This is a genomic window from Achromobacter dolens, assembly GCF_902859745.1.
GTDB classification, from domain to species: domain Bacteria; phylum Pseudomonadota; class Gammaproteobacteria; order Burkholderiales; family Burkholderiaceae_B; genus Achromobacter; species Achromobacter dolens.
In genome coordinates this window covers 1-113095 of sequence record NZ_CADIJW010000006.1, presented here as the reverse complement: position 1 = coordinate 113095, position 113095 = coordinate 1, and the positions used below count along the sequence as shown (strand labels likewise).

General features: G+C 67.9%; 101 protein-coding genes and 1 pseudogene. 60 read left to right on the top strand and 42 right to left on the bottom strand.

The genetic code is table 11. The features are described from left to right. The first annotated feature begins 244 nt into the window (after positions 1 to 244). On the top strand, positions 245 to 2143 hold the full coding sequence (locus tag HV783_RS07565) for an ABC transporter ATP-binding protein (RefSeq protein WP_175188907.1): 1899 nt from the start codon (positions 245 to 247) through the stop codon (positions 2141 to 2143). Between the two features lie 38 nt (positions 2144 to 2181). Here HV783_RS07565 and HV783_RS07560 read toward each other — a convergent pair whose 3' ends face one another. Continuing rightward, entirely contained in the window at positions 2182 to 2811 is a 630-nt protein-coding gene (locus HV783_RS07560) for a LysE family translocator (protein WP_175188906.1), read from the bottom strand. Between the two features lie 135 nt (positions 2812 to 2946). Here HV783_RS07560 and HV783_RS07555 point away from each other — a divergent pair, with 135 nt between their 5' ends. Next, positions 2947 to 3429: an Lrp/AsnC family transcriptional regulator gene (locus HV783_RS07555; RefSeq protein WP_054504066.1), complete on the top strand. Its 483-nt coding sequence runs from the start codon at positions 2947 to 2949 to the stop codon at positions 3427 to 3429. On the opposite strand, the gene HV783_RS07550 is transcribed toward HV783_RS07555, so the two are convergent. Then, positions 3386 to 4090: a DJ-1/PfpI family protein gene (locus HV783_RS07550; RefSeq protein WP_144655114.1), complete on the bottom strand. Its 705-nt coding sequence runs from the start codon at positions 4088 to 4090 to the stop codon at positions 3386 to 3388. The genes HV783_RS07555 and HV783_RS07550 overlap by 44 nt on opposite strands. Here HV783_RS07550 and HV783_RS07545 point away from each other — a divergent pair. Both HV783_RS07545 and HV783_RS07540 read left to right on the top strand, forming a co-directional pair. Next, a complete protein-coding gene (locus HV783_RS07545) occupies positions 4085 to 5059 on the top strand; it encodes a GlxA family transcriptional regulator (RefSeq protein WP_082401991.1) in 975 nt (324 codons plus the stop codon). The two genes, HV783_RS07550 and HV783_RS07545, sit on opposite strands and share 6 nt — an antisense overlap. Continuing rightward, positions 5056 to 5436: a hypothetical protein gene (locus HV783_RS07540; protein ID WP_054504064.1), complete on the top strand. Its 381-nt coding sequence runs from the start codon at positions 5056 to 5058 to the stop codon at positions 5434 to 5436. The genes HV783_RS07545 and HV783_RS07540 overlap by 4 nt, the downstream gene beginning before the upstream one ends. A gap of 45 nt (positions 5437 to 5481) precedes the next feature. On the opposite strand, the gene HV783_RS07535 is transcribed toward HV783_RS07540, so the two are convergent. Next, complete coding sequence (locus HV783_RS07535) at positions 5482 to 6204, bottom strand: SDR family NAD(P)-dependent oxidoreductase (protein WP_175188905.1); 723 nt, start codon at positions 6202 to 6204, stop codon at positions 5482 to 5484. Further along, the gene (locus tag HV783_RS07530; RefSeq protein ID WP_175188904.1) at positions 6201 to 7205 is read right to left on the bottom strand and encodes a Bug family tripartite tricarboxylate transporter substrate binding protein; all 1005 of its coding nucleotides are present in this window, start codon (positions 7203 to 7205) and stop codon (positions 6201 to 6203) included. The genes HV783_RS07535 and HV783_RS07530 overlap by 4 nt, the downstream gene beginning before the upstream one ends. 158 nt (positions 7206 to 7363) lie before the next feature. On the opposite strand from HV783_RS07530, the gene HV783_RS07525 reads away from it, so the two are divergent. The 4 genes from HV783_RS07525 to HV783_RS07510 all read left to right on the top strand — a co-directional run bounded on the left by HV783_RS07525 (position 7364) and on the right by HV783_RS07510 (position 12226). Further along, on the top strand, positions 7364 to 8398 hold the full coding sequence (locus tag HV783_RS07525; RefSeq protein WP_054504061.1) for a cyclase family protein: 1035 nt from the start codon (positions 7364 to 7366) through the stop codon (positions 8396 to 8398). A gap of 4 nt (positions 8399 to 8402) precedes the next feature. After that, entirely contained in the window at positions 8403 to 10010 is a 1608-nt protein-coding gene (locus HV783_RS07520; RefSeq protein WP_175188903.1) for an AMP-binding protein, read from the top strand. 11 nt (positions 10011 to 10021) lie between these two features. Then, a complete protein-coding gene (locus tag HV783_RS07515) occupies positions 10022 to 10765 on the top strand; it encodes a GntR family transcriptional regulator (protein WP_064527991.1) in 744 nt (247 codons plus the stop codon). A 165-nt stretch (positions 10766 to 10930) separates the two neighbouring features. Continuing rightward, a complete protein-coding gene (locus HV783_RS07510) occupies positions 10931 to 12226 on the top strand; it encodes an ABC transporter substrate-binding protein (protein ID WP_175188902.1) in 1296 nt (431 codons plus the stop codon). Positions 12227 to 12249: 23 nt separating this feature from the next. Here HV783_RS07510 and HV783_RS07505 read toward each other — a convergent pair whose 3' ends face one another. The 4 genes from HV783_RS07505 to HV783_RS07490 form a co-directional block, all read right to left on the bottom strand. Further along, positions 12250 to 12849: a 2-hydroxychromene-2-carboxylate isomerase gene (locus tag HV783_RS07505; protein ID WP_175168114.1), complete on the bottom strand. Its 600-nt coding sequence runs from the start codon at positions 12847 to 12849 to the stop codon at positions 12250 to 12252. 7 nt (positions 12850 to 12856) lie between these two features. Beyond that, entirely contained in the window at positions 12857 to 14185 is a 1329-nt protein-coding gene (locus HV783_RS07500; protein ID WP_054504058.1) for an MFS transporter, read from the bottom strand. Between the two features lie 43 nt (positions 14186 to 14228). Beyond that, positions 14229 to 15008: an aldolase gene (locus HV783_RS07495; RefSeq protein ID WP_049074652.1), complete on the bottom strand. Its 780-nt coding sequence runs from the start codon at positions 15006 to 15008 to the stop codon at positions 14229 to 14231. Between the two features lie 186 nt (positions 15009 to 15194). Next, the gene (locus HV783_RS07490) at positions 15195 to 16070 is read right to left on the bottom strand and encodes a LysR family transcriptional regulator (protein ID WP_175143055.1); all 876 of its coding nucleotides are present in this window, start codon (positions 16068 to 16070) and stop codon (positions 15195 to 15197) included. Between the two features lie 287 nt (positions 16071 to 16357). Between HV783_RS07490 and HV783_RS07485 the strand changes: the two genes are divergently transcribed. From HV783_RS07485 to HV783_RS07475, 3 genes are all read left to right on the top strand, one after another. Beyond that, positions 16358 to 16804 carry an NUDIX hydrolase gene (locus HV783_RS07485; RefSeq protein ID WP_064527988.1) on the top strand — a complete coding sequence of 149 codons (447 nt, stop codon included), beginning with the start codon at positions 16358 to 16360 and terminating at the stop codon, positions 16802 to 16804. 50 nt (positions 16805 to 16854) lie between these two features. Next, positions 16855 to 17664 (top strand): aminoglycoside phosphotransferase family protein, encoded by an 810-nt coding sequence (locus HV783_RS07480; RefSeq protein ID WP_064527985.1) that lies wholly within the window; start codon positions 16855 to 16857, stop codon positions 17662 to 17664. 150 nt (positions 17665 to 17814) lie between these two features. Next, the gene (locus tag HV783_RS07475; RefSeq protein WP_054504054.1) at positions 17815 to 18066 is read left to right on the top strand and encodes a hypothetical protein; all 252 of its coding nucleotides are present in this window, start codon (positions 17815 to 17817) and stop codon (positions 18064 to 18066) included. Positions 18067 to 18121: 55 nt separating this feature from the next. Here the strand turns inward: HV783_RS07475 and HV783_RS07470 are convergent, their stop codons facing one another. Further along, positions 18122 to 18880 (bottom strand): AraC family transcriptional regulator, encoded by a 759-nt coding sequence (locus tag HV783_RS07470; RefSeq protein ID WP_054504053.1) that lies wholly within the window; start codon positions 18878 to 18880, stop codon positions 18122 to 18124. Between the two features lie 138 nt (positions 18881 to 19018). Here HV783_RS07470 and HV783_RS07465 point away from each other — a divergent pair, with 138 nt between their 5' ends. Both HV783_RS07465 and HV783_RS07460 read left to right on the top strand, forming a co-directional pair. Beyond that, positions 19019 to 21178: a TonB-dependent siderophore receptor gene (locus HV783_RS07465; protein WP_175188901.1), complete on the top strand. Its 2160-nt coding sequence runs from the start codon at positions 19019 to 19021 to the stop codon at positions 21176 to 21178. Positions 21179 to 21297: 119 nt separating this feature from the next. Beyond that, a complete protein-coding gene (locus HV783_RS07460; protein WP_020927202.1) occupies positions 21298 to 22692 on the top strand; it encodes a GntP family permease in 1395 nt (464 codons plus the stop codon). Here the strand turns inward: HV783_RS07460 and HV783_RS07455 are convergent. Continuing rightward, positions 22671 to 23591 carry a LysR family transcriptional regulator gene (locus HV783_RS07455; protein ID WP_175143009.1) on the bottom strand — a complete coding sequence of 307 codons (921 nt, stop codon included), beginning with the start codon at positions 23589 to 23591 and terminating at the stop codon, positions 22671 to 22673. The genes HV783_RS07460 and HV783_RS07455 overlap by 22 nt on opposite strands. A 110-nt stretch (positions 23592 to 23701) precedes the next feature. On the opposite strand from HV783_RS07455, the gene HV783_RS07450 reads away from it, so the two are divergent. From HV783_RS07450 to HV783_RS07440, 3 genes are all read left to right on the top strand, one after another. Continuing rightward, entirely contained in the window at positions 23702 to 24445 is a 744-nt protein-coding gene (locus tag HV783_RS07450) for an SDR family oxidoreductase (protein ID WP_064527981.1), read from the top strand. 27 nt (positions 24446 to 24472) lie between these two features. Then, a complete protein-coding gene (locus HV783_RS07445) occupies positions 24473 to 25369 on the top strand; it encodes an SDR family NAD(P)-dependent oxidoreductase (protein WP_064527979.1) in 897 nt (298 codons plus the stop codon). A 110-nt stretch (positions 25370 to 25479) separates the two neighbouring features. Then, the gene (locus tag HV783_RS07440) at positions 25480 to 26196 is read left to right on the top strand and encodes a YiiX family permuted papain-like enzyme (RefSeq protein ID WP_156330809.1); all 717 of its coding nucleotides are present in this window, start codon (positions 25480 to 25482) and stop codon (positions 26194 to 26196) included. 60 nt (positions 26197 to 26256) lie between these two features. On the opposite strand, the gene HV783_RS07435 is transcribed toward HV783_RS07440, so the two are convergent. After that, entirely contained in the window at positions 26257 to 27138 is an 882-nt protein-coding gene (locus tag HV783_RS07435) for a dienelactone hydrolase family protein (protein ID WP_175188900.1), read from the bottom strand. Positions 27139 to 27342: 204 nt separating this feature from the next. Here HV783_RS07435 and HV783_RS07430 point away from each other — a divergent pair, with 204 nt between their 5' ends. The 4 genes from HV783_RS07430 to HV783_RS07415 all read left to right on the top strand — a co-directional run bounded on the left by HV783_RS07430 (position 27343) and on the right by HV783_RS07415 (position 31440). After that, on the top strand, positions 27343 to 28137 hold the full coding sequence (locus tag HV783_RS07430; RefSeq protein WP_175188899.1) for an enoyl-CoA hydratase: 795 nt from the start codon (positions 27343 to 27345) through the stop codon (positions 28135 to 28137). Beyond that, positions 28134 to 29279 carry a CaiB/BaiF CoA transferase family protein gene (locus HV783_RS07425; protein WP_064527976.1) on the top strand — a complete coding sequence of 382 codons (1146 nt, stop codon included), beginning with the start codon at positions 28134 to 28136 and terminating at the stop codon, positions 29277 to 29279. Before HV783_RS07430 ends, HV783_RS07425 begins: the two co-directional genes overlap by 4 nt. 73 nt (positions 29280 to 29352) lie before the next feature. Then, entirely contained in the window at positions 29353 to 30297 is a 945-nt protein-coding gene (locus HV783_RS07420) for a LysR family transcriptional regulator (protein WP_064527975.1), read from the top strand. A 159-nt stretch (positions 30298 to 30456) separates the two neighbouring features. Beyond that, positions 30457 to 31440, top strand: a complete 984-nt coding sequence (locus HV783_RS07415; RefSeq protein WP_144655131.1) for a Bug family tripartite tricarboxylate transporter substrate binding protein — start codon at positions 30457 to 30459, stop codon at positions 31438 to 31440. Positions 31441 to 31455: 15 nt separating this feature from the next. On the opposite strand, the gene HV783_RS07410 is transcribed toward HV783_RS07415, so the two are convergent. Then, the gene (locus HV783_RS07410; protein WP_064527970.1) at positions 31456 to 31776 is read right to left on the bottom strand and encodes a helix-turn-helix domain-containing transcriptional regulator; all 321 of its coding nucleotides are present in this window, start codon (positions 31774 to 31776) and stop codon (positions 31456 to 31458) included. 182 nt (positions 31777 to 31958) lie between these two features. Next, complete coding sequence (locus HV783_RS07405) at positions 31959 to 34058, bottom strand: TonB-dependent receptor (RefSeq protein ID WP_175188898.1); 2100 nt, start codon at positions 34056 to 34058, stop codon at positions 31959 to 31961. Between the two features lie 435 nt (positions 34059 to 34493). Here HV783_RS07405 and HV783_RS07400 point away from each other — a divergent pair, with 435 nt between their 5' ends. Further along, a complete protein-coding gene (locus tag HV783_RS07400) occupies positions 34494 to 35378 on the top strand; it encodes a crotonase/enoyl-CoA hydratase family protein (protein WP_175188897.1) in 885 nt (294 codons plus the stop codon). A 21-nt stretch (positions 35379 to 35399) separates the two neighbouring features. On the opposite strand, the gene pdeR is transcribed toward HV783_RS07400, so the two are convergent. Then, complete coding sequence (gene pdeR, locus HV783_RS07395; protein ID WP_054504042.1) at positions 35400 to 37397, bottom strand: cyclic di-GMP phosphodiesterase; 1998 nt, start codon at positions 37395 to 37397, stop codon at positions 35400 to 35402. A gap of 303 nt (positions 37398 to 37700) precedes the next feature. Next, complete coding sequence (locus HV783_RS07390) at positions 37701 to 38696, bottom strand: tripartite tricarboxylate transporter substrate binding protein (RefSeq protein WP_054504041.1); 996 nt, start codon at positions 38694 to 38696, stop codon at positions 37701 to 37703. A gap of 220 nt (positions 38697 to 38916) precedes the next feature. On the opposite strand from HV783_RS07390, the gene HV783_RS07385 reads away from it, so the two are divergent. Together HV783_RS07385 and HV783_RS07380 are read left to right on the top strand one after the other, a co-directional pair. Further along, a complete protein-coding gene (locus HV783_RS07385) occupies positions 38917 to 40692 on the top strand; it encodes an IlvD/Edd family dehydratase (RefSeq protein WP_175188896.1) in 1776 nt (591 codons plus the stop codon). 17 nt (positions 40693 to 40709) lie between these two features. Continuing rightward, positions 40710 to 41393 carry a GntR family transcriptional regulator gene (locus HV783_RS07380; protein WP_059269918.1) on the top strand — a complete coding sequence of 228 codons (684 nt, stop codon included), beginning with the start codon at positions 40710 to 40712 and terminating at the stop codon, positions 41391 to 41393. Between the two features lie 19 nt (positions 41394 to 41412). Here HV783_RS07380 and HV783_RS07375 read toward each other — a convergent pair whose 3' ends face one another. Beyond that, the gene (locus HV783_RS07375; protein ID WP_175188935.1) at positions 41413 to 42321 is read right to left on the bottom strand and encodes a LysR family transcriptional regulator; all 909 of its coding nucleotides are present in this window, start codon (positions 42319 to 42321) and stop codon (positions 41413 to 41415) included. Positions 42322 to 42506: 185 nt separating this feature from the next. On the opposite strand from HV783_RS07375, the gene HV783_RS07370 reads away from it, so the two are divergent. After that, positions 42507 to 43469 carry a 3-hydroxyacyl-CoA dehydrogenase family protein gene (locus HV783_RS07370; RefSeq protein WP_054504039.1) on the top strand — a complete coding sequence of 321 codons (963 nt, stop codon included), beginning with the start codon at positions 42507 to 42509 and terminating at the stop codon, positions 43467 to 43469. Next, positions 43466 to 44320, top strand: a complete 855-nt coding sequence (locus HV783_RS07365; protein ID WP_175188895.1) for a beta-keto acid cleavage family enzyme — start codon at positions 43466 to 43468, stop codon at positions 44318 to 44320. Before HV783_RS07370 ends, HV783_RS07365 begins: the two co-directional genes overlap by 4 nt. Positions 44321 to 44392: 72 nt before the next feature. Here the strand turns inward: HV783_RS07365 and HV783_RS07360 are convergent, their stop codons facing one another. The 7 genes from HV783_RS07360 to HV783_RS07330 all read right to left on the bottom strand — a co-directional run bounded on the left by HV783_RS07360 (position 44393) and on the right by HV783_RS07330 (position 54221). Continuing rightward, positions 44393 to 47581 (bottom strand): tetrathionate reductase subunit A, encoded by a 3189-nt coding sequence (locus HV783_RS07360; protein ID WP_175188894.1) that lies wholly within the window; start codon positions 47579 to 47581, stop codon positions 44393 to 44395. A 37-nt stretch (positions 47582 to 47618) separates the two neighbouring features. Further along, positions 47619 to 48653: an NrfD/PsrC family molybdoenzyme membrane anchor subunit gene (gene nrfD / locus HV783_RS07355; protein WP_175188893.1), complete on the bottom strand. Its 1035-nt coding sequence runs from the start codon at positions 48651 to 48653 to the stop codon at positions 47619 to 47621. Between the two features lie 13 nt (positions 48654 to 48666). Beyond that, complete coding sequence (gene dsrO, locus HV783_RS07350) at positions 48667 to 49434, bottom strand: sulfate reduction electron transfer complex DsrMKJOP subunit DsrO (RefSeq protein WP_175188892.1); 768 nt, start codon at positions 49432 to 49434, stop codon at positions 48667 to 48669. A gap of 102 nt (positions 49435 to 49536) precedes the next feature. Then, positions 49537 to 50238, bottom strand: a complete 702-nt coding sequence (torD, locus tag HV783_RS07345; RefSeq protein ID WP_254603843.1) for a molecular chaperone TorD — start codon at positions 50236 to 50238, stop codon at positions 49537 to 49539. Between the two features lie 26 nt (positions 50239 to 50264). Beyond that, positions 50265 to 52790, bottom strand: coding sequence for a trimethylamine-N-oxide reductase TorA (torA, locus tag HV783_RS07340; RefSeq protein ID WP_175188891.1), 2526 nt, complete (start codon positions 52788 to 52790; stop codon positions 50265 to 50267). Between the two features lie 7 nt (positions 52791 to 52797). Continuing rightward, the gene (gene torC / locus HV783_RS07335; RefSeq protein ID WP_116793368.1) at positions 52798 to 54018 is read right to left on the bottom strand and encodes a pentaheme c-type cytochrome TorC; all 1221 of its coding nucleotides are present in this window, start codon (positions 54016 to 54018) and stop codon (positions 52798 to 52800) included. A gap of 38 nt (positions 54019 to 54056) precedes the next feature. Then, complete coding sequence (locus HV783_RS07330; protein WP_175188890.1) at positions 54057 to 54221, bottom strand: hypothetical protein; 165 nt, start codon at positions 54219 to 54221, stop codon at positions 54057 to 54059. Between the two features lie 413 nt (positions 54222 to 54634). On the opposite strand from HV783_RS07330, the gene ccmA reads away from it, so the two are divergent. From ccmA to ccmI, 9 genes are read left to right on the top strand one after another with little or no spacing between them, the layout of a single operon-like run. Beyond that, positions 54635 to 55261: a cytochrome c biogenesis heme-transporting ATPase CcmA gene (ccmA, locus tag HV783_RS07325; protein ID WP_116793369.1), complete on the top strand. Its 627-nt coding sequence runs from the start codon at positions 54635 to 54637 to the stop codon at positions 55259 to 55261. Beyond that, on the top strand, positions 55258 to 55938 hold the full coding sequence (gene ccmB / locus HV783_RS07320) for a heme exporter protein CcmB (protein ID WP_116793370.1): 681 nt from the start codon (positions 55258 to 55260) through the stop codon (positions 55936 to 55938). Before ccmA ends, ccmB begins: the two co-directional genes overlap by 4 nt. Positions 55939 to 55940: 2 nt before the next feature. Then, positions 55941 to 56744 (top strand): heme ABC transporter permease CcmC, encoded by an 804-nt coding sequence (gene ccmC, locus HV783_RS07315; protein WP_437341316.1) that lies wholly within the window; start codon positions 55941 to 55943, stop codon positions 56742 to 56744. Next, on the top strand, positions 56741 to 56950 hold the full coding sequence (gene ccmD / locus HV783_RS07310) for a heme exporter protein CcmD (RefSeq protein WP_254603842.1): 210 nt from the start codon (positions 56741 to 56743) through the stop codon (positions 56948 to 56950). Before ccmC ends, ccmD begins: the two co-directional genes overlap by 4 nt. Continuing rightward, positions 56947 to 57396 carry a cytochrome c maturation protein CcmE gene (gene ccmE, locus HV783_RS07305; RefSeq protein WP_175188888.1) on the top strand — a complete coding sequence of 150 codons (450 nt, stop codon included), beginning with the start codon at positions 56947 to 56949 and terminating at the stop codon, positions 57394 to 57396. Before ccmD ends, ccmE begins: the two co-directional genes overlap by 4 nt. Further along, positions 57393 to 59384, top strand: coding sequence for a heme lyase CcmF/NrfE family subunit (locus tag HV783_RS07300; protein ID WP_175188887.1), 1992 nt, complete (start codon positions 57393 to 57395; stop codon positions 59382 to 59384). Before ccmE ends, HV783_RS07300 begins: the two co-directional genes overlap by 4 nt. Beyond that, a complete protein-coding gene (locus tag HV783_RS07295) occupies positions 59381 to 59914 on the top strand; it encodes a DsbE family thiol:disulfide interchange protein (protein WP_068959608.1) in 534 nt (177 codons plus the stop codon). The genes HV783_RS07300 and HV783_RS07295 overlap by 4 nt, the downstream gene beginning before the upstream one ends. Next, a complete protein-coding gene (locus tag HV783_RS07290; RefSeq protein WP_175188886.1) occupies positions 59904 to 60467 on the top strand; it encodes a cytochrome c-type biogenesis protein in 564 nt (187 codons plus the stop codon). Before HV783_RS07295 ends, HV783_RS07290 begins: the two co-directional genes overlap by 11 nt. After that, complete coding sequence (ccmI, locus tag HV783_RS07285; RefSeq protein WP_175188885.1) at positions 60464 to 61501, top strand: c-type cytochrome biogenesis protein CcmI; 1038 nt, start codon at positions 60464 to 60466, stop codon at positions 61499 to 61501. Before HV783_RS07290 ends, ccmI begins: the two co-directional genes overlap by 4 nt. Positions 61502 to 61619: 118 nt before the next feature. Here ccmI and HV783_RS07280 read toward each other — a convergent pair whose 3' ends face one another. Beyond that, complete coding sequence (locus HV783_RS07280) at positions 61620 to 62162, bottom strand: DNA-deoxyinosine glycosylase (protein ID WP_049074728.1); 543 nt, start codon at positions 62160 to 62162, stop codon at positions 61620 to 61622. 252 nt (positions 62163 to 62414) lie between these two features. Between HV783_RS07280 and HV783_RS07275 the strand changes: the two genes are divergently transcribed. Continuing rightward, positions 62415 to 63278 carry a pirin family protein gene (locus tag HV783_RS07275; protein WP_049074729.1) on the top strand — a complete coding sequence of 288 codons (864 nt, stop codon included), beginning with the start codon at positions 62415 to 62417 and terminating at the stop codon, positions 63276 to 63278. A 384-nt stretch (positions 63279 to 63662) separates the two neighbouring features. Here the strand turns inward: HV783_RS07275 and HV783_RS07270 are convergent, their stop codons facing one another. Further along, positions 63663 to 64394 (bottom strand): hypothetical protein, encoded by a 732-nt coding sequence (locus tag HV783_RS07270; protein ID WP_026382211.1) that lies wholly within the window; start codon positions 64392 to 64394, stop codon positions 63663 to 63665. A 431-nt stretch (positions 64395 to 64825) separates the two neighbouring features. Between HV783_RS07270 and HV783_RS07265 the strand changes: the two genes are divergently transcribed. The 6 genes from HV783_RS07265 to HV783_RS07240 all read left to right on the top strand — a co-directional run bounded on the left by HV783_RS07265 (position 64826) and on the right by HV783_RS07240 (position 74533). Further along, positions 64826 to 65347 (top strand): sigma-70 family RNA polymerase sigma factor, encoded by a 522-nt coding sequence (locus tag HV783_RS07265; RefSeq protein WP_175168090.1) that lies wholly within the window; start codon positions 64826 to 64828, stop codon positions 65345 to 65347. Between the two features lie 16 nt (positions 65348 to 65363). After that, positions 65364 to 66359 (top strand): FecR domain-containing protein, encoded by a 996-nt coding sequence (locus HV783_RS07260; RefSeq protein WP_175188884.1) that lies wholly within the window; start codon positions 65364 to 65366, stop codon positions 66357 to 66359. A 207-nt stretch (positions 66360 to 66566) separates the two neighbouring features. Next, positions 66567 to 69332: a TonB-dependent siderophore receptor gene (locus tag HV783_RS07255; protein WP_254603841.1), complete on the top strand. Its 2766-nt coding sequence runs from the start codon at positions 66567 to 66569 to the stop codon at positions 69330 to 69332. 249 nt (positions 69333 to 69581) lie between these two features. Further along, on the top strand, positions 69582 to 70472 hold the full coding sequence (locus HV783_RS07250; protein ID WP_064523586.1) for a hypothetical protein: 891 nt from the start codon (positions 69582 to 69584) through the stop codon (positions 70470 to 70472). A gap of 170 nt (positions 70473 to 70642) precedes the next feature. Then, positions 70643 to 72175, top strand: coding sequence for a surface lipoprotein assembly modifier (locus HV783_RS07245; protein WP_254603840.1), 1533 nt, complete (start codon positions 70643 to 70645; stop codon positions 72173 to 72175). Between the two features lie 729 nt (positions 72176 to 72904). After that, entirely contained in the window at positions 72905 to 74533 is a 1629-nt protein-coding gene (locus tag HV783_RS07240; RefSeq protein WP_254603839.1) for a sensor domain-containing diguanylate cyclase, read from the top strand. Positions 74534 to 74583: 50 nt separating this feature from the next. Here the strand turns inward: HV783_RS07240 and HV783_RS07235 are convergent, their stop codons facing one another. Genes HV783_RS07235 through HV783_RS07225 form a run of 3 tightly spaced genes read right to left on the bottom strand, consistent with a single transcriptional unit; the run spans position 74584 to position 77834 of the window. After that, a complete protein-coding gene (locus HV783_RS07235) occupies positions 74584 to 75198 on the bottom strand; it encodes a flavin reductase family protein (RefSeq protein ID WP_054504017.1) in 615 nt (204 codons plus the stop codon). Between the two features lie 3 nt (positions 75199 to 75201). Then, positions 75202 to 76161, bottom strand: coding sequence for a carbon-nitrogen hydrolase family protein (locus tag HV783_RS07230; protein ID WP_054504016.1), 960 nt, complete (start codon positions 76159 to 76161; stop codon positions 75202 to 75204). A 20-nt stretch (positions 76162 to 76181) separates the two neighbouring features. Next, positions 76182 to 77834 carry an MFS transporter gene (locus HV783_RS07225; protein WP_054504015.1) on the bottom strand — a complete coding sequence of 551 codons (1653 nt, stop codon included), beginning with the start codon at positions 77832 to 77834 and terminating at the stop codon, positions 76182 to 76184. Positions 77835 to 78006: 172 nt separating this feature from the next. Between HV783_RS07225 and HV783_RS07220 the strand changes: the two genes are divergently transcribed. Then, entirely contained in the window at positions 78007 to 78852 is an 846-nt protein-coding gene (locus HV783_RS07220; protein WP_175188882.1) for an IclR family transcriptional regulator, read from the top strand. An 86-nt stretch (positions 78853 to 78938) separates the two neighbouring features. Here HV783_RS07220 and HV783_RS07215 read toward each other — a convergent pair whose 3' ends face one another. Further along, complete coding sequence (locus HV783_RS07215; protein ID WP_054504013.1) at positions 78939 to 79829, bottom strand: LysR substrate-binding domain-containing protein; 891 nt, start codon at positions 79827 to 79829, stop codon at positions 78939 to 78941. A gap of 115 nt (positions 79830 to 79944) precedes the next feature. Here HV783_RS07215 and HV783_RS07210 point away from each other — a divergent pair, with 115 nt between their 5' ends. The 6 genes from HV783_RS07210 to aptA are packed head-to-tail and all read left to right on the top strand — an operon-like array spanning position 79945 to position 87252. After that, positions 79945 to 80826, top strand: coding sequence for an alpha/beta hydrolase family protein (locus tag HV783_RS07210; protein ID WP_175188881.1), 882 nt, complete (start codon positions 79945 to 79947; stop codon positions 80824 to 80826). Between the two features lie 60 nt (positions 80827 to 80886). Then, positions 80887 to 82464, top strand: a complete 1578-nt coding sequence (locus HV783_RS07205) for an ABC transporter substrate-binding protein (RefSeq protein ID WP_175188880.1) — start codon at positions 80887 to 80889, stop codon at positions 82462 to 82464. Positions 82465 to 82471: 7 nt separating this feature from the next. Then, positions 82472 to 83413, top strand: coding sequence for an ABC transporter permease (locus HV783_RS07200; protein WP_054416094.1), 942 nt, complete (start codon positions 82472 to 82474; stop codon positions 83411 to 83413). Continuing rightward, a complete protein-coding gene (locus HV783_RS07195) occupies positions 83410 to 84267 on the top strand; it encodes an ABC transporter permease (RefSeq protein WP_049074743.1) in 858 nt (285 codons plus the stop codon). The genes HV783_RS07200 and HV783_RS07195 overlap by 4 nt, the downstream gene beginning before the upstream one ends. Positions 84268 to 84269: 2 nt before the next feature. After that, positions 84270 to 85901, top strand: a complete 1632-nt coding sequence (locus HV783_RS07190; protein WP_175188879.1) for an ABC transporter ATP-binding protein — start codon at positions 84270 to 84272, stop codon at positions 85899 to 85901. A gap of 34 nt (positions 85902 to 85935) precedes the next feature. After that, positions 85936 to 87252, top strand: a complete 1317-nt coding sequence (aptA, locus tag HV783_RS07185) for an omega-aminotransferase AptA (protein WP_175188878.1) — start codon at positions 85936 to 85938, stop codon at positions 87250 to 87252. 53 nt (positions 87253 to 87305) lie between these two features. On the opposite strand, the gene HV783_RS07180 is transcribed toward aptA, so the two are convergent. Continuing rightward, complete coding sequence (locus HV783_RS07180) at positions 87306 to 88238, bottom strand: LysR family transcriptional regulator (RefSeq protein WP_175188877.1); 933 nt, start codon at positions 88236 to 88238, stop codon at positions 87306 to 87308. A 191-nt stretch (positions 88239 to 88429) separates the two neighbouring features. On the opposite strand from HV783_RS07180, the gene HV783_RS07175 reads away from it, so the two are divergent. The 4 genes from HV783_RS07175 to HV783_RS07160 all read left to right on the top strand — a co-directional run bounded on the left by HV783_RS07175 (position 88430) and on the right by HV783_RS07160 (position 92098). Further along, positions 88430 to 89410: a Bug family tripartite tricarboxylate transporter substrate binding protein gene (locus tag HV783_RS07175; protein WP_054504007.1), complete on the top strand. Its 981-nt coding sequence runs from the start codon at positions 88430 to 88432 to the stop codon at positions 89408 to 89410. After that, complete coding sequence (locus HV783_RS07170) at positions 89410 to 90195, top strand: SDR family oxidoreductase (RefSeq protein WP_064528055.1); 786 nt, start codon at positions 89410 to 89412, stop codon at positions 90193 to 90195. The genes HV783_RS07175 and HV783_RS07170 overlap by 1 nt, the downstream gene beginning before the upstream one ends. Before the next feature lie 12 nt (positions 90196 to 90207). Beyond that, positions 90208 to 90885, top strand: coding sequence for an RraA family protein (locus HV783_RS07165; RefSeq protein ID WP_175188876.1), 678 nt, complete (start codon positions 90208 to 90210; stop codon positions 90883 to 90885). Positions 90886 to 90949: 64 nt separating this feature from the next. Continuing rightward, positions 90950 to 92098 carry a mandelate racemase/muconate lactonizing enzyme family protein gene (locus tag HV783_RS07160; protein WP_175188875.1) on the top strand — a complete coding sequence of 383 codons (1149 nt, stop codon included), beginning with the start codon at positions 90950 to 90952 and terminating at the stop codon, positions 92096 to 92098. A gap of 82 nt (positions 92099 to 92180) precedes the next feature. On the opposite strand, the gene HV783_RS07155 is transcribed toward HV783_RS07160, so the two are convergent. Next, a complete protein-coding gene (locus HV783_RS07155) occupies positions 92181 to 93338 on the bottom strand; it encodes an alpha-hydroxy acid oxidase (RefSeq protein ID WP_175188874.1) in 1158 nt (385 codons plus the stop codon). Between the two features lie 172 nt (positions 93339 to 93510). On the opposite strand from HV783_RS07155, the gene HV783_RS07150 reads away from it, so the two are divergent. The 5 genes from HV783_RS07150 (at position 93511) to HV783_RS07130 (ending at position 98680) form a co-directional block, all read left to right on the top strand. Further along, complete coding sequence (locus HV783_RS07150; RefSeq protein ID WP_175188873.1) at positions 93511 to 94410, top strand: LysR family transcriptional regulator; 900 nt, start codon at positions 93511 to 93513, stop codon at positions 94408 to 94410. A 126-nt stretch (positions 94411 to 94536) separates the two neighbouring features. Continuing rightward, positions 94537 to 95205 (top strand): RraA family protein, encoded by a 669-nt coding sequence (locus tag HV783_RS07145; protein WP_054416106.1) that lies wholly within the window; start codon positions 94537 to 94539, stop codon positions 95203 to 95205. Further along, entirely contained in the window at positions 95202 to 96245 is a 1044-nt protein-coding gene (locus HV783_RS07140; protein WP_175188872.1) for a hydroxyacid dehydrogenase, read from the top strand. Before HV783_RS07145 ends, HV783_RS07140 begins: the two co-directional genes overlap by 4 nt. Positions 96246 to 96322: 77 nt before the next feature. Continuing rightward, positions 96323 to 97312 carry a tripartite tricarboxylate transporter substrate binding protein gene (locus tag HV783_RS07135; RefSeq protein WP_054504001.1) on the top strand — a complete coding sequence of 330 codons (990 nt, stop codon included), beginning with the start codon at positions 96323 to 96325 and terminating at the stop codon, positions 97310 to 97312. Positions 97313 to 97612: 300 nt separating this feature from the next. Then, complete coding sequence (locus tag HV783_RS07130; RefSeq protein WP_175168079.1) at positions 97613 to 98680, top strand: AraC family transcriptional regulator; 1068 nt, start codon at positions 97613 to 97615, stop codon at positions 98678 to 98680. A 179-nt stretch (positions 98681 to 98859) separates the two neighbouring features. Here HV783_RS07130 and HV783_RS07125 read toward each other — a convergent pair whose 3' ends face one another. The 10 genes from HV783_RS07125 to HV783_RS07080 form a co-directional block, all read right to left on the bottom strand. After that, positions 98860 to 99282, bottom strand: coding sequence for a hypothetical protein (locus HV783_RS07125; RefSeq protein WP_175168078.1), 423 nt, complete (start codon positions 99280 to 99282; stop codon positions 98860 to 98862). 12 nt (positions 99283 to 99294) lie between these two features. Beyond that, entirely contained in the window at positions 99295 to 99669 is a 375-nt protein-coding gene (locus HV783_RS07120) for a glutaredoxin family protein (protein WP_049074789.1), read from the bottom strand. A gap of 170 nt (positions 99670 to 99839) precedes the next feature. After that, the gene (locus HV783_RS07115) at positions 99840 to 100733 is read right to left on the bottom strand and encodes a SphA family protein (RefSeq protein ID WP_144655159.1); all 894 of its coding nucleotides are present in this window, start codon (positions 100731 to 100733) and stop codon (positions 99840 to 99842) included. After that, a complete protein-coding gene (locus HV783_RS07110; RefSeq protein WP_175188930.1) occupies positions 100730 to 102358 on the bottom strand; it encodes a phytoene desaturase family protein in 1629 nt (542 codons plus the stop codon). Before HV783_RS07110 ends, HV783_RS07115 begins: the two co-directional genes overlap by 4 nt. Further along, positions 102358 to 102861 carry a flavin reductase family protein gene (locus HV783_RS07105; RefSeq protein ID WP_054503997.1) on the bottom strand — a complete coding sequence of 168 codons (504 nt, stop codon included), beginning with the start codon at positions 102859 to 102861 and terminating at the stop codon, positions 102358 to 102360. The genes HV783_RS07110 and HV783_RS07105 overlap by 1 nt, the downstream gene beginning before the upstream one ends. Continuing rightward, positions 102861 to 104102: a styrene monooxygenase/indole monooxygenase family protein gene (locus HV783_RS07100; RefSeq protein ID WP_175142975.1), complete on the bottom strand. Its 1242-nt coding sequence runs from the start codon at positions 104100 to 104102 to the stop codon at positions 102861 to 102863. The genes HV783_RS07105 and HV783_RS07100 overlap by 1 nt, the downstream gene beginning before the upstream one ends. 68 nt (positions 104103 to 104170) lie before the next feature. After that, positions 104171 to 104959, bottom strand: a complete 789-nt coding sequence (locus HV783_RS07095) for an SDR family oxidoreductase (RefSeq protein WP_175188871.1) — start codon at positions 104957 to 104959, stop codon at positions 104171 to 104173. A gap of 648 nt (positions 104960 to 105607) precedes the next feature. Further along, on the bottom strand, positions 105608 to 106237 hold the full coding sequence (locus tag HV783_RS07090; protein ID WP_116792112.1) for a class I SAM-dependent DNA methyltransferase: 630 nt from the start codon (positions 106235 to 106237) through the stop codon (positions 105608 to 105610). A 113-nt stretch (positions 106238 to 106350) separates the two neighbouring features. Further along, positions 106351 to 108207 carry a phosphoenolpyruvate carboxykinase (GTP) gene (locus tag HV783_RS07085; RefSeq protein WP_054503993.1) on the bottom strand — a complete coding sequence of 619 codons (1857 nt, stop codon included), beginning with the start codon at positions 108205 to 108207 and terminating at the stop codon, positions 106351 to 106353. 166 nt (positions 108208 to 108373) lie between these two features. Further along, positions 108374 to 109996: an acyl-CoA synthetase gene (locus HV783_RS07080; RefSeq protein WP_175188870.1), complete on the bottom strand. Its 1623-nt coding sequence runs from the start codon at positions 109994 to 109996 to the stop codon at positions 108374 to 108376. A gap of 132 nt (positions 109997 to 110128) precedes the next feature. On the opposite strand from HV783_RS07080, the gene HV783_RS07075 reads away from it, so the two are divergent. Next, entirely contained in the window at positions 110129 to 110854 is a 726-nt protein-coding gene (locus HV783_RS07075) for a TetR/AcrR family transcriptional regulator (protein ID WP_175167703.1), read from the top strand. Here the strand turns inward: HV783_RS07075 and HV783_RS07070 are convergent. Next, positions 110818 to 111729: an SDR family oxidoreductase gene (locus HV783_RS07070; RefSeq protein ID WP_054503991.1), complete on the bottom strand. Its 912-nt coding sequence runs from the start codon at positions 111727 to 111729 to the stop codon at positions 110818 to 110820. The two genes, HV783_RS07075 and HV783_RS07070, sit on opposite strands and share 37 nt — an antisense overlap. A 135-nt stretch (positions 111730 to 111864) precedes the next feature. On the opposite strand from HV783_RS07070, the gene HV783_RS07065 reads away from it, so the two are divergent. After that, positions 111865 to 112656: an enoyl-CoA hydratase/isomerase family protein gene (locus HV783_RS07065; protein WP_175188869.1), complete on the top strand. Its 792-nt coding sequence runs from the start codon at positions 111865 to 111867 to the stop codon at positions 112654 to 112656. A 94-nt stretch (positions 112657 to 112750) separates the two neighbouring features. Next, positions 112751 to 113095, top strand: a pseudogene (locus HV783_RS07060) (Zn-dependent hydrolase); the annotation flags it as partial.

The window sequence follows — 113095 nt, the reverse complement described above, 5'->3', positions numbered from 1 at the left end:
TTCTTTTTTCCCTTCACCTACACCTGGGAGGCGCAAGATGATGAATCCGCATACCGCCATCCCGCGCGTATCTCCGCGACGCCATTAAGTCGTCGCCCGCGCGGCCCCATCGCCAGACTACCTGGCGACTGGTCCGCCGTGCCCGCCCCAAACCCCTGAACGCAATGCCCGCGCCGTGAGGCGCAGGTCGTATCACCCTCTTCCCACAAGGAATCCGGCGCCTTCGCGTTGCCGGGCGATCGCAATGAATCGAACAAAAATCGATCTGCGAGGACAAGCCTTCAAGGACGTCCTCGGCTTTACCTTCCGCTATTGGCGCGCCCAACCCTGGCGCACCGCATTGATCGTCGGGCTGGCGCTGCTGTCGGCCCTGGCCGACGTGCTGACCCCGCTGTACGCGGGCCGCCTGGTCGACGCCGTGGCGTCCGGCGCCGCGGCCGACCAGCAGGCCTGGAGCGCGGCCATCACCGCGTTCTGGCTGCTGATCGCGCTGGGCATCGGCGGCACGCTGCTGCGCCAGGGCGTGTTCCAGAACATCATCGTCTTCACCCTGAAGATGATGAACGGCATGGTCTCCAACGCCTTCTACCGCGTGCAGCGCTTTTCGACCGACTGGCACGCCAACAGCTTCGCCGGCTCGACCGTGCGCAAGATCACCCGCGGCATGTGGGCGGTGGACCTGCTGAACGACACGCTGCTGGTGGCGCTGCTGCCCTCGGTCATCATGCTGGTCGGCGCCACCGTGCTGCTGGGCATCCACTGGCCGGTGATGGGCCTGGTGGTCGGCCTGGGGTCGGTGCTGTACATCGCGGTCACGGCGGCGCTGTCGCTGGGCTACGTGGCGCCGGCGGCGCGGCTGGGCAACGCCTGGGACACGCGCATGGGCGGCGCGCTGGCCGACGCGGTGAGCTGTAACCCGGTCGTCAAGGCCTTCGGCGCCGAGACGCGCGAGGAAGCGCGCCTGGAGCGCGTGGTCGACAAGTGGCGCCGCCGCACGCGCCGCACCTGGATCCGCGCCACGATCAACGGCGGCATCCAGGGCGCGATGCTGGTGGCGATGCAGGCCGGCATCCTGGGCGCGGCGCTGCTGCTGTGGTCGCGCAACCAGGCCAGCGTCGGCGACGTGACCTTCGCGCTGACGATGTTCTTCATGCTGCAGGGCCACCTGCGCGACGTGGGCATGCACATCCGCAACCTGCAGCGCTCGGTCAACGACATGGAGGAACTGGTGGCGCTGGAGAAGCAGCCGCTGGGCGTGGACGACCGTCCCGGCGCGGGCCGGATCCGCGTCACCGCCGGCGAGATCCGCTTCGAGGACGTGACCTTCCGCTACGGCCGCCACGAGGCGCCGCTTTACGACGGCTTCTCGACGCGCATCGCGCCGGGCGAACGGGTCGGACTGGTGGGCCATTCGGGATCGGGCAAGACCACGTTCATCAAGCTGATCCAGCGCCTGTATGACGTCAACGGCGGCCGCATCACCATCGACGGGCAGGACATCGCCCAGGTGAAGCAGGCCTCGCTGCGCAGCCAGATCGCGATCGTGCAACAGGAGCCGGTGCTGTTCCACCGCACGCTCGCCGAGAACATCGCCTACGCCCGCCCCGGCGCGACGCAGGCCGAGATCGAGCAGGCGGCGCGGCTGGCCAGCGCGCACGACTTCATCATGGCGCTGCCCAAGGGCTACGAGACGCTGGTGGGCGAGCGCGGCGTGAAGTTGTCGGGCGGCGAGCGCCAGCGCGTGGCGATCGCCCGCGCCTTCCTGGCCGACGCGCCGATCCTGATCCTGGACGAGGCCACCTCGAGCCTGGACAGCGAAAGCGAGGTGCTGATCCAGCAGGCCATGGAACGCCTGATGGTGGGCCGCACCACGCTGGTGGTGGCGCACCGCCTGTCGACGGTGCGCGCGCTGGACCGCCTGCTGGTGATGGACCGCGGCCGCATCATCGAGGAAGGCAGCCATGACCAGTTGATCCGCTTGAAGGGCGGCCTGTACCGGCGCTTGTTCGAGCGCCAGGCCCTGGAGCTGACCAAGGGCCTGACGCAGGCGGAGATGCTGGCCGACGGCGCGCGTCCCCTGCCGGCACGCGCCGACGACGAGGACCAGGACGAGGACGAAACGTCCCTGGCCTTCGGCAAGTAGGGAAAGGCCTGGCGCGGGTCAAGCATGTTTCGGCCGGCTCAGCGGCTCAGCGTCAACCGCAGGCCGAAAGCGATCAGGGCGCCGCCAAACGCGGCGCCCTGCCATTTCTGCACGCGCGGATGGACCGCCATCCAGCGCCCCAGCGCGCCGCCAGCCAGCGCGCACAATACGTCGAACGCCAGGCCCAGGCTCACCAGGATCACGCCCAGCAGGGCGAACTGCCGGCCGATCGGCCCTTGCGCCGGCGAGATGAATTGGGGCAGCAGGACCGAGCAGAACAGCAATGCCTTGGGATTGAGGAAGTTGGTCAGCACGCCGCTGAAAAACGCCGCGCCCAGGCCCGGCCCGTGCGCGGCCGCCTGCGCCGCGTGCGCCACGCCATAAGAGAGCGGCCCGGCGCGCAGCAATCGCGCGCCCAGCCAGATCAGATAGCAACCGCCCACGGTGCGCGCCGCGTCGAAAGCCCAGGGATGGGCCTTGAACAGCGCCGCCAGCCCCAGCGCCGCCAGCGTCACGTGAGCGGCGCGGGCGACCGCCAGCCCCCCGGCCACTGCCAGCGCCTGGCCGCGCCCGCGCAGGGCGCCGGTCTCGAGCAGCAGGATCATGTCCGGCCCGGGCACCACATAGACAATCAACAGTGCCCCAAGAAACAACGCCATATCGGCCATGATGCGCCACGCTCCGTGCTGCGGGAAATGGCGATCATTCTAGGGAAAAGGCATCGGCATGTGCTTGCTATTCATGCCAACCTGGATAACATGATTGGCATACTGAACCAATCAATCCTGCCTAATCCAAATTTCATGCCAAAACGCCAATTGGACGCCTATGATCGGCGCATTCTCGAGGCCCTGCAGCACAACGGCCGCCTCACCAACGTCGAGCTGGCCGAACAGATCGGCCTGTCGCCTTCCCCCTGCCTGCGGCGGGTGCGGCTGATGGAAGAGGCCGGCGTGATCCAGGGCTACGAGGCCCGGCTGGCGCCGGACGAGGTCGGGCTGGGCCTGACCGTGTTCGTCGGCGTCAAGGTCGAGCGCCACCACGAGCGCGACGCCGAGCAGTTCCGCAAGGAAGTCTGCGCCCTGCCCGAAGTGGTGGCGGCGCATTTGGTGTCAGGCGAATCCGACTTCCTGCTCCAGGTGGTGCTGCCCGACCTGCGCGCCTATGAACGCTTCCTGCTCGGCACGCTGCTCAAGCTGCCCGGCGTCAAGGACATCCGCAGCAACTTCGCGATCCAGACCGTCAAGCCGCAGAGTCCGCTGCCGCTGGACCACCTGGGACATTGAGCGCCGCCTGCCGCACCTTGGCGCTGCGCTGTTCGAAACGCGCCTGCGACTGCGACAGGTAGCGCTGCACGATGGCCGGTTCCGAGGTCCTGGGCGTGCCGCCGGGAAATGGCGGCTCGGGGTCGTATTCGATCTGAAGCTGGATCAGCTTGGCGACCTCGTCGCCGCACAGCGTGGCCACCACTTTCAAGGCCATGTCGATGCCCGAGGTGACGCCGCCGGCGGTGAAAACGTTGCCGTCCACGCACAACCGCGCATCGGTCGGCACGGCGCCGAAATGCGCCAGCAGTTCGCGCGCGCGCCAATGGCTGGAGGCGCGCTTGCCGCGCAGCAGGCCGGCCGCGCCCAGCAGCAGCGAACCGGTGCAGATGCCGAAGACGTAGCGCGCGCCCAACGCCTGCCGGCGCGTGAAGGCTACCCAGTCCGGGTCGAGGATGGCATCATCCGTGCCCGGCCCGCCGGGCACCACCAGCAGATCGCAGGGCGGCGCCGACGCCAGGGTCTGGGTCGGCACGAAACGCAGGCCGCGGTCGCTGCGTACCGGATCGGGCGTTTTTGCGACAAAATCGACGCTGAACCCGGGCGCGGCGGCGAGCACCTCGTATGGCCCGGTCATATCGAGCTGGGTCAGCCCTTCGAACAAGAGAATATTGACATGCACGACGATGCTCCTTCGCAGAACGGAACCGCCAGCGTAGCCCCAGGCGCCGGCGCGCGTGCGCCAAATACCCCCAAGATCGCGCCAAAACGCATCGTCTTCCTGCTCTACGACGGTTTCCAGCCGCTCGACCTGGCCGGCCCGTGGCAGGCCTTCAGCGGCGCCAACGAGGAAGGCGGCGCGGGCTATCAGTTGAGCACCGTCGCGGCGGCGCCGGTGGTCGCCACCTGGGACCAGGGCCTGCGCATGCAGGTCGACGCCACCTTCGCCGAGGACGACGACGCGCCGATCGACATGCTGTTCGTGCCGGGCGGCCCCGGCATCGATCAGGCCAGCGCCCATGGCGAGACACTGGCCTGGCTGCGCCGCCGCGGCCCGCAGGCGCGCCGCACCTGCAGCGTCTGCACCGGGGCCTTCCTGCTGGCCGCCGCCGGCCTGCTGCACGGCCGCCGCGTCACCACTCACTGGCGCTCGGCCGACCGGCTGCGCCAACTGTATCCGGGCCTGCGGGTGGAAGACGACCGCATCTTCATCGAAAGCGGCGTCGTCTGGACCTCGGCCGGCGTCACCGCCGGCATCGACCTGGCGCTGGCCCTGATAGAGCGCGACGTCGGGGCGCAGGTTTCGCAGGACGTGGCGCGCCGCCTGGTGGTGTTCATGCGCCGCAACGGCGACCAGCGCCAATACAGCCAGACGCTGCGGCTGCAGGATCGCGTGGCCGCGCCGTTCCGCGACCTGGTCGAGAAGATCGAGGCAAGCCTGTCGGCGCGCTGGTCGGTGGACGACATGGCCGATGCCTGCCACATGTCGCGGCGCACCTTCCAGCGCAAATTCGCGGCGCATTTCGGCGTGACGCCGAGCGAGGTGCTGCGCCAGTTGCGGCGCGAACGGGACGGCGCGCTGCGCGCCGCGGGCCGGACCTCCGACAGCGGGCCGCGCCATGTGTTCCGGGCCGCCCCACGCACGCCATGACCCCGCCCGCCTCCCCCTGTCCCGAATGCGGCCAGCCCCAGGTCATCAGCGAACAGGGGCTGAGCCTGATCGCGCGCTGTAGCGGCTGCGGCTGGATGGTGGCGACCACCAATCCGAACCACCCGATCATGGACCGCACGCCTTACACGCTGCGGGCGCGGCCCGGCGCCCTGGCCACGGCCAGCGCCATCGCCCGCCTGGCGGTGGCGCTGGGCATCGGCGTCAAGCGGGCGCGCGAGCTGATCGCCCAGGACCTGCCTGTGGCCGAGAACGTCCTGGCGCTGGAAGTCATCCGGCTGCACGGGGTACTGGCCGGCGCGGGGCTGCAAGTGGAGATCACGCCGGCCTTCCGCTGGCCGCTGGACCCGCGCGACTGACGCGGCGCCACCTGCCCGAGCCGCCCCCGGCTCCCCGTGGCGGTCCTACCCCGCCAGCCCCACCGACATGCCGCCGCAGACATACAGCACCTGCCCGGTCATGAAACCGGCGCGCCGGTCCAGGAACGAGGACACGGCGTGCGCCACGTCTTCCGGCCGGCCGATGCGGCCGACCGGAATGGCGGCTTCCAGCGCCACGGTCCTGGGGTCGCCCGGCGGGTTGGACTGGTCGAACAGCTCGGTGGCGATCGGCCCGGGCGCCACGGTGTTGACCGTGATGCCGGCCTTGCCCAGCTCCAGCGCCCAGGTGCGCGTCATGCCCACCAGGCCGGACTTGGTGGCGCCGTAGACCGTGCGGCCCGGCTTGCCCAGGCCGGCGCGGCTGCCGATGTTGACGACCCGGCCGTAGCCGGCCTGGCGCATGCCGGGCAGCAGCGCCTGCATCAACAGCAGCGGCGCGGTCAGGTTCACGGCCACCATGCGCGCCAGTTCATTCTGGGTCACGGCCTCGATGTCGGCGACCTGGATCATGCCGGCGTTGTTGACCAGGTGCAGCACCGGCCGCGCCGCCGCCAGCGCGGAGGCCGCCGCGGCCGTGGCGGCGGCGTCGCCCAGGTCCACCGACTGGAAGCGTTCGCCGGGCAACGCCGATTCCGGCGGCCGGCGGCTGAAATTGACGACCTCGAAGCCGTCCTGCAACAGGCGCGCGACGATGGCGCGGCCGATGCCCCGGCTGCCGCCGGTGACCAATGCGATGGGGGTTGTCATTGCGCGGTGATTCCCTTGTCCTTGATGAGGTCGCCCCACTTGGCGCGCTCCTGGCGCTCGAACGCGACCAGATCCGCGCCGAACAGCGTGCCGGGCCGGGCGCCCATGGTAGCGAAATTGGTGGCGATGGCGGGCGTGGCCAGGCCGCTGCGCGCCGCCTCGATCAGTTGCCGCACCACCGGCTCGGGCGTGCCGCGCGGCGCGTACAGCGCGAACCACGCCGTCACGTCGAAACCCGGCAGGCCGGACTCGGCCACGGTCGGCAGGTCCGGCAGCGACGGATCGCGCGCGGCCGACGTGACCGCCACGCCGCGCACCAGGTTGCCGTCCTTGATCTGCGCCAGCGCGCCGGGCAGGTTGTCGAACAGCAGGTCGACCTGGCCGCCGGCCACCGCCGGCAGCGACGCCGAGGTGCCCTTGAACGGCACGTGCAGCATCGTCACGCCAGCCATGGCCTCGAAATAAGCGCCGGTCAGGTGCACCGACGACCCCACGCCCGGCGAGGCGTAGGTCAGCTTCCTGTCCCTGGACTGGCGCGCCGCCTGGATCACGTCGGCCACCGTCCTGTAGGGCGACTTGGCGCTGACGGCAATGACGTTGGGCGTGGTCGACACCAGCGCGATCGGCACTAGGTCGCGCTCGGGATCGAACGTCATGTTGCTGTAGAGGAACTGGTTGATGGTCTGGGTGCCGATGGTGCCCAGGCCCAGGGTGTAGCCGTCAGCCTTGGCGCGCGCCACGTAGGCCATGCCGATGTTGCCGCCCGCGCCCGGCTTGTTCTCGACCAGCACGGTCTGCTTGAGCGCCGGCTGCAGCGCATTGGCGATGGCGCGGCCAAAAATATCGGCGCCGCCGCCCGGCGGATACGGCACGACCACGGTGACGGGATGCTCCGGATAACCGGCCGCCTGGACCGCAGGGATCGGGGCCGCGGCCAGCACGGCCAGCGCCGCCGCGGCCAGCGCGCGCCGCCCGGCGCGCCTGTGCAGGGAATGCGTCATGGATCTGTCTCCTCGCGAATCCGCTCGGGGCGGATTTCTTCTGGCTCCGCCTGGGGACGGATGCTGTCGATGGGCGTCCGCGGGATGCGGACACTTCCTATAGTACGTAAATACGTACTATATTCACAAGAACACGAAAAACACATTGGAGACAGACCATGAAACGCTGGACGCGCCGTCCCGAGGGATCGACCTGGGGCGACTTCGGGCCGGACGACGAGATCGGCCGCCTGAACCTGCTGACCGAAGAGAAAGTGCTGCAAGCGGTGCGCGAGGTGCGGGCTGGCAAGGTCTTCTGCCTGTCGCTGCCGCTGGACCTGCCCGGCGGCAACGTGCTCAACCCGCGCCGCCATCCGCCGCAGCTCAAGCCGACCTTCCGCGACGGCACGCCCTACCTGAACTTCGCCATGGCGCGCCTGCAGCCCGAGGCCGTGGACGTGCTGTCGGACGACCAGGTCACGCTCAGCCTGCAATACTCGACCCAGTGGGACGGCCTGTGCCACGTCGGCGCGCAGTTCGACATCCAGGGCGACGGCCAGGCCCGCCGCGTCTACTACAACGGTTATGCCGCGGGCGTGGACGTGTTCGGCGGCGATGATGCCGCGCCCGACGCCTGCTGCCCGCCGGGCGGCTCGTACGCGCGCAAGCTCGGCATCAACCGCTACGCCGAGAAAGGCATGCAGGGCCGCGGCGTGCTGGTCGACCTGGCGCGCGCCTTCGGCCCCGGCCGCACCCTGGTGGGCCATACCCAGCTACAGGCGGCGATGCGCGAGCAGCGCGTGGTGGTCGAGCCGGGCGACATGCTGGTGCTGCGCACCGGTTTCGCCGAGACTCTGGTGGAGATGGACGGCCAGCCCGACCCGCACCGCCTGGAGCAGACCGGCGCGGTGCTGGACGGCGCCGATCCGGCGCTGCTGGAATGGATCACCGACAGCGGCATCGCGGCGATCTGCGCCGACAACTACGCGGTCGAGGCCTATCCGGCCCGCACCGCCGGCCCCGGCCATTCGATCCTGCCGCTGCATCATCACTGCCTGTTCAAGCTGGGCGTGCCGCTGGCCGAGCTGTGGTACCTGAAGGCGCTGGCCGACTGGCTGCACGCGCAGGGCCGCACCCGCTTCCTGCTGACCGCGCCGCCGCTGCGCCTGCCGGGCGCCGTGGGCTCGCCCGTGACCCCCATCGCCACGGTGTAGGCCCATGACGTCGCTCCCCGCCCTGTTTTCGCGGCACCTCGACGCGCTGGCCGCGCACCACCCCGACCGCCCTGCCCTGATCGACCGCGACCAGGCCATCAGCCACGCCGACCTGCGCGCGCGCAGCCGCGCCCTGGCCGCCGGCCTGGCGCGCATCGGCGTGCGGCCCGGCCAGCGCGTGGCGGTATGGCTGCCCAACTGCGCCGCGTGGGTCGAGACCTTCCTGGCCTGCGCCCACCTGGGCGCGCTGGTGCTGGCGGTCAACACCCGCTTTCGCGCGCGGGAACTGGCCGACATCCTGGGCCGCGGCGGCGCCGACTGGCTGGTGTTCTGGCCCGGTTTCAAGGGCATCGACTTCCAGGGCATCCTGGACGGCGTCGCGCCCGAGTCGCTGGCGCGGCTGCAAGGCATCGTCGCCGTGTCCGAGACGGACGAGCCCATCGCCGCAGCGCTGCGCGGCAAGCCGGTGCACCGCTATGCCGAACTGCGCGCCTGCGCCGACACGCCCCCGCCGCCCCAGCCCGACGCGGGCGTGCTGTGCTTCACCACGTCCGGCACCACCTCGCAACCGAAGTTCGTGCTGCACGACCAGCACACCCTGCTGCGCCATGGCGCCACCGTGGCGCAGGCGTTCGGCTACAACGAGCACAGCCGCGTGCTGGCCAGCGCGCCATTCTGCGGCGCGTTCGGCTTCGCCACGCTGGTGGGCGGGCTGGCGCGGGGCGTGCCGGTGGTGTGCGCGCCGGTGTTCGACGCGGCCGAGTCGGCCGCCGCGATCCGGCGCCACCGGGTCACCCACACCTACGCCAACAACGAAGCGCTGGTCGCCATGATGCGCGCGGCCGCGCCAGGCGCATTCGCCTCGGCGCGGCTGTTCGGCTTCGCCAGCTTCACACCGGCGCTGGACCACATGCTGGATCTGGCGCGCGAGGCCGGCGTGCCGCTGACCGGGCTGTATGGGTCAAGCGAACTGATCGCCCTGGTGGCCGGCCAGCCGCGCGACCCGGCCGAGGGCGACGTGGCCGCGCGCCACCAGCCCGGCGGCACGCTGATCTATTCCGAGGCCCGCGTGCGGGCGCGCGACCCGGCCAGCGGCCAGGTGCTGCCGCACGGCGAATCGGGCGAGCTGGAAATCCTGTCGCCCAGCCTGATGCGCGGCTACCTCGACAACCCCGAAGCCACCGCCCGCGCCTGCACCGACGACGGCTATTTCCGGACCGGCGACCTCGGCTACACCCTGAACCCGCGCCAGTTCGTGTTCCAGACCCGCATGGGCGACTCGCTACGCCTGTCCGGCTTCCTGGTGAACCCGGTCGAGATCGAGCAGATGGTGGAGTCGCTGCCCGGCGTGCGCGCCTGCCAGGTGGTCGGCGCGACCCGCGACGGCAAGACCGTGCCCTACGCCTTCGTGCTGCTGCGGGACGGCGCCAGCGCCGATGCGCCCGGTTGGACGGCGGCCTGCAAACAGGCCATGGCCGGCTTCAAGGTGCCCGCCGGTTTCACGGTGCTGGACGCGTTCCCCTCGGTGGAAAGCGCCAATTCGGTCAAAATCCAGAAACACCGGCTGCGCGAGATGGCCGACGCCCTGCTCGCCGCCCCCGCCACCTCCTGACCGATCCGACCATGCCCGCGCGCCCGCTTTTCTCGCACAGCCCCCAACCGCTCTACCTGCAGGCCGCGGCGCTGTTTCGCAGCCATATCCAGAACCGCACCTGGCGGCCGGGCCAGCAGATCCCGCCGCTGGAAGCGCTGATGGAAACCTACGGCATCTCGCGCGCCACCATCCGCCAGGCCCTCGGCCAACTGGAACAGGACGGCCTGATCCGGCGCTCGCGCGGCTCCGGCACCTTCGTCAACGCCGACCTGCCCGAGACGCCGACGCTGCTGATTCCCAAGACCTGGGCCGAAACCGTCGAACTGAGCAACCAGCTCGGCACGGTATCGCTGGTGGAGTCGAGCGCCGACTCGCCGCTGCCCGACACCCTGGGCATGCCGTGCGCGGCGGACCGCGGCGGCCGTTTCCAGTACCTGCGGCGCGTGCACACCACCGAGGCCGGGCCGTTCTGCTACAGCGAGGTATTTTTGGAAAGCAGCCTGTTCCGCAAGCACCGCGCCCGCATCCAGAAAAGCACCGTGGCGCCGGTGCTGGACCAGTTCTACGGCGCCCGCATCAGCGAGGCGCGCCAGGTGCTCAACGTGACCGAGGCCGGCCAGGAATCGGCCGAATCGCTGCGCATCCCGGTGTCCTCGCCCGTGGCCGAGCTGCGCCGCTACGCCTGCATCGACGGCCGCGTGGTGTATTTCGCGCGATTGGAGTTTCCCTTCCGCAAGGTGCGCATGGAGTTCGACCTGTTGAGCCAGCGCTAGGCCGCATCGCATCGAGAGGAACCAGGCCAGACACGCCAGGCGGCCGCGGGGGCACCCCGGCTTTGCCCGCCCGCCATCCGATCATCCCACCATAAAAAGCGCCGCCCTCCAGCCAAGCGCCGCAGTACCCGCAAGCATCCGGCATAACCATAAATGGAGACAACCATGACCCCCATGCCCCGGATTTCGCAGCAACGCAGCAACCCGACAACCCGCATCCCGCTGGTCAAACCCCTGGCGACCGCGGCCGCCGCCTGCGGCGCCAGCCTGCTGTTCAGCAGCGCGGCCCTGGCGCAGGCCGCGCCCGCCGCCATCTCCGACGACACGGTTCGTCTCGGCCTGATCCTGGACATGAGCGGCATCTACGCCGACGTGACCGGCAAGGGCAGCGCCACCGCCGCGCAGATGGCCATCGACGACTTCGGCGGCACCGTGCTGGGCAAGAAGATCGACCTGCTGGTGGCGGACCACCAGAACAAGGCCGATATCGCCGCCGCCCGCGCCCGCGAGTGGTACGACACGCAAAGGGTCGACGCCATCATGGACGTGGCCGGCTCGGCTCCGGCGCTGGCGGTGCTGGAAGTGGCGCGCGAGAAGAAGAAGATCGTGGTCTTCAGCGGCCCCGGCACCGAACGCATCACCAACGACCTGTGTTCGCCCTATTCGGTGCACTACACCTACGACACCTGGTCGCTGGCCAACACCACCGCCCGCGCCACCGTCGACCGCGGCGGCAAGAGCTGGTACTTCCTGACCGCCGACTATGCATTCGGCCACACCCTGCAGGCCTCGGCCACAGAGGTCGTCAAGGCCCGCGGCGGCACGGTGCTGGGCGCCGCGCGCCACCCCATCGGCACCAGCGACTTCGCCTCGTACCTGCTGCAGGCGCAGGCCAGCCGCGCCCAGGTGGTCGGCCTGGCCAATGCCGGCGGCGACACGGTCAACGCCATCAAGGCGGCGCGCGAATTCGGCCTGACGCAAAGCGGCCAGAAGATGGCCGGCCTGCTGCTGTACATCAACGACATCCACGCCATCGGCCTGGACGCGGCCGCCGGCCTGATGCTGACCGAGGCCTTCTACTGGGACATGAATGACCAGACCCGCGCCTGGTCGCAGCGCTACTACGACAAACTCAAGAAAATGCCCAACATGAGCCAGGCCGGCACCTATTCCTCGGTGATGCACTACCTGAAGGCGGTGCAGGCGGCCGGCACCGATGCCCCGGACGCGGTGATGAAGCAGATGAAGGCCATGCCGATCAATGACTTCTTCGCCGCCAACGGCCGCATCCGCGAGGACGGCCGCATGGTGCACGACATGTACCTGTTCGAGGTCAAGACCCCGGCCGAATCCAGGCGGCCCTGGGACTACTACAAGCTGGTGGCGACGCTGCCGGGCGACGAGGCCTTCATGCCGCTGTCCAAGTCGACCTGCCCGCTGGTGAAGGCGGCGGCGAAGTGAACGATCGGTCGCCCCGGGGCGGCTCAGGCCGCCCGGGCGACCGCCTCTTCCAGCATCTCCAGCCGGTCCTGGCCCCAGAACAGCTCGCCGCGATAGAGGTACGACGGCGAACCGAACACGCCGGCCGCCACCGCCGCGTCGGTATTGTCGCGGTAGGCCTGACGCGCCGCCGGTTGTTCGGCGGCGGCCATCAGCGCCTCGGCGTCCAGCCCCTGCTCCCGCAGGATGGCGCGCAGCGTGTCCGGCGACGAGATATCCCGGTCCTCGCACCATTCGGCCGCCAGGATGGCCTTGTACAAGCCCGCCACCGGCAGGCCTCGCGCATCGGCCGCGATCACGATGCGCGAGGCCAATCCGGCGTCCGGGCACATGTAGGCCGGCGTCGGATTGACGTGGATGCCCAGCTTGCGGCACCAGCGCGCCAGCTCGACCACCCGGTAGGCCTGGCGCTCGGGCGCGCGCTGGCCCAGCAGCACGCCGCCGGTGCGTGCGTAGACATCGGGCAGGTCCACCGGCAGGTAGCGGATGCGCGCCTGGTGGCGCGCCGCCAGGGCCTCCAGCCGGTCGGCGCCCAGGTAGGCCCAGTCGGAATTCATCCAGAAGTAATAGTCGATGGTCTTCATGTCGTCCTCAGGTCCGCGCGCCGGCAGGCACGGCCAGCGTGGCCCGCGCCGGCGCGTCGCCGCGCATGCGCCAGGCGCTGAACACCGCGATCACGCCCAGCGCGCTCAGGTACCACACCACGTATTTCGGATCGCCGCCGGCGCGCGCCAGCAGCCAGGTCGCGACGATCGGCGCCAGGCCGCCGCCGATTGCCCCCGACACCTGCACCGCCAGCGAAATGCCGGTGTAGCGCACCTCGGCCGGGAACTGGCTGGAGAACAGCGTGCCCTCCGGGCCGTACAGGCAAGCGTAGACCAATCCCACCGCCAGGCATACCGCGACGATGATCCAGCCGGTCTGGCCCGTGGCCAGCAACTGGAAGAACAGCGGCGCGCACGCCAGGATGCCGACCGAGCCGGCCATGAACACCCACTTGTGGCCGACGCGGTCGCCCAGCATGCCGAACAGCGGCATGGTGAACAGCGCCAGCGCCGCGCCCCAGATGGTGGCGTCCAGCATCACCGAACGGGGGATGCCCAGCGTGCCGGTGGCGTAGGCCAGCGAAAACGTGACCACGGTATAGAACCACGTGACTTCGGCCAGCCGCGCGCCCACCACCGTCCACAGCGCGCGCCGGTGATGCTTGAGGACCTCGGCCACCGGCACCTCGACCTTGGCGCCCTGCTCGCGCATCCGCTCGAAGTCGGGCGACTCGGCCACCTTGACGCGAATGAACCAGCCCACCGCCAGCAGCACCACGCTGGCCAGGAATGGCAGGCGCCAGCCCCAGGACAGCATGTCCTGCTCCGGCAACCCGGCCACCGCGCCCATCGCCAGCGACGACAGGATCAGGCCCGGCGCCACGCCGGCTTGGGGCAGGCTGCCGAAAAAGCCCTTCTTGCCCTCGGGCGCGTGCTCGACGGCCATCAGTACCGCCCCGCCCCACTCGCCGCCCACCGCAATGCCTTGCAGGAAGCGCATCAGCACCAGCAGCACCGCGGCCCAGTAGCCGATCTGGTCATAGGAGGGAATCAGGCCGATCAGGATGGTGGGCACGCCCATCAGCAGCAGCGTGATCAGCAGCATCGATTTGCGGCCGATCTTGTCGCCGTAGTGGCCAAAGATCACTCCGCCCAGCGGCCGCGCGAAAAAGCCCACCGAATAGGTGGCGAACGCCGCCAGCGTGCCGGTCAACGGATCGAACGACGGAAAGAAGATCTTGTTGAAGATCAGCGCGGCGGCCGTGCCGTAGAGAAAAAAGTCGTACCACTCGATGGTGGTGCCCATCATGCTGGCCAGGCCGGCCGTTACGTAGTCCCGGCGCGAACGCGCGCGCGGCGTCTTGGTCGTCATCATCGTGACTTCCCCTTGAAAGTATCGTTATGGGTACGGCTGGGTATCAGCGGGCCGGCAGCGGCGCGATGCCGTGGGTCTGGCGGCACCAGTAGTCGAAGGTGGCGCGCACGATCGACGGCTTGAGCAGGTAGTCGTGCGCCTCGCGCGCCAGCGCGTCGTCCACCGGCGTCAGCGGCCCGAAGGCCTGCGCGCGGATCTGCATGCGGGCCGCGCGCTCCAGGTAGACCGACAGGTAGGTCGCCTCCTCGCACGAGGCGCCCGCCGTCAGGTAGCCGTGGTGCGCCAGGATGATGGCGCGCTTGGCGCCCAGCGCGCCCGAGATGATGACGCCCTCCTGGTCGGCGATCGGCACCCCGGGCCATTCGCCCAGGAAGGCGCAGTCGTCGTGCAGCGGCGTCATGTCCATCTGCGCGATCACCAGCGGCTGGCGCGCTGCCGCCAGCGCCGAGGCCCAGGGCGAATGGGTGTGGATGATGGACTGCACGTCGGGCCGCGCCTCGTAGACCCACAGGTGGAAACGCGTCGCCGGATTGGCCATGCCCTCGCCCGTGAGTGTGTGCAGGTCGCGGTCGACCTCGATGAAGTCGGCCGGCGTGGCCTCGTCGAAGCCCAGGCCGAAGCGCAGCGTCCAGTAGGCGCCGGGGCGCTCGGAACGCACGCTGATCTGGCCGGCCAGGCCGGCCTCCTGCTCGGTCATCGCCAGGATGCGACAGGCGTAGGCCATGGTCTCCTGGATGCTGCGCGGCACGGCGCGCAGGTGCTGCGCCATCTCCTGGGTGGCGCGGGTGTCGAAGTACGCTTTTTCGCGCAGGGTGTTGTCCATGCGGCTGCCTCCTGATGCGGTTCGGGATGGCGCGGACGGATACCGCGCCTTGCCGCACAGTATGGAAAGCGCCCCTGCCTCGAGCCATGCAGCCGGGCTCATAGCAGCTATTCGACGCGGCCGCGCCAGGGGACGACGGCGCGGCCCGAGGGTAAACGAGGATCCCGCGGACGCAACCGGACGGACTCAGTCCCGCGCGATGCGGCGGGCGCAGTCCAGCAGCTCGCGCACCAGCGGCAGCGGCTCGCGTTGCGCCAGCGTGACTGCGACCACGCGCCGGCGCAGCACCGGGCTGCCAATGGCGACCTGGCGCAGTCCGTAATCGGTCAGCAGCTTTTGCGGGATGCGCGAGGGCAGGATACAGGCGCCCACCCCCGAGGACACCAGCTTGAGCATGGCGTCGATGGTCTCGGCCTCGGCCACGAATTCCGGCTGCAGGCCGGCGCTGTGGATCATCTTGCGCAGCGCGTAGTGCGAGGGAAAGCCCACCAGCCGCAGCGCCATCGCGCCCAGGTCGACGCCGTCCTCGGCCGCGACGCCGTCGCGCACGATCAGGCACATATCGTCGTCGAACAGCGGCGTCGAGGCCAGCGCGTCCGACGCCACGGCGGCGTCGTAGACGAAGCCGATATCGGCCTTGCCGCTTTCCACCAGCGTCACCACCTCGGGCGAACTGCGGCCCATGACCGACAGGTTGACGTGCTCGCGGCTGCTGACGAACTGCGCCACCACGTCGGCCATGAAGTAGTAGCTGAGCGTGTGGACGGTGGCCAGCCGCACCGATCCCTGCGTCACGCCCTCGCGCTGGCGCACCGCCTCCAACGCCTGGTCGATGGCGCGGTAGGCCGGCTGGACGCCCTCCAGCAGGCGCGCGCCCGCTTCGGTCAGTTCGACCCCGCGCCCGGTGCGCACGAACAGCGGCTTGCCCACGTGGGCCTCCAGCGCCGCCAACTGGCGGCTCAGGCCGGACTGGGTCTGGTCCAGGTCCTCGGCGGCGCGCGAAAGCGATTTCAATTCGGCAATGCGCACGAAATAGCGCAATTGCCGGTCCGGCGTGTCCATGCGGCTTCCCCAACGGGCCCGCGCGGGCCCTGTCTTTATTCATCGCGCTCGAATCGGCGCGGCAGGGACAGTGTGCATCAAGGGCCGCGCCGCCACTACCGGGATTTGCGCTAACGCCTGTTCAGCCGGGCAGGAAGGCATAATTCATCAAGCCGGGCCGGAACGTTCATGGCCCAATCGCAGCGCGATGCCGCCACCGCCAACGCGCTCGAATGCCTCGACGAAGTGGGCGTGGACGGCGGGGCTCCCCGCCCAGCGCCAACGGCCCACGCCCAAGGACAACCGACATGACAACCCCCGCCTCGCGTCCCATCCCCGCCACCATCGCCGCCGTGGTGCGCGATGGCCATGTGCTGCTGGTGCGGCGCGCCAACCCGCCCGACCAGGGCCGCTGGGCCTTTCCCGGCGGCAAGATCGAAGCCGGCGAACGGCTCGAGGATGCCGCCGCGCGCGAACTGTTCGAGGAATGCGGGGTGCGCGCGCGGCCGCTGCAAGTCTTCGACGCGGTCGACGTGTTCGACCATGACGAGGCCGGCGCGCTGCGGCGGCACTACATCCTGATCGCGATGCTGTGCCGCTGGCAGGCCGGCGAGCCGGTGGCCGGCGATGATGCGATGGACGCGCGCTGGGTGCCGCTGGCTGAACTGGACGGCCACACCCTGGCCACCAGCTTCGGCGTAGCGGCGCTGGCGCGCAAGGCGGCGGCGCTGGCCGCGGAGGCCGGCATTCTCTGATACCGTAGCCGTTCCGTTGCCGACGATCCGGCGCCCTCCGCGTCCGCCCCATGTTCGAACCCTACCTGTCCCGCTGGAACCTCGTGCCCGACGGCGCTCCCATCACGACCCATGCAGCCCGGCTGCTGCCAGTGCGCCAGGCCGGCGTGCCCGCGATGCTGAAGGTCGCGGTCGAGGAAGACGAGCGCCAGGGCGGCGTGCTGATGACCTGGTGGGACGGCCACGGCGCCGCGCAAGTGCTGGCGCACGAGGGCGACGCGATCCTGCTCGAACGCGCCATGGGCACGCGTTCGCTCGCCGAATACGCCCGCAACGGCCGCGACGACGAGGCCACCCGCATCCTCTGCGGCGTGCTGCGCGAACTGCACGCGCCGCGCGCCCGGCCGCTGCCGCCGCTGCGGCCGCTGGAGGAATGGTTCGTCGAACTGTGGCCGATGGCGCGGGCCCGCGGCGGCATCCTGGCGCACAGCGCGCGCCACGCCCGCGCGCTGCTGGACGATCCGCGCGACCCGGTGGTGCTGCACGGCGACGTGCACCACGACAACATCCTCGACTTCGGCGCGCGCGGCTGGCTGGTGATCGACCCCAAGCGGCTCCATGGCGAGCGCGCCTTCGACTACGCCAACATCTTCTGCAACCCCGACCTGGCCGACCCGGAGCCGCCCGTGGCCATCGTGCCGGGCCGTTTCGAACGCAGGCTCGGGATCGTGCTGGAAGAGTCGGGACTGGAGCGCCGCCGGCTGCTGCAATGGGTGGTGGCCTGGTGCGGGCTGTCGGCGGCGTGGTTCATGGGCGACGGCGACGACGCCGCCATCGACCTGGAGATCGCGCGGCAGGCGCTGTCGTTGCTGGAAGGCTAGCGCGGCCCGTCAAGGACGCGCGCGCCGCCGGCGCGGAAATACGATGAAACGACCAGCCGGTGTGATCCGGCGCGTATTGCGAGTAAGGTATGGAAAAGCGGCCTTGATTGCCTGGCACGTCGGCCGGTGCCGCCAGCAGGAACCCGAATCATGAATACCCTACGTTCAACACTGCGGCCCCTCCTCGCGGTGATCGCCTGCGCGTCGATCACCGCGTGCGCGAGCCGGCCGCCCGCGCAGACCGACCTGCAATACCGCAGTCGGCCGGCCCCGCAGGCGCAGGGCGCGGCCGGCGCCCCGGGCGCATCGGACCAGCGCCTGACCATCCAGTCCGGCGAGGGAGAACGGCTCAACCTGCCCTGGTTCATCCGCGACACGCAGGAATGGATCAACACCAACTGACCCGGGCCCGCCCACCTGAGCGCGCCGGTCACGCGGCGTCCGTCCCGCCCGAGGCTCATGCGCCCGCGATCTGCTCCAGATACCGCGTCGGCGACACCCCCATCGCATTGCGGAACATATAGACAAAGGCGCTGGCGCTGGCATACCCCAGGGCTCGCGCCACGCTCACCACCGACTGCCCCTGCAGCAGCCGGCAGATGCCCTCGTCGATGCGCACCTGCAGGCGCCAGTTGTGAAAGCTCATGCCGGTCTCGTCTTTCATGCGCCGCGCCAGCGTGCGCGCGCTGGCGCCCATCCGTTCGCCCCACTGCTCCAGCGTGTCGTCGTTGCCGGGCGCCTGCAGCACGGCGGCGCAGACCTTGCGCAGGCGCCGGTCGAACGGCAGCGGCAACTGGCGATGCTGCCGCTCGGTGCCGGCCAGCAGGTTCAGCAGCAGCTCGGCGCTCAGGCGCTGCACCGGCCCGTGGCGCGCCGCCGGCTGGTTCAGCGCCAGGATCAGTTCGCGCATCAGCGGCGCCACGTCCAGCGCGCAGGTATCTTTCCAAAGCCAGGGCGCGGCGTCCGGCGCGATGAAGGCCGAACGCATCGTCACCTGGCCGACCATGCGCACCTCGTGCGCCACGCCGGGCGGAATCCACAGCGCGCGCATTGGCGCCAGCAGCCAGGCGCCGTCCTCGGTCATGACGCGCATGATGCCGGTGGGCGAATACATCAACTGGATGCGCTCGTGCGAATGCGGCTCTTGCCGCTGGCCATCTTCGTAGTGGAACGAGCGCGCCACCACCGGCGGCGCCTCGACGGGAAACTCACGCATTGGCGGGATTTCGATAGCAAGGATTGATCGGCCCGCAATCCAGCCAGTTATGTCCGTTTTTCGACATTTTCTGTCCAGCAAACAGGGAACTTGCTTTTTATCATTAATGCAAATGATTCCCATTGTTTTCAAAAGAAAATGACGCCCCCCGCACTTCCCCCTGTCGCATTTGCCCCACGCCGCCTTCCCGCCTTCCGCCTGACCCTCGCCGCCGCCCTGCTGGCCCAGGCCGGCCTGCCCGTCCTGGCCCGCGCCGCCGACGATGTCCCGCAACTGAGTCCCGTGCGGGTCACCGGCACGGCCGAGAAACTCTCGGATCCCGGCCAGACCGAGGGTTCCCAGTCGTACACCGCCAATACCGTCACCGTCGGCAAGACCGGCGCCAACGTGCGCGACATCCCCAACTCGGTGTCGGTGGTGACGCGCCAGCGCATGGACGACCAGAACATGGTCACGGTAGAGGACGCGCTGCGCGAAACCACCGGCGTCAGCGCCATGACCTATGGCGACGGCACCGCCTACTTCACCGCGCGCGGCTACGAGACCGACGTGCAGTTCGACGGCGTTCCCGCCAACGGCGCGCTGCAATACCTGCCGCAGTTCGACCTGGCGCTGTACGACCGCGTCGAGGTGCTGCGCGGCCCGGCCGGCCTGCTGCAGGGCTTCGGCAGCCCGGCCGGCACCGTCAACCTGGTGCGCAAGCGGCCGCTGGACACCTTCAGCCTGACCGGCGCGGTGATGGCCGGCTCGTGGAACAACTACCGCACCGAGCTGGACGCGACCGGCCCCGTCACGGCCGACGGCCGGGTGCGCGCCCGCGCCGGCTTCGCCGCGCAGGACCGCGACTTCTTCTTCGACAAGGCCCACAATCGCCAGGGCCTGGCCTACGGCTCGCTCGAATTCGATCTGACCGCCAACACCACCCTGACGCTGTCGGCGGCCTACCAGCGCCAGCGCGAGGCGCCGTTCGACTACGGCCTGTCGATCTACTCGAACGGCCACATCATCGACTCGCCGCGCAAGGGCTTCTACGGCACCGACTGGTCGCGCGGCGACACCACCCTGTCGGAAATCTATTCGGAACTGAGCCACCGCTTCGCCAATGGCTGGACCGGCCAGGTGTCGATGAACTACCGCTCGACCGACATGGACAGCCGCTACGGCTACGTCAACGGGCCGGTCAATCCCGCCAACGACCGCGCCGGCTACCGCCTGCAGGTGCAGAAGGACCAGATCCGCTGGATCGGCTTCGACACCCATGCCTCGGGCCCCTTCAGCCTGCTGGGCCGCACCCACCAGGCCATGATCGGCGCCAACTACGCCGAACGGCGCCAGGACAGCCGCTCGGGCGGCATGAGCCTCGGCAACGTGTCGATCTACGACATCGACGTGCCCAATCCGGACCTGCCCTACACCTCGGGCGACGACTCCAAGTCCAGCCAGATGGGCGTCTACGGCCAGTTGAGCTTCAACGTGGCCGACCCGCTCACGCTGATCGTGGGCGGACGCCAGAGCTGGTACCGCAACGCCACCCAGGCCATCCTGCCGGTGGCGGGCGACACGCAGCGCGATCCCGAGGTGCGCAAGTTCGTGCCCTACTATGGCGCGGTGGCGCAGTTGAATTCGTGGCTGTCGGCCTACGCCAGCTATTCGGACATCTACGCCTTCTCGGAAGCCTGGCAGATGACGGCCGACGGCAAGCCGCTCAAGCCGCGCACCGGCAAGCAGTACGAGATCGGCCTGAAGGGCCAGTTCCTGGACGGCGCGGCCAATGCCTCGCTGGCGCTGTTCCGCATCCGCGACAAGGACCGCGCGGTGGCCGACGACGCCGACCCGGGCCGCTACCTGGCGCAGGGCGAGGCCCAGAGCCAGGGCGTCGAGGCCGAGGTCAGCGGCCGCCTGCTGCCGAACTGGGACCTGTACGCGGGCTACACCTACCTGCAGACCCGCTACCTGTCCGACCCGACGCAGGAAGGCCAGATCGTCAACCCGGAAACGCCCAAGCACCTGTTCAAGGTCTGGACCACCTATCGCTTCACGCCCGACGTGCTGCCGGGCTGGCGCGTCGGCGGCGGCGTGCGCACGCAGAGCCGCACCAGCCGCAACAACGTCTCGTGGCAAGGCGGCTACGCGGTGGTCGACGCGCAGATCGGCTACAAGGTCAATCGCAACCTGGACGCCTCGCTGACGCTGAACAACGTCTTCGACCGCCACTACTACGCCCGCGTGCCGTCCAACTTCTACGGCATCTATGGCGAACCGCGCAATGTGATGCTGACGCTGCGCGCCACCTACTGACGCGCGCATGGGGTCCGGTCCGACAACGGGCCGGCGCCCCGCCCTGTCAGACGGACGCCGGGAGCGATCGGTTAAGGTGTAGCCCCACACCCCTTAACCCTTCATTCCTGGAGTAATGAATGACCGGATTGATTATCGTGGTGGCGGCGCTGGCATTCCTGATGCTGGCGGCGTATCGAGGCTACAGCGTCATCCTGTGCGCGCCCATCGCGGCCATGGGCGCGGTGCTGCTGACCGACCCGTCGGCGCTGGCGCCGGTGTTCTCGGGCATCTTCATGGAGCGCATGGCGGGCTTCGCCAAGCTCTATTTCCCGGTGTTCCTGCTGGGCGCGGTGTTCGGCAAGCTGATCGAGCTGTCCGGCTTCTCGCGCGCCATCGTGCAGGCGGTGCTGCGCCTGATCGGCGCCGAGCGCGCCATCATCGCCATCGTGCTGGTGTGCGCGGTGCTGACCTACGGCGGCGTGTCGCTGTTCGTGGTGGTGTTCGCGGTCTACCCGTTCGCGGCCGAGATGTTCCGCCAGGGCGGCATTCCCAAGCGGCTGATGCCGGGCGCGATCGCGCTGGGCGCGTTCACCTTCACCATGACGGCGCTGCCCGGCACGCCGCAGATCCAGAACATCATCCCCACCACCTTCTTCGAGACCACCACCTGGGCCGCGCCCTGGCTGGGGCTGATCGGCGCGGCCTTCACGCTGACCGTCGGGGTGGCCTACCTGGAATGGCGCCGCAAGCGCGCCGCGCTGGCGGGCGAAGGCTACGGCACCGAGCTGCGCAACGAGCCGGACACGCCGGCCGGCGGACGCGAGCATCACCCGCTGGTCGCGCTGCTGCCGCTGGTGGTGGTGGGCGTGGCCAACTACCTGCTGACGCGCTGGATTCCCGGCTGGTACCCGGCCGGCTCGCAGGTCGAACTGCCCGGCCTGCCGCAGCCCCTGCCGGTCAACGCCCATGACCAGGTGGCGCTGTGGGCGGTGATGGGCGCGCTGATCGCCGGCATCGCCACCATCCTGCTGTTCTCGTTCTCGCACATCAAGGCGCATTTCGCCGAGGGCAGCAAGAGCGCGGTCTCGGGCGCGCTGCTGGCGTCGATGAACACCGCCGCCGAATACGGCTTTGGCGGCGTGATCGCGGCGCTGCCCGGCTTCCTGATGGTGGCCAGCGCGCTCAAGGCGATTCCCGACCCGCTGGTGGGCGAGGCGGTGGCGGTAACCTCGCTGGCCGGCATCACCGGCTCGGCCTCCGGCGGCATGAGCATCGCGCTGGCAGCCATGGCGCAGACCTTCATCGATGGCGCCCAGGCGGCCGGCATTCCCATGGAAGTGCTGCACCGCATCGCCGCCATGGCCTCGGGCGGCATGGACACGCTGCCGCATAACGGCGCCGTCATCACGCTGCTGGCCGTCACCGGCCTGACGCACCGCCAGTCCTACGGCGACATCTTCGCCATCACGCTGATCTCGACGCTGTCGGTGTTCCTGGTGATCGCCGTGTACTACCTGACCGGCATCGTCTGAGCGGCCGGCCCGAAGGCCTGGCCGAAGATCTCGGCCAGCCACTGGCTGAACACGCGTACCCGCGCCGACACCTGGCGATTCTGCGGGTACAGCACCGACACCGGCATCGGCGCCGGCGGCAGGTCGGGCAGCACCACCCGCAACCGGCCCGCCGCCAGCGCATCGGCCACCCGGTAGCGCGGCACCTGCGCCAGGCCCAGCCCGGCCAGCGCCGCGCTGGCGTAGAGTTCCGCGCCATTGACGCTGACCACCGACCCGGGCCGCGCCAGCACATTGCGGCCATCCACCATGAAGTCCAGCGGCAGGCTGCGGCCGGTGGATGACGAGATGTAGTCCACCGCCCGGTGGCCCTCCAGGTCTTCCAGCGTGGCCGGCTCGCCGTAGCGCGCCAGATAGGCTGGGCTGGCCACGGTGACCTGCGGCATCAGGGCGATCTGACGCCCCACCAGCGACGAGTCCTGCAGCGTGCCGGCGCGCAGCACGCAGTCCACGCCCTCGCGCACCAGGTCGACCAGCCGATCGTCTTCGCCCAGGTGCAGCACGATGTCGGGATAGCGTTCGAGAAAGGCCGGCAGGCCCGGCATGACGAACACCCGCGCCAGCGTGCCTTGCAGGTTGACCCGCAGCAGTCCCTTGGGCGCGGTGTTCAGGAAGGCGCCGTCCGCCTCCTCCAGGTCGGCCAGCAGGCGCACGCAGCGCCGGTAATAGGCCTCGCCGTCATGGGTCAGCCGCACCTGGCGCGTGGTGCGCTCCAGCAGGCGCGCGCCCAGGCGTTTTTCCATGCGCTTGACCAGGTTGGTGACGGTCGCGCGGGGAATCCGCAGGTCTTCCGACGCCTTGGAGAAACTGCGCCGTTCGGCGATGCGGACGAATACCTGCATTTCCTGGAAGCGGTCCATGCGCCCTCTATTATTAATGTAGATGAAATTATGTTAGCAAAATCCGGATAATTATCTTTTGTTTGGAATAGTCCATGATTCGTCTCACCCACTCACCCCAAGGACAATCCATGACTTCCCAAGCTTCCCAACGCGTCGCCCTGGTCACCGGCGCCTCGCGCGGCATCGGCGCCGCCATCGTCCGCCGCCTGGCCGCCGACGGTTTTGCCGTCGCCATCAACTACGCCTCCAGCGCGGCCGAGGCCGACGCCCTCGCCGCCGAAGTCCGCCAGGCCGGCGGCCGGGCGCTGGCGGTGCGCGCCGACGTCGCCAAGGCCGCCGAGGTGCGCGCCATGTTCGACCAGGTCGAAGCCGGCCTGGGCCGCATCGACGTGCTGGTCAACAGCGCCGGCGTGCTCAAGCTGCAGACGCTGGCCGAGGCCACCGACGAGATCTACGACCAGACCTTCGACATCAACACCCGCGGCACCTTCAACACCCTGCGCGAGGCCGGCGCGCGGCTGGCCGACGGCGGCAGCATCGTCAACGTCTCCAGCACCACGCTGGCGCTGAACATGCCCACCTACGGCATCTACATCGCCAGCAAGGCCGCGGTGGAAAGCTTCACCCGCGTGTTCGCCAAGGAACTGCGCGGCCGCCGCATCACGGTCAACGCCGTGGCGCCCGGCCCCGTCGCCACCGATCTGTTCAAGCAAGGCAAGAGCCCGGAACTGATCGAGCATTTCGCCAAGATGCCGCCGCTGGAGCGCCTGGGCGAACCCGAGGACATCGCCGGCGTGGTGTCGTTCCTGGCCAGCGCCGACGGCGGCTGGATCAATGGCCAGGTGCTGCGCGCCAACGGCGGCCTGGCCTGACGGCAGGCGCGTTTCCCGGAGATTTCCATGGCATCCGTCATCCTCATCACCGGCGCCGGCAGCGGCATCGGCAAGCTGTCCGCCGAAACCCTGGCCCGCGCCGGCCACACCGTCTACGCCACCATGCGCGACATCGCCGGCCGCAACGCCGGCCGCGCCCAGGCCATGCGCGACTGGGCCGCGGCCCACGGCGCCGATCTGCATCCGCTGGAACTGGACGTGCTGTCGCAGGCGTCCGCCGACGCCGCCGTGGCCGCCATCGTGCGCGAACAGGGCCGGCTCGACGTGGTCATGCAGAACGCCGGTCACCTGGTGATCGGCCCGACCGAGGCGTTCACCGCCGAAGACATGCAGCACGCCTTCGACACCAACTTCTACGGCGCCCAGCGCGTCAACCGCGCCGCCCTGCCGCAACTGCGCCGGCAGCAGTCGGGCCTGATGCTGTGGATCAGCAGCACCACCACCAAGGGCGGCTTCCCGCCGTTCATGGGGCCGTACGGCGCGGCCAAGGCGGCGATGGATTCGCTGGCGGTGAGCCTGTCGTACGAACTGGCGCGCTTCGGCATCGAGACCTCGATCGTGGTGCCGGGCGCCTTCACCCGCGGCACCGAGCACTTCCCCAGCGCCGGCAAGCCCAGCGACCAGGCCCGCGTGGCGGCCTATGCGCGCTACGACGGCGTGATGGACCAGGTCGGCGCGCGCCTGAGCGCGCTCACGCCCGACGACGCCACGCCGCAGGCGGTGGCCGACGAGATTGCCCGCATCGTCGACCTGCCGGCGGGCAGCCGGCCGGCGCGCTCGGTGGTCGACTTCGTCGGCGATGGCGCCGAGGAGGTGCTGGCGCTGGCCGAGGAACTGCGGATCGCCTTCGCCGAACGCATCGGCATCGCCGACCTGCTGCGTCCGTCGACGCCGCGCGCTTGAAAAAAAGCGGCGCCCTGGCCGCGCGGCAACCCGGGCGGGAACGGTAGAATCCCGCATCCCTCGCGCTTGCTCGACGACGCGCGACGAATGGCTTTTCATGGGGAACCGCCATGCCGGCACCGCAACCATCCGCATTGCCACAAGACCGCCGCGCCGCGCGCGACGAGCGCCAGGAACAAGCCCCCGCGTGGCCACGCATCGGACGACGCAAGCCGGCCGGCGCGTGGGCCGGCGCCTTCGTCGCGGCCGCGCTGTGCGCCGCGTCCTGGGCCGCCCGCGCCGCGCCGGACGTGCAGACCGGCGACCTGATCTTCCAGCAATCCCGCTCCGCCCAGAGCCTGGCGATCCAGCAGGCCACTCATTCGCCCTACAGCCACATGGGCATGATCGTGATGCGCCAGGGCGCGCCCTACGTGCTGGAAGCCGCCGCCACGGTCAGCTACACGCCGCTGGCGCAATGGGCGGCGCAGGGCGAAAACGGCAAATACGTCGTCAAGCGCCTGCGCGACGCGTCGCGGCTGACGCCCGAGACGCGCGAACAGTTGGCGGGCACCGGCGCGCGCTATCTCGGCAAGCCGTACGACGCGGCCTTCGGCTGGTCGGACGACCGGATCTATTGCTCCGAGCTGGTCTGGAAGATCTACCAGCGCACGCTGGGCCTGCAGATCGGCGCGCTGCAACCCCTGAAGCAGTTCGACCTGAGCTCGCCCACCGTGCGCGCCACGATGCAGGCGCGCTACGGCAAGGACATCCCGTGGGAGGAACCCATCATCTCCCCGGCCGCGATGTTCGACTCGCCGCTATTGGCCACGGTCCCGGACCGCTGAGGCGGCGGGCGGCGCGGCCGATCGCGCAATCGGCGGCGCCGCCGGCCGCTCGGGCCACGCCTATTGCGGCATGTCGAAGCCCTGCTCGCGCAGGTATTTGGCCACCACCGGCTGCCACTTCTGCGGCGCGTGCGTGAACAGGCTGTGGCCGTTCTCGCCGTCGGGCCCCATGGGCACGAAGGTGGCGCGGCCGCCGGCCTGGTTGTAGGCCTCGACCCAGCGCCTGGGCCAGTCCGGCCCCCAGTACAGGTCGTTCTCGGTATAGATCCACAACATCGGCAGCCGCGTGGCCTGGCCATAGCCCGCGTACGTGGCCTGCAGGCGCTCGGGACCGCACGGCTTGCCGGGCGAGCGCACCGGATCGCCACCCGAGCCGCCCGCGAAGTTGATGGCGGTCTTCACCCCCGCGGGGTTCTGCGCCGCCAGCGCCACGGTCGAGCCGCCGCCCACCGACTGCCCCAGCACCACCACCCTGGCCGGGTCCACGTCCGGACGCTGCGCCATGACCCGCAGCACCTGGTCGATCTGGCTGGCGGCGCGGTCGAACATCGGGGTGAAGCGGCGCTCGCCGCAGGGGCCGCTGTTCTCCAGGTCCGGCCCGCCGGTGACGCCATAGCCCAGGCGCACCGGCAGCGCGACCACGAAGCCGGCATCGGTGAAGAACCTGGACGCCGCCGCGTAGCGCGCCCGTCCCAGCTTGGCGCGGCCGGCGGCGTCGCCGGCCCGGCCATGGTTGATCACGATCAGCGGATGACGGCCCTCGCCCGCCGGCGTGAAGATGGTCACCACGACTTCGCCCGTGGCGATGCCGCCGTTCTCCAGCGCCACCCGCACCGGCACCTTCTGCACGCTTTCATTGGCGGCCAGCTTGGGCGGCGGCGCGGCGCACGCCGTCAAGAGTCCCAGTCCGCCGATCGTCGTGATTCTTGCCAGAACACCCATGTTGCCCCTCGTCAGGAATAGGCTCGCCGCCCGGGTGAGCGCAAGATACTCCGAGCGCGCCCGCCCCGCCATCGTCGCGAACCCGGCCCGCGGCGATTTATTCCAGGCCGGACTCATTCCATGAAAATTACTTGTTTGTCGTGATCAACGGCCAGGCCTAGCATGAGCGGCATCGCCCACGATTCCAATGGAGACAGCAAGCCCATGAGCGCCCCGATTCCCGCCTTTCCCCACAGCCACATCGAGCGCGACGCGCGCGGCGTCTACACGCTGCGGATCGACGACGCCAAGAGCCTGAACATCCTGGCCTCGCCGGTCACGCTGGGCCTGACCCAGGCGGTGCGCTGGATCGCGGTGCAGGCCGACGCCCGCGCGCTGGTGCTGCGCGGCAGCGGCGACAAGGCCTTCGTCGGCGGCGCCAACATCCATGAAATGGCCGAGCTGGATCCGGACGGCGGCCGCGCCTTCATCACCCGCCTGCGCGACCTGTGCGAAGCGGTGCGCGCGGTGCCGGTGCCGACCATCGCCCGCCTGCCCGGCTTCTGCCTAGGCGCCGGCATGGAACTGGCGGCGGCCTGCGACATCCGCCTGGGCTCGCGCGACGGCGTCTTCGGCATGCCCGAGGTGCAGGTCGGCATTCCGTCGGTGATCCATGCCGTGCTGTTGCCGTCACTGATCGGCCCGGGCGCCACCCACTGGCTGCTGCTGACCGGCGCCACGGTCGATGCCGAGCAGGCGCTGCGCTGGGGCTTCCTGCAATTCCTGTGCGAGGCCGGCGAGCTGGACGCGCTGGTCGAGCGCACCGTCGCGCCCATCGCCCACAGCGGGCCGCTGGCGGTGCGGTCACAGAAAGCGCTGCTGCGCTATTGGGAGACGTCCACGGTCGAGGCCGGCCTGGACCGCAGCGTCGACGCCTTCGGCGCGGCCTTCGCCACCGACGAGCCGCGCCGCTACATGGCGCCGTTCCTGGCCCGCAAGCGCGCGCGGGAGGCGCAATGACGGCCCCGGCCAGCGGCCCGCTGGCCGGCGTGCGGGTGGTCGACATGACCTCGGTCGGCATGGGCCCCTACGCCACCCAGATCCTGGGCGACATGGGCGCCGAGATCATCAAGGTCGAAGCGCCCGAGGGCGACGTGTTCCGCGCCTCGGCGCCAGCCGCCTCGCCCGGCATGGGCGCGGTCTACCTGAACCTGAACCGCAACAAGCACAGCGTCACCCTGAACGCCAAGGACCCGGACGACCGGCAACGGCTGCTGCGGCTGGTCGACGGCGCCGACGTCTTCATCTCCAACGTGCGGCCGCGCGCGCTGGCGCGGATCGGCCTGGACGCCGCCAGCCTGCGCGCGCGCAACCCGCGCCTGGTCTATTGCTCGGCGGTCGGCTTCGGCCAGGACGGCCCCTACGCCGCCCGGCCGGCTTTCGACGACATCATTCAGGCCATGAGCGGCCTGGCCGACCTGCAGGGCCGCAACAGCGGCGCGCCGGCCTACATCAACACCATCATGGCCGACAAGGTGGCCGGGCTGACGCTGGCCTACGCCATCCCGATGGCGCTGTACGAGCGCGAGAAATCCGGCCAGGGCCAGGCCATCGAGGTGCCGATGTTCGAGACGCTGGTGTCCTTCACCCTGATCGAGCACCTGGGCGGGCGCACCTTCGACCCGCCGCGCGGCGACATGGGCTACAGCCGCGTGCTGTCGCCCGAGCGCCGGCCCTACCGCACCCGCGACGGCTTCCTGGCGCTGCTGCCGTATACCGACGCGCAATGGCAGCGCTTCTTCACCCTGGCCGAACGCGCCGACCTGGCCGCCGATCCGCGCTACGCCAGCGCCCGGACCCGCGCCCGCCACTTCGACGCGCTGTACAGCGACCTGGCCGCCATCGTCGCGCTGCGCGGCACCGACGACTGGCTGGCGCTGCTGGCGGACGCCGACATTCCTCATTCGCGCGTCAATCCGCCCGAGGCGCTGTTCGACGACCCGCACCTGGCCGCCACCGGCTTTTTCCAGCGGGTCGAGCATCCCACCGAGGGCGCGCTCACGGCCACCGGGATCCCGGTGCGCTTCTCGCGCACGCCCGGGTCGATCCGCCGCCTGGCGCCACGCCAGGACGCGGATCGCGATATGCTCGATCCGGATTGACCCCCCGGAACGTGGCGGATGCGGGCTTGCGCGCGCCGGCCCCCGGGGCGCCCGCCCCCTTTTCGTCCGGACCATGAACATCACCCTGAAGCAGTTGCGCGTGTTCTGCGCGCTCTACGAGTTGCGCAGCTTCACCGCCGCCGCCCGCGCCGCCTTCGTCACGCAATCGGCCGTCAGCAAGCTGTGCGCCGAACTCGAGGCCGAGGTCGGCCAGCCCTTGTTCGAGCGCTCGACCCGCAGCGTCACGCCGTGCGAGGGCGCGGCCGACTTCTATGCCTATGCCCAGGAGATCCTGGGCACGGTGCGCGCGGCCGAGCGCAGCATGTCCGGCCTGCGCTCGCTGGAGCGCGGCGTGGTCGGCGTGGCCTGCTCGCCGATGATGATGGTCGGCCTGCTGGGCGGCGTGATCGCGCGCTACCACCGGCGCCATCCGGGCGTGAAGCTGGACCTGTTCGAACTGAACACCGACGAGACCATCGAGCATGTGCGGCACGGCCGCGCCGACTTCGGCATCGTCTCCACCGACATCGACGGCGACGAGCTGGCCACGCGCGTGATCTACCGCGACACCATGCATGCCGTCTTCGCGCCCGACCATCCGCTGGCGCGCCGCAAGCAGGTGCGCTGGGCCGACCTGGCCGCCCACGAACACATCACGCTGCGCAACGTCTACAGCGTGCGCCGCGCGGTGGACCGCATCAGCGGCGAACTCAGCCTGCAATTCCAGTCCGGCATCGAGGCCGGCATGCTGACCTCGGTGCTGAACCTGGTGCGCGCGGGCCTGGGCATCACCGTGGTGCCCGGCTACGTCTGCGCCTTCGCGCGCCAGTTGGGACTGGCCACCGCGCCCATCGGCGGCGCCGGCCAGCGCGGCCACGCACTGTGGCTGATCCAGCGCCACAACGCGCGCCTGTCGCGGGCGGCGGACGCGTTCCTGGCCGACTTGGAGACGACGCTGCGGGCGCGCGAGGCGGCGCCCGACCCGACCCGCTACGACGAGGACGCCGCCGGCCAGTGAGGCCGCGCCGGGCCGAGGCGCACGGCGCGGGACTTATCCGGATACGGAATAGGTCTATGAAAATTAGTCCCTTGTTGCGATAAGCCGCGCGGCCGCATGATGGCGGAAATCGCGGCCGCCACCTGCCATCGCGGCCGCAGAAAAACACAGGAGACTCTCATGACCCGCCCCCCGCAACGCAGCCGCATGCGCCGGTTCGCCGCCTGCTGCGCCCTGGCCCTGGCCGCCGCCACCGGCGCCGCGCAGGCCGACGGCGCCTACCCCGACAAGCCCATCACCATCGTGGTGCCGTTCTCGCCCGGCAGCGCCACCGACACCAGCGCCCGCATCCTGACCGAAAAGCTCGGCCCGCGCCTGGGCGTGCCGATCGTGATCGAGAACAAGCCGGGCGCGTCCGGCACCATCGGTTCGTCCACCGCCGCGCGCGCCGCGCCCGACGGCTACACCCTGATCCTGACCAGCAGCTCCACGCACTCGGCCACGCCGGCCCTGTTCCGCAAGCTGCCCTATGACCCCACCGGCGATTTCATCCACGTCATCCGCATCGCCACCATTCCCATGATGCTGGTGGTGCGCGCCGATTCGCCCTACGGCTCGGTGTCGCAACTGGTCCAGGCCACCCGCGCCAGGCCGCTGAACTATGCCTACGGCTCGCCCACCAGCCAGATCGCCGGGGCCACCTTCAACAGCGTCGCCGGCGCCGCCGCCAACGCGGTGCCCTACAAGAGCCAGCCGCCCGCCGTCACCGACCTGCTGGGCGGCCACGTCGATTATTTGTTCGCCGACCTGTCGGTGGTCACGTCGTTCATGCACGGCGGCAAGCTCAAGGGCATCGCCTTCACCGGCCAGGCGCGCTCGAAGGACTTCCCCGACGTGCCGACGCTGGCCGAACTGGGCTACAGGAATTTCGACCTGGTGGTATGGGTGGGCGTGGCCGCGCCCAAGGACACGCCGGCGCCGGTGGTCGAGCGCCTGAACCGCGAGATCACGCGCATCCTGAGCGAGCCCGACAGCATCGCCAAGTTCGAGGCGCTGGGCATGCAGGTCGCGCCCAACACGCTGGCCGAACACCAGGCCTTCGCCCAGTCGCAGCGCCAGATCTGGACCCAGCGCGCGATCGACGCGAAGATCGAGCCGCAATAACCGCGCCCGGCGGCCTCAGCCCATCCGGACCGGGGCGGCCGCATTGGCCAGCGGCATCACGGCCAGGCGCAGGCCCATCGCCTTGAGAATCGCCAGCAGGCTGGCCAGCGACGGATTGCCCTTGGGCGACAGCGTGCGGTAGAGCTGGGTCGGGTTCAGCCGCGCCTGCTCCGCCACGGCCTGCATGCCGCCGAACGCCTGGGTCATCTGGCGCAGCACGATCAACAATTCGGCCTGGCTGCCATCGGCGAGAATCTCGTTGAGCGTCGCCAACGCAAGCTGCCGATCGCCGGCGTACACCTGCGCCATCGCTTCGTCATGGAGTCTGCTTTTCATGGTTCCTGTCTCAGCCCAATCGCTATTCGGTTCCAGCTTGGCGAGACCGTACCGCCGCGGCCGCACCATGCCTCGTCAATAAACGAATCTTAAACGGACACGCGCCAAACATCCGGCGCTCTTCGAAAAAAGCAGACGGGCGCCAAAGCGCCCGTTCTTCCTGCCAGGATCCTGGCCACCCGTCAGAACCGATACTGCGCCGTCGCCACCACCGTGCGCGGCTCGCCCACGCGGATCTGGCCGGCGCTGGTGGCCGAGGCGTAGTAGGTCTTGTCGGTGATGTTGCGCACCGCCAGGCGCCAGTCCCACTGGCCGGCGCGGTAGCCGACCAGCGCGTCCCAGGTGGCATAGCCGGGCAATACCGCGGTGTTGGCGTTGTCGGCGTAGCGCTGGCCGACGAAGGTCAGGCCGGTCTCGCCATACAGGCCCTCGGCCGGCTTGTAGGTCAGGAACACGCTGCCGTTGCGCCGCGCCACGTTGCTGACGCGGTTGCCGGCCAGGCCGTTGTTGTCCTCGACGATGGACGCGTTCTGCAGGCCGATGCCGCCGCGCAGGTACCAGTTGCCGGTCAGGCGCCCTGCCGCGGTCAGCTCGATGCCGCGCGAACGTTGCTTGCCGGTCAGCAGCACGATGGTCGGATCGACCGGATCGGAGGTGCGGCGGTTGTAGAGCTCGAGCTGGTACAGCGCCAGGGTGGTGCTCAGATTCCCGTCCAGCCAGTCGCTCTTGACGCCCACTTCGTACTGGCGGGTCTGCTCCGGATCCACGTCATTGGTATTGCCGCGCGCGTTCGGCGTGATGCCGATGAGGCTGCCGCCGACCGGCGAGAAGGTCTTGCTGTACGACGCGTAGATCGAGTGATCGCGCGCCGGCGTCCACACCACGCCGGCGCGCGGGCTCATGCCACGGCTGTCGCGGCGGGCCGAAAGGTCCAGCATGCGGTTGGTGGAATCGACGCTGAAGCGGTCCATGCGCAGCCCCAGCAGCACCTGCCAGGCGTCGTCCAGCTTGATCTGGTCCTGCACGTAGTAGCCCTGGCTGCGGGTCTTGTGACGGGCCGAACTGCTGAGCGTCATGGCGCCGTTGTGCTGCTGGGACAGGTCCGGGTCGTACAGGTCCAGCGTCGGCACCGGCTGCGCGCCCGGGCCCCGCGCCAGCGTGGTGTAGAGGTCGGGCGTGCGCGCCTGGTTGCCCACGTCCACGCCGAACAGCACCCGGTGCTCGATGGCGCCGGTATGGAACAGGCCCTCGGCTTCCAGGTTGTTGCTGATGCTGCGGGTGGTCAGGTCCTGCTGCCAGCGGGTGCGGGAGACCTTGCCGGTGGCGGCGTTGTAGCCGGTCAGGTAGGTGTTGTCGAACTTGCTGTCGAGCGCGAACACGCCCAGCGTGTAGCGCAACTGCCAGCCCGGCGCCAGCGTGTAGGCCAGGCGCGAGCGGAACGATTGCGCGCGATCGTCGATGTAGTCGCGGTCGGGATCGCCGTAGACGGTCGATCGGCCGACGTCGGCGGGCCGGCCGTTGACGCTGGGGATGCCGCGATCCGGAGTACGGTCATAGCGGCTGTATTCGTATTGCACCAGCCAGTCCAGGTCGGGCGTGATGCGCCAGTTCAGCGACGGCGCCACCAGTTGGCGGGTGCCGCCGATCTTGTGGCGGAAGCTGTTGCTGTCCTCCTGGCCGATGTTCAGGCGCACGCTGACGTGCTCGCCGGGATCCGCGCTCAGGTCGCCGTAGAAGCTGCGCAGGTCCCAACTGCCGGCCTGGGCCTCGAGCGTGGACTCGCGGCCCGGCTGCGGCGCCTTGCTGATACGGTTGACGATCCCGCCCTGGCTGCCCCGGCCGTACAGCACCGCGGCCGGGCCCTTGAGCACGTCGATGCGCTCGATGTTGTGCAGGTCGCGCACGTACTGGCTGTCGTCGCGGATGCCGTCCAGGTAGAAGTCGTTGCTGGCGTCGAAGCCGCGGATGCGCAGCGAGTCGAAGCGGGTGTCCGAGGCGTTGCTGACATTGGGGATGCCGGACAGGGCCTCGCCGAGGGTGCTGATGCCGTAGTTCTGCAGGTTCTCGACCTTGACCGTGTCGATGGCCTGCGGCACGTAGCGCGCGGCGGTCTGGGTGCGGGTGGCGGTGGTGACTTCGGGCACCCGTGGATCGTCGGCGTTGGCGCCTTCGACGCTGATGGCGGGGAGATGGATGGGGTCGGCGTGGGCGGGAACGACAGGGGCCATCAGGGCCAGCGCGGCCCCCAGGGTCAGGGCGCGCGGGACGGGAAAAACAGGCATCGCAAGCTTTCTGTAAGTTTTATCGAGCCGCGATCATATCGACAATGAATCTCATTTGTATATGAGATTGTTCTCATTGCCCGCAAAGCCGCGGCGGATGTTGCTGTGTCACAACGACCCGGCCCGGCCGGGCCGCCGGCGCCCCGCCCCCGCGCCGTCGCCCCCGCCATTTGCATGAGTCCGGCGCGCCGGCGGCGACCGCGCCAACCCTCGCGAATTTGCGACGGTCCTCATCCAACCCGGCGAGGCGCGCGTCATCCAGGCGGACGACGGCGACATCATCATCAACGTGTTTTTCCAACAATCACTCCGATGTTTGCCCTACGGATAACTCTGGCCGGTCGGACGAGGTTTGCATGAGCGGAACGGGGCGCCGGCTGTATTAGGCTGGCCCCGCAGTACTCCGACTCACCTTGATCGATTGGACGAAAGCAAATGAATCAACTCATTCATCCGGACTGCCATCCCTTTACCGCCGCAGGCACTTTGAAGCAAGTCTCCGCGTTCTATGAGGAAGGACGACGTGTCATGTGGATGATGCTGCGCGCCCAGCCGCGCCCCTGCTTCAATCACGAACTGATCGACGAAATCATGACCCTGGCGCGCGCCGCCAGGGACTCCGGCCTGCCCATCGATTTCTGGGTCACGGGCTCGCTGGTGCCGCAGATCTACAACGTCGGCGGCGACCTCAACTTTTTCGCCGAGGCCATCCGCACGGGCCGCCGCGAGGCGCTGCGCGCCTACGCCCGCGCCTGCGTCGATTGCGTGCATGCCGCCACCCGCGGCTTCGACACCGGCGCCGTATCGCTGGCCATGATCGAGGGCACCGCGCTGGGCGGCGGCTTCGAGGCGGCGCTGGCGCACCACTTCGTGCTGGCGCAGAACAACGCCCGCATGGGCTTCCCCGAAATGGCCTTCAACCTGTTCCCGGGCATGGGCGGCTATTCGCTGGTGGCGCGGCGCTCGGGCATGAAGCTGGCCGAGGAATTGATCGGCAGCGGCGAATCGCACACCGCCGAATGGTTCCAGGCGCGCGGCCTGGTGGACGTGCTGTTCGAGCCGGGCGACGCCTACAAGGCCACCCGCACCTTCATCGACGTGATGCGGCCCAAGCTCAACGGCATGCGCGCCATGTTGCGGGCGCGCCAGCGTGTGCTGCAACTGACGCGCTCGGAACTGATGGATATCACCGAGGACTGGGTCGACGCCGCCTTCTCGATCGATCCGAAGGACCGCGCCTACATGGAACGGCTGGTGATGGCGCAGAACCGTCGGTCACCCGCGGGCCCCGATGGCCTGATCGACGCCACCATGCATTGAGGTCGGCGCGCGCCGGCCGCGTCAGGCAATCAGATGCAGCCGGCGCCGCTGCGCCAGCCAGGTGGTCAGCTCGGCAGCCGGCATGGGCTTGGCATACAGGTAGCCCTGCTTGGCGTCCACCCCCAGCGTATCCAGGAAGGCGGTTTCCTCCTGGGTCTCGACGCCCTCGGCGATCACCTTCAGCTCGAGCGTGCGGGCCACCGCGACGATGGCCCGCGCCAGCGCCTGCGACACCGGGTTCTCGTTGACGCCGCGCACGAAGCTGGCATCCAGCTTGATCGCGTCCAGCGGAATGCGGGCCAGTTGCGACAGTGACGAATAGCCCGTGCCGAAGTCGTCCAGGTGCACGCACGCGCCCAACTGGCGGAACTGCTTCATCAGCTCGATCGCGGCGACCTCGTCCTCGATCAGGCAGCTTTCGGTGAGTTCAATGTCGAGCAGGCAGGGATCGAGGCCGGCATCGTTGACCGCGCGCATGAATTCGCTGACCACGCCCTTGTCGTCCAGTTGCCGCGCCGACATGTTGATGGCGACCCGCAGGTCCAGGCCCTCGCGCTTCCAGGCCGCGGCCTGGCGCGCCGCTTCGCGCATCACCCACACGCCCAGTTGCGAGATCAGACCGGATTCCTCCGCATAAGGAATGAAAACGCTGGGGCAGATCATCCCGCGTTCGGGCGAGCGCCAGCGCAGCAGCGCCTCGACGCCATCAATCTCGCCGCCGCGGCCGGTGAGCTTGGGCTGGTAGTACAGCATCAAGTGGCCTTCGGCCAGCGCCTTGCGCAGGTTGGTGTCGAGCCAAACATAGTCGGCGTTGCGCCGGTCCATCTCGGGCTGGAACACACGGTAGGTATGGCGCCCGGCTTCCTTGGCCACGTACATGGCGATGTCGGCGCTGCGCACCACGCTGTCGAGGTCGTCGCCGTGCTCGGGGTACATGGCGATGCCGATGGAGCAGCTTGTGTAGACCTCGATCAGCTCCTGGCGGAATGGCTCGCGCAGGCGCTCGATGATGCGCGCGGCGGTGGCCTCCAGGTGCCAGGCCTCGGCGCCTTCCTGCAGCACCAGGAATTCGTCGCCGCCCAGCCGCGCCAGCGTCTGGCCGGGCGACAGGCAACTGGAGATCGCCACCGCCACCGACTTGAGCAGGCGGTCGCCGAAGCCGTGGCCGTAGTGGTCGTTGATGCGCTTGAAATTGTCCAGGTCCAGGAACAGCACGCCGCCGCTGGCGCCCTCGCCTTCGGCCAGCGCCGCTTTCAGGCGGGTGGTGATGGCGTGGCGGTTGGGCAGGTTGGTCAGCACGTCGGTGTTGGCCAGCACCCGCAGGCGTTCCTGCGCCTGGCGTTCCTCGGTGATGTCGGTGCCCGAGCAGATCAGGTAGACACGCTTCTCGCCGCTGCCGCTGGTGACGAACTTGTTGCGGAACAGGAACAGCCGCGGGCCCTTGACCGTGTTGATCAGGCGCTCGACCTCGTACGACTGTCCGCGCTTGTAGAACTCGGCGATGTTGCGGCGCGAGGCCGCGGCCTCTTCGCGCGTCATGAACATCTCGAACACGCTGCGCCCGACGATGTCCTGCTCGCGTTTGCCGGTGTATTCCTCGCTGACCTTGTTGAAGCGTTGCACGCGGCCGTGCTGGTCGACGATGACGATGACCGAGTTGGCCTCGGACACCACGGTCTCGGCGAACGACAGGCCTTCGACCAGGTCGCGCGCGACCGAATCGGTGTCAGTGTGCGCCGACGCCGTGCCGGCCCATTCGGTGGGATTGATCTTGCGGCCGACCAGCCGCAACTGGATGGGATCGCCGTACAGGACGATGTCGATGCGCAGGCTGGCGGTGATGCCGGTCAGGGCGCGAATGGCCTGCGCCTGCTCGGGCTGCAGCGCCAATGCAATGTTGGTTGCGCCTTTGACGGCGGCCAGTTCGATCGCGTTGCTGTCGGCCGCCAACCGCCAATAGGGGCTGGACGTACCGAAATGCAGGTACAGGATCGATTTTTCGTCCTGAGTCTCAGTCATTGGTGTCCCCCGCCATCCCAGGAAGGCCTGCGTGAAACATACGGCCTAGTCAGTTCGGGGTCAACCACCCGCCGGAACGGCGTTCGCGCTGTATTGCGGATTATTTCAACTGGCTTGGCAACTGTCTTCCCCTGCCCTCATGCGGCGCTACGCCCGTTTCGCGCGAGAAAGGCAGGCTTGGCAAGCGTTGCGCATACGGCGGCGCAGCATGCAAACAATATCGTCGAAAATTTGTGACTATTTCCTGCGCGTGGCGTAAAAGAAGCAACAAGGGGGGACATATGTCCCCCTTGTCCATATCGCTTATTCCGGCTTGACCCCGGCTTCGTCGATGACCTTGGTCCAGCGCGCCAGTTCGGCGGACACGCGGGCGCCGGCATCGGCGGGCGTGGTCCACTCGGCGATGGCGCCCTGGTTCAGCAGCGACGCCTTGACCGTCGGCTTGGCCAGGATCTTCTTGAGCTCGCCGTTCAGACGGTCGATCACCGGCGCCGGCGTGCCGGCCGGCGCCACGATGCCGAACATGGAGCTGACCTCGAAGCCCGGCAGGCCGGCCTCGGCCGCGGTCGGCACGTCCGGCAGCGCCTCGACGCGTTGCGCCGAGGTCACCGCCAGCGCGCGCAGCTTGCCGGCCTTGATGCTGGCCTGCGAGGCCGGCACGGTCTCGATCATGCTGAGCACCTGGCCGCCCATCAGATCGGTCATGGCCGGGCCGCTGCCCTTGTAGGGCACGTGCAGGATATCCACGCCGGCGGTGCGCTTGAACATTTCGCCGGCCAGGTGCTGCGGCGAGCCGTTGCCCGCCGACGCCATGGTGACGTAGCCCGGACGCGCCTTGGCCAGCGCGATCAGTTGCTTCAGGTCATTGGCCTGCACCGACGGGTTGACCACGAACACCAGCGGCACGGTGCCGACGATGGACACCGGCGCGAAGCTCTTTTCCACGTCGTAGGTGACGCGGCCGCGGTACAGCGCCGCGTTGATCGAATGGCTGGTGAGCGCGCCCATCAGCAGCGTGTAGCCGTCGGGCTGGGCCTTGGCGACCTGGTCGGCGCCGATGTTGCCGGCGGCGCCGGCGCGGTTCTCGACGATCACCGACTGGCCCAGCGCGCCGGTCAGTTCCTGCGCCAGCACGCGGCCGATCACGTCGGTGGCGCCCCCGGGCGGGTACGGCACGATCAGGCGGATGGGCTTGTCGGGATAGGCGTCGGCGGCCACGGCGGGCGCCGCGGCCCCGGTACACAAGGCCAACAGGGAAAGCAGCAAGGCGCGGCGGGGCCGCAGACGCAGGTCTGACATGTAGGTCTCCTGCCGGGATGGGTATAGGAATGGAACGGACGCCCGGCTCGTCAACGGCGCCAGTGTAGGAGGCCAATCTTGATTGATGAATCAGAATTTTTCTATCGACTGATCTTTTTATTAGATCAATAAAAATTCCGATGAAAAACGCTTGCCTGGCATTTCCAAGGGTGGATATGATCGCAGCCCTGGATTATCAATAATATTATCGGGAAGAAAAATGACGGACGAGACCAAGGGCGGCAAGCCCGCCAAGGGCCCCTTCGACAGCGACGGCGCGCGCAGCACCGGCGTGGCGCGCGGGCTGACCAACTACGGCGACACCGGCTTTTCGCTGTTCCTGCGCAAGGCCTTCATCAAGGGCGCCGGCCTGTCCGACGACGCGCTGGCGCGTCCCATCATCGGCATCGTCAACACCGGCAGCAGCTACAACCCGTGCCACGGCAACGCGCCGCAACTGATCGAGGCGGTCAAGCGCGGCGTGATGCTGGCCGGCGGCCTGCCGATGGACTTCCCCACCATCTCGGTGCACGAGAGCTTCTCGCAGCCCACCAGCATGTACCTGCGCAACCTCATGTCGATGGACACGGAGGAAATGATCCGCGCCCAGCCGATGGACGCGGTGGTGCTGATCGGCGGTTGCGACAAGACCGTGCCGGCGCAGTTGATGGGCGCTTCGTCCGCCGGCGTGCCCGCGATCCAGTTGGTGACCGGCTCGATGCTGACCGGCTCGCACCGCGGCGAACGGGTCGGCGCCTGCACCGACTGCCGCCGCTACTGGGGCCGCTACCGCGCCGAGGAGATCGACGCGCCCGAGATCGCCGACGTCAACAACCAGTTGGTGGCCAGCGTCGGCACCTGTTCGGTGATGGGCACCGCCAGCACCATGGCCTGCCTGACCGAGGCGATGGGCATGATGGTGTCCGGCGGCGCGTCCGCCCCGGCCGTCACCGCCGACCGCGTGCGCGTGGCCGAGCGCACCGGCGCCACCGCCGTCGCCATGGCGGCCGCGCGCCTGACGCCCGACCGCATCATCACCGGCAAGTCCATCGAGAACGCGCTGCGCGTGCTGCTGGCCATCGGCGGCTCGACCAACGGCATCGTGCACCTGACCGCCATCGCCGGCCGCCTGGGCATCAATATCGACCTGGCCGGGCTCGACCGCATGAGCCGCGAGACGCCCGTGCTGGTGGACCTCAAGCCCTCCGGCCAGCACTACATGGAAGACTTCCACCACGCTGGCGGCATGCTGGCGCTGCTGCGCGAACTGCGCCCGCTGCTGCACCTGGACGCGCTGACGGTGTCGGGCCGCACCCTGGGCGAGGAACTGGGCGACGCCCCCGCGCCGTTCGAGCAGGACGTGATCCGCAGCGTCGCCGCGCCGATCTATCCGGTAGGTGGCCTGGCCGTGCTGCGCGGCAACCTGGCACCCGGCGGCGCCATCATCAAGCAGTCGGCCGCCAATCCCGAGCTGATGGAGCACGAAGGCCGCGCCGTGGTGTTCGAGGACGCCGAGGACATGGCCCGCCGCATCGACGACGAGGCGCTCGACGTGACCGCCGACGACGTGCTGGTGCTCAAGCGCATCGGCCCCACCGGCGCGCCCGGCATGCCCGAGGCCGGCTACATGCCGATCCCCAAGAAGCTGGCGCGCGCCGGCGTCAAGGACATGGTGCGGATATCCGACGGCCGCATGAGCGGCACGGCGGCCGGCACCATCGTGCTGCACGTCACCCCGGAGGCCGCGATTGGCGGACCGCTCGCCTACGTGCAAAATGGCGACCGGATCCGCCTGTCGGTGGCGCGGCGCGAAATCGCCCTACTGGTCGAGGATGCCGAGCTGGCGCGCCGCATGGCGGCCGGCCCGGTCGAGCGTCCGGCGGCCGAGCGCGGCTACCGCAAGCTGTTCCTGCAGACCGTGACGCAGGCCGACCAGGGCGTGGACTTCGACTTCCTGCGCGCCGGCGCCACCCGCGACACCGTGCCCAAGCAATAACGCTTTTCCTCTCGCCCATGAACGCCATCAGCCCCGCCGCCCTCGAACCCCAAGCGCCCGACGCCCTGGCCGCGGCGGTCGCCGCGCTGGAGGAAGACATCGTCTTCGGCCGGCTGCATCCGCGCGAGCGGCTGACCGAGGACGAGCTGATGGCGCGCTTCGACATGAAGCGCCACGCGGTGCGCCAGGTGCTGGTGGAGCTGGAGCTGCTGGGGGTGGTCGAGCGCAAGCGCAACGTCGGCGCGGTGGTGCGGGCTTTCTCGGCGCGCGAGGTGATGGAGCTGTATGCGCTGCGCGAAGTGCTGGAAGTGCATGCCGCCAGCCTGATGCCGCTGCCGGTGCCGCCCGCGCGGCTGGCGGCGTTGACGGCGGTGCAGCGCGAGCACGACGCCGCCGTGGCCGATGGCGACGCGCGCCGCGTGTTCCGCAGCAACCAGCGCTTTCACCGCGAGTTGTTCGGGCTGCTGGATAACGCCGTGCTGGGCCAGGCCATCGAGGAATACGCGCGCCGCACCCACCCGATCCGCTTCGGCTCGCTGGCGGCCGCCAATTACCGCGAACGCGCCCGCCAGGAACACTGGGCCATGATCCACGCCCTGCGCGACGGCGACCGCGCCGCGCTGATGGCGCTGTGCCGCGAGCACCTGCTGCCCTCGCGCGACGCCTACCTGGCGTCGGAACAGGCGCGCCGCGGCGCCTGACACCATACCCGCCGCGACCTCACCGCGCCTCTTCAGCCAGATACTGCCGCAGCGTCGCCACCAGCGCCGCGGCCGCCGGCGGCAGGCTGCGGTTGCGCGCCGTCACCAGCCCGATCGAGCGCTCGGCCACCGGACCGATCAGCGGCCGCTGCACGATGCCGTTCTGCGCCACCGCGCCCGCCGCGATCTCGGGCAGCGCCGCCACCCCGAAACCGCACTCCACCATGGCCACGATGGTGGTCAGGTGCTCGGCCTCGAAGGCCGGCGTGAAGCGGATGCGGTTCTGCAGGAAGGCCCATTCGGTGTACTGGCGCACGCTGCTCGGGTGCACCATCGACACGTGCGCTGCGCTGGCCGTGTCGGCCCAGCGCAGCGGCCCCCGGGCGCGCGCCAGCGCATGCCCCTCGGGGATCAGCAGCAGGAAACTGTCGGACATCAAGGGCTGGTAATGCAGGTCGGCGTGCTGCGGATCGGCGGCGGTCAGCGCGAAGTCCACGTCGCCGGCGCGCACCAGGTCGAAGGCTGGCCCCGACAGCGTGTCGCGCACCTTCAGCGCCACCTGCGGATGCGCCTGGCGGTAGGCCATCAACACCCGCGGCAACAGGCGCGCGGCCAGCGACGGCAGCGCCGCCACCGACACCTGGCCATGCTCGGCGCTGGCGATGCCGCTGACCGCGGCGATCGCGTCGCGAAAGGCGACCTGCAGCGCGGCGGCCTGCTGCATGAAGACCTCGCCCGCCGCCGTCAGCCGCACGGTGCGGGTGGTGCGGCCGAACAGCCGCACGCCCAGCGCGTCCTCGATGCGCTGGATCTGCGTCGACAGCGCCGATTGCGACAGGTGCAGTTGCACCGCCGCCTGGCGGAAGTTGAGGGTGCGGCCCAGCACCAGGGTGGTGTCGATGTCGCGCATCGAAAGATTGATCTGCATGCCGTCCAGCGCCTGGCTCATTGATCCGATTCGTCGATCATTCTATCCAAAAAATCTGATTCATCAATCAAACAAGCTTCTCTACACTCGGCGCCCAATACGGTCATGCGCGCAGACACAAGCGCGGACACAAGCGCGGACACAGACAAGAGATGCAACATCGGTTTCAGAACAAGGAGCAAACCATGCAGACGGACGCGAAGGCCCTGCCCAATCCGGGCGCGGCGCATGCGGTGGTGGTGGGCGGCGGCACCATGGGCGCCGACGTGGCGGTGGTGCTGACGCGCGCCGCCTGCCGCACCACGGTGATCGAGCCGGACGCGGCGCGCGCGGCCGCCCTGCCGGCGCGCGTGGCCGACAATCTCAGGACCATCGGCCGCGAGGCCCAGGTGGCGCAACTGGCCACGGCGGCCAGCCTGGACCAGGTGGACTGGGCCAGCGTCGACCTGGTGATCGAGTGCGTGCCGGAGCGGCTGGACATCAAGCAGGCGCTGTTTGCGGAACTGGTGCAACGCGCCCGGCCCGACGCCATCCTGGCGAGCAACAGCTCCAGCTTCCCGATCAGCGCTATCGGCCAGGGCCTGGCCACGCGCGAGCGCATGCTGGGCCTGCACTTCTTCATGCCGGCGCACCTGGTGCCGCTGGTCGAGGTGGTGATGGCCGAGACCAGCGACGAGGCCCGCGCCGACGCGCTGATCGCCTTCATGCGCCGCTGCGGCAGTGTGCCGGTGAAGGTGCGCCAGGACCTGCCGGGTTTCCTGGCCAACCGCCTGCAGCACGCGCTGTCGCGCGAGGCCTTCAACCTGATCGACCGCGGCATCGCCTCGCCCGAGGACGTGGACGCGGCGGTGCGCTTCGGCTTCGGCTTCCGCTTCCTGGCGGCCGGGCCGGTGATGCAGCGCGACCACGCCGGCATCGACGTGCACGCGGCGGCCGGCGCGACCATGTACCCGACGTTCTGCAATGACGACCATCCGGCGCGCTGCCTGACCGAGCGCGCCGCCGATGGTCGCCATGGCATGAAGGCGGGCGAAGGCTTCTACGCCTGGACACCGGACACCATCGCCGCCGAACGCGCGCGCTATGACCGCCTGTTGCGCGCGGGCCTGGACCTGATCGCGCCGGAACTGCCGGAGATCCAGCCATGAGCACCGTGGACATCCCCCGCCCTGCCCTGGCCGAGTCGCCCGTCATCGTGACGGTGGCGCCCAACGGCGCCTACAAGAAGGCCGCCGACCATCCGGCGGTGCCGCTGACGGCCGAGGCCCTCGCGCTGGAGGCCCGCGCCTGCCTGGACGCGGGCGCGGCGATGATGCACATGCACGTGCGCAAGCCGGACGGCAGCCATCTGCTGGACGCGCAGGCCTACCGCGATGCGCTGGCGGCGGTGCGCCGCGCGGTCGGCGACGAGCTGCTGGTGCAGGTGACGAGCGAAGCGGCCGGCGTGTACCAGGCGGCCGAGCAGATGGCGCTGGTGCGCGAGCTGCAGCCGGAAGCGGTGTCGATCGGCCTGCGCGAGATCGCGGTGCCGGAGATTCCGGAAGACGAGCTGGCGGCGTTCCTGGCCTGGGTCGCCGAGCGCCGCATCATGACGCAGATCATTCTGTACGACGAGGGCGACGTGCGGCGCTGGCTGTCGCTGCGGGCGCGCGGGCTGGTGCCGCCGGGCGCGTGGTCGGTGCTGTTCGTGCTGGGACGCTACAGCGTGGGGCAGACCTCATCGGCCTATGACCTGCTGCCGTTCCTGGCGGCCTATGACCACTCGCTACCCTGGGCCGTATGCGCGTTCGGGGCGCAGGAGAATGCCTGCGTGACGACGGCGGCGGCCTTCGGCGGGCATATGCGGGTGGGGTTCGAGAACAATCTGAAGCTGCGGGACGGAAGCATCGCCGCCGGCAATGCCGACCTGGTGCGCCAGGCCGTCGAGGGCGCGCGCGCGCTGGGACGGCCGTTGGCGGACGCGGCGCAGGCGCGCCGGATCTACGGCGCGATTGCCTGACGCCAGGACAAGCCCCGGGGCGGTGGCGCGCCAAACGCCCCGGCCGGCCCTGTCAGCCCGGCCGGGCTCGCCCTAGGCCCGCTCGATGCGCGCCGGCAACCCCTGCCGCACCGCCGCGCCCGAGACCCAGTCGATCCAGACGTTGGCGTGCTCGCCGCGCGTCGCATCGCCGAAGCCCAGGTCGTTCAGGTTCACGCCGGCCGCCAGCGCCGGATCGTGCGGCATCGGCTTGCCATCGATCAGGTGGGCGCGCGCGCCCAGTTCGGTGTGGCCATAGCCGTGCTCGACGCCGACCGCGCCCGGCTGGATGCCGTCGCGCAGCAGCGCCAGGCCGGTCACCGACCCGCCCGGCGTGACGATGCGCACCCGATCGCCGTTGCGCAGGCCCAGCCGCTCGCCGTCCTGCCGGTTGATCGACACCGGATTGTGCGGATGCACCTGGCGCAGCCGGTCCACGCCGATCGACATCGAACTCATCAGGTTGGACTTGAACGAACTCAACAGGAACGGCCAGTCGGCGCGTGGATACTGCTGGCGCACGTCGCGCCCGTCCGCCAGCCGCGCCGGATACCAGGTGGGGCAGCCGCTGTAGCGCTCGCCGGTCATGGCATGGCGGAAGCCCGCCAGTTCCTCGCTCCATATCTGCAAGGGCTTGGCCCAGGCCTGGCGGGTCTGGCCGGCGTCGCTCCAGGCGTCGCGCACGCGGTCGAACCGCCCGCCCCGGCTCATCACCATCGCCACGCGGCGCCACTCCTCGGGCTTGAGCCTGCCCTGCAGCGCGTCGCGATAGCGCGCCACGCCGGTCAGTTCAAGATCGTCGTCGCTGGCCTCGGGCACCGGCCGCCCGGCGCCGAAGGCGATGTTGGCGATGCCGCGCAGGAAGAAGTCCTCGGCCGTGTCCAGCGGATAGCGGTTGCCGTCCGCATCGGCGATGGCGTTGGCGCCGAAGCCCGGCATGCCGATGCGCTTGGCGCAGGCGATCAGGAACGACTCCAGGCATACCGGCGCGCCGTCGGCGGTGCGCGCCACGCGGGGTTCGACCGCCGGCCAGCGCACCGTCGACGCCTTGGCCACCACGTCGGCCCACGGCGCCGACACGCCCCAGCTTTCGTAGGTGACGGTATCGGGCACGATGTAGTCGGCCAGCGCGTTGGTCTCGTTGATGAACGGATTGATCGACACCGCCAGCGGCAGGATCTTCGGGTCCTTCAGCTTGTCCAGCAGCACGTTCCTGAACCCGGCAATGCCATAGACCGGGTTGCTCATGTGGTTGAACCAGACCTTGGCGCGGTACGGGTAGCCCGCCAGCGCCGACGCCAGCATCTCGGAACTCAGGCCGCCGGTGGCCGGATACCAGGGCGCGGCGGCCGGATAGACCGGCTGGCCGGCGGCCTGCTTGCGCTTGAACTCGCTCGACTTCTCATACGGAAAGCGGTTGCGCGACAGGGCCACGCCCTTGGGCGTGGCGCGGTTGGCGAAACCCGCGATGTTGTAGCGCGGCCCGGCGCCATAGGGCGGGAACGGGCCGGCGTCCAGCACCAGGCCGCCCTCGACGTTGAGGTTGCCCACCAGCGTGTTGAGCATGGCGATGGCGTAGGCGGTGTAGAAGCCCGCGCCGCTCATGGTGCCGCCGTGCGCATCCGCCACCGCGCGCTTGCCGTGGCTGGTGAAGCGCTCGGCCAGTTCGGCGATCTTGGCCGCCGGCACGCCGCACAGCGCGGCGTATTCGTCCAGCGACTTGCGCTGCGCCTCCTGGCGCAGCAGCGACAGCGCGCTGCACACGCGCAGCGCGGCCGGCGCGCCCGCCAGGCCCGGCGCCGCCACCGCCTCGTCCACGAACAGCGTGGCCGGCGTGGCGCCGGTATGCGGCGCCAGTGTGCCGTCCTCCAGCCGCACCACGTACACGTCCTCCCACTTTTCACCCGCATCGGCCGGCCTGGCCCAGCCCAGGTCGGCGCCGCGCAGGAAAGTGCCCTGGCGCGCATGCCCTGGCTCGGCGATCACCAGGTGCGTGGCGTTGGTCCACGCCGCCTCGCCCGCCGCCTTCATGGCCGCCGGGCCGGGCTGCGCCAGCGCGCGCGCATCGAAGCGCTCGTTGTCGAGGATCCAGCGGATCAGGCCCATCGCCAGCGCCAGGTCGCTGGCCGGATTGACCGGCACCCATTCATTGCCCGATCCCGCCGACAGGCTGGAGGACGCGGGCAGCATCGGCGCCACCACCACATAGGTGAAACTGGCCTCCTCGGGCCGGGTGCGGGCCTCGGCCAGTTGGCGCGCCTGGCGCTGGAACGGGTTGCCGGCCTGCGCCGGCGCCGCGCCGATGAACAGGCCAAAGCGGGCGTTGTCCCAATCCGGCTTGCCGTGCGGCATGCCCTTCAGGTCGCCCAGCGCCGCGCCCGCGCCGACGCGGAAGCTCTGGCCGCAATAGGAACCGTGGTTGCTGAAGTTGACGGTGCCGAACGACTGGCCGGCAAAGCGCTGGATGAGCGGCGTGCGGCCTTCGTTGGACGCGTCGGTGAACAGGAACTGGTTGACCTTGGCCCCGTACTCCGGGTTGGCCGGATCCAGCGGCGAGTCGCGGTCGAAGATCGCGCGCAGGCCGTCCACGTGGCCCTCGCCGAACAGGTCGCCGCCTTCGCACACCTCCTGCACCAACTGCTCGAAGGAAATCGTCTGCCACTTGCCTTCGCCGCGGCCGCCGACGCGCTTGAGCGGTTGCAGCACACGGTACGGACTATGCAACTGCTCCAGCATGGCCGAGCCGCGCGCACAGGACGTGGCGCGCCCTTCCAGGCCGTTGTCGCCGCCCAGTTGCGCGTAGGTCTCGCGCACCGGCGCGTCCATCGCGGCCGGGCGCGTGGTGGCCAGCGGATGATACGGGTTGCCGGCCACCCGCAGGATGCGGTTGGCCTTGGTATCGACGCGCAGCCGCACGCCGCACTGCGTCCAGCAGCCCAGGCAACTGGAGGGGCTGACGGTCTGGCCGGGCTGGGCCGACAGCAGGCCCGTGACCGGGTCGATGCGGAATTCCGGCGTCAGCGAGTTGCCGCGCACGGCGTGCGCGGTGGGCGCGCCGGCGGTGCCTTGCGCCAGGCCCTTGACGGCCTTGCCGACGGTCTCGCCGTAGCCGGCCGCGAACGCGGCCAGGCCGCCGGCGACCACGCCGCCGCGCGCGATCAGCTTGCGGCGCGCGGCGTTGTCGGGTTGATCGGGCCCGTCGGCGTGGGCGTCGGGCGTGTCGTCTCGGTGTTGCTTGTCCATGGTCATCTCGATGCGAATTCTTGTCGGGGCCGGCGGCTCAGGCCGCCAGGCCGCGGGTGCGGGCCGGGAACCGTTCCAGCGCATAGGTCACGGCGGCCATCAGCGCGGCGCACAGGCCCAGCACGCCGATCATGCCGAGCAGGCCGTCGCTGCCCCAGGGCATGTCGTACAGGTACAGGCCGGCGCCATACTTGGGCACGCCCTGCACGCTCATGAACACGACCCAGCGGAAGATCCAGGCGGCGGCCAGCATGGTCAGCGCCAGCGCGGCCGACGGCAAGGGCGCCGCCAGGGTGCGCGGCGCGCGCTGCAACAGCGCGATCATGCAGAACGCCGTGGCCACGGCGCCGGCCAGGCTGGCGCGCCATACCGGGAACTCGCCGAACAGGCGCAACGCGGCCTCGAACGACGGGTCCGCGCCCAGCAGTCCCAGCAGGATCCACGCGCCCGCGCCAATGGCCATCATCACCACCGCCGTCACGCTCAGGCGGCGCAACAGGTCGACCGGCAGCGCCTTCAGGCCGCCGGGCAGCCAGCGCCCCACCAGGAACATCGCCCCCAACGCGCCCAGCCACGCGGTCAGCGCGAAGTTCAGCGGCAGGAACGGCGTGTGCCACAGCGGCCGCGCCCGCAGCACCATCACCTCGGCGCCGGTGTAGACCAGGATCGACACCGCCGACAGCGCCAGCGCGATGCCCAGCAGCCGTACCCAGACCATGCGCCCCCACCACCAGGCGGCGCAGAACAGCACGGCCAGCCCGGTGAAGACCGGCAGCAGCAGCGCCCCCAGCCACATCCACGACCACGGCGTCAGCCGGGTATAGAAATGCCAGAAGCGGCCCGGCTGGTGCAGGTCGGCCAGCAGCGACACGGGCGCGGCGATGGCGCACACCAGCAGCACGGTCACGGCCGCCGGCAGCAAGCGGCGGGCCGGCGAGCCGGCCTCGCCAAACGCGGCGCCGGCCGCCGTCAACGCGGCAGTGGCGGCGATGCCGATAAGAAAGAAATACTGCACCGCCCACGGCAGCCAGGCGGCGTCATAAACGGGCGTCAGCAATTCGGTGATCTGCATGAGGCTCCCCTACTCAGTGGCCGCCGGCCAGCCGCACGCCGGCCTGGCCGTCGATGTGGTGCACGAAGGCATCCGGCAGGCCGATGTAGTAGACGTGCGGGTCGGTCTTCATCTCGGGCTTGAGCACCTTGATGTCGACGCGATGCTCGGCCATCAGCCGCGAAATGGCGCTGTCCGGATCGTTCAGGTCGCCGATGACACGGGCGCCGCCCACGCAGCTTTCGACGCAGGCCGGCAGCAGGCCGGCTTCGAGCCGGTGCTCGCAGAAGGTGCACTTGTCGGCGGTCTGGGTGTCGTGATTGATGAAACGGGCGTCGTACGGACAGGCCTGCACGCAATAGCCGCAGCCGACGCAGCGCTGGTTGTCGACCAGCACGATGCCGTCCTCGCGCTGGAACGTGGCCTGCACCGGACACACCGGCACACAGGGCGGGTTGTCGCAGTGGTTGCACAGGCGCGGCAGCATCACCATGGCGCAGGGGCCGCCATTGTCGGGCTGGACTTCGTATTGCAGGACGGTGGTGCGGAACTGACCGACGGGCGGCAGGTTTTCCAGCGAACAACTGACCGTACAGGACTGGCAGCCGATGCATTTGCGCAGGTCGACCAGCATGCCGTAGCGCTTGCCAGGGATGCCGGGACGACGAGGGGGTTGCTGGTTGATGCCGGTGCCGGCTTCGGCACGGATGGGGATGATGGTGGCCGCGGCGCTCAGGCCGAGCAGGTTCTTCAGGAAACCACGTTTGCCCGGGAGGGGGACTTCGGGTGGGGGGTGAGGCACAGACTTCTCCGCGAATTATGTCGTTGTGCCATTAACTTATCGCTTTTAGTTATATAGAGAGTTGATGCCGATCAATGGGGGACGGGTTTATTTCAGACGTTCTTATGCCTCCACCTCGAAAGACCGCAGGAAGTCGCGATCCTGGCGCAAAAACGCGGCCAGCAGCGCGCCGACGGCCGGATAGAAACGGAACGTCAGGGACTTGATGGCGTGCATGCGCGCCAGCCAGGCGTCGATCCAGGACAACAGGGCGGATTCAATGAACGCGGCCTGCTCCCGCGCCTGGCCCGCGAGGTCGGCGGGCCGATCGCAGGCCTTCGCCCAGTGGGACATCAATGCCAGCATGACGGCGAGATGGTCTTCCGGCTCCTTGAACGGTTCGTCGAGCCGCAACCGATTGGACGCCAGCATCGCGCGCATCAACAGCGCCGGTTTGCCGTACAACTGTCCGCCGCCATCCAGATAGTACGAGGCGTAAGGAAGCGGGCAGGCACGGCCCTCCATCAGGAACAGGGTGGCGAAGTCGGCGGCATTCTCGACCGCGGCATCCGCGTGCCGCGCCCACTCCTGGAACACCCCGGCCACGGCGTCCGCCTCGCGCGCCATTCCGAGTTCGGCAAGGACGGCCATGATGTCCGCGGCGCCCCCTCCCTGGTAAAGCGCCATGGCGTCCCGCCCCAGCTCCCGGGCGAAGAGGGTGGAAAACCATCCATACAACTGCGACCGCAGAGAGGACGCCGCCACCCATTCCGGGTCGATGTGCTCGCTGTTCAATTGCTGCTCCGCGAAAAAGAGGGAGGGCAACACGCCCTCCCCGGCTATCCCAGCTCTCAAAGGCTGGCCATGAGCTTGCCGTCGATATCGACTTCGGCCGGACCGCCGAATGCCGTCACCGCCGGCGCGGCGCCCTTGAACAGCTCGATTTCCACCAGGCAGGTATTGGCGCTGGTCGCCTGCGCCAGCTCGGATGAGCCGATGTCCAGCGTCAATGTATTGGGATCGCCGTAGGTATCCAGCGCGCCGATCTCGGGTCCGGTCGGCCCATACCAGGCGCCCTCGTGAATGCGGACCACCCCGGGCGGGAAGTCGCTGGAGATGGCGGCCCCCGCCAGCAATTGCCCGCGGTCGTTGAAGACCCGCACCAGGTCGCCCTGGCGGATGCCGCGCTGCCGCGCGTCCTCGGGGCTGATATAGACGGGCTCGCGCCCCTGGATGGTGTAGGTCGCCCGCCGCGACGGTGATTCGCACGTCTGCGAATGCAGGCGCTCGTTGGGATGCGAGGACTGCATCCAGAGCGGGTACTTGTCCGAACGTGGACCGCTGTGCGACCGCTCGGCCTTTTCCATCCAGAGCGGATGCCCCTTGCAGTCGCGGTAGCCGAAGCTGGCGAGCTTGCGGCTGTAGATTTCGATGAACCCGGACGGCGTGCCCAGGGCGTTGACTTCCGGATCCTCGCGGAAATCGGCATGCCGCACCCACGGCTTGCCCTCCGGGAACAGCACGTAGCCCTGTTCCCAGAACTGCGCGAAGGGCGGCATGGCGAAGCCCTTGCCGGCGTTCTCCTTGCGGCACTCTTCGTACAGGAATTCGACCCACTGCATCTCATTCATGTTGCGGGTGTATTCCACATCGCGCTGCATGCGCTTGCAGAAGTCGGTCCAGATGTCGAAATCCGAACGCGAGTGAAACAGCGGATCGACCAGCTTGTGCATGGCGATCACGCCCCGGTTGGAGAAGGTCCCGTAGGCGTCGATGTCATTGCGCTCGAACGGCGTGCAGGCCGGCAACACAATGTCCGCGAAGCGGCAGGTGGCCGTCCAGTTGTAGTCGATCGCGACCACGGTCTCCAGCTTCTGGTAGGCCCGCTTCATGCGATTGCGGTCCTGCTGCCGGTGCCACTGGTTGCCGCCCGAGAAAATGGCCATCTTGTAGGGCGGCAGCTTGACCTTGTGGCCGTTGTAGTTGATTTCCTTGCCCGGCTCCAGCAGCGCGTCGATCACGCGGGCCACCGGCACCACCGCGCTGTAGCCTTGATAGTCGTCGTTCTCGTGCCGCGGTTTGCGGCCCGGATCCAGGTTCAGCGGGAACGAGCCCGGCATCGACGCCCCCGAAGCCGGCACGCCCGCCGAACTGTAGTGGTGGACGTAGCTGATGCCGCCTCCCGGCAAGCCGATCTGGCCCAGCATCGTGGCCAGGATCGCGGCCATCCAGTAAGGCTGTTCGCCGTGCTGCTGGCGCTGGATCGCCCAGCCGAAGATCAACTGCGTGCGATTGCCCGCCATCAGGCGCGCCAGCTCGCGGATGCGCCCGGCCGGCACGCCGCAGATGGACTCGGCCCATTCGGGGGTGCGCTCGATCTTGTCCTCGGTCTTGCCTTCGACATAGGCGATGAATTCCTCGAAGCCCACGGCATAGGTCTCGATGAATTTCTTGTCGTACAACGCCTCTTTCCACAGGGTATGGATAAGGCCCAGCATCAGCGCCACGTCCGTCATGGGGTTGACGTACTGGTGTTCGCAGCCCAGGTAGTTGCGCGTCTTGCTTTTCACCGGGTCGACGCTGATCACCGAGATCTCGCCGCTGGCCACCTTCTGCTTGAGCCGCGCCAGATGCTCGTAGGCCTCGTGCGTTTCGGTGTTCCACCCCACCTGCAGGTTCTTGATCGGGTCGCTGGCCCAGAACACCAGCACCTGCGTCTCCTTCAGGATGATCTCCCACGACGTGCCCTGCGAGTACACCTCGGTCGACCCGAGCACATAGGGCAGGATGGTCTGGCCGGCGCCGGTGGAGTAGTCGCCGGCCGTGCCGACGCTGTTGCCGTGCATCCCCATCGCCCGCAGCATATGGTTGCCGCAGCTATGCATCAGGCCCACCGCGTGCCAGCCGACGTTGCCCACGTGCAGCGCCCACGGACCGTAGTCTTTCTGGATACGCTCCAGCTCGTCATAGACCAGGTCCAGGGCTTCGTCCCAGCCCACCCGGATGAACCGGTTGTCGCCGCGCGACGCCTGGCCGGCCTGGCTCGGGGCCGCGCCCGCGCGCCGGTTGCGATACCAGTCCAGGCGCACCATCGGGTACCGCACCCGCGATGGGCTGTACAGCACGTCGAGCGTGCCGTCCAGAATCGGCGTGGGGTGCTTGTCGAACTCGAACGGCTTTATTTCCACCACGTGGCCGGCCACGACCCGGGCCCGGAAGGCGCCCCAATGTGCACCCGAGAACTTCCAGCGACCAGGATCGGCCGCGGTGGCGCCCGCGGCCCGCACGACATTGCCATTGCGCAGAAGCGGCGGCACCACGAAGGAACCCAGTGAAGCGGCGACACCGCCCATGAAACGTCGACGGGAGATTTTCATTTCTTGCTCAGTGGGCCGAAGCCACACCGTCCTTGGCTACGAAATCGGAGGAATGCAACTGCAGGTACTTCAGGACCAGCCTGGCGGTCGGATCATCCATGTTGGTGAACCCGACCATGCCGCCGAACAGCCCCGGCCATTGATTGGCGTCGTGCGAGGCCTCGTTCGGCTGGCGATGGCACACGCTGCAGCTTTGCGAATAGCTCTTGCGCGCCACCGCCCAGATCGGCTCGACGTCAGCCACCAGGCCGCCGCCGCGCAGCCAGACCGTCGCGGAGATCTTCTGCCACTGCAGGCCGGTCACGTCGTCGATCCGGCTTTCGATCACATGGACCACGCCGTCGTCGCGCGACACGTCCTGGCTCAGCACGGCGCTGGTGATATTCATGCCGAACCGGCCGTACAGCACGCGGGCGTAACCCTTGTTCTTTCTCCAGAGCTGCAACTCGACCTGCACCGCGTCTTTTTTCTTCTGCAGCACCTTCACGCCGGTGGCGATCTCGATGGCGCCAATCTCGCGGGCCAGGCCCTCGTCCGCGTAAATCGGCTGCGGCATGACGCTGTAGTAGTCGCGGCCGGCGTCGATGGCGGCGCCGCGAGCGTCGGCGGTGAGCGCCGCCAGCGCCGGGTTGCCCTGCGACTTGACCTCTGGCAGCCGGTGCGCGATGCCCTTATGGCAGTCGACGCAACTGGCATCGCGTTCGGCCGCGCCGTGCATGGTGGTCTGCGAGGTCACCCGCATCTTGTCGAAATCCATGCTGGCGTAATCATGGCAATTGCGGCATTCCTTGGAGTTGTTCGCCTTGAAGCGGGCCCACTCGCGCGTGGCCAGCACGATGCGGTGTTCCTGGAATTTCTCGGGCGTGCCGATGGTGCCCATCAGGTGCCCGAGCACTTCGCGCGAGGCCTGCATCTTGCGCGCGACCTTGGAGGTGAAGTCATGCGGCACGTGGCAGTCCGGACAGTGGGCGCGCACGCCCGAGCGGTTCTTCCAGTGCACGCTCTGCTGCAGCTCGGGCAGCACCGTGTCACGCATCGAGTGGCAGGAAATACAGAAGGCCTCGGTGTTGGTGGCGTTCATGCCGGTATTGAACAGGGCCAGGAACGTCACGCCGCCCAGGAACCCGCCGATGACCAGCACGCCCAGGCCGATGCGGGTGGCGGGCCGCAGCAGCAGCGCGCCCGTCCATTGGATGATGGATTTGGCGATCTTGAAGGGATTTTTCATGTCGGTGGCTCAGGCTGCGGCTTTGTAGAACGGAGCATTCATACCGGCGGCCCCCAGAACAGGATCTGCCCGAACCAGACGACGAATCCGTAGATGCAGATCATCAGGAACGCCACGACGGGACACGCCACAAAGGCCAGCGACAGGAACTTTGCCCACTCGGCCCCACCACCATTACTGCTGTGCTTGGGTTTGCTTTTCACGGAGTACAACTATTTGGATATGAACGGCGACTGCGTCGAACCGCGTCGCGGCACAAGCAAGGCCGGCGGTCCCCGCGAGGGCCGTTGGCGGTTCGATGCCTTTTCATGATCGACGCGCGGCCGACCCTCGCATGTTGATCTCCGTCAAGCGCCGCAGGTCGCACGCGCCATCGCGCCCATTACTCAGACCGATCCGAAACCACGGCCGGGTGACCTCCGAAAAACGCATATCGTGGCGCGGCGATCTGCACCATGGTGAGGCCGACGGTAAACGCGTCCGACATAAATCCAAATGCGCCGCGGCCAAGCAAAACGGCGATCCGGATTCATTAATATCCGATCCCGTTGTCGGCTTCGCGCCGCCCTTGATGCAGCGGGGATTGTTGTCATGACTATCTGGATGGGCACCAGCCATGCTTGAAGCGCAGGGGCTCACCTGTTCGAAAGGAACCCGTCTGCTGTTCGAAGACGTGTCGTTCCAGCTATGCGCGGGGCAACTGCTGCGCGTGACCGCGCCCAACGGCCATGGCAAGACCAGCCTGCTGCGCATCCTGTGCGGCCTGGCGCACGCCGACGCCGGCACGGTGTGCTGGCGCGGGGCCGACATCCACCGCCTGGGGCCGGCCTACCGCCAGCACCTGCTCTACCTGGGCCATGCCGACGCGCTCGCCGATTCCCTGACCCCACTCGAAAACCTGCGCTTCCTGTGCCAGGCCCAGGCCGATGCCGTCTCCGCCGCGGCCTGTCGCGACGCGCTGTGCCGGATGGGCCTGGCGGCGATGCTCGACCTGCCGACGCGCCTGCTGTCGCGCGGCCAGCGGCGCCGCGTGATGCTGGCGCGGCTGTCGCTGCGCCCGGCGCGGCCGCTGTGGATCCTGGACGAACCCTTCAACCTGCTCGACGCGGCCACGGTGGCGGCGCTGACGCGGACGCTGGCAAACCATTGCGACAACGGCGGGTGCGTCCTCCTGACCACGCACCAGGAGGTGGCCTTCGACCGGCCGGTGCGCACCCTCGATCTTGGTCCAGGCGCGCCATGACGCGGCCGGCCAGTCCCTTCTTCGCCGTCCTGCGGCGCGATCTGCTGCTGCTTGGCCGAGGCCGGGCCGACGCCGTCGTCTCGCTGCTTTTCTTCGTGCTGGTCGCCTGCCTGTTCCCGCTGGGCGTGGGCGCCGATGCGGCCTTGCTGCGCACGCTCGGGCCCGGCGTTCTATGGGTCGCCGCGCTGCTCGCCGCGCTGTTATCGCAGCATCGACTGTTCGCGCAGGACCACGCCGACGGCACGCTCGAACAGCTACTGCTTTCGCCGGGCGCCGCCACGCTCTGGGTGCTGGCCAAGATCACGGCGCACTGGATCGGAACCGGTCTGCCTTTGATCGCCGTGGCGCCCGTCATGGGCCTGCTGTTTGACCTGGGTCAGTGTTCGCGCCTGACCCTGTCGCTATCTTTCGCGCTGGGAACGCCGGTGCTGGCCCTGGTCGGCGCGATCGGCGCCGCGCTCTCCCTCGGGATGCGCGGCGGCGGCGTGCTGCAGGCCCTGTTGCTGCTGCCCTGGTTCGTGCCGGTGCTGATCTTCGGCGCGGGCTCGGTGGCCTCGTGTGGCACCGGCCAGCCGCCCGCCACCCCGTTCCTGCTGCTTGGCGGCGCGCTGCTGGCGGCGCTGGCGCTGGCCCCGCCCGCCTGTGTCCTGGCGCTGCGCTTCGCCGTCGAAGAATGAAGATGCCTCCCATGCCTGCCCTCCCGCCCGCTCCTCCCGCCCGCCGCGCCACCCGTCTGCTGCGGTTCGCCGCGCCACAGGCCTTCTATCCGCTGGCGGGCAGGCTGGTTCCCTGGTGTGGCGGGCTCGCCATCCTGCTTGGCGCATGCGGCCTGGCGATCGGCTTCTTCGTCGCGCCCACCGATGCCACCCAGGGCGAGGTCTACCGCATCATTTTCATCCACGTCGCCGCCGCGTGGATGTCGCTGTTCATCTATCTGCTGATGGCGTTCTGGTCCGCGCTCGGCCTGATCCTGCGCACCCGACTGTCGTTCATCATGGCGCGCGCGCTGGCTCCCACCGGCGCGCTGTTCTGCTTCGTCGCGCTCTGGAGCGGCGCGCTATGGGGCCGGCCAACCTGGGGCGCTTACTGGGTCTGGGACGCGCGGCTCACCTCGCAATTGATCCTGGGATTCCTGTACCTGGGCTACCTGGCGCTGACCGCCCTGACTGTCGATCCCCATCGCGGCGACCGCGCCGGGGCGCTGGTGGCCCTGGTGGGCGCCATCAACGTACCGGTCATCTATTTCTCGGTGTCCTGGTGGAGCACGCTGCACCAGGGCGCTTCGGTCAGCCTGACGCGCGCGCCGTCCATGGCGGCGACCATGCTGGCCGCCATGCTGCTCATGGCCCTGGCCGCGTGGGCCTACACCGCCGCCGTCGCGCTGGCGCGCGCGCGCGTCATGATGCTGGAGCGGGAGTGGCCGGCCGGCTGGGTGCGCGAGCTGGCGCGCCGCGAGACGGCGACGCGCAAGGAGCCGGCATGATGCACTGGCAATCCTGGGCCGCGTTCTGGCACATGGGCGGGCGCGCCGCCTTCGTCTGGGGCAGCTACGGCATGCTGGCCCTGCTGGTGCTGGCCGAATGCGTGTCGCTGGCCCGGCGGCGGCGGCGCGCGCGGCGGCGCCTGGCGGCGCTGGCTAGCGCCAATCCCACGGCCAGGCAGCAATCACACGACAGAGGACCGGCATGACCCCCCCCCGCCGCCGGCGCCTGCTCCTGCTGCTCTGTGCCTTCGCGCTGCTGAGCGCGGCAGCCGCCCTGATCCTGACGGCCATGCGCCAGAACCTGGTGTTCTTTCACACGCCCAGCGAAATCGCGCGCGGCGAGGCGCCGCGGCAGCGGCTGTTCCGCGTCGGCGGCATGGTGCTGGCCGGCTCGCTGCAACGCGAGGCCGACGGCCTGGGCGTGCGCTTCATCGTCACCGACACCGCCCACGAGGTCCCCGTGGTGTATCGCGGCGCCCTGCCCGACCTGTTCCGCGAAGGCACGGGCGTGGTGGCCCAGGGCACGCTGGACGCCGACGGCGTGTTCACCGCGACCAGCGTGCTGGCCCGCCACGACGAGAACTACACGCCGATCGAAGCGCGCGACGCCATCGCGCGCGCCCACGACGCCAGCAGGACGGTGCGGCCATGATCGCCGAAGTCGGCCACTTTTCCCTGATGCTTGGCTTCGCGCTGGCGCTGGTGCAGGCCATCGTGCCGCTGTATGGCGCCTGGCGCGGCCGCGCGGCGCTGATGGCGGTCGGCCGCGGCGCCGCGCGCGGGCAACTGCTGTTCGTGCTGCTGTCATACGCCTGCCTGCACCTGCTGTTCATCGCCAATGATTTCTCCGTGCGGCTGGTGGCGGACAACAGCCACAGCCGCACGCCGCTGATCTACCGGATCACCGCGGTCTGGGGCAACCACGAGGGCTCCATGTTGCTGTGGATCGTTTCGCTGTCGCTGTGGACGGTGGCGGTGACGCGCTGGAGCCGCGGGCTGCCCGAGGCCTTCACGGCGCGGGTCCTGGGCGTGCTGGGCGCGGTCGGCGCGGGCTTCACCGCCTTCACGCTGCTGACCTCCAACCCCTTCTCCCGCCTGCTGCCCGCGGCGCGCGAGGGCCGCGACCTGAACCCGCTGTTGCAGGACCCCGGCATGATCATCCATCCGCCCTTGCTGTACCTGGGTTACGTGGGCTTCAGCATCGCCTTCGCCTTTGCCATCGCGGCCCTGATGACGGGACGCCTGGATGCCGCCTGGGCGCGCTGGTCGCGGCCCTGGACCGTGGCCGCCTGGGTGCTGCTGACCGCCGGCATCGCGGTGGGATCGAGCTGGGCCTATTACGAGCTGGGCTGGGGCGGCTGGTGGTTCTGGGATCCGGTCGAGAACGCCTCGTTCATGCCGTGGCTGCTGGGCACCGCGCTGATCCACTCGCTGGCCGTGACCGAAAAGCGCGGCGCGTTCCGCGGCTGGACCGTGCTGCTGGCGATCGGCACCTTCTCGCTATCGCTGCTGGGCACGTTCCTGGTGCGATCCGGCGTCGTCACCTCGGTGCACGCCTTCGCCACCGACCCGGCGCGCGGCGTGTTCATCCTGTGCCTGCTGGTGACGGTGGTGGGCGCATCGCTGTTGCTATACGCCTGGCGCGCCCCGCGGCTGCAGGGCGGCGGCCACTTCCAATTGGTATCGCGCGACGCCGCCTTGCTGGCCAACAACGCGCTGCTGTCCGTGGCCTGCGCGGCGGTGCTGCTCGGCACCCTCTACCCGCTGTTGCTCGACGCCCTGGGCCTGGGCAAGATTTCGGTGGGACCGCCCTACTTCGACACCACCTTCGTGCCGTTGATGACGCCGGTGCTCGCGCTGCTGGTGCCCGGCGCCGTGGCGCGCTGGAAGGCCGACACCTGGCAACGGCTGGCGCGCCGCCTGGGGCCGGCCGCGCTCGCCAGCGCGCTGCTGGGCCCGGCGCTGGGCTACGGGCTCGGGCACTTCACCTGGCGCACCTGCCTGGGCCTGGCGCTGGCGGCCTGGATCGTGCTGGGCAGCCTGCACTTGCTGGCGGAGCGCCTGCGCGGCGGCGGGCGGGCCGACATCGCCACCCGCCTGCGCGGCATCCCCGGGAGCTGGTGGGGCATGTGGCTGGCGCATCTGGGCCTGGGCGTGTTCATCATCGGCGTCACCATGGTCAACAGCTTCCAGTCACAGCTCGACGTGCGCATGCTGCCCGGCCAGACAGCCCATCTGGCCGGGTACGCCTTCACCTTCGGCGGCGTCGAGCAGGTCGCCGGCCCCAACTGGATCGCCGCGCGCGCCACCCTCGACGTCGCGCGCGGGGGCAGGCATGTCGCCACGCTGCGGCCGGAGACCCGCCACTACGTGACCCAGGCGATGCCGATGACGCAATCGGCCATCGACGTCGGCCCCTTGCGCGATCTCTACACCGCGCTGGGCGAAGGCCTGCCCGACGGCGGCTGGATCGTGAACCTGTTCCACAAGCCGTTCATCAGTTGGATCTGGGCCGGCTGCGCGCTGATGATCCTGGGCGGCCTGGCCGCCGCCGCCGACCGCCGCTACCGCAAGCCGGCTTCGCGGCGCGACGCCTCGCCCACGAGCCACGGCCGGCTGCCTCAAAGCGAACAGCCATGAAACTACGATCCCTCGTGCCCCTGCTGTTGTTTCTCGGGCTGGTAGCCATGCTCGCCGTCGGCCTGGGCCTGGACCCGCGCGAATTGCCCTCGCCCCTGGTTCGCCGGCCAGCGCCGCCCTTCACGCTGGCGCGGCTGGACGCGCCGGGAGGCCAGTTCGGGCTGGACGATATGCGCGGCCGGGTCTGGCTGCTCAATGTCTGGGCCAGCTGGTGCGTCGCCTGCCGCGTCGAACACCCCGTGCTGCTGCGCGCCGCCCGCGAAGGCCGCATTGCCATCGTCGGGCTGGACTACAAGGACGAAGACAGCGCGGCGCGCGAATGGCTGGCGCGCCTGGGCAACCCCTACACCGCCACGGTGCTCGACCCGCGCGGCAAACTCGGCATCGACTATGGCGTGTACGGCGTGCCCGAGACCTTTCTCATCGACGCCCAGGGCGTCATCCGCTACAAGCACGTCGGGCCGGTCACACAGGACGTGCTCGACAACATCCTGATCCCCCGAGCGCGGGAGACGCTGAATGAACCCTGACATCCCCCGCCAGCCTCGCCCCACGATAGGACGCACCGCCGTGGCCAGCGGTTGGCACGCGACCGGCCGCGGCATCGCGCTGGCGCTATTCATTGCGGCCCGGGCCGTGGCCAGCGAGGCGCCCGCCGCCGCGTCCGACCCCGCCCTGGAAGCGCACGTCCAGGCCTTCACGCGCGACCTGCGCTGCCTGGTGTGCCAGAACGAATCCCTGGCGGACTCGCGCGCGCCGCTGGCGCGCGACCTGCGCGACGAAGTGCGTCGCCTGTTCCGCTCGGGTCAGGACGAGGTCCAGGTGCGCCAGTTCCTGGTATCGCGCTATGGCGACTACGTGCTCTATCGCCCGCCGCTGAAAGCCCGCACCGCGCTGCTGTGGATCGGGCCCGGCGTGCTGCTTGCCGGCGCCATGGGCGGCCTGCTGTGGCGCTTGCGGCGCCATACCCGCGCGCCGGAGGCGCCCTTGCCCGAGCCGCAAGCGCAGGCGGCCCGGGCCCTGCTGGCCGAGCCCCCGCAAGACGCCGGGCCGTTCGCCGCCGGCGGGGAGCGCGCTCCATGACCCTGTTCTGGCTCCTCGCGGCCGGCATGGTCGCCGTCGCCCTGCTGTTCGTGCTGCCGCCCCTGCTGGCGCCAGAAGCCGCCGGCCGGCGCGGCGGCTCGCCCCAGGCGCAGGCATCCCTGGCGGTGCTGCGCGAACAACTGGCGCAATTGCAGGCCGACCATGCCAGCGGGCGAATCGCCCCGGACCACTATGCCCAGGCGCGCGCCGAGATCGAGCGGCGCGCCCTGCGGGAAGGATGCGCGGCGCCGGACCGCCTCGATACCCGGCCCGCGCCCCGCTGGGCCCTGGCGGTGGCCTTGGGGCTGGGCGCGATCAGCGTCGGCCTGTACGCCGCGCTCGGCGACCCGGCGGCCCTGACGCCGGCGGACGCCGACCCGCACGCGTCGCCCTCCGCCAGCGCCGGGCACGACGCCGGCGATCCCATGGCCGAACGGCTGGCCGGCTTGATCCAGCACCTGCAGGCCCACCCGGACGACACCGAGGGCTGGATGACATTGGCCCACACCTACGCGACGCTGGGGGACTTCGCCGGCGGCGCGGCAACCTGGGCGCGCATGGGCGCCCGGGCGCCGCAGGATCCCGGCGTGCTGGCGGACTGGGCCGACCTCCTGGCCACCGCGGCGGACGGAGATTTTTCGGGCGAACCCGACCGCCTGATCGGCCGGCTGCTGGCGCTTGCGCCCGACGACGTGAAAGGCCTGGCCCTGGCCGGCACCAGCGCGTTTTTCCGCGGCGACTTCCACGGGGCCATCGACGCCTGGGAACGCCTGCTGCCGCTGGTCGACCCGGATGGCCCCGTCCACGAGCAGGTCCAGGCCAGCCTGGCGCAGGCCCGCCGGGCGGCCGAGGGTGCGGCGGCTGATGGTGCGGCGACCGATGGTGGGGCGGCCGAGGGTGCGGCGACCGATGGTGGAGCGGCTGATCGTACAGCGGCTGATCGCACGGCGGCTGATCGCACGGCGGCCGGCGCGGAATGCCCCGCCTTCCCGCCGGGAGCTCGCGCCAGTGGCGGCCGCGGCCGGCAGGATTGACCGTCCGCATTCCTCACGGCCAATCCACGCCCGCCTCCCGCTGTTCCCGTTGCCCCTTCGGCGCGAGATCTCCCGCCGTGCGTCGCTGCCCGGGCGACGCCAGCGCCCGGGCGCAGGATCAGGCAGGCACCGTCAACGCCTCGCGCCAGGCGGCCAGCTTCTTCTCGAACGACGCGGCCGCGTGGGCCGGGCTGGTGGATGGCAGGTCGACGTACTCCAGCGGCCGCGCCGGCAGGCGCGGCAACACATGGCGGCGGTACAGGCTGGCCGCCTTGGCGCCGTTGAAGCAGACCCGCACCAGGCGCGGATGCGCCAACAGGAACGCCGCGAAGTCGTTGGGCACCAGGGTATCGCCGCGGATGTCCGCATCCAGGCTGCCCGGCCGTTCGCAGGCCTGCAGCACGTCCCAGAGCGCGACGCCGGCGGATCGCAGCGCTTGCAGGCGCCGCGGGTAGTCGGCGGCGGGATCGAACCCCAGCACCTGGCCCGCGATGGGCCAGAAGGCGTTGCGCGGATGGGCGTAATAACGCGCCTGCCGCAGCGAGGCGACGCCGGGCATGGAGCCCAGCACCAGGATGCGGGCGTCGGCGGCGGCAACCGGGGCGAAGCCCTGGACGTGGGCATATCGGTCGGCCACGGTGGTATCGGCAATTCGTTGCATGGCGCAAGAATACCCGGGTTCGCGGGCCTTCCGCCGCCGCCCGCGCCGGCCACCGGAACGGGTCCGGGCCCGGATTCCTCCCGGCGCCGCGCGTGCCTCACTGGCAACACCTGCCCAGGTCTGGCGCTATCAGTGTCCTATTCCTGGAACAGTGCTTATCGATGGCGGGGACTACCGAAAGCGGCCTCCCGCCCTTATCTTGACAGGTATGACGAACGGCCCCGCAGGGGCCGCGCAACAGGAATGACGATCATGAAGAAGATTCTGGGTGTGCATGCCAGCCCGCGTCCCCACTGGGTGGGCGACGGCTTTCCGGTGCGCTCGATGTTCTCGTACAACGACAAGGGCAAGAACGTCAGCCCGTTCCTGCTCCTGGACTACGCCGGCCCGGCGCAATTCGCGCCGGCCACGCAACCGCGCGGCGTCGGCCAGCATCCGCACCGCGGCTTCGAAACCGTGACCATCGTCTACAGCGGCGAGGTCGAGCACCGCGACTCCACCGGCAACGGCGGCGTCATCGGGCCCGGCGACGTCCAGTGGATGACCGCCGCCTCGGGCATCCTGCATGAAGAGTTCCACTCCCCCGCGTTCACCCGCCAGGGCGGCGAGCTGGAGATGGTGCAGTTGTGGGTCAATCTGCCGGCCAAGGACAAGAAGGCGCCGGCCGGCTACCAGAGCCTGCTGAACGCGGATATCCCGGTGGTGTCGCTGCCTGGCGATGCCGGCTCGCTGCGCGTCATCGCCGGCAGCTACGGCGGCCAGACCGGCCCGGCGCGCACCTTCACGCCGATCGACGTGTGGGACGTGCGCCTGGCCGCCGGCAAGACCGCGACCTTCGCGATCCCGGCGGGCCGCAACAGCATGCTGGTGATGCTGCGCGGCACGGTGCTGGTCAACGGCGAAGCGGTGGCGCGCGACGCGCAACTGACGCTGTTCTCGCAGGATGGCGACGAGATCACGGTCGAAGCCAACAACGACGCCGTTTTCCTGGTGTTGAGCGGCGAGCCGATCGACGAGCCAGTGGTGGGATACGGGCCGTTTGTGATGAATTCGCAGGCGGAGATCGTCGAGGCGATCCAGGACTTCAATGCCGGGAAGTATGGGCAGATGCATTAAAGGACGGGACCGGCGTTAGCTGGTCGGTCCTGCTGGATGAGGCCGCGTTTCCTGGGTTGGGGAACGCGGCTTTTTGTTGGGCTATGGAGTTACGTGAAAGTGGCATTACGATCCGCCGCCTGAGCGGCTGCTGTGCGTTTCTTCTTCATCGGCATATCCATGATCTTTAGTCCTCATGATATGCCCCGCACACAAAATTGCGGATAGGCCCGCCTTGATTGAAAACCCGTCCCTCGCGGACTCAAGCCCGTCTTTGGCCGGAAGCTGCCCCGCGCGGATGCCAGCTTCCGACCCAATGCCGACCGTGGAACGAGCGAAGTATTGATGCCTCTTGTCAAGAAGGTAGCGGACGTTCATCGGACGAGGTCGTAAGGGTCGCTGATGCTACCCGAGCCTCTGTTGCTCAGACACGGCCCCCATATCTTTGATCTGCGACCGTTGCAACTTGTGCGCCTCGAAATAGTTACGGACCACCCCGTCCCGATGCGGGTTTGGCATATAGCATCGCCCACCGTTCGCGGCAGTGATTGCCTTGACGGACTTTGCGATATTCGCGGTCTGCCCCAGTTCAAACGCTTTGAGGTCCTCCGCGCTGAAGCGCGGCGTCCATTCGCCCCAACGTCCTAGTTGTCGTCCATCGAGGAGCTCATTCGCAATCAGCCAATCGTAGAACATTGCGTCGTCCAGCCACTGAGTGCTAATGACCTTACTGGCTTCGGAGTCACGATAAAACGCCTCGAGATGCTTGGAAAGATGGTCGCGTATTAAACCGCCAAAGTCCACGTGTTCGGCGCTGACTCGCTCATACATATCTAGCAAAGCCACTCCAGATTGCATCGCATTGAGAAGTGCCTCGCTGTACGCGTATTCGGAAGCGAAAGCGCGCAGCTTGATGATGTCCAGCAACTTGCCGAATAGCATGTTGAGTTTGACAGCACTCTCCTGCAACGCCTCGCGTGAGGATTTCAGCTCGAGACGCAGTTCGAATGCGTCTCGCTCCCCCCGCAGATCAGCCACCAGTCGTTCAACATCGGGGATTACCTGATTGTGGAAGTGATTTACCGTGATGTTGAAAATTTCAACGTTGGCAGGCGCTGTCGGAACGATCGCGGACATATGTTTTCCCTATGGATATGGTTTGAAATGGCTTGGGCGTCAGCGCGCTTGCGTTGATATTGCATACTATGCCCGCTGCGTTGCATTGTATCCACCCCCTGAAGCGGGATGGCCCGAACATGCATGCCAAACGACTATTGGATGACGCAACGCACATCGCGATGGTCGAACGTCCATGGATGAAGTACAGCTGTCGCACGAATGTCGAAATGTCCACCAGAATGAGTGACTCTTCCTGGCCGGAAGCGGTCCTCGCCAAATCACATCAGTGACCCACATTAAGCTGACCAAGCACTTCCCCGACAGCCACGACGGTGCCCTCCCACCTCAGACAAACCCGATTTCCCCCAGCCCCCCGCCCATCCCCCTACCCCATCGACTATAAAAACAAAACACTTCCCATTCGCACTTCACTCCCCGCCGTCCCCACCATGAAAAAGTGCCTCGCCCCCACCGCCCACCAGGTCGGTGGCCTATACCGCGAGCATCACGGTTGGCTGCGCAACTGGCTTCGCACTAAAGTCCGCCGCGCCGAAGACGCCGACGATCTGACCCAGGACACTTTCGTCCGCGTGCTGTGCGCCGCCACTCCCCTCCACATCGACACCTCCCCCCTGCGCGAACCGCGCGCCTATCTGGCTACCGTGGCCGGACGGCTGGTGGCCAATTTCTACCGGCGGCAGGCGCTGGAAATCGCCTATCTCGAAGTCCTGGCCTCCCTGCCGCATCAGCAGGTGCCTTCCCTCGAAACCCAGGCCCTGGTGCGCGAGGCGTTGTTCGAGTTCGATCGCATGCTCGACGGCCTCGACCCGAAGGTGCGGCAGGCCCTGGTGCTATCGCAGTTCCAAGGGTTGCCCTACACGCAGATCGCCGTGAATCTGAATGTCTCGCTGCGCACGGTGAAGAACTACATCGCGCGCGCCATGGCGCACTGCTGCCTGGCGGCCTTCTGATCCCCCGGCAGGTTGCATGGCCGAGTCCCGCCCGCCGTCGTCCGCCGAGGAATCGGCCGTACACGAAGCCGCCCGCTGGTTTGCCTGCCTCATGGCCGAAGACGCGACGCCGCGCGATCGCGTTGACTGGCAGGCCTGGCTCGACGCCAGCCCCACGCATCGCCAGGCCTGGGAACGACTGCAGAAGATGCGGGGCGCCTTCAGCCGCGTGCCGGCTAATGTCGCCACGGCCGTGCTCACCCCGTCCGCGCGCCGGCGCGCGCAGCGCCGCAGCCTGCTGTCGTTGATGGGGATGGGCCTGCTGGCCACCGGCACCTATGGCGTCATGCGGTCAGGGGAGTCGGACATCTGGCAGACCGCGACCGGCGAGCTGCGCCAATTTCAACTGGACGACGGCTCGCAGCTCTATCTAAACACCGCCACCTGCGTGACGCTGGATTTCAGCGACGCGCGGCGTCGGGTGGTGCTGCGTGCCGGCGAGATCCTGATGCAGGTCCATCAGGACCAGACCTCGCGGGCCATGCCGCGCCCGTTCGTCGTCAGCACGCCGCATGGCGACATCCTGCCGCAGGAGGCCCGCTTCACGGTGCGGCTGGATACCCGCGACACGCGGGTGCAGGTGTTGCAACATTCGGCCACCATCCTGCCTGGCCAGACGCAGAATCACCCTTCGATCCGCATCCCTGCGGTGCTGCTGCGCGCCGGTCAGGCGGTGTCGTTCGATGCCGACGGCGCGGGGCCGGTGGGCGCCGCGTCCTTGGATGCGCAGGCTTGGCTGCATGGCCGTCTGGTTGTAGAGGATCGGCCACTGGCCGAGGTCGTCGCCGAACTGGCGCGTTATCGGCCCGGCATTCTGCGGTGCGATCCGGCGGTGGCCGATCTGAAGGTCTCCGGGGTCTTCTCATTGCGGGACACCGACGAGGCGCTGGAAGCAATCTCGGACAGTTTCCCTGTGCAGGTGCGGCGGCATACGCGCTACTGGGTGACGGTGCTGGCGCGCCCAGGGGCGTAGCCGGGGCGGTGGCGCAGGCGGCGGCCTCGTGCCCGACGCCACGGGTCAAGCGTAAAAGCGATCACATAAGTATTTTTTTAAATCGCATTTGCACTTTCGTAGTACGTCGCGTGTCCTCAATGACGATGGCGCTCGCCATGGACGCGAACCGAACCGGTTCCGGCCATGGCCTCGCTTCCCGTTCAATCACTATGCCGCGATATGTCCATGCACGATCACCCCTCCACTTCACCGGCCTGCGCGCCTGGCCGCTCCTCGCACCCTGCCGCGCCGGGCGCGCGCCAGTTCACGCTGAATCTCACGCTCATATGCCTGTTGGCCGCCTTCACGCCGCTGCGCGCCGCCCACGCGCAAACGCCCTCGGCAGCCCTCGCCGCCAGCACCTTGCAGGTGGACATCCCGGCCGGTCCGCTGACCACGGTGCTGAACCAGTACGCGCAGGCGGTCGACGTCAGCCTGTCGTTCGACGCCTCGCTGCTTGCGGGAAAGGAATCCGCCGGGTTGCGGGGAAGTGTTGAGGTGGAGGCGGGTTTCCGCCGCATCCTCCAAGGCAGCGGATTCGAAGCGGTGGCGCGTGCGCCGGGGCGCTACATGCTGCGCGGCTTGCCGAAGGCGGCAGGCGAGGACGCCACCGATGTGACCCAGCTGAACGCCGTCACCGTCAGCGGCTACCGCGAAGGCGACGCGCCCAACCGGGGCTACACCGTCAGCAGCACGTCCAGCGCCACCAAGCTAGACCTGGCGCCAAAGGAAACGCCGCAGAGCATCACCACGTTCACGGCGCAGCAGATTCAGGATCAGGGGTTGTTGACGGTCAGTGAAGTGCTGGACCAGACGCCAGGCATCACACTGATTACCGCCGGCGTGGCGGGCGCCGGGAACCAACCTGTCTATTCACGGACTTTTCCGGTCACTTCGGTGCAACTGGATGGCGTCATGGCCAGCAGCTACATACTGTCCGGCTCCGCCAACGGCAACATCGGGCTGCAGGATTCCTTTCTGTACGAGCGCATCGATGTGATCCGCGGCTCCAACAGCCTGACCGGCGGCGAAGGCGATGCGTCGGCCAGCCTGAACTTCGTGCGCAAGTATCCCTACCTGGATCGTCACCTGTCGGCGAATTTGAAATACGGCAGCTGGAATAATCGCCGCGCCGAGCTGGACCTCTCCACGCCGGTCAACGACCGGTTCCGGGTGCGGCTGGCGGCAGCCATGCAAAAGGGTAATCACTGGGTCGAGCGGGTCAAGAGCAATCGAGGCGCGGTGTCGCTGATCGGGCAATTGGATGTGACGGAGAACAACCGCATCAGCGCCGGCGTGACGCAATTCGACTTCAAGCTGGACGGGGCCTCGCCGCATGGCTTGGCGAGGTATTCGGAAGTGTCAAACAACAGATTCCGGCCTGGAGAAAAAGAATTTCTACCGGAGGGCATACGCGACCTGCCACCAGGCGACAGCGTATTGCCAACCAGAGGCGTCTCGCGCGGCTTCAATAACGCAACCCCTTGGTCACACACCCATCGTAATTACACCAATCTGTTTCTCACCTGGGACCATGCTTTCAACGACGACTGGTCATTCAAGGCCAGCTACAACCATGCCAGCAACATGGACGACCAGTTGTACGGGGAAATGGGATCCCGCTATTACGTGCCCCAAGCGGGGTTGGCCAGCTACGTTGCCAAACGCGACCATCAAGAGAACATCGTCAATGCCGTGGATGTTCACCTGAAAGGCCGTATTGAGGCATTCGGCCGAGACCAGGAATTCGTCGTGGGCGCCAATGCCTATAACGTGAATCACATGGTCTACGGTGGCTATGATTCCTTCGGGACGGCGGAATACCCCCTACTCGCTTTCGAGTCATGTGGCCGCCGCAATCGCTCTTGCCTCCCACCGAGGTCGCCCATGGACCGCACGTCGATAGGTGCAATTCCCATCAAAGGCTGGACCGCTCGCCTTCCCGAGGAATCAGAGTTGGCCGGCTCCCGCAGGGACATGTACAGCGCCAGGGAACGATATATCACCAAGCGCCGGCAAACCGGGTACTACTTCAGCAGCCATTTGCGACCGATTTCGCGCGTTCATCTCATTCTGGGCGGGCGTTGGGCCAAGGATGTGGAGACGGACCATGTCGACACCGACTGTCTAGTCGACCACTGCAACTCCACCCACTTCCTTCCCAATTCCACCAACCCCACCATGCGCCCGAAGTTCCTGCCCTATGGCGGTCTGATCGTCGAACTGACGCCGCAGATCAATGCCTACGGCAGCTATACAACGTCCTACGTGCGCGACCCCGTCTATAACGGTTCAAACGGTGGCACCAACGCCATTACCGGCGATTACCTCCCCCCGGTGCGCTCGATCACCGAGGAGGGAGGCCTCAAAGGCGCATTTTTCGACGAACGCCTCAATATCGCAGCATCCTACTTCAGGATGACACAAAAGGACTTTCCCTTTCAAAGCTACGACCCCAACGCCCCGACTACTGACAACAACGGCTGGCGCGTCTATGGATGGGAATTCAATGCCACCGGCGCTATCACGAAAGACTGGAATATCGCCGTGGGCTACGTCAAACAAAAACAGGTCCTGCCGCCATTCAAGGGGGAGATCATGTTTTCGGCGGTTGACGACCTGACCGGCAGCTATCGCGCGCCCGAACAATCCTTCAAGTTGTTCACCACCTATCGCGTCAAACGCCTGACCATGGGCGCGGGCGTGCGCTGGCAGAGCCGCACACAGTCCGCCTGGATTCCCATGGACTTAGAGCACCGCAAGCAGGACTACCTGATGCGACAGGACGCCTACTACGTCGTCGACCTAATGGTGCGCTACCAGATCGACCGGCACTTCAGCATGCAACTGAACGTCAACAACATATTCGACAAGGTCTACTACCAGCATGAACGCTCCTTTAATTCAGCACCGCCACGGAATGCGTTGCTGACCTTGAGCTACCGCTTGTGAAGGTATCCGGATCATCCGACGCGCAGCCGTCCTCTGCCGCATATAACCGAATCGGACGAAAGGCTGCATGGGTTTGGCACACGGCGTGCACTTTCACCACTGGTCGCGTGTCCTCCTAGATGTGTGGATCCTAGCCGATCAGGTCGCAGTCCTGGCGACAACGCTGGCTGCCGGGTTCACCCAGGTCCCCAAAAATCAACCCTTGTTGCCACTGGGGATCGTTCATCATCCCTTTTCAAGGACACGACCATGCGCAAACTCGCCTCACTTTCCGCCGCCTTGCTGATGACCGGATCCGCCGGCGTCGCCTCCGCAGGCTGGAACCAATTGGACCTCGACCAACCCAGCAACCTGGAAGAACAAGCAAATGTCGTTTACCAGGGCTCGTTCAATTACAACGGTCAGACCTACGGTCCCTCCACTTCCGCGGCCGTTCCGACTCAGGCCAGCACAGGCATTTCCAACGTATTCGATCTGAACTCCCTGCAAGCCTTCACCCTGTACGGCAAGAACGGCCCCGCAGGCACAGGTCGCAACGATGATCTGAGCCTGACCTCCAATGACAATTCCGCGGCCGCCGGCGTCAAGTCTCCGGTGGTATACCGCGTCTACCGCCAGAACTACTCGGCGGCGGTGGTCAACCTTGCACGTGGCACAGTGGGCCGCCACTTCGTCAAGAGCATCGTCGGCGAGCAGACCGCGCCGGATACGCTGGTAAATGGCACCTACAACTACGCCGGTGTGACCTTCTCGAACTTCCCGCGTGGCATGTTCGATTACCAGGTCACGGTAACGGGCCCCAGCTCCGCCACGGGCCAGGGGTCATTCTCGTTGGACGAGATCAAGATTCCTGCCAAGATATCCTCGACCGGCAAGGACATTGTCTTCAACATCAATAACGGCAAGCTGGATCCGACGGCTTTGGATGCGACCGGCAACGGTCTGGTCTTCGCCGGAGACGTGACTATCACCACGAACGACGTCAGCAATCCCGACGCGTGGAAGGAAATCGGTGGTCTCGTAGCGAAACCGGAATATGACCTGACGCTCTTTGGCCCCAACGGCGCGGAAATCGCAGGCGCCATCAACGGTCTGCCTGACCGCGTCGGCTCCGTCGCGGTCATCGGCGCAAAACAGTAATCGCTACCAGAAGGTCGGAGCAATATCTCTTCAACATCAAATAGATAGCGACCCAAATCGGACTGCTATTTGATATTGGCCGCCATTGAATTGCGATCGCTCCCATCACGGACTGCAGGGATTCCCCTGCAGTCCTTTTGCCTATTCAAGCCGCCGCATCCGGAAGACCCGTGCCGCACCCTCTCTGGTCCAACCCCTCTCGCCGTCATTCACTGTTCACGGCAATCGTCATCAGCCTGTTGGTCACGGGCTACCCGCTTACGCTCCAGGCCCAACCCGCCACGCCGTCACCCGCCGTCCTGCCCGCTCCCGTCCGCCCCCTGGAGCCGGACACCCCGACGCTCCCCCCTCCCCCTCGCCCCACGCCCGCCATCACGCACCGCCAGCCCACCCAACCAGCCCAGCCCCCCGTCGAACTGACCGACCAGGACCTGGCCGACGACCTCAAGCTGACCGAACGCATCCTCAACCAGGCGATGTTGCAAGAGGACTGGAGCACCCTGCGTCGGGTGATGCGCTTCTACCCCTGGATGGCCGGCGTCGATCCGATCCTGCGCGACTACGTGCATGGCGCGCTGCTGCGCCACGACGGGCGGCTGGCCGAGGCCATCGCGTTGTACCGCCAACTGGTGGCGCAGCATCCCGACCTGGGCTACGTACGGCTGGAACTGGCCACCATGCTGATGGAGGATCGCCAATTCGCGCAGTCCGACGCCGAGCTGGCCGACCTGCGGCTGGGGTCGCTGGAGCCGGCGGCGCAGCGCAGCGTCATGCGTTACCGTCAGGCATTGGCGCAGCAGCGCCGCTGGAATTTCCGCCTGGGCGCGGGCACGGTCTACAGCAACAACGTCAATTCGGCCAACCGCGACCCAATGCTGTACCTGCCGGTCGCGACACGGCAAGGTCCCGTATGGGTGCCGTTCGCGAAGGGCCGCGACGCGTTGCCCAAGGCGGATTGGGGGTTGAAATACAGCAGCAGCGCCAATGTCGAACGCAATCTCGGCGGGCATCACTACTACACGCTGGGCGCGGATATCGACGGCACCGCGTATCGCGTGCAACGCGACTACAGCGACCGCTCCCTGACCTTGCGCGGCGGCTACAAGTGGCAGGATGCCACGCGCTGGTTTGCCGCGACGCCCCAGGCGGGCCGCAGCTGGATGGGCAGCCGGCGCTATAGCCACAACCGCGGCTTGAGCCTGGAGTACGGGTGGCGGCCAACGCCGGGGTGGCAGTTGATGGGGGCCTGGCTGTGGCTCAAGCGCGGCTATGACGATCGGGCCTATGCCGCCTATGACGGCCATCTGGACGTGCTGTCGCTGACGGCCATCCGCGTGTTCTCGCCAGCGCTGTTGGCTTACGCCAGCGTCGGGCTGCAGCGCGAGGCGGTGGCGGCGGGCGAATACACCTATCGCTTTCCCTGGGCGCAGCTGGGCGTGGTCAAGACCTTTGGGCAAATGTTGGGCACGCGCTTGAGCGCCCGCTATGGCCGCCAGGCGTATGAGGCGCCCTACGCCCTGTTCCTGAACCAGCGGCGGCGCGATCATGAACTGCGCGTGGACGCCTCGGTCTGGAGGCCGGACCTCAAGATAGCCGGGATGGAGCCGAAGCTGAACCTCAGTTACCTCAAGATCACCAGCAATCTGCCCATGTATGCGCGGGACCGGACCGAGGTCAGCCTGATGCTGGAGAGGCGGTTCTAAACAGCATCCGTGTCGGCGACCAGGGCAACAATCCGTCCACGCTCACACGTTCTGGCCCTTTCTCACTGCCATGGATATCTCCTTGAGCATCCAGGCGAAAGTCGTCGCGGCGCGAGTCCCCCCTGCTCCCTTCGGCCACGGCAAGCGGAGTTGTCGAAACAATTCCGGCTGCGTGATAGGGACGAAATTGCCGCGCCCGAAGCCCGTCGCCGCCGTTTCAGGAACGATGTCCCAAGCTGCCCATCCCCGGAGACCGCCAGGAGCGACTCCGTGCTATCCGTTTCCGCCGCTATCGGCAATTGCACATTGGCGGCCTTGAACGCGTCTTCGATCAGCATGTGCGTCGAGAATTTCGGCGGGAACAGGGCTAACGGAATCGAAGCCAGAACGGTCTCCGGTCCGTACTTTCACGCCGATCGAGGCCGTTTGTGATGAATTCTCAGGCGGAGATCGTCCTGGCAATCCAGAATTTCAATGCCGGAAAGCATGGGCAAATGCACTGGGAGGCCGGATCGGCGTTGACGCGCCAGCGCGCCTCGGCCGGGTAGTCTCGGCCAGAAAGTCTCATGACGCGCCCCGAATCACTGCCAAAGTGATGCAATTTTCGCGAGGAACGTGACAGAATATCGGGCACCCGCGTCCCGGCTGTACCGCCGAACCCCGTATTGATCAGGTCCTGAAATGCCCGTTATCGGCGATCCGCCTCCAACCCGACCTCCTGGCGAGGGCGTGGGCAGCGGCCATGGCGGGTCCGACGGCGCCCTGGAGCGGCTGGCGCGCCTGGCGCGGCGACTGTTCAATGTCGACACGGCGATCGTTGCCCGCGCCGACGCCGCGGGCGCATGCGAGGCGATGGCCGGCACGCCCCCCGCTTCGCCGCAGCCATGGTCCATGCAATCCCCTATCCGAGCCGCCGACGGACGCCTGCTGGGTAGCGTGCGCCTGCTGCACGGACAGGCACGCGCTTTCACGGATGAAGACAGCCGGACCCTGCAAGACCTGGCGGACCTCGCGGCGACCGCTATCGCCCCCCCATCGCGCGAGCGCGCCGACGAAATCGCCTGGCGGGAGGAAGCCAGGAAGTTGTCGCTGGCCATCGCCGGTAGCGGCACGGGAGTGTGGGACCGCAACGTGGTGACCGGCGAGATCACCTATTCGCCCGGCTGGAAGGCCTTGCTGGGCTATTCCGAGTCCGAACTCACGACCCGCATCGAAGACGCCTACCAGCGCCTGCACCCGGACGACCTGGGTTTCGTGCAAGCCGCCATGCAGGACCATTTCGACGGCAAGACCGAAAGCTACGAGGTCGAGCACCGCATCCGCTGCAAGGATGGCAGCTACAAGTGGATCTGCAGCCGGGGCAAGGTGGTCAGTCGCGACGAGGCCGGCAAGGCGCTGCGCATGATGGGCACCACCACCGACATCAGCGCGGTGCGCGCCCTGGCGGAACGGCTCAAGCTCACGGCGGACCTGGTCGTCAACCTCACCGACGCCGTGCCCGGCCTGGTCTTTCAGTGCCAGGCCGTGACCGAGGGCGGCGCGAGGTTCTCGTATGTCAGCGCCGGCATCCGCGACATGTTCGAGCTGACCGCCGACGACGTGCGCGCCAGCGCCACCGCGATCGAACAGCGCGTCCATCCCGAGGACCTGCCCGCCTACCGGGCATCGCTGCAGCAGGCGACCGCCGCGCTCACGCGCTGGCACCTGGAGTTCCGCGTTTGCCTGCCGCGACAGGGGGTGCGGTGGCGGCTGGGCGACGCCAGCCCGAGCCGCGAGGCCGGCGGGGGCGTGGTCTGGCACGGCTTCGTCACGGACATCACCGACCGCAAGCGCGCTGAACTGGAATTGCGCGAACTCGCCGCCACCGACGCGCTGACCAGCCTGCCGAACCGCCGCCATTTCATGTCGCGCATCGCCGCGGAGCTTGCGCGTATCAAGAGCGACGGCGGCCACGGTTCGGCGGTGCTCATGTGCGACCTGGACCACTTCAAGCACATCAACGACACCTGGGGCCACGCCATCGGCGACGGCGTGCTGCAGCACTTCGCCCGCATGCTGCGTGCCCAGTTGCGCGAGATCGACCTGGTGGGCCGTATTGGCGGCGAGGAATTCGCCGTCGTGCTGCCGGACACCGACATCGAAAGCGCGCACCTGTTCGCCCACGACGTACAGCGCCGCATCGCGGATACGCCCTATCTGACGGGCGGACAGCGCATTCCGCTGACGGTCAGCATCGGCATTTCCGCGCTGCATACGCACGACGACGACGCGGAACTGGCGCTCAGCCGCAGCGATCGCGCGCTGTATTACGCCAAGCAACGCGGCCGGAACAGGATCGAATCGGTGTTTTTCAGGTAGCGCCAGCCCGACGCATGGGTTTGCCTGACCCGCAGGTTCCGCGGAGCCAATCAAGGAGAGGACGGCCGCGTCAACTGAAAGCGGTCAGTACTACGAGCGTACCAGCCGCCGCCATGCATGCGCGCGACCAGCCCCATCGCCGGGGTATCCACGTGCCCTCGCTGTGCGTCCAGCACATAGGCATCGGACACATGAGCACCCAACACCCGGCCAATCACCACCAGCTGGCGAGGCCCCGTGACGATCGTTGCCTGACTGATGCATTCGAGCGCCACCGGGCAGCCGTCTATCAAGGGAGGCGCCACGCTTCGCGCGGGCCTGGCCGTCAGCCCGGCCGCGGCCAGCTCATCGACGTCGGCCGGATAGTCCGCGCAAGTCTGATTCATCTGCTCGATCAGCGGCTCGGGCACAAGGTTCACCACGAACTCGCCGTTTTCGATGATGTTGGCGCTGGAGTCCTTCAGTTCACCGCTGGAATGACGCATCAAGCCGATCGCGACGGTCGGCGGCTGATGGCCCATGACATTGAAGAAGCTGAATGGCGCCGCGTTTACCACTCCCTGGCCGGACAGCGTCGTCAACCAGGCGATCGGGCGCGGGGTGACGGTGGATGTCAGCACGTTATAGACCGTCTGCGCCGGCAGCGCGCTGAAGTCGAAATGCATGAATCAGGCCTCCTGTTGGCGAACGGCGCAATGACTGGAAACCGCACGCTTTTCGCCGACATCGACATGCAACTGGAACACGTCGGGACGCGCGTAATGGCCCGCCACGTCGAAGTCGTATTTGCCGCGCAGGATCTGATTGGGATCGATGTCGGCGTACAGGATGGTCTCGGCATCGAAATCCGGCCCCGCCACCACTTCGCCCAGAGGATCGATGATGGCGCTGCCGCCACGCATCAGCACGGTGTCGGGCGCGTCGCCCAGCGCACACTCGAAGTCCTCGGGATAAGCGTTGCGACGCAGGTGCTGGCATGCGGTCAGGACATAGCAGCGCCCCTCCAGTGCGATGTGGCGCATGCTGGGAATCCAGGAATCGCGATCATCCGCGGTCGGGGCGCAGTACAGCGCCACGCCCTGGCTGTACATGTACATGCGCAGCATCGGCATGTAGTTTTCCCAGCAGATGACGGCGCCGACCTTGCCGAACGGAGTGTCCAGGACGGGCAAGGTCGAGCCGTCGCCGAACCCCCAGATCAGGCGTTCGCCGGCGGTGGGCATCAACTTGCGGTGCTTGCCCGCCAGGCCTTCACGGCCGTTGAAATACAGCACCGTGCAGTACAGTGTGCCGCCATCGGCCTCGATGCAGCCCATCACCACGACACTGTCGGTGTCCGCCGCGGCCTGCGCCACCAGCGCGACTTCCTCGCCGTCCAGACGGATAGCCTGGCTGTGATACCGGGAATAGGCATCGCGGCCTTCGGGCTTGCGCATGCCGATAGGGGCGCCGAAGGAATTTCCCTTGGGATACCCTCCCAGGAAGGCTTCGGGAAACACCAACACCCGCGCTCCCCGCTGCGCCGCCTGACGGATCAATGACGCCGCCTTTTGCGCGCTGGCAATGCTGTCTGTCGGAATGGAAGCCGCCTGAATCACGGCAGCCTTGAAACGCTGTTGCTGGGACATGTTTTTCCTTTTTTATCGGTTCAGTGCGCGGGGTCTTCGTCAATGGCACGAGCGCGGGTGTTTGGCAGGAACAGCGTGCCGACGATACCGACCACCGCGGTCACGATGACGGGATACATCAGGCCGCCAAAGATGTCGCCGCTGGCCTGGGCCAGGTAAGTGGCAGTGAAGGGCACGATGCCGCCGAATATGCCGGCGCCAATGTGATACGGGAAGGACAGCGCGGTATAGCGGATGCGGGCCGGGAACAGCTCAACCAGGTAGGATGCGACCGGACCGTAGACCATCGCTACAACGGCGGTCATCAACACCAGGATCAAGATGATGGTGGCGCGATCGACGCGTGCGGGATCCGCACGGTCGGGATAGCCGGCAGAGGTCAGCGCGCGGGCATAAGCGGCGCGGTCAAAGCCGTTGACCGTGGTGGCCCCCACGCTCATGGCAATGGACTGGCCAGGCAAGGGCGCGGCGTACTCAAAACTGATGCCCTTGCCAACCAGGAATTTCTTGGCTTGCACGCAAACCTTCTTATGGTCTGCGTGGCTGCCGATCATGGCGGCTTGCAGCCCGAAGTCGCAGGCCCCGCCGCTGGCGTCGGCGTGTATGCGCACCGGCGTGCTCTGCATGGCTTGCGCCAAAGCGGGGTTGCCAGCCTTGAGCAGCGCGTCGAACATCGAGTGATAGCCGATCGCCGCAATGAACAGTCCGGCCATCATGATCCACTTGCGGCCTATGCGGTCGGACAACCAACCGAACAGCACGAAAGTCGGCGCACCAATGATGAAACCGATCAGGATCAGTGTATAGACGCTGGTCTGATCCAATTGCACGGCCTGCTGCATGAAGATCATGACGTAAAACTGGCCGGTGAAATACGTCGCCCCCTGCCCCGCGGTCACGCCCACTAGCGCCAGCAGCACCAGTTTCAGGCTGGGCCATTGGCCGAAGGTCTCCTTGACCGGATTTCGGGACAAACGGTTCTGCTGCTTCATGCGGGTGAACACAGGCGACTCGTGCAACTTGGCCCGCACGTAGATCGAGACGGCCAACATCACGATCGACAGAATGAACGGCAAGCGCCAGCCCCATTGACGAAACTCCTCCACGCTCATGGAGGCCTGAGTGCAGAGAATCACGACCAGGGACAAGATCAGTCCCGCCGAGGACGTGATCTGGATCCATCCGGTCAGCAGCCCGCGACGCTTCGGCTCGCAGTGTTCCGCCACATAGATCACGGCTCCCCCGTACTCGCCGCCCACGGCCAGGCCCTGTACCACACGCAAAGTCAGCAGCAGGATCCACGACAAGTGTCCCGCCGATTGATAGCTGGGCAGACAACCGATCAGCACCGTCGCGCCGCCCATCATCACCACCGTGATCAAAAAGGTGTACTTGCGGCCCAACTTATCGCCCAGATAGCCGAACATGACCGCGCCCAGTGGCCTGATGATGAACCCCACCGCCAGCGCACCCAACGCCGCCAGCAACGCGACAGTGGGATTGTCCTGCGGAAACAGCACTTGGCTCATGAAGACAGCCAGGGTCCCGTAGATGAAGAAGTCATACCACTCGAACAGCGTGCCCAGTGTCGACGCCACAACCACCTGGCGTTCTTCCCTTCTGCTGAGCATCGAACCCGTGCCGGTCCCTTGCATCGCGACGTGCGCTTCCATGCGTGTATTCCCCGAAGTTATAAATTGATAATGCTGTATCGCTTAACTATTATCAAACTCATGAACCGCTTTTCAGAACTAGGGGAAACCCCTGGCAGCCACAAGGGCCCCTCGCGGAACGCGCCTGGGTCACTGTTACACTTCTCGCCACAGAATTTGAGGAGGGGGGTGCATGGCCAAGTCCGCCATTACGGCGAAAAACGATTCGGAACAGGCGACGGCCCCGGGTCGCCGAGGTATTCAATCGATAGAAGTGGGCTTTCGTATCCTTGACGTCATCCGCAAGGCTGGCCGCCCCACGCCCCTGAAGGACATCGCCGACGCCTGTGACCTGACCGTGCCCAACGTCCATTACTACCTGGTGAGCTTCCAGAAGGTGGGCGTCGTCCAGCAGCACGCCGACACAGGCCACTACGGCCTGGGGCCGTATGCCCTGCGACTGGGGCTGGCAGCCCTGGAGCAATTCGATGTGTTCAGCAGTGCGCGCCCGATCATGGAGGAAGTCGCCACGATCACCGGCCACACGGTATTTCTGGGCGTGTGGGGCAACAAAGGCCCAACTATCGTTTATCGCGTCGAAGGCGCCCGCAGCCGTCCGTTGCTGGAACTGCGCGTGGGCAGCGTGCTGCCTCTGTTGTCATCCGCCCTGGGGCGCAACTTTCTGGCGCACCTGCCGGCGGCGAGTACGCGCGAACTCCTCGACATTGAAATGGAGGCGCCGGCAGACCGCTATGACGCACAGGCCGCGCATCGCTATACGCCCCAGGAGGTCGAGGCGATTCGCGAAGAAGTGAGAAAACATCACATCAGCCGCTGCCGACATGCGCTGCTCCCGCATTTCACGTCCTTGTCGGCGCCTGTATTCGACATGCTAGGCTCCATGACGGCCGGCATCACGCTGATGGGGCCGGTGGGCGCGATTGATGACGACTTGGCGTCCGATACGGCGCAGTTGCTGCTCGAAAAGTCCCGCGCCATTTCCAGACTGGCAGGGTGGACCGAAGACGCGGCGCCCTGAGTACGTTGGACGTCCGCCTCTCAAGCGCCCCGGCAACGGCCGCCCGTGGGGTAACGCCTGCTTGCTGCCTGGGCCAGAGACGCGATCTAGGGCGAGCCGCGCAGGTCGAAAGCCATGCGCAACAACCTGTTGATTTCGCCAGTCAGATGGCGTTTGCGCCCCTGTTCCACGATGCTGATGCTGCGAAACTCCTGTGGCCCCGGCAACGGCAGCACTTTCAATGCCGGGTCTTTGTTCCAATGGACGTTTTGCAACAACGGCACCAAGCTGACGCCCACTTGCTGGCGCACCAGCGCCGCAATGCCAAGAATCGAGTTCAGCTCCAGGATTTCCTGCGGTTTGACTCGCAATCGGTGCAGCACCCGATCGGCTTTGGAACCGGTGGCGGTATTGCGGTCATAGCGGATGTAGGGCTGAGTGGCCAGCAGCTCGGTGATGTCCGGCGTTTTTGCATGGGCCTGCGCGCTGGCCAGCAGGATCAGCGGTTCGTCATAGAGCCGCGAGCAGCTCAGCCCTTTGAATTCCTGCCGGGGCGACTTCACCACGACCGCCGCGTCCAGCTCGCCGGCCAGCAGCAGCGGCGCCAGCTCATCAGAACGCGCGCTGGTCAGCGTGACCGACACTTTGGGATGGATGGCCTTTAGCTGCACCAGGCAATTGGCCAGCAGCCCCATGGCCGAAATGATGCCGCCCACGGTGATTTCGCCTTCCATGCGCAAATCCCGATCCGGGTCTTCAAGCATTGCTTCGTAATCAGCCACCAGGCGCCTGGCGCGCGGAAGCAGCAGCGTCCCGTCGCGACTCAAACTCGTCTGTCTGTGATTGCGCTCGAACAACGTACGGCGCATTTCGTCTTCAAGCGCGCGCATTTGCTGGCCGACGGCGGCGCTGGTCAACGCGACCCGGTCGGCCGCGGCGGCAAAGCTGCCCTCCTCCGCGACGGCAATGAATGTTCTGAGAAACCGGATGCTGCTCATGGCGCGAGGCGATTTTTAGGTAAAGATTCACTTTACTCCAATTAAAACTAAATTAGATTTTCTTTGTATAGGCACTGGCGGATACTGCGGGTCTTCTCATTGAATGGTGTAGACCATGAGCACTGCTACCCCGGATTCCCAGGCCGACCTGCTGGCGCGGCAAAACGCGCGGCGTCTATACGACCAAGGGCCGACAACGGTCTATGCCCATGCGGGCGACAAACGCTTCGCCTATTGTCTTTACGTACCGGAATCCATCGAAGACGCAACGCGTCCCGTGGATCTCGTGGTGGTCGTGCACGGGTCCAACCGCGCGATGGAAACCTACCGGAACAGCTTTGCCGAGTTTGGCCGCTGGAACGACTGCGTCATCCTGGCGCCGCTGTTTCCGGTGGGCGTGCTGGGCGATGGCAACGGCGACGGCTACAAGCAGATTCTTGAAGGGGATATCCGCTATGACCAGATCCTGCTGGATATGGTCGCCGAGGTCGGCAAGAAGTACGGCCGCGACTTCGACACCTTTGCCCTCTTTGGCTATTCGGGCGGCGGCCAGTTCACCAATCGCTTCTGCTACCTGCACCCCGACAGGCTCTGGGCCGCGTCGATCGGCGCGCCGGGTTCGGTCACGCTGCTGGACACCGCGCGCAAGTGGTGGGTGGGCGTCGCCGACATGGAGACGCGGTTTGGCAAGGCGCTGAACCTTGATGCGCTGCGTCAGGTCCCCATCCACATGGTGGTCGGCGCGGCGGATCTCGAAACCTGGGAAATCACCCATCGCCCCGGCGGCAAGCACTACATGGAAGGCGCCAACGACGCCGGCCGCACCCGGCCCGAGCGGCTGGAACGCCTGCGCGCCAGCTTCGAAGCGGCGGGCGTGAGCGCCACGCTGGATCAGATTCCCAACGTGCCCCACATGGGCATCAAAGTCATGCCGGCCGCGCAGAAATTCTTCGCGGCGGTGTTGCGCGAACGGCGGACTCGCCAGGCGCAGCAATAAGCACAAGCGGCACGGCCATGTCCTGGCCGCGCCGCCCACCCATTGAAGGAGGATTACTTCATGCGCAACAGTGTAAAGGCCGCCCTGGGGTACGCCGCGCTGGCGTTGACGCTGGCAACGGCCGGAAGTCTCGCCGCCGAGCCATCACGGATTCAGGTCGGCATCAGCGGTGATATCCGCAGCACCGACCCCGGCGTCAACCGGGACGAGAACACCGACGCCGTCGTCATGCATATGGTGGAAGGCCTGGTGGCCTACCGCGAAGACGCGACCGTGGGGCCGTTGCTGGCAGACTCGATCACGGTTTCTGATGATGGACGCAGCTACCGCTTCAAACTGCGCGATGGCGTGCGGTTTCATAACGGGGCGCCGTTGACGGCCGCCGAAGTCTTGTGGACCTGGCGCCGCTACCTCGATCCCAAGACACAATGGCGCTGCCTGGGCGACTTCGATGGCCGCGGCTTGCTCAAGGTGCAGGACATCAGCAGCCCGGACCCGATGACCGTGGTGTTCACCCTGGAACAGCCCAACGCCTTGTTTCTGGCGACGATGGCCAGAACCGATTGCGGGGGCACGGGCATTCTGCATCCGGATTCGCTGACGCCGGAAGGCGCGTGGCGCTCGCCGGTGGGAACCGGGCCGTTCAAGCTGGGGCAATGGCAACGCGGGCAATATGTGGAGCTGCAACGCTTTGCTGACTATGCGCCGCGTGCCGAGGCAAAGCCTGACGGGTATACCGGCAACAAGGCCGCGCTGGTGGACCAGGTGCGCTTTGTCGTGATCCCCGACAATGCGACGGCCAAGGCCGCGCTGATGGCGCGCGGCGTCGATCTGCTGCCCGACGTGACGGCGACCGACGCGGCTGACTTGAAGCAGGTCAAGGGGTTGACCGTCCAGGTCAGCCCGGCAATGTCCATCAACGGCCTGCTGTTCCAGACCCGCGACCCTTTGCTCAAGGATGTGCGTATCCGCCGCGCCATTGCGCTGTCGCTGGACTACGGCCAGATGGTGGCCACGCTGTCCAGCGGACTGTCCAAGGTCAACAATTCGGCCGTGCCCAGCAGCAGCACCTACTATGACGCGGCGACGGCCAAGGGCTACCGCACCGATCTGGCCGAGGCCCGCGCCTTGCTGAGCGCGGCCGGCTATCGCGGTCAGCCGATCAAGATGATTGTGAACAAGCGCTACCCGCAGATGTTCGATATGGGCATTCTGAGTCAGGCCATGCTGGCGGCCGTGGGCATCAACATCCAGATGGAGACGCTGGAGTGGGGCACGCAGCTTGAACGCTACCAGAGCGGCAACTATCAGATGATGGCGTTCTCGTATTCTCCCCGCTTCGACCCGGCCTTGAGTTTCGAGCAGATACTGGGTGACAAGTCCAGGGAGGCCCGCAAGGTCTGGGACAACGGTGAAGCCATCGACATCCTGCGCCAGGCCATGCGCGAAGCCGATCCGGCCAGGCGCCAGGCGCTATTCGATCGGTTGCACGACATGCTGATCAAGGACGTGCCCATGGTCATCGTCTACAACGGGACCGCCATCGGCGCCTTCCGTGATGGCGTCCAGGGCTATCGAACCTGGCCGATTTCCAAGCCGCGCCTGTGGGGCGTGTCTTTGGCGGCGACCACGAAATAGGCCCGTCATGTTGCGATTCTTCATTCAGCGCCTGGGCATGGCGCTGCCCACCCTGCTGCTGATCTCGATCATGGTTTTCGGCCTGATCCGCTTCATCCCGGGCGACCCCGCCCTGCTGATGCTGGGGGATATGGCGGACGCGCAAAGCCTTGCCGACATGCGCAAGGCCCTGGGACTGGATCACTCATTCGTGACCCAGTACCTGATCTGGATACGGGCGGTGTTGGGCGGCGACTTCGGCTTGTCGATCAGTAGCAGCCAGCCGGTGCTGGGCCTCCTGGTCGAGCGCTTCAGCGTCAGCGCCGTCATCGTGCTGATCTCGGTGGGACTGGCAGTGCTGCTGGCCGTTCCCGTGGGCCTTTACGCCGCCTGGAAGCAGAACAGCCTGATGGATCTGGGCCTGGTCGCCGGCGCCACCCTGCTGCTGTCAATTCCCGCCTTCTGGCTGGGCTTGCTGCTGCTGTACTGCTTCGGCATGACGCTGGGGTGGCTGCCCATCGTCGGCTACGTCAGCGTCAGCGCGGATCCGTTGCGCGGCCTGAGCTATCTGGTCCTGCCGGTGGTGACGCTGACGCTCGTGGAGTTCGGCTCCATCGCCCGCATGGCCCGCGCCAGCACGATCGAGGTCTTGCGGCTGGAATACATCGCCCACGCCCGCGCCAAGGGCCTGTCGGAATCGGCGGTGCTGTGGGGCCATGCCTTGCGCAACGCCTTTGCGCCGACCTGGACGCTCGTGGGCCTGATCCTGGGCAATCTGCTGGGCGGCATTGCGGTGTTGGAAACCGTCTTCACCTTGCCCGGCATCGGCCGGCTCATGGTGGATTCAATCTTTGCCCGTGACTATCCGGTCCTGCAGGGGTGTCTTTTGTTGATCACCAGCATCTATGTCGTGGTGAATTTGATCGTTGACCTGCTGTATCCGGTCTTTGATCCCAGGGTGAAACTATGAATGGCGACGTCATCTCCTTGCCGGCCGCCCCCGTGCGGCGCCGCGGCCTGCCCGCGCTCAATGCCTTGATTGGCGGCGGCCTTCTGCTGGGATTGGTCGCGCTGGCGCTGCTGGGCCTGGTGTGGACGCCGTACGACCCGCTCAAGCTCGATCTGAGCCTTCGGCTGCAGGCGCCTGGCGCGCGGCACTGGCTGGGCACGGACGAGTTCGGCCGCGACGTCCTGAGCCGGCTGATCATCGGCGCATCGACCAGCCTGTGGATCAGCCTCCTGTCCGTGGCGGTGGCGTTGGGATGCGGCACCCTGATCGGTATGCTGGCCGGCTACCTGCGCGGCTGGACCGACCGCATCCTGATGATGTTCAACGACGCCCTGCTGGCCTTTCCCGGCATTTTGCTGGCCCTGGGCATTATGGCGGTGCTGGGCGCCAGCCAGTACAGCATCGTCCTGGCGTTGGGCATGGCCTACACGCCGTCGGTGGTGCGGGTGGTTCGCGGCAGCGTGCTGTCGCTGCGTGAGCGCGAATTCATCGAGGCGTCCCGGGTCATTGGCAATTCCGAGCTATATACGATGTTCCGCCACATCGTTCCCAACTGCCTCGCGCCCGTGTGCGTGCTGGCCACCAGCATGTTCGGCTGGGCCTTGCTGTCCGAAAGCGCACTGAGCTTTCTCGGACTGGGCGTACCGCCGCCCGCGGCCACCTGGGGCAGCATGCTGGCGGCCAGCCGTCCCTACATTGCGTCGGCCGCATGGCTGGGCGTGTTTCCCGGTGTGCTGATCAGCATGGCCCTGCTGGGTATCAACCTGTTTGGCGATGCCCTGCGTGATCGCCTCGATCCGCGCATGAGGAAATGAACATGACCGAGAACGCATCCCTGTTGTCTGTGAAGCACCTGAAGATTCGTGCCGGCGTGGATGGCCCGCTGGCCGTGAACGATGTCAGTTTCGAGCTGGCGCCAGGCGAAATCCTGGCGCTGGTGGGAGAGTCGGGCAGCGGCAAAACCATGGCTGCCCGCGCCGTCATCGGCCTGTTGCCCGCCCCCATGCAGGTGGCGGACGGCAGCATCGGCTTCAAGGGCCGGACGCTGGACACGCGCAATGCCCGCGCCTTGCGCCGGGTTCGCGGGGCCGAGATCGGCATGGTTTTCCAGGAACCCATGGTGTCGCTCAACCCGGCACTGACCATCGGCCGTCAAATGAGCGAAGCGCTCAAGCTGCATACGCGGCTCGGCGCGGCCGAGATCCGCCAGCGTTGTCTCACCATGCTGGAGCGCATCGGTATCAAGGACCCGGTACGCTGCCTGACCGCTTATCCGCATGAGTTCTCGGGCGGCATGCGCCAGCGCATCATGCTGGCGTCCGTCATGCTGCTGCGTCCGGCGTTGCTGATCGCGGATGAGCCCACCACGGCGCTTGACTGCCTGGCCCAGCTGGATGTCATCGAACTGATGCTGGAGCTCACGCGTGAACAAGGCACGGCCGTGCTGTTCATCAGCCATGACCTTTCGCTGGTGGCGCGCTATGCCCACAAGGTTGTGGTCATGCGAAATGGGCAGGCGGTCGAACAGGGGCCCACGGCCTCGATCCTGCTGAACCCGCAAGCCGAATACACCCGTCAGTTGCTGGAGGCACTGCCCCGCCGCGGTGTCCTGCCGCCCTTGCCCCATGCCGGCGCACCGCTGGTCGAGGTCAAGGACGTATGCGTCGAGTACCCCGGTCCGCGCAGCTTCTGGCAGCGCGGCGCCGCCTATCGCGTGGTGCGCGGCGTGGACCTGAGCATCGCGCCAGGTGAAACGCTGGCGCTTGTCGGAGGCAGCGGTTCCGGCAAGACGACGCTGGGGCGCGCGGTGGCCGGATTGGTCAAACCCCGCGCCGGGAGCATCAGGTTCGAAGGCGTGGACCTGCTCAAGTCCGTCAACCGCCGCGCCCGCCTGCAATGCCAGATGATCTTTCAGGATCCGTATTCCTCGCTGGACCCGCGCATGCGGATCGGGCAGATCCTGGCCGAACCCCTGCGGCATTGCGATGACTTGAACGACGCGCAGCGTCGCGCGCGCGTGGCGGAAACGCTGAACGACGTCGGCCTGAATCCGTCGTTCCGGGACCGCTTCCCACATCAACTGTCTGGCGGCCAGCGTCAGCGTGTGGCGATCGGCCGCGCCCTGGTACGCCGGCCGAAGATGGTCATTGCCGATGAGCCGATATCGGCATTGGACATGACCATCCAGAAGCAGATTCTGGATCTGTTCGAGCGTCTGCAGAAGCAATACGGCTTTGCCTGCCTGTTCATCTCGCACGATCTGGCCGCGGTCGAACGCATCGCGCATCGCGTGGCGGTGATGAGCCAGGGCGAAATTGTCGAAATCGCCGCCCGCGACGCCTTGTTCGACACGCCGCAACACCCTTACACCCGCAAATTGCTGGCCGCGGCCAGCCCGCTGGAAAAGCTGGCCAACGGGGGCTATCGCATCCGCCCGGCCCAAGCCTGAGCCGGCCGCCGGCTCAACCCATCAAGGAGATTCCATGACCGACGCCAGTCCCGTTTCCAATGCCTTCTGGGCGCCTTTCACCCCGATGCGCCAGTTTCACCAACAGCCCATGATGTTCGACAGCGCCGAAGGCATGTACTACCGCACGCCCGACGGCCGCCAGATTCTGGACGCCATGGCCGGCCTGTGGTGCGTCAACGCCGGCCACGGCCAGGCGAGCATTGTGCAAGCCATTCAAGAGGCCGCCGCGCGCCTGGACTTCGTTTCCTCGTTCAAGATGAGCCATCCGGGCGCGCAGGCCATGTCGGATGCCTTGATTGCCCTGGCGCCCGAGGGCATGACCAGAGTGTTCTTCACCAACTCCGGCTCCGAAGCCGTCGACACCGCCTTGAAAATTGCGCGCGCCTATCATCAGGCTCGTGGCGACAGCCGCCGCACCAAGTTCATCGGCCGGGCCAAGGGCTATCACGGCATGGGATTTGGCGGCTTGTCCGTCTCGGGCATCGGGCGCCAGAAGCGCGACTTCGGGCCGCTGCTGGGCGAGGTCAGCCATTTGCCGCTGCCGTATGACGCCAGCATGCGCTTTAGCGCCGGACAACCGGATCACGGCGCCAGCTATGCGGAAGCGCTGGCGCAGTTGCTGGACATCCAGGACCCCGGCACGGTGGCCGCCGTCATTGTCGAGCCGGTCACCGGTTCCGGCGGCGTGTATCCGCCCCCGGTCGGCTACCTGCAACGCTTGCGCGAGCTGTGCACGCAACATGGCGTGCTGTTGATCTTTGACGAAGTGATCACCGGTTTTGGGCGCGTGGGCGACAACTTCGCCTCGCAGGTGTTTGGCGTTACCCCAGACCTGATGACCGTGGCCAAAGGCCTGACCAACGGCGCGGTGCCCATGGGCGGCGTCATCGTCGGCGGCGCCGTCTACGAAGCGTTCATGGCCGGACCGCCGCAGGTGGTGGAGCTGATGCACGGCTACACCTATTCCGCCCATCCGCTGGCGTGCGCGGCCGGCCTGGCGACGCTGCGTCTGCACCAGGACCTGGAGATCAACGCCCGGGTGCGGCAGATCAGCTCCCATTGGCAGTCGCAAGCGCTGGCGCTCGAAGGTCTGCCGCATGTGAACGATGTGCGCAGCATCGGCCTGCTGTGCGCCGTCGACCTCGCGCCGCGCGCCGGCGCGGCCGGCATGCGGGGCGCGGATGTCGCCCGCTATTGCTTTGAGCAGGGCGTACTGGTGCGAGCGTCCGGCGACATGATCGTCATTTCACCGCCGCTGATCATCAGCCCTGCCCAGGTCGAACAGATTTTTGAATGCTTGCGACGAGCGCTTCTTGGTGACGGCATCTGACCGGGCCGGCGGCTGATGCGAAGAACATGGAGCAGCGATAAAAAAGGAACGCGTCACAACCCCGGCGGCGGATCTGAAGCGTATCCCTTCAAATGGGCAAGAAACGCCCGGGAGGCCACAGTAAGCGTGTCCTCCAGATAGACAACCTCCAGACTGGTATCGAGCAATTTGCTTGGGTCGCGTAGCGCCACCGCGACCACATCTTTCCGGGCGGAGCGCGCCGCGGTGGACGGAACCAGCGCCACGCCCAATTTTCCGGCGACCAGCGCGATGATCGTGTGGATATGCGCCGCTTCCTGAACGATCTGCGGTTGGAATCCCGCTTCGAGGCACGCGGCGCTGATACGTTGGTGAAAGGCAGGCACGCGAGTGGCAGAGAAAGATACGAATCGCTCGTCACTGAGTTCAGCCAGACGGATCGCTTTGCGAGAGGCAAACAGATGCCCGCGAGGCAACAGCGCCACCAGGCGGTCTCGAGAGACCGGGAAATGAAGGCTTCCGGCAGGATAGGGAACGGGCGGCGTCAGCACCCCCAGGTCGATTTTGCCCTCGTCCACCATTGAGGCGATCTCGATGGATACGCCTTCAACCAATCGAAGCCGTACTGCCGGGTGAGACGAAGAGAACCGCGCCAAGACTGCGGGAAGCAGGTCGACCATCGCCGACGTGATGAACCCAACCCTGACCTCTCCGAGTTCCCCGCGTCCGACCGCGCGAGCCATGTCGAAAGCGCGAACGCCGTGCGCGATCAGCTTTTCCGCCTCCCCTTTAAGCACAACCCCGGCGGCGGTGAGCTGCACGCCCACCGCGGACCGCACGAACAGCGACGTTCCCACGGCCTGCTCCAACTGCCGCATGGCGACACTGAGCGGAGGCTGTGACATCCGCAACGCTTCCGCTGCCTTGCGCAGGCTTCCACACTCGGAAACCGCCAGGAACTGGCGTAACACCCGAAGATCCGGGATGGCTGAGGGTATATGTCCCATGTATCGCCTAGATCATGAACGATATTAGACGCGATGATCCCATCCACGTAAATTGCTTGCAAGCACCAAAGGCGCCGCACTGGATCGACGGCTTGGTGCGAAGCAACATCCAAGCCAGTATTCATGAAAGTTACCGCGACCCTTGAAGAGTTGCCGTCCGAGAGTTGCTGTCCGCTCATATGGAGCCATACATGCGCTTTGCTCCCATCGCTTTGTCCGTAATTTGCACGTTTTCCGCGTCGGTGTCGTTTGCACAGGGGGAAACCTATCCGGCAAAGCCCATTCGTATTGTTGTTGCGACCCCGCCCGGTTCGACCCCCGATGTGGGCGGGCGGCTCGTGGCTGCGCGCCTGTCGGCCGATCTGAAACAGGCCGTGATCGTTGAAAACCGTCCCGGCGTCAATGGACTGCTCGCAGCCCGCGAGGTGCTCCGCAGTGCCCACGACGGCTACACGCTGCTGCTCGCGCCATCGAGCACCATGGCGATCTCTCCCTACATCCACCCCAAACAGGCGGGATCACTCCCCGCCGATTTCGCCGCCGTCAGCCAGATATACAAGACAGACTTCAGCCTGATAACGCGCGCGGGATCGGGGCTGGAGTCCGTGTCCGACATCATCGCCGCAGCCAAAAACCGGCCTGGAAAGCTGGTCGGCGCGTTTGCCGCGGTGGGCAGCGCCTCGCACGTATCGCTTGAGCTTTTCAAGCAGATGGCCGGTGTCGATATCTACGCGGTGCCCTTCAATGGCAGCCCGGCCGCGTCCCTGGGCGTCGCGTCTGGCGAGGCGGACCTCCTTTTTGAGACGGTTCCATCCACCGAACCCGTGGTGTCTTCTGGAAAGGCGCGACGTATCGCCATGACGGGCCCGGAGCGCTTCGCGTTGGCGCCGTCAATCCCGACGGTGGGCGAAAGCGGATTGCCGGGCTTTGTGGTGACGACATGGGCAGGAATCTTCGCGCCGAAGGACGTGCCAGCGGACCGGATTCAACGGATATCGGATTCGATCGACCGAGTCTTTCAGGACGCGGCGGTCGTGCAGCAGATGGCGGCATCCGCGCTCCTGCCAGGCGAGCCCTCCGCCACGCGATTCCAGGCGATCTGGCTGTCCGATCTTGAAATGTCGAAGAAGGTGGTGGCAGCCGCCCCGGAACTACAGCAGGAGAACAAGTGATGGATTTGGGAATTGATGGCAGGACCGCCCTGGTGATGGGCGCTGGGGGTGGGCTGGGTAGCGCCATTGCCAAAGCGCTCGCGCAAGAGGGGTGCCGCGTGATTCTGGCCGATGTGGATCTTGCTTCGGCGCAGCGGGCGGCTTATGCGATTGCCGAGCTTGGCGGGATCACGCAGCCCGTCGCCTGGGATCTGTCGGATGTCGGGTCGATCAGCCGCCAAGTGATGCTGGTGAAACAGGAGAATGGGCCGATCGATATCCTGGTGAACAATTCGGGCGGCCCCGCGCCTGGCATGACCCACGACATCACCGAACAGCAATGGCATCGCTACTTCGATTCGATGGTGCTGTCGTTGATGACGCTGACCCGGCTGCTTGTGCCGGATATGCAGGCGCGGCGCTGGGGACGGGTGATCACGTCAACCTCCTCGGGAGTCGTCACTCCGATACCGGGTCTTGCGGCTTCCAATGCCTTGCGGCTCGCCTTGGTGGGCTGGTCGAAATCGCTGGCGCAGGAAGTGGCGAAAGACGGGGTGACCGTCAACGTGGTGATTCCCGGGCGCATCGCCACCCAGCGAATTGCCGCGCTCGATCAGTCTCGCGCCAAAGCGGCCGGGCTGACGCAGGAGATGGTCGCCGCCAGCAGCACATCGACCATTCCGGCTGGCCGCTACGGGGAGCCCGCCGAGTACGCCAACGCCGTGGCGTTTCTTGCAAGCCAATGTGCGTCCTACATCACGGGGACGTCGCTGCGCGTGGACGGCGGGCTGATTCCCGCCATTTGAACGAGAGAAGACATGACTATTGATGCACAAAGCCGACGCGAGATCCGCGCGCGATTCTTGAAGGTTGACACCGCCAATGTGGCGGACGTCATGGACACCATGGGCCTGATGGACCAGAGTCTTGCGCCAGAGTTCAGGCAATTCACCGGCACGGACAAGCTGGCGGGCTGGGCGTATACCATCCGCGGCCAGATGGTCCCCGGCCCGCTCGGCGGCGACGAACAGAAGATGCAGGCCTGCCAACAGGTGTCCGAGGATGAAGTGACCGTCTGGAGCGGCGATGGCAAAGGCGTCTGCTACTTCGGCGAACTGATCGCCCTTGGCATGCGGGAGCGGGGAGCCGTGGGGGCTTTGATCGACGGGGGAATCCGCGATATTCATTGGCTGCACAAGATGAACTTTCCCATCTTCGCCAAATACCGGACGCCGACGCAATCCATCGGCCGCTGGCGCGTTACCGGGTTTCGCGAGACCGTCTACCTGGCGGGAGCCACCAGCGCGCTCGTCTCCGTCAGCCCGGGCGACTTCATTCTTGCCGACGCCGACGGCGCGATCGTTATTCCCGCGCGGCATGTCAACGACGTGCTCGCCGAGGCGGAACGGCTCACCGCCCAGGAACTGCAACTGCGCGCCGAGCTGAACCACGGCCTTACCCTGTCGGACGCCCTTGCCAAGTACGGACATGTCTGAGCTTTCGTTTCGCCCCCGCCATGCAGACGAGTCCATCGGATCAGCGCGGGCGACCGCGGCCACAATGGTTTCCGCGCTGCCGACCACGACCGTGACTGGCGTTTCGCTCTATGCGTACGTCGCGCCGGCCGAGTCGATCGCGTCGTCCTTTGGCGTACGCAGCGAACGCGGCGCCGTTCTGATCCGGGTCGAGGACGCATCCGGATCCTTCGGTTGGGGCGAAGTGTGGTCGGGCATGCCGGCTTCCGGCGCCCTGCACCGGCTGAATCTGCTTCGCGAGTTCGTCGCCCCCGCGCTGGTGGGCACAACATTCCAGGCGGTGCAGCCAGCCATCGCACGCCTGCGCAGCCTGACGCTGCCGATCATTCGCCTGGCGGGAGAGCGAGGGCCTGTCGCGCAGATTCTTGGCGGCATGGACACGGCGCTCTGGGATCTCCAGGCCAGGCGAATGGGTCTGCCCCTGTATCGCGTACTCGGGGGCACGCAAGCCCGCATGCGCTGCTATGCGAGCGGCCTGGCCCCGGACACGCCGGCCGCTCGCCTGGATGTCTTGCGGCAGGCGGGATATAACGCATTCAAGTTCAAGGCCGGATTCGACGATGCCAGGTCTATCCCGCTATTGCTCCGGCAACGGCGGGCGCTGGCGCCAACAGAGGCGATGATGCTCGATGCAAATTGCGGGTGGGATCTCGCCACTGCCACGCAAGCGCTGGCGCAGTTGGATGACGGCGATTTTTCCTGGATCGAGGAACCGCTTGGCCCGGAATGTCCCGCCTCCGAATGGCAGGCGCTCAAAGCCAGGACGCGAATCCCGATTGCTGCCGGTGAGAACCTTGCCGATATCGACGAATTCGTTGCCGCCCTGTCCTGGCTCGATGTCATTCAACCCGACGTGGCGAAATGGGGAGGAATCAGCGGCGCTCACGAAGTCGGACTTCGCGCCATCGCCGCGAACAGGCAGTTCTGCCCCCATTCGTTCGGAACCCAGGTCGCCGCCATTGCGTCCGCTCACGTCCTCGCGGCGACGGGAGGGGGAGGATACCTGGAGCTGGACGTCAACCACAACCCGCTTCGGGCCACGTCCACTTACGGGGAATGGATCAAAGACGGCGTGCTGTCGCTGACCGAAGCGCCCGGCTTGGGATTCGAACTTGATCTGCGCGGTATCGAACCTTACTGCCGCGCTTCATGCGTGATCGGCGCGAACGCATGAAGGACGGCCTCCAGCACGGTATCTGACTGGCGCGCGGTGTCGGACAAAAAGCGCCCAACGTGGCCTGGCACCGTCCGCACGGCTATCGGCAGCGTTGCAACAAGCTCTCGTTGATCTCCCGCAGATCGACGATACCCAGCAAGCCCATGTCGCGCCTGATTTCCTCGGAGATCAGCGCGATGGCATGGGCCACGCCGCGCTCGCCCGCCACCGTGGCCGCATAGTTGAACGGCCGGCCGACGAATACGCAGCGCGCGCCCAGCGCCAGCACCTTCAGCACGTCCGTGCCGCGTCGCACGCCGCTGTCGAGCATGACGTCCATGCCGCCCGCGGCGTCCACGATCGCGGGCAAGGCCTGCAGGGGCGCCAGGCTGCCGTCCAGTTGCCGCCCCCCATGGTTGGACACAATGACCGCGTCCATGCCGTGCGCGCGCGCGGTGCGCGCGTCGTCCGGATGCAGGATGCCCTTCAGGACCATCTGGCCCTTCCAGGTCTTGCGTATGGCGGCGACGTGCTGCCAGTTCAGGTGCCCGCGATCGGAAAAATCGCGCAGCACATGCCTGGACAGGATCGGCGCGCCGCGCGCGGCGTAGTTGTTTTCGAAGTGCGGCATGCCGTGGCGGGCCAGCGTGCGCAGCAGGGTCCCGATCAGCCAACGCGGGTGCGTGATGCCCTGCCAGGCCAGGCCTATGCTGGGTCGCAGCGGGGTGGAAAACCCCGCCCGCACGTTGTTCTCGCGGTTGGCGGCCACCGGCGTGTCGACCGTCAGCACCAATGTTTCCACGCCGGCGGCGGCGACACGGTCGATCAATGCGGCAATCTGGGCGCTGTCGCCGGGCAGGTAGGCCTGGAACCAGGTCCCCGGGGCCGCCGCCATCACGGTTTCCAGGCGGATCAGCGAGGACCCGCTCATGATGCAGGGCACGCCCGCCGCGGCCGCGGCGCGGGCGAGCGCCACGTCCCCGCGATAGCTGGTCAGCGCCGCAATGCCCATGGGCGCCACGCCGACGGGCGCCGCATACTCGCGGCCCAATATCGTGCAGCGGGTGTGGCGGCGCGACACGTCCACCAGCACCTTCGGGCGGAACCCGTATTCGCCGAAGGCCTGCCGGTTGCTCCGCTCGGACTGCCCGTCTTCCACCGCGCCCGACACATAGGCATACAGGGGCTTGGGCAGGATCCGCCGGGCGGCGGCTTCGAAGTCGTGCAGGCTGAGCATGCGGCGCAGCGGGTCTGGCATGGCGGGGGTTCCTGGCGGGGCCCGGCGGACCATCCGCCGCGCAAGGGTCATGGGTAACGGCGAACGAATATAGGCCGGCCCGAGGTTTGAATAAAGTGACTTTATTGATGTTCGTTATTACACTTTTCCTCGCCCTCAATCGCCTTGCAGTCGCCCCGACCCTTCACTTCCCATGACGCTCAAGCAACTCGAGGCCTTTTACTGGGCCGCCACCTGCAAGAACTTTGCCATCGCCGCGAATCGCCTGAATATTTCGGTGTCGTCGTTGTCCAAGCGGATCGGCGAGCTGGAATCCTCGATCGGCGCCGCGCTGTTCAGCCGCAGTGCCCGCAGCGCCGCCCTGACCGCGCTGGGCGAGCAACTGGTGCCCCATGCCAAGGACCTGCTGCGCAACGCGGACCAGTTCATGCAGCAGGCCAGCAACAACCTCAGCTACTCCGGCCGTTGCCGCTTCGGCGCCGGAGAGCTGACCGCCATGACGTGGATGGCCGGGCTGATCGCCGTCATCCAGCAGGCCCACCCCAACCTGCTGGTCGAGCCCTTCGTGGGCGTGGGCGAACTGGTCGAGCGCGGGCTGGAGGAAGGCGAGCTCGACTTCGCGGTGATCGCGGGCCCGTCGTCCCGAGCGTCGCTCGCCTCGCGCGTGATCGGCAGCGCCCATTTCGAATGGGTGGTATCGGCCCGGGCCGTGCCCGACGCGGCCTCGCTTGAACCGGCCGATCTGCCGGGCCTGACGCTCATCACCCTGCCGCAAAGCTCGGGCGCGATCCGCATTCTCGACGACTGGCTGACCGAGCAGCGCGTGTCGCCCGGCCGCAATCAATGCTGCAATAGCTGGCCGGGCATCGCCGCCATGCTGCGGCAAGGGCTGGGGCTGGGCTTCCTGCCTGCCGCCTGGGCCCAGGTGTTGATCCAGCGCGGCGACTTGCAGCCGCTGTCGCGCTTTCCGCCCTTGCGCCCCCTGGCCTATACCTTCCAGTGGCGCCGCGACGACACCCGGCCCATGCTGGAAAGCCTGCGCACGCACGCGCAGGCCTGCCTGGACTTTCACGCCCCTGCCGGAATGCTCTAGCCCGGGCGCGAGCCGCACGCAACACTTTCCAAAAAGCGTTGTTTTCGACATCAAATTATTCGCTTTAAACCGCCATGAGCCCGGCGTAGAGTCCCCCCGGACAAACATCCAAGGAGACAAAGCGCCATGTCGGAGTTCGGATTCACCCTGCAGGCATGCCCCGCCGGCCCCAGCCGCGAAACGCTCGCGGCCTATCAGGCGTTGGCCGTGGCCAACATCAGCGACGCGATGAGCCGCGCGACCGGCACCTCGGCCCTGCGCCCGATGCATCGCTCGCGCCGCATCCTCGGCCGCGCCTACACCGTGCGCACGCGGCCGGGCGACAACCTGATGGTGCACAAGGCGATCGATTCCGCCGAGCCGGGCGACGTGATCGTGGTCGATGCCGGCGGCGACATGAACAACGCCATCATCGGCGAGATCATGGTTGGCTGGGCCGCCCGACGCGGGCTGGCCGGCTTCGTGATCGACGGCGCCATCCGCGACAGCGAAACGATCGGCGCGGGCGATTTTCCCGTCTATGCGCGCGGGGTCGCGCATCGCGGTCCCTACAAGGACGGCCCCGGCGCCATCAACGTGCCGATCGCGATCGACGGCATGGTGGTCCTGCCCGGCGACCTGCTGGTGGGCGATGCCGACGGATTGCTGGCCATCCGTCCCGACGAGGCCCCCGCCATCGCGGAGCGCGTGCGCGCGATCGCCGCGGCGGAAGCCCGCGTGCTGGAGGACATCGCGCGCGGCGCGCTGGACCGCGCCTGGGTCGACGCCACGCTCAAGGCGCGGGGCGTGCTGTGAGCGCGGCGTCTTCCACCCAGACCACCCGGCTCTGCCGCCTGGACCTCTGGCTCAATCCGGTGTTCGACGAGATCATCGGCGCCGCGCCCGGCGTCTCGCTGTCGGTGCTGCCGGCAAGGGGCGACGATGCGCGCACGCTGGCCGGCCTGAAGTCGGCCCATGCGTATCACGTTTCCGCGGCCAAGGACGAACTGCCGCGGCAATGGTTCGTCAATGCCGACCTGATCGCGCAATGTCCGGACCTGGTGTGCGTCTCGTCCGGTGGCGCGGGCTACGACACCATCGACGTGGCGGCCTGCACCGCGGCGGGCATCGCCGTGGTCAACCAGGCGGGCGGCAACGCGGAATCTGTGGCCGAGCACACGTACGCGCTGCTGCTCGCCGTGCAGCGGCGCGTGGTGGAATCGCACCAGCGCCTGCGCCACGATGCCGGCTTCACGCGCGAGGATCTCATGGGCCATGAAATCCATGGCCTCGTCCTCGGCCTGGTCGGCATCGGCAAGATCGGCACCAGCGTCGCCCGCATTGCGCGCGGCTTCGGCCTGCGCGTGATCGCGCACGATCCGCTGCTGTCCGCCGACGCCATCCGCGACCGCGGCGCCGAGCCGGTGTCGCTGGACGAGTTGCTGGCGCGGTCCGACGTGGTGTCGCTGCATTGCCCCCTGGACGCCTCCACGCGCGGCCTGTTCGGCGCCAAGGCCTTCGCGGCCATGAAACGCGATGCGGTGTTCCTCTCGACCGCGCGCGGCGGCATCCACGACGAAGCGGCACTGCACGACGCGCTGCGCGCCGGGCATCTGCGCGGCGCCGGGCTGGACGTCTGGGAACAGGAGCCGCCCGAACGCGACGCCCCGCTGCTGGGCCTGCCCAACGTCGTCGCCACCTTCCACACCGCCGGCGTCACCCACGAAGCCCGGCGCAACGTCGCCCGTTCATCGGCCACGCAGCTCGTTGCGATGCTGCGCGGCGAACGCCCACCGCAACTCGTCAATCCGGAGGTCTGGCCGCTGGCGGCCGAACGCATCGCAAATCTAGCATGACTACACGGCTTGAGCCATCGCCGGCATCGCAACGCACGATGCAGGCAGGCCCCGGCCACATACCAAGGAGACAAACCATGCAAAAACACAATAAACGCGGGACGCTGCGCGCGCTGGCAGCCTTGCTGGCGGGCGCCGCCCTGTTCAGCGGCGGCGCGCAAGCGGCCGGCTACCCCGAACATCCGATCAACCTGATCGTGTCTTACGGGCCGGGCGGCGGCACCGACCTGGTGGCCCGCATGATGGCGCCCTATCTGCAGAAATACCTGGGCGGCGATGCCCGCATCGTCGTGCTGAACCGCCCCGGCGCGGGCGGCGCGATTGGTTTCTCGGAGCTGGCGCGAGCCCAGCCCGACGGCTACACCATCGGCTTCATCAACACGCCGAACCTGTTGACGATTCCCATCGAACGCAAGACCAGCTTCACCTGGCGCAGCTTCGATCTGCTGGGCAACCTGATCGACGATCCCGGCGCGTTTTCGGTGCTGAACGACAACCCGATCAAGACCCTGGCCGACCTGTCCGCCTACGCCAAGAAGAACCCGGGCAAGGTCACGGTGGGCACCACCGGCACGGGCTCCGACGACCACCTGGCCATGCTGCGCTTCGAACGCGTGTCCGGCAGCAAGCTCAGCCACATCCCCTACAAGGGCGCGGGCGAGGTGCGGGGCGCGCTGGCCAGCGGCGAGATCACGATCGGCGCCATCAACGTGGGCGAAGCGCTGCAGTACCAGAAAGGCGGCACCCCATTGCGCATGCTGGGGCAGATGGGCAAGACGCGTTCGGCGGCGCTGCCGGACGTGCCTACCTTCAAGGAACAGGGCTTCGATTTCGAACTGGCGTCGCTGCGAGGACTGGCCGCGCCCAAGGGCTTGCCCGACGACGTGCGCGCCAAGCTCGTCGCCGCCGTGAAACGCACGGTGGACGATCCGGAGTTCCAGGCCAAGGCCAGGGACATGTTCGCGCCGCTGCGTTATCTGGCGCCCCCGGAGTACGCCAAGGAACTGGCGGCCGGCGAAGCGGAATTCCAGGCGCTCTGGAAGGAAGCGCCCTGGCTCGATAAGTAGGCGGTTCGAGGGCTGGCGCGGGCGGGTTCCCGCGCCAGCCCGCCGGCTGACCGAACCGGTGTCCATCTGCCTCGAGCGTTGACGGCCGGCCGGCGCCGGACGTTTTCCCGCACGCCCTGGACAGCCAGCGCCAAAAACGGATAGCCCCATGCCCGCCGGGACGGGTTTTCCAGCAGTCCCGCGCGGGGCGCGGCGTTTTACTATGAGGACCATCATAAAGGCGCGCCACGGACGTGGCCGCCAGGGGAACCGGCGGCCGCTGCCCGCCGGACATCAGGACCTGAGCAAGGAATCCCGGCCATGCTGAACACGACGCAGTCCGATGCCGAGACATCATGGCAAGCCGCCGGGCCGCGCGCGGCCGCCGGGGCCATGGCCGGCGCCGCGGGGTGGCGCATCGACACCATCCTGGCGACACCCGCGCAGCAACTGTTCGCCTCGGGCGACCTGGACGAAGCACGCGCCATGGTGGGCCGCGTGATGCGGCCGCACCACCTGGGCGTGGTCGGATCGACGCAGCGCCTGAATGCGCGCATGCATCACCAGCCGCTGGGCGAAGTATCGCTGAACCGGCTGCGCTACGGCGCGAACGTCGAGATCCGGCCGGGCCCGCTGGAGGACTTCTTCCTGGTGCAGATGCCGCTGTCGGGCGCCGCGCTGATCGAGAGCGGGCCGCAGCGGGTGGATTCGACCCCGGACGTGGCATCGGTGGTGAGCCCGGATGACGACTTGGCGATGCATTGGGCCGACGACAACGACCAGTTCATGTTGCGGGTGGGCCGCTCCCTGCTGGAACGCACCCTGGTGGGCCACCTGGGCTGTACGCTGGATCGGCCGCTGCGCTTCCAACTGGGGTTCCGCTGGCGCGAGTGTCCGGCCTGGCGCTGCCTGATGGCGTATCTGCTGGACTGTTCCTCGCAGCACGCCGACCTGGCCGAGCACAAGCTGATCGTGCACCAGATGGAACAACTGGTGGCGGCGACGCTGCTGTCCGCCCTGCCCCACAACTACAGCGCCACGCCCGCGGGCCGCCGCGGCGCGGTGCTGCCGCGCCACGTGCGCTGCGTGCAGGATTACTTGCAGGCGCATGCGCACGAGCCGGTCAGCGCCGAGCAGTTGGCGCGCATCGCGGGAGTCAGCGTGCGCAGCCTGTATGCCGGCTTCAAGGAATTCCTGGGCATCAGCCCCATGCACTATCTGCGCGATCTGCGCATGGAGCGGGCGCGCGCCGAACTGCTGTCAGGCGAATGCCAGAACGTCGCGGGCGTGGCGTTGCGCTGGGGTTTTGCGCACCTGGGACGTTTCAGCGCCGGCTACAAGGCGCGTTACGGCGAAAGCCCCAGCCAGAGCGTGCGCCGGCACGGCTGACGCGGCACGTGCGGCTGCACGGCTGAAGCGGCAACTTTGTCAGGACTGGCCAGGCCCTGCGTTCAGACAACCCTGGGGATGGCCAATCGCAAACGATCGTCCGCTCACGCTGACGGCGTTCATTGCGGCATTCCGTTCGGCATTCAACGTGGCGTTCAGTGCGACGTTCAGCGTGGCGTTCAGCGCGGCTTCCAGGTCAGCCCGTCGGTCGAGCGGTATTCCGGGGTGCCGGCGCAGCAGCCGCCGGCGCCGAACGCCTGGCGGCCGATGAAGGCCTGCACGAAGCCCTTGCCCGCCGTCAGTTCCTGGCGCACGCAGAGTGTGGGCAACAGGGAGAAATCGCCTTCAAGCACCTGCGTCCAGGCGACGTTATCGCCTTCCGCCGGTTCCACCTTGTAGACCTTGCATTCATGCATGAGCAGGTGGATGGGCTTGCCCGCCAAGGTGCCCTTGAACTGGCGTTCGGGCGGCGTTTCCTGGGTGGCCAGGGTTTCCGCCGTGAGCCTGGACCCGGCGGGCGGCGGCGGCAGCGACGAGTCGCAACCCGCCAGCGCCACCGACGCGCACAGGACGAGAACAGTCAGGCGGGCGGGGCGTGTCATGGAGCCGCCGCGTCAGGCCACGTTCGCGTAGCGTTGTTCAAGGTAGGCGATGATGTCGCTGGACTCGTACATCCAGCGCGTGCCGCCCGCTTCCTCGATGCGCAGGCACGGCACCTTGACCTTGCCGCCGCCGGCCTGCAATTCGGCGCGCGCCTGGGGATCCCCTTTGGCATCGCGCAGCGCCACGGGCACGTTCAGGCGGTGGATGGCGCGCCGCGTCTTGACGCAGAACGGGCAGGCATGGAACTGGTAGAGCGACAGCGCGGCCGCCTCGCGGTCGACGGCGGCCTGGCCTTGGGCCGAGCGTTGCCGCGGGCGCGGGCGCGTCAGCGCATCGCCCAGGACAATCAGTTGACCCACACCGGCACGCAAGGCTTTGACAATCATGGATGGCTGCTTGAAACGAAGAGAGCCTTGAGTCTAGCCCATTCGCGGCGGCGGGCGGCCGGCGCCCGCCTTGCCATCGCCCCCTTTCCCCGCGGCGGGCCCGCTGCCGGGCCGGCCCGCCGCACGCAGCCCCAGGGCCTGTCTATCCTGAAAGGAGCCGGGCGCGGGCCCTAGAACGGAATGGCCAGTTTGACGTACAACTGCGCGCCCTCCGGCCGGTTCTTGACCTGGAATTCCTGCTGCCACTTGGCGGTGAACAGCCAGCCGCGGTCGTTCATGTAGCGCACCGACGGCCCCACGCCGAAGGCGCGGGCGCGGCCGGCGGCGCTGTTGGGGCCGTTGTCGTCGGTGACCTGCTGGAAGGCATGCCCGCCCACGCCCAGCACCCAGCCCTTGCCCACGCCCCAACCCACCGCGTAGTCGGCGTGGATGGCCTGGCCCGAGCGGGTGTCGGTGGCGGTGTTGCGGAAGTTGAAGTCGTACATCAGCTTCAGATCGGCATTGAAGCCGTCCGGGCTGATGCGGCTGAGCGCGAACACGGGCTGGGCGGTCCAGTAGTTCTTGCCGAGGCTGGACGGGTCCTTGCGGTCGTATTCGCCGGTGGGCGCGTACATGTCCAGGCCGACCACGTAGTGCAGCGATTCGGACAGGTGATAGCCCAGCGCCACGCCCAGCGTCATGTCGCCCAGGCCGGTGCTGCGGTAACGCTGGCCGCCGGCCTTGAAGGTCACGTCCAGCAGCGGCGCGATGGCATGGAAGGCCAGTTGGCCGCCCAGCACCTGCTGCGGCGTGACCCAGATCAGGCGCGGGGCCAGCACGTTGACGTCGACCTTGAAGTCCGGCACCGGCAGGCGCTCGCCGTCGTTGCCGCGCAGCTTGTCGTAGCGCGCGCCGCCGCCGTAGACCAGCATGTGCACCCCGGGCGGCGGCAGCGCGCCCGACATGAAGTTCTCCAGGCCGTCCGGATAGATGCCCAGGCCGCCGCCTTCGGTGGCTTGCGCCACGCCGCCGGCCAGCGCCAATGCCGCGGCGCAAGCCAGCCGGCGTGTCAGGTGTCTCTTCATGTTCCGCTCCTGCCCCCGCGGGGCGCGAGATGTTGTGCGACGAGATAGCCGGAACCGCCGCCCAGTCCGGGACCCGGGTGGGTGGCGGCGCCGATGTGGAAAAGGTTGCGCAGCGGCGTGCGGTGGCCACGCGCGCCCTGGCTGCCGGCGAACGGGCGCAGCCAGAAGAACTGGTCGGGCGAACAGATGCCCGCGTAAGGATCGCCGCCCACCAGGTTGCAGTTCAGCGCCTCCAGGTCGGCCGGCGAGTAGCTGCGGCGGCCGACGATGCGTTGCGCCAGGCCGGGCATGACCGGCTCCAGCCGCGCCTGCACGCGATCGGCGACGGCCTCGCGCAGGGCCTCGGTCCAGCGGCCGTCGGCGGGCGTGTCGATCAGGCCGGCGGCATCGCCCTTGACGCGCACCGGCAGCTCCTGCATCTGCACCCACAGGATCCAGCCGCCGGCCGGCGCGCGCGACGGATCGACGGCGACCGGCTGGCCGATGGCCAGCGTGGGCCGCGCCGGCAACAGGCCGTTGTTGGCCTCGGTGACCGACGCGCAGACCTGCTCCATGCTCTCGGTCAGGTGCACCAGCGGCACGTGGCGCAGTTCGGGCGTGCGCCAGCCGGGCGGCGCGTCGAGCGCGAAATGGATCTGCATGCCGCCGCGGCCATGGCGGTAGCCGGCGGCGCGGCGCCGCACCGGCTCGGGCGCGTCGGGCAGCAGCGTGCCGTACAACTGGCCGGGCGTGACGTTGCAGACCACGGCCTCGCCGGCGCGGTACTCGCGGCCGGCGGCCACGACTCCGACGGCGCGCCGGCGGCGGCCTTCGCCATGCGTCAGGATGCGTTCGACGGCGGCGCCGGTCCGCAACCGGCCGCCGTGGTGCTCGATGACCTTGACCAGGGCGTCCACCACGCCCTGGCTGCCGCCCTTGACCACCGGCATGCCGCCGGCCACCACCGCGGCGAAGGTCAGCTTGCCGATCAGCGCCGAACAGGCGTCGTCCGGTCCCAGGCCGGTGTGCAGCACCCAGGGCGCGATCAGCGCGCGCGCCGCGTCGGATTGCAATTCACGGTCCGACCAGCGGCGAAAGCTCTCCAGCGAATCGGCGGCGAACGCCATCAGCCCGTCCAGGCCGCGCCGGCGCCACTCGCCGAACAGCAGCTTGAGCATGCCGGCGCCATAGGGGTTCTGGCCCAGCAGGCCGAAGGTCAGCGCGGCGTCTTCGCCGAACAGGCGTTGCGCCATGGCGCCGAACGCGGCGCCGTCGCCGGGCGCCCACGCGTCCAGGCGCCGCGCGCTGTCCGCGATGTCCTGCTTCAGGGCGATGCCGCTGCCGTCGGGCAGCGCCAGGCCGGTGGCGTAGTCGCACTGGGCGAATTCCAGGCCGGCCGCCTGCAGGGCCGGCTTGAGGGCGGCGTAGGCGGGACCGCCGACAAACAGCGGATACCAGCTCGACAGCACGTCATGGCGGTAGCCGGGAAACAGTTCCTCGGTGCGGATGCAGCCGCCCAGGCGGTCGTTGCGCTCCAGCACCAGCACCGATTTGCCGCGCTGCGCCAGCAGCGCGGCGCACACCAGCGAATTCATGCCGCTGCCCACCACGATGATCTGGGCGTCGGAGGCGGAAGATAAGGGCATCATAGGGTCAGCGCCGTGAAGCGCCCCGCATGGAACACCAGCGGCGTGGCCTCCAGGCTGGCCACGCGCAGCACCCGGCCGAACAGCAGCAGGTGGTCGCCCGCCGGACTCTGCTGGTCGTTGGCGCAGACCAGCGTGGCCACGGCGCCGGCGATGGCGGGCACGCCCTCGGGCACCTCGTGCAGCTCGGCGCCTTCGAACTTGTCGGGCACCGCCGGATCGGCGAAGCGCCGCGCCAGCGCCTCCTGGCCGCGGGCCAGCACGCTGATGGTGAAGTGGTCGCAGTCGCGGAATGCAGCCAGGTTGGGCGAGCGGTTCACCAGGCTCCACAGCACCAGCGGCGGATCGAGCGACAGCGAGGCGAAGGAGTTGATGGTTAGCCCGACCTTGCGGCCGTCCGGACAGCGCGTGGCGACGATGGCCACGCCGGTCGGGTAGCTGCCCAGCACGCCGCGCAGGACCTTCGGATGCAGGTCGGTGCTGCCCCAGTCCAGGGCCGCCATCACGCCGCCGCCCGAGTGGATTTTTCGGCGATGAAGGCCTCGCAGGCGGTGGCGTCGGTCCACCACGGAAAGAAGTTGGGCGGATGGTTGAAGCCGTTGGCGATGGCGCTGGCCAGCGCGGGCGCGTCGCCGGCGGCCTGCAGCAGGTGCAGCAGATGCGGCGGCGGCGGCAGCAGCATCGAGTTGGTCCAGTCGACCACGGCGCTGGCGTAGTCCCAGAAGCGCTCGAAGGTCTGCCGCATCCAGTCGGCGGTGAAGGGCTGGTCGCCGCGCGCCAGGATCGCCTCCAGGTAGACGGCGCAGGCCTTGGTGGCGTTGTTCGAGCCCTGGCCGGTGATGGGGTCGTTGGTGACCACGGCGTCGCCCAGGCCGAACACCAGGCGGCCGGACGGCAGGGTCATGACCGGCTTGCGCACCGTGGGCGCGAAGCTGCCGGCCAGGATGCCGTTGGCGTCGGTCAGTTCGACCGATGCGCAGCGCTCGGCCTCCCAGGGCAGGAAGGTGCGCAGGATGTCCAGGCTCCTGGCCAGATGGTCCTGCGGCGTCTTGATATCGCGCCAGCAGTCCATCGGGCCGCCCGGCACGCCTTCGAACACCATGATTTCGCAGGGGCCGCTCAGGGTCAGCGCAGGAAACACGAAGTACTCGCCAACGCCGGGAATCAGGTTGAAGGCGACCCGCGAGAACACCGGCGCCGGGCGCATGCCGTGCACGTACGTCAACGCCAGCGCGCGCTGCGGCTGGTCGAAGCGCGAGCGCGCGGTGTCGCGCTCGAACAGCCTGACCACGTCGCCCTTGCCGGCGGCCAGCAGCACCAGGTCATGCGAGGCGGCCAGCAGCTCCAGCTCGGCCACGCCGCCATCCTGGATCAGCAGGCGGCCGCCGCGGGCGGCGAACAATTCCATCCAGGCCGGCATCTTGATGCGCTGGTCCACCGCCTGCGCCGGGCGGTCCAGGCGCGCGGCCCAGTCGATCAGCTTGTGGCCGGGGCGCTCGGGGTGCGGCACGGCCAGGCCGATGCCTTCGACCGGCGGACAGTCGGCTTCCCACTGATTCAGGCCCAGGTCGCGCTCGATCTGCAGCGAGGCATCGAACATGCATTGGCTGGACATGACCTTGCCGCGGCGGATGTCATCCGGCTCGCGGTTGGTGACCACGGTCACCTCGTAGCCCTTGTCCAGCAGGCCCAGGGCCAACGGCAGGCCGGCCTGCCCGCCTCCGACGATCGCGATTCGACGCATGATGCTTCTCCTGTTTGGTGTGCGGGTCCGCCGGGATCCTGGCGGGCCGATGAGCGGTGAGGCCGGCCTTATTCGGCCAGGCGCGGGATGGCGGGACGGGCCTGTTCGGGGCCCATGGCGGAGTAGCCGCCGTCGACGGCGTAGTCGGCGCCGGTGACGAAGCTGGCGTGGTCCGACAGCAGGAAGGCGACCACCTCGGCCACTTCGGCCGGATCGCCGGCGCGGCCCAGCAGGTGGAAGTCGGCGGCGACCCGATCGGTCTTGGCGCGGTCGCCCTGGGTCAGTTCGTCCATGACCCGCGACCAGGTCCAGCCGGGCGACACGGAATTGACGCGGATGCGGTCGCCGGCGTAGTCCATCGCCAGGCTGCGGGTGACCTGCAGCAAGGCGGCCTTGGAGACCGGGTAGAGCCAGCGGCCGGTCTGCGCCACGCGCGACGAGATGCTGGTGAAGTTGACGATGGCGCCGCCGCCGGCGGCCACCAGGTGCGGATGCACGGCGCGGGCGGCCATGACGGCGCTGACGACGTTGATGTCCAGGGCGCGCAGCCAGTCGGCGCGGCCGGAGGCGGCGCCGTCGTCGAGGTAGGTGGCGGCGAGGTTTACCAGGTAATCGATGCGGCCGAAGTGGACGGCGACCTCGGCGACGGCGCGGGCCAGTTGCGCGTCGTCGGTGATGTCGAGCGGCCAGGCGCGGATGCCGTCGGGGTCGGTGGCGGCGACGCGGGCGGCGCCGTCGGCGTCGATGTCGAAGATGGCGACGCGCACGCCGTTGGCGCGCAGCGCGGCGACGACGCCGGCGCCGATCAGCGTGGCGCCGCCGGTGACGATGGCGGTTTTTTGGGCCAGTCCCTTCATTTGCTTGCCTCCTGGATTGCTGAGATCGTGAGGCGGATGTTGCGGCTGGGCGCTTGCTGGGGGGTAGCCGGATTTGGCGGTGGGTATCCGGGGAGTGCGGGTATTGCGGGGGGGGTTGATGGCCGTCAGGGGGGGATGGCCGGTGGCTGCGGTGGGTATCCGGTTTTTGCTTTGCTTTGTTCGCCTGGGAAGGGGGTGGTCAGGGTGATGGGCTTCGTAGGCCGGCTCTGCTTCGTAGGCTGCCCCTCGGGCGGGCGCAGTCGGTGGCGGGCGCCCACGATTGCGGTCCGGAGCGTTCGCTCCGGACTGCCCCGTTGTCATCTTCGTTGTCGCCTGCGGCGACTGCCTTCAGATTCCCGCGGGCGCATCGAGGTTGCCCGCCACCGACTGCGCCCGCCCGAGGGGCTACGTGCGTCTTGGTCTGTCGCGCTGCAGGACCTGTGGTCAGGGAAGGGAATTTTCAGGGCTGCCAATCCTGGCCGCGCGGGCGGCCAAGATTGGCGTCCAGGCGTTTGAGGGGGTGGCGAATGCGCTGCGCGCCGGTGATCGATGCATATCCATCTTCCGCAACTTGCTGGGAGATAGAGAGAGGTTGGCCATTTCACCGATGCGGGGAGCGGAAGGTGACGCGTGTATCGCGTCGTGCGGTCAGTCCGCCCTTCTCCATACACTGGCGAGCCAGGGTTGTTGTTCGCGAGGGAGGCCGTCGGGGCGGTAGTAGTGTTCGAGCTCTTCGAAGCCCGCGGCTTGCAGCAGGGTGCGCCAGCCGGCCAGGTCGTGGTAGGCGCCGTAGCGGCCGCGGTTCCAGCCTTCCTGGTTGCCGCCGCGGGGGTTGGAGCTGAAGAGGACGCCGCCGGGTTTGAGGGTGGCGCGCAGGTCGCGCAGGACGCGGGGCAGTTCCTGGGTGGGGACGTGGAACAGGACGGCGTTGGCGAAGATGCCGTCGAAGCGGGCCGCGGGCAGTTGCAGGCGCAGGAAGTCCTGGTGCCAGACTTCGCGGCCGCTGGCGGCGCGGGCCATGGCGACGAAGCTGGGGGTGCCGTCCAGGCCGACGGGGCGGTGGCCAAGGGCGGCGAAGGTCTTGAGGTCGCGGCCGGGGCCGCAGCCGAGGTCGAGGATGTCGTAGGGCGGCTCGCCGTCGATATGGCGCAGCAGCGCGGCGATGTTCTGGCTGACGTCGTGGTCGCGCGTGCCGGCCTCGAAGGACTGGGCGCTTTCTTCGTAGTGGGCCAGGGTCAGTTCGGTGATCTTGGCGAGGTCTTCGGCGTCGAGGTGCATGGAACGATTGTGCCGTAAAAAACCCGCGCACGTCACCCTGCGCGGGTTTGGGGTCGGGCGCGGCCGGCTGAGGTGCGGCCGGCTTAGGCGTGGCCGCCCGCGGCGCGGCAGGCTCAGGCGGCCAGACGGCCTTCGATCCGGGCCTTGGCGGCGGGCAGGTCCTCGGGCAGGCCCTGGGCCAGTTGGCCGAACAGCTCGTCGTGCAGCGCCAGTTCGTCGCGCCAGGCGCCGTCGTCGACCGACATGACCTGTTCAAACTTGTCGGGGCTGAATTCCAGGCCGGTCCAGTCGATGTCCTGGTAGCTGGGCGAGATGCCGAACACCTGGTCGACGCCGCCGGCCTGGCCGTCGATGCGGCCCAGCATCCAGCGCAGCACGCGCATGTTCTCGCCGAAGCCGGGCCAGACGAACTTGCCGTCCGGACCCTTGCGGAACCAGTTGACGCAGTAGATGCGCGGCAGCGTGGCGCCGGCGGCTTCGAGCTGCTTGCCGAGCTTGAGCCAGTGCGTGAAGTAGTCGCTCATGTTGTAGCCGCAGAACGGCAGCATGGCGAACGGATCGCGCCGCACCACGCCCTGCTGGCCGACGGCGGCGGCGGTGGTTTCCGAGCCCATGGTGGCGGCCATGTAGACGCCTTCGACCCAGTTGCGCGCCTCGGTCACCAGCGGCACGGTGGTGGAGCGGCGGCCGCCGAAGATGAAGGCGTCGATCACCACGCCCTGCGGGTTTTCCCATTCGGGGTCGATCGACGGACACTGCGCCGCCGGAGCGGTGAAGCGCGCGTTGGGGTGGGCGGCCTTGCGGCCGGTCTCGCGGGCAATGGCGGGCGTCCAGTCCTGGCCCTGCCAGTCGATCAGGTGCGCGGGCGGCGTGTCGGTCATGCCTTCCCACCAGACGTCGCCGTCGTCGGTCAGGGCGACGTTGGTGAAGATGACGTTGGCCTTGAGCGTGGCCATGGCGTTGAAGTTGGTCTGCTCGCTGGTGCCCGGGGCCACGCCGAAATAGCCGGCCTCGGGGTTGATGGCGTGCAGGCGGCCGTCGGCGCCCGGCTTGATCCAGGCGATATCGTCGCCGATGGTGGTGACCTTCCAGCCGTCCATGCCCTGCGGCGGGATCAGCATGGCGAAGTTGGTCTTGCCGCAGGCCGACGGGAACGCGGCGGCGACGTGGTACTTGCGGCCCTTGGGCGAGGTCACGCCCAGGATCAGCATGTGTTCGGCCAGCCAGCCCTGGTCGCGGCCCATGGTGGAGGCGATGCGCAGCGCGAAGCACTTCTTGCCCAGCAGCGCATTGCCGCCGTAGCCCGAGCCGAAGCTCCAGATCTCGCGGCTCTTGGGGAAGTGAACGATGTACTTGGTGGCGTTGCAGGGCCAGGCCACGTCGGCCTCGCCGGCGGCCAGCGGCTTGCCGACCGAGTGCACGCACGGCACGAAGTCGCCGTCGGCGCCGAGCACATCGTAGACCTGCTTGCCCATGCGCGTCATGATGCGCATGTTGACCACGACATACGGGCTGTCTGACAGCTCGACGCCGATGTGGGCGATGTCCGAACCTAGCGGACCCATCGAGAACGGCACCACGTACAGCGTGCGGCCGCGCATGGCGCCGTCGAACAGGCCGTTGAGGGTGGCGCGCATTTCGGCCGGGTCGGCCCAGTTGTTGGTCGGGCCGGCGTCCTCGGGACGGTCGGAGCAGATGAAGGTGCGGTCTTCGACGCGCGCCACGTCCGACGGGTCGGAACAGGCCAGGAAGGAATTGGGCCGCTTGGCCGGATTGAGGCGGCGCATGGTGCCGGCCTGGACCATCTGTTCGCACAGGCGATCGTATTCTTCCTGCGAACCATCGCACCATTCGACGCGGTCCGGCTTGGCCAGCGCCACGACGCTGGCGACCCAGTCGATCAGGCCGCGATGCTTGACGTACGCGGGTACGTTCAAGGCCGCCAGGCCCCCGTCCAAGGGTTTATTCATCAGGGTTATCTCCATACTAAGGCTAATGGCGATACGGCCCCGTTTGACTGGGGCCGTATACATGTTTGCGCCATCATACTTGCAGCGCCGGGCAGGCCGTCAACCCGACCAAACGGACGAGTTTGTCACCGGGTTTGTCGCCCGGTTTTCGCCGCGCCGCCAGGACTCATGCATAGCTGCCGTCGCGCAGCGAGCGGCGGATGATCTTGCCGGTGGCCGTGGTCGGCAAACTGGTTACAAAGCGGATGCGGCGCGGGTACTCGTGGGCCGCGAGCCGGGTGCGCACGTGCGCTTGCAACGCCTTGACCAGCGCCTCGTCGCCGGCCACGCCGTCGTGCAGCACCACGTAGGCCATCACCACCTCGGTACGCTCGGCGTCGGGCACGCCCACCACGGCCGCCATGCGCACCGCGGGGTGGCCGAGCAGGCAGTCTTCGATGGGGCCGGGGCCGATGCGGTAACCGGCGCTGGTGATGACGTCGTCGTTGCGGCCGACGAAGCGGATGAAGCCGTCGGCGTCGCGCACGCCCATGTCGCCGGTCAGAAGGTAATCGCCGGCGAATTTCTCGGCGGTGGCCTGCGGGTTGTTCCAGTAGCCCAGGAACATCACCGGATCGGGCCGCAATACGCCGATATTGCCTTCCTGCCCATCGGCCATTTCGGCGCCCTGCTCGTCCACGATGGCGACCCGGTGGCCGGGCGCGGCGCGGCCGATGCTGCCGATGCGCGGCTCGAACAGGGATGAGCACGATGACACCAGCATGTTGCATTCAGTCTGGCCGTAGAACTCGTTGATGGTCACGCCCAGCACCCGGCGGCCCCAGTCGATCAGCTCGGCGCCGAGCGATTCGCCGCCGCTGGCCACCGAACGCAGCGCCAGCGCGCCGGGCGCGGGCGGATGGGCCACGCCGCGCATCATCTTGAGCGCGGTGGGCGGCAGGAAGGTGTGGGTGACGCCATGGCGCGCCATCAGGTCGAAGGCCGCGGCGCCGTCGAATTTCTCGAAGCGCCGCGCCAGCACCGGCACGCCGTGGTGCCAGGCCGGCAGCAGCACGTCCAGCAGGCCGCCGATCCAGGCCCAGTCGGCCGGCGTCCACATCAGCGTGGCGTGCTCGGGAAAGAATTCGTGCGACATCTCCACGCCCGGCAGGTGGCCCAGCAGCACGCGGTGGGCGTGCAGCGCGCCCTTGGGCTTGCCGGTGGTGCCCGACGTGTAGATGATGACGGCCGGGTCGTCGGCCGCGGTGGGTTCGGCTTCGAACTGCGCGGATTCGGCGTCGAGCGAGGCGTGAAACGGCAGCGCCCCGCCCTCGCCCGGACCGTCGACGCAATAGACCGTCCGCAGGGCCGGCAGCGTGGCGCGGATCTCGCGCAGGCGGCGGCAGCCCTCGGCGTCGGTGACCAGCGCGGCGGCGCCGCTGTCGGCCAGCCGGTACTGGATCGCGTCGACGCCGAACAAGGTGAACAGCGGCACCGCCACCGCGCCCAGCTTGTACACGGCGATGTGGGTCACGGCGGTTTCGGGCGCCTGCGGCAGGTACACCGCCACCCGGTCGCCGCGCCGCACGCCCTGGCGCCGCAGCGCGTTGGCCAACTGATTGGCGCGCGCCTTGATGTCGTCGAAGCTGTAGCGCGTCTGGCTGCCGTCGCTTTTCTCGTGGATCAGCGCCAGCCGGCCGCTGCCGTCGGCCCACTTGTCGCAGGCGTCCACGCCGATGTTGTAGGCCGCCGGCACGCGCCATTGGAAGGAAGACGCCAACTGCGCGTAGGTTTCGGTTCTGGACAGCATGATGCTCGGGTCTCCGTGTCGCGGTTCTTGTGTTCGCTGTTCTTTTGTATTCGTGGCGGGGGCTTTGAGGCGCGGCGCCGCGGGTCGTTATGATAGTAAGCCCTGGCCACTTCCCATCGCCCCGCCGCCCCCATGGAAAAAACCGCCGCCGTCCCGATGCGCCGCCCGCCGGCCAGCGCGAAGTCCGAGCAACGGATACGGGACATCCTGCGGGTCGCGCGGCAGGTGTTTTCCGAGGCCGGCTTCCAGGCCGCCACCACCACCGAGATCGCGCAGCGGCTGGGCGTGTCCGAAGGCACGGTGTTCACCTACTTCGGCGGCAAGCGCGAGCTGTGCGTGCGCGTCATCAGCGACTGGTACGACGAGATCATCGCCAAGGTCGAGGACTACCTGCCGCACGTGCAGGGCGCGCGGGCCCAACTGCACTACCTGGTGCATGCGCACCTGCGCCACCTGCTGGCCGAGGGCACCGGACTGTGCGCCTTCATCCTGTCCGAAGGCCGGGCCCGCAACGACGATTTCGGCGAGATCTATGCCGGCCTGCAGCGGCGCTACACCGCGCCGCTGATGCGCATCCTGGCGCAAGGCCAGGCCGACGGCCACATCCGCGAGGACATGCCGCTGCGCCTGCTGCGCTCGGCCATCTATGGCCCGATGGAACACGTGCTGTGGGACGCCATCCTGCGCGGAACGCGGGTCGACGTGGCGGCCACCGCCGACCAACTGGTCGACTTCCTGTGGCAGGCGCTGCAGCCGCCGCGCCGCGACGCGCTGGCGCTGGCGCGATTCCGGGGCGAGGTGCAAGACGCCCTGCATCGGCTTCAGTCCGCCGAGAACAAGGACGGCGGCGCGTACTGAGGAAAGCCGTCGTAGGTTTCGCCGCGCGCGGCCGGCGCCAGCGTCCAGGAATGGCGCGCGTTGGGCACGCCGCCATCCACGCGGATGACGCTGCCATTGATGAAGGCCGCCGCCGGCGACAGCAGGAACACCACCGCCGCCGCCAGCTCGGCCTCGGTGCCGAAGCGCTGCAACGGCACCTTGGCGGCCAGCCCGCGCAACACCGCGCGGTAGTCCTCGTCGTAGCTGTCCATGCCGCTGGAGGCGATCCAGCCCGGCGCCACCGCGTTCACCCGCACGCCGGCGTGGGCCCATTCGCAGGCCGCCGTTTCGGTCAGGTTCCAGACGCCGGCGCGGGCCGCGCCGGAATGCCCCATGCCGGGCATGCCGCCCCAGATGTCGGCCAGCATGTTGACGATGGCACCGCCATGCTGGCGCATGTGCTGGGTATAGACCTCGCGCGCCATCAGGAACGTGCCATGCAGGTTGTTCTGCACCACCGCGTTCCAGCCGTTGAAGCTGATCTGGTCCAGCGGCGCGGGGAACTGGCCCCCGGCGCAATTGAACAGGCCGTCGATGGCGCCATGCGCGGCCAGCGCGTCGGCCACCGCACCCCGCACGCCGGTTTCGCCGCGGATGTCGCAGGCGTGCAGCGTGATGCGGCCCGCGGCCTCGGGATAGATGCGCGCCAGTTCATCGCGCGCGGCCTCCAGCTTTTCCGGCTTGCGGCCCACCAGCGCCAGGCGCGCGCCCAGCGAAGCCAGCTCGTGCGCGGTGCAGCGCCCCAGGCCGCTGCCGCCGCCCGTGACCATGACGGTCTTGCCGTCGAACAGGCCCGGCCGGAAGACCGACGCGTAGCGCGACGCCGCGGCGGCGCCGTCGGGGGATGGGTTCATGTCTCGCTCCATTATTTTTTTGAGGATAACTCAATAACCTGAAAATAAGTGCGTCGTTTAGGCGTATAACCCTATGGAAACAATGCATCGATTCAGGCTATTAGTTGAGCCTTTATCAATAATTCGGAGACCCGCATGAGCACGCCGACCCCGCTGCTGGTGGACCGCGACGGCCCCGTCGCCCGCCTGACGCTGAACCGCCCGGACATGCGCAATGCCTTCGACGAAACGCTGATCGCGGCGCTGACCACGGCGGTGCGCGAGGCGGCGGACGACCCGGCCGTGCGGGTGCTGCTGCTGACCGGCGCGGGCAAGGCGTTCTGCGCGGGCGGCGACCTGAACTGGATGCGCAGGATGGCCACGCTGACCGACGCCGACAATCGCGCCGACGCCGACCGCCTGGCGCGGATGCTGCGCGCCATCTGGTCCTGCCCCAAACCCGTGGTGGCGGCGGTCAACGGCGACGCCTATGCGGGCGGCATGGGCCTGGTGGCGGCCTGCGACGTCGCCATCGCCGCCGATCAGGCGCAGTTCTGCCTGTCGGAAACGCGCCTGGGGCTGCTGCCGGCCACCATCAACCCCTACGTGATCCGCGCCATGGGCGAACGCGCGGCCAACCGCTACTTCCTGACCGCCGAGCGCTTCGACGCCGCCGCCGCGTATCGCATGGGGCTGCTGCATGACGTCGTGCCGCTGGCGCGGCTGCAGGACGAAGCCGACGCCGTCTGCCGCGCGCTGTGCGACAACGGCCCGCAGGCAGTGCAGGCCAGCAAGCGGCTGGTGCGCGACTTTGCCGGCCGGCCGCTGGATGACGCGCTGGTGGCCGATTCGGTCGAACGCATCGCCGCGGTGCGTGCGTCGGATGAAGCGCGGGAAGGCGTCAGCGCGTTCCTGGAAAAGCGCCCGCCAGCCTGGCGCGCGTCCTGAGGCAAGGCGAGGCGGCGCGGCGCGTCCGCGCCGCGGCGAACATGGCGGCCGTATCCCACATGCCATAATCGCCGATGCAAATCCTGGAATCTCCATGCCCACCGCCTTACCCGTTTTCCCCCCATTGAATGCCGAGCGCCTGTGGTCGCGCGTCGAGACCCTGTCGCGCTACACCCTGCCCGACCAACCCTGGACCCGCCGCGCCTTTTCGCCGCTGTTCCTGCAAGCGCGCGAGTGGCTGCGCGGCGAGTTCGAGGCCGCCGGCCTGGCCTCCCGCCTGGACGCCGGCGGCAACCTCATCGGCACGCGCGCCGGCCGCAACCCGCAACGCAAGCCCATCGCCACCGGCTCGCACTGCGACACCGTGATGAGCGGCGGCCGCTTCGACGGCATCATCGGCGTGCTGGCCGGCATCGAGGTCGCCCACACCATGCGGGAA

Bases quoted from the DNA above. Each gene is read 5' to 3' on its own strand.
- HV783_RS07195 (WP_049074743.1), top strand. From the start codon at position 83,410: ATGAATGGCGACGTCATCTCCTTGCCGGCCGCCCCCGTGCGGCGCCGC.
- HV783_RS07250 (WP_064523586.1), top strand. From the start codon at position 69,582: ATGCGCAAACTCGCCTCACTTTCCGCCGCCTTGCTGATGACCGGATCC.
- HV783_RS07555 (WP_054504066.1), top strand. From the start codon at position 2,947: ATGCCAAAACGCCAATTGGACGCCTATGATCGGCGCATTCTCGAGGCC.
- HV783_RS07260 (WP_175188884.1), top strand. From the start codon at position 65,364: ATGGCCGAGTCCCGCCCGCCGTCGTCCGCCGAGGAATCGGCCGTACAC.
- HV783_RS07120 (WP_049074789.1), bottom strand. From the start codon at position 99,669: ATGATTGTCAAAGCCTTGCGTGCCGGTGTGGGTCAACTGATTGTCCTG.
- HV783_RS07375 (WP_175188935.1), bottom strand. From the start codon at position 42,321: ATGCAGATCAATCTTTCGATGCGCGACATCGACACCACCCTGGTGCTG.
- HV783_RS07300 (WP_175188887.1), top strand. From the start codon at position 57,393: ATGATCGCCGAAGTCGGCCACTTTTCCCTGATGCTTGGCTTCGCGCTG.
- HV783_RS07205 (WP_175188880.1), top strand. From the start codon at position 80,887: ATGCGCAACAGTGTAAAGGCCGCCCTGGGGTACGCCGCGCTGGCGTTG.
- HV783_RS07410 (WP_064527970.1), bottom strand. From the start codon at position 31,776: ATGAAAAGCAGACTCCATGACGAAGCGATGGCGCAGGTGTACGCCGGC.
- HV783_RS07425 (WP_064527976.1), top strand. From the start codon at position 28,134: ATGACGGCCCCGGCCAGCGGCCCGCTGGCCGGCGTGCGGGTGGTCGAC.
- HV783_RS07130 (WP_175168079.1), top strand. From the start codon at position 97,613: ATGCTGAACACGACGCAGTCCGATGCCGAGACATCATGGCAAGCCGCC.
- ccmC (WP_437341316.1), top strand. From the start codon at position 55,941: ATGCCTCCCATGCCTGCCCTCCCGCCCGCTCCTCCCGCCCGCCGCGCC.
- HV783_RS07465 (WP_175188901.1), top strand. From the start codon at position 19,019: ATGACGCCCCCCGCACTTCCCCCTGTCGCATTTGCCCCACGCCGCCTT.
- HV783_RS07420 (WP_064527975.1), top strand. From the start codon at position 29,353: ATGAACATCACCCTGAAGCAGTTGCGCGTGTTCTGCGCGCTCTACGAG.
- HV783_RS07280 (WP_049074728.1), bottom strand. From the start codon at position 62,162: ATGCAACGAATTGCCGATACCACCGTGGCCGACCGATATGCCCACGTC.
- HV783_RS07545 (WP_082401991.1), top strand. From the start codon at position 4,085: ATGCACGACGATGCTCCTTCGCAGAACGGAACCGCCAGCGTAGCCCCA.
- HV783_RS07450 (WP_064527981.1), top strand. From the start codon at position 23,702: ATGACTTCCCAAGCTTCCCAACGCGTCGCCCTGGTCACCGGCGCCTCG.
- HV783_RS07160 (WP_175188875.1), top strand. From the start codon at position 90,950: ATGGTTTCCGCGCTGCCGACCACGACCGTGACTGGCGTTTCGCTCTAT.
- HV783_RS07100 (WP_175142975.1), bottom strand. From the start codon at position 104,102: ATGCGTCGAATCGCGATCGTCGGAGGCGGGCAGGCCGGCCTGCCGTTG.
- nrfD (WP_175188893.1), bottom strand. From the start codon at position 48,653: ATGCAGATCACCGAATTGCTGACGCCCGTTTATGACGCCGCCTGGCTG.
- HV783_RS07495 (WP_049074652.1), bottom strand. From the start codon at position 15,008: ATGGACAACACCCTGCGCGAAAAAGCGTACTTCGACACCCGCGCCACC.
- HV783_RS07290 (WP_175188886.1), top strand. From the start codon at position 59,904: ATGAACCCTGACATCCCCCGCCAGCCTCGCCCCACGATAGGACGCACC.
- HV783_RS07360 (WP_175188894.1), bottom strand. From the start codon at position 47,581: ATGGACAAGCAACACCGAGACGACACGCCCGACGCCCACGCCGACGGG.
- HV783_RS07165 (WP_175188876.1), top strand. From the start codon at position 90,208: ATGACTATTGATGCACAAAGCCGACGCGAGATCCGCGCGCGATTCTTG.
- HV783_RS07230 (WP_054504016.1), bottom strand. From the start codon at position 76,161: ATGTCCCAGCAACAGCGTTTCAAGGCTGCCGTGATTCAGGCGGCTTCC.
- torA (WP_175188891.1), bottom strand. From the start codon at position 52,790: ATGAAAATCTCCCGTCGACGTTTCATGGGCGGTGTCGCCGCTTCACTG.
- ccmE (WP_175188888.1), top strand. From the start codon at position 56,947: ATGACCCCCCCCCGCCGCCGGCGCCTGCTCCTGCTGCTCTGTGCCTTC.
- HV783_RS07400 (WP_175188897.1), top strand. From the start codon at position 34,494: ATGAATCAACTCATTCATCCGGACTGCCATCCCTTTACCGCCGCAGGC.
- HV783_RS07145 (WP_054416106.1), top strand. From the start codon at position 94,537: ATGTCGGAGTTCGGATTCACCCTGCAGGCATGCCCCGCCGGCCCCAGC.
- HV783_RS07085 (WP_054503993.1), bottom strand. From the start codon at position 108,207: ATGAATAAACCCTTGGACGGGGGCCTGGCGGCCTTGAACGTACCCGCG.
- HV783_RS07475 (WP_054504054.1), top strand. From the start codon at position 17,815: ATGAATACCCTACGTTCAACACTGCGGCCCCTCCTCGCGGTGATCGCC.
- HV783_RS07430 (WP_175188899.1), top strand. From the start codon at position 27,343: ATGAGCGCCCCGATTCCCGCCTTTCCCCACAGCCACATCGAGCGCGAC.
- HV783_RS07525 (WP_054504061.1), top strand. From the start codon at position 7,364: ATGAAACGCTGGACGCGCCGTCCCGAGGGATCGACCTGGGGCGACTTC.
- HV783_RS07440 (WP_156330809.1), top strand. From the start codon at position 25,480: ATGCCGGCACCGCAACCATCCGCATTGCCACAAGACCGCCGCGCCGCG.
- HV783_RS07210 (WP_175188881.1), top strand. From the start codon at position 79,945: ATGAGCACTGCTACCCCGGATTCCCAGGCCGACCTGCTGGCGCGGCAA.
- HV783_RS07225 (WP_054504015.1), bottom strand. From the start codon at position 77,834: ATGGAAGCGCACGTCGCGATGCAAGGGACCGGCACGGGTTCGATGCTC.
- HV783_RS07530 (WP_175188904.1), bottom strand. From the start codon at position 7,205: ATGACGCATTCCCTGCACAGGCGCGCCGGGCGGCGCGCGCTGGCCGCG.
- aptA (WP_175188878.1), top strand. From the start codon at position 85,936: ATGACCGACGCCAGTCCCGTTTCCAATGCCTTCTGGGCGCCTTTCACC.
- HV783_RS07460 (WP_020927202.1), top strand. From the start codon at position 21,298: ATGACCGGATTGATTATCGTGGTGGCGGCGCTGGCATTCCTGATGCTG.
- HV783_RS07265 (WP_175168090.1), top strand. From the start codon at position 64,826: ATGAAAAAGTGCCTCGCCCCCACCGCCCACCAGGTCGGTGGCCTATAC.
- HV783_RS07190 (WP_175188879.1), top strand. From the start codon at position 84,270: ATGACCGAGAACGCATCCCTGTTGTCTGTGAAGCACCTGAAGATTCGT.
- HV783_RS07480 (WP_064527985.1), top strand. From the start codon at position 16,855: ATGTTCGAACCCTACCTGTCCCGCTGGAACCTCGTGCCCGACGGCGCT.
- torC (WP_116793368.1), bottom strand. From the start codon at position 54,018: ATGAAAAATCCCTTCAAGATCGCCAAATCCATCATCCAATGGACGGGC.
- HV783_RS07470 (WP_054504053.1), bottom strand. From the start codon at position 18,880: ATGCGTGAGTTTCCCGTCGAGGCGCCGCCGGTGGTGGCGCGCTCGTTC.
- ccmD (WP_254603842.1), top strand. From the start codon at position 56,741: ATGATGCACTGGCAATCCTGGGCCGCGTTCTGGCACATGGGCGGGCGC.
- HV783_RS07070 (WP_054503991.1), bottom strand. From the start codon at position 111,729: ATGAACCCATCCCCCGACGGCGCCGCCGCGGCGTCGCGCTACGCGTCG.
- HV783_RS07535 (WP_175188905.1), bottom strand. From the start codon at position 6,204: ATGACAACCCCCATCGCATTGGTCACCGGCGGCAGCCGGGGCATCGGC.
- HV783_RS07270 (WP_026382211.1), bottom strand. From the start codon at position 64,394: ATGTCCGCGATCGTTCCGACAGCGCCTGCCAACGTTGAAATTTTCAAC.
- HV783_RS07090 (WP_116792112.1), bottom strand. From the start codon at position 106,237: ATGCACCTCGACGCCGAAGACCTCGCCAAGATCACCGAACTGACCCTG.
- HV783_RS07105 (WP_054503997.1), bottom strand. From the start codon at position 102,861: ATGGCGGCCCTGGACTGGGGCAGCACCGACCTGCATCCGAAGGTCCTG.
- HV783_RS07080 (WP_175188870.1), bottom strand. From the start codon at position 109,996: ATGCTGTCCAGAACCGAAACCTACGCGCAGTTGGCGTCTTCCTTCCAA.
- ccmB (WP_116793370.1), top strand. From the start codon at position 55,258: ATGACGCGGCCGGCCAGTCCCTTCTTCGCCGTCCTGCGGCGCGATCTG.
- HV783_RS07415 (WP_144655131.1), top strand. From the start codon at position 30,457: ATGACCCGCCCCCCGCAACGCAGCCGCATGCGCCGGTTCGCCGCCTGC.
- HV783_RS07095 (WP_175188871.1), bottom strand. From the start codon at position 104,959: ATGAAGGGACTGGCCCAAAAAACCGCCATCGTCACCGGCGGCGCCACG.
- HV783_RS07385 (WP_175188896.1), top strand. From the start codon at position 38,917: ATGACGGACGAGACCAAGGGCGGCAAGCCCGCCAAGGGCCCCTTCGAC.
- HV783_RS07175 (WP_054504007.1), top strand. From the start codon at position 88,430: ATGCGCTTTGCTCCCATCGCTTTGTCCGTAATTTGCACGTTTTCCGCG.
- HV783_RS07275 (WP_049074729.1), top strand. From the start codon at position 62,415: ATGAAGAAGATTCTGGGTGTGCATGCCAGCCCGCGTCCCCACTGGGTG.
- HV783_RS07150 (WP_175188873.1), top strand. From the start codon at position 93,511: ATGACGCTCAAGCAACTCGAGGCCTTTTACTGGGCCGCCACCTGCAAG.
- HV783_RS07135 (WP_054504001.1), top strand. From the start codon at position 96,323: ATGCAAAAACACAATAAACGCGGGACGCTGCGCGCGCTGGCAGCCTTG.
- HV783_RS07515 (WP_064527991.1), top strand. From the start codon at position 10,022: ATGCCCGCGCGCCCGCTTTTCTCGCACAGCCCCCAACCGCTCTACCTG.
- HV783_RS07180 (WP_175188877.1), bottom strand. From the start codon at position 88,238: ATGGGACATATACCCTCAGCCATCCCGGATCTTCGGGTGTTACGCCAG.
- HV783_RS07505 (WP_175168114.1), bottom strand. From the start codon at position 12,849: ATGAAGACCATCGACTATTACTTCTGGATGAATTCCGACTGGGCCTAC.
- HV783_RS07110 (WP_175188930.1), bottom strand. From the start codon at position 102,358: ATGCCCTTATCTTCCGCCTCCGACGCCCAGATCATCGTGGTGGGCAGC.
- HV783_RS07390 (WP_054504041.1), bottom strand. From the start codon at position 38,696: ATGTCAGACCTGCGTCTGCGGCCCCGCCGCGCCTTGCTGCTTTCCCTG.
- HV783_RS07125 (WP_175168078.1), bottom strand. From the start codon at position 99,282: ATGACACGCCCCGCCCGCCTGACTGTTCTCGTCCTGTGCGCGTCGGTG.
- HV783_RS07220 (WP_175188882.1), top strand. From the start codon at position 78,007: ATGGCCAAGTCCGCCATTACGGCGAAAAACGATTCGGAACAGGCGACG.
- HV783_RS07235 (WP_054504017.1), bottom strand. From the start codon at position 75,198: ATGCATTTCGACTTCAGCGCGCTGCCGGCGCAGACGGTCTATAACGTG.
- HV783_RS07215 (WP_054504013.1), bottom strand. From the start codon at position 79,829: ATGAGCAGCATCCGGTTTCTCAGAACATTCATTGCCGTCGCGGAGGAG.
- HV783_RS07455 (WP_175143009.1), bottom strand. From the start codon at position 23,591: ATGGACCGCTTCCAGGAAATGCAGGTATTCGTCCGCATCGCCGAACGG.
- HV783_RS07435 (WP_175188900.1), bottom strand. From the start codon at position 27,138: ATGGGTGTTCTGGCAAGAATCACGACGATCGGCGGACTGGGACTCTTG.
- HV783_RS07295 (WP_068959608.1), top strand. From the start codon at position 59,381: ATGAAACTACGATCCCTCGTGCCCCTGCTGTTGTTTCTCGGGCTGGTA.
- HV783_RS07155 (WP_175188874.1), bottom strand. From the start codon at position 93,338: ATGCCAGACCCGCTGCGCCGCATGCTCAGCCTGCACGACTTCGAAGCC.
- HV783_RS07490 (WP_175143055.1), bottom strand. From the start codon at position 16,070: ATGGACACGCCGGACCGGCAATTGCGCTATTTCGTGCGCATTGCCGAA.
- ccmI (WP_175188885.1), top strand. From the start codon at position 60,464: ATGACCCTGTTCTGGCTCCTCGCGGCCGGCATGGTCGCCGTCGCCCTG.
- HV783_RS07485 (WP_064527988.1), top strand. From the start codon at position 16,358: ATGACAACCCCCGCCTCGCGTCCCATCCCCGCCACCATCGCCGCCGTG.
- HV783_RS07380 (WP_059269918.1), top strand. From the start codon at position 40,710: ATGAACGCCATCAGCCCCGCCGCCCTCGAACCCCAAGCGCCCGACGCC.
- ccmA (WP_116793369.1), top strand. From the start codon at position 54,635: ATGCTTGAAGCGCAGGGGCTCACCTGTTCGAAAGGAACCCGTCTGCTG.
- HV783_RS07520 (WP_175188903.1), top strand. From the start codon at position 8,403: ATGACGTCGCTCCCCGCCCTGTTTTCGCGGCACCTCGACGCGCTGGCC.
- HV783_RS07065 (WP_175188869.1), top strand. From the start codon at position 111,865: ATGAGCACGCCGACCCCGCTGCTGGTGGACCGCGACGGCCCCGTCGCC.
- HV783_RS07255 (WP_254603841.1), top strand. From the start codon at position 66,567: ATGCACGATCACCCCTCCACTTCACCGGCCTGCGCGCCTGGCCGCTCC.
- pdeR (WP_054504042.1), bottom strand. From the start codon at position 37,397: ATGACTGAGACTCAGGACGAAAAATCGATCCTGTACCTGCATTTCGGT.
- HV783_RS07560 (WP_175188906.1), bottom strand. From the start codon at position 2,811: ATGGCCGATATGGCGTTGTTTCTTGGGGCACTGTTGATTGTCTATGTG.
- HV783_RS07500 (WP_054504058.1), bottom strand. From the start codon at position 14,185: ATGATGACGACCAAGACGCCGCGCGCGCGTTCGCGCCGGGACTACGTA.
- HV783_RS07565 (WP_175188907.1), top strand. From the start codon at position 245: ATGAATCGAACAAAAATCGATCTGCGAGGACAAGCCTTCAAGGACGTC.
- HV783_RS07075 (WP_175167703.1), top strand. From the start codon at position 110,129: ATGGAAAAAACCGCCGCCGTCCCGATGCGCCGCCCGCCGGCCAGCGCG.
- HV783_RS07445 (WP_064527979.1), top strand. From the start codon at position 24,473: ATGGCATCCGTCATCCTCATCACCGGCGCCGGCAGCGGCATCGGCAAG.
- HV783_RS07170 (WP_064528055.1), top strand. From the start codon at position 89,410: ATGGATTTGGGAATTGATGGCAGGACCGCCCTGGTGATGGGCGCTGGG.
- HV783_RS07365 (WP_175188895.1), top strand. From the start codon at position 43,466: ATGAGCACCGTGGACATCCCCCGCCCTGCCCTGGCCGAGTCGCCCGTC.
- HV783_RS07540 (WP_054504064.1), top strand. From the start codon at position 5,056: ATGACCCCGCCCGCCTCCCCCTGTCCCGAATGCGGCCAGCCCCAGGTC.
- HV783_RS07405 (WP_175188898.1), bottom strand. From the start codon at position 34,058: ATGCCTGTTTTTCCCGTCCCGCGCGCCCTGACCCTGGGGGCCGCGCTG.
- HV783_RS07200 (WP_054416094.1), top strand. From the start codon at position 82,472: ATGTTGCGATTCTTCATTCAGCGCCTGGGCATGGCGCTGCCCACCCTG.
- HV783_RS07370 (WP_054504039.1), top strand. From the start codon at position 42,507: ATGCAGACGGACGCGAAGGCCCTGCCCAATCCGGGCGCGGCGCATGCG.
- HV783_RS07115 (WP_144655159.1), bottom strand. From the start codon at position 100,733: ATGAAGAGACACCTGACACGCCGGCTGGCTTGCGCCGCGGCATTGGCG.
- HV783_RS07510 (WP_175188902.1), top strand. From the start codon at position 10,931: ATGACCCCCATGCCCCGGATTTCGCAGCAACGCAGCAACCCGACAACC.